Annotated in this window: 103 protein-coding genes, 1 tRNA gene and 2 pseudogenes (2 of these 106 running past the window's edge); 51 read left to right on the plus strand and 55 right to left on the minus strand. The window is 64.0% G+C overall.

The window, feature by feature from the left end; translation table 11 throughout:
* A protein-coding gene (locus IGS74_RS02650) for a tripartite tricarboxylate transporter substrate binding protein (RefSeq protein ID WP_192391308.1) crosses the window boundary here: on the minus strand, positions 1-889 show its 5' portion. It extends 56 nt beyond the left edge of the window; only the first 889 of its 945 coding nucleotides appear in the window; it begins with the start codon at positions 887-889; its stop codon lies beyond the left edge, outside the window.
* A 217-nt stretch (positions 890-1,106) separates the two neighbouring features.
* Between IGS74_RS02650 and IGS74_RS02655 the strand changes: the two genes are divergently transcribed.
* The 5 genes from IGS74_RS02655 (at position 1,107) to IGS74_RS02675 (ending at position 8,435) form a co-directional block, all read left to right on the plus strand.
* Positions 1,107-3,563, plus strand: a complete 2,457-nt coding sequence (locus IGS74_RS02655) for a penicillin-binding protein 1A (RefSeq protein WP_192389144.1) — start codon at positions 1,107-1,109, stop codon at positions 3,561-3,563.
* Between the two features lie 190 nt (positions 3,564-3,753).
* Positions 3,754-5,682: a molecular chaperone DnaK gene (gene dnaK / locus IGS74_RS02660; protein WP_192389153.1), complete on the plus strand. Its 1,929-nt coding sequence runs from the start codon at positions 3,754-3,756 to the stop codon at positions 5,680-5,682.
* A 187-nt stretch (positions 5,683-5,869) separates the two neighbouring features.
* Positions 5,870-7,009 carry a molecular chaperone DnaJ gene (dnaJ, locus tag IGS74_RS02665; RefSeq protein WP_192389156.1) on the plus strand — a complete coding sequence of 380 codons (1,140 nt, stop codon included), beginning with the start codon at positions 5,870-5,872 and terminating at the stop codon, positions 7,007-7,009.
* Positions 7,010-7,124: 115 nt separating this feature from the next.
* A complete protein-coding gene (locus tag IGS74_RS02670; protein ID WP_192389158.1) occupies positions 7,125-7,763 on the plus strand; it encodes a methyltransferase domain-containing protein in 639 nt (212 codons plus the stop codon).
* 42 nt (positions 7,764-7,805) lie between these two features.
* Positions 7,806-8,435: a methyltransferase domain-containing protein gene (locus tag IGS74_RS02675; RefSeq protein ID WP_192389160.1), complete on the plus strand. Its 630-nt coding sequence runs from the start codon at positions 7,806-7,808 to the stop codon at positions 8,433-8,435.
* On the opposite strand, the gene IGS74_RS02680 is transcribed toward IGS74_RS02675, so the two are convergent.
* From IGS74_RS02680 to polA, 11 genes are all read right to left on the minus strand, one after another.
* Positions 8,424-9,758, minus strand: a complete 1,335-nt coding sequence (locus IGS74_RS02680) for a folylpolyglutamate synthase/dihydrofolate synthase family protein (RefSeq protein WP_192389162.1) — start codon at positions 9,756-9,758, stop codon at positions 8,424-8,426. The genes IGS74_RS02675 and IGS74_RS02680 overlap by 12 nt on opposite strands.
* 21 nt (positions 9,759-9,779) lie before the next feature.
* Positions 9,780-10,673: an acetyl-CoA carboxylase, carboxyltransferase subunit beta gene (gene accD / locus IGS74_RS02685; protein WP_192389164.1), complete on the minus strand. Its 894-nt coding sequence runs from the start codon at positions 10,671-10,673 to the stop codon at positions 9,780-9,782.
* Between the two features lie 47 nt (positions 10,674-10,720).
* Positions 10,721-11,554 (minus strand): tryptophan synthase subunit alpha, encoded by an 834-nt coding sequence (trpA, locus tag IGS74_RS02690; protein ID WP_192389166.1) that lies wholly within the window; start codon positions 11,552-11,554, stop codon positions 10,721-10,723.
* A gap of 8 nt (positions 11,555-11,562) precedes the next feature.
* A complete protein-coding gene (gene trpB, locus IGS74_RS02695) occupies positions 11,563-12,783 on the minus strand; it encodes a tryptophan synthase subunit beta (protein WP_192389168.1) in 1,221 nt (406 codons plus the stop codon).
* Positions 12,780-13,499 (minus strand): phosphoribosylanthranilate isomerase, encoded by a 720-nt coding sequence (locus IGS74_RS02700; protein WP_246722847.1) that lies wholly within the window; start codon positions 13,497-13,499, stop codon positions 12,780-12,782. Before IGS74_RS02700 ends, trpB begins: the two co-directional genes overlap by 4 nt.
* 72 nt (positions 13,500-13,571) lie before the next feature.
* Positions 13,572-14,339 carry a SprT family zinc-dependent metalloprotease gene (locus IGS74_RS02705; protein ID WP_246722848.1) on the minus strand — a complete coding sequence of 256 codons (768 nt, stop codon included), beginning with the start codon at positions 14,337-14,339 and terminating at the stop codon, positions 13,572-13,574.
* A gap of 91 nt (positions 14,340-14,430) precedes the next feature.
* Positions 14,431-14,856, minus strand: a complete 426-nt coding sequence (locus IGS74_RS02710) for a DUF2852 domain-containing protein (protein WP_039195306.1) — start codon at positions 14,854-14,856, stop codon at positions 14,431-14,433.
* Between the two features lie 107 nt (positions 14,857-14,963).
* Positions 14,964-16,406 carry a polyhydroxyalkanoate depolymerase gene (gene phaZ / locus IGS74_RS02715; protein WP_281413034.1) on the minus strand — a complete coding sequence of 481 codons (1,443 nt, stop codon included), beginning with the start codon at positions 16,404-16,406 and terminating at the stop codon, positions 14,964-14,966.
* Between the two features lie 85 nt (positions 16,407-16,491).
* Entirely contained in the window at positions 16,492-16,803 is a 312-nt protein-coding gene (locus IGS74_RS02720; protein ID WP_192389172.1) for a DUF1330 domain-containing protein, read from the minus strand.
* Positions 16,800-17,507, minus strand: coding sequence for an orotidine-5'-phosphate decarboxylase (gene pyrF / locus IGS74_RS02725; protein WP_192391311.1), 708 nt, complete (start codon positions 17,505-17,507; stop codon positions 16,800-16,802). The genes IGS74_RS02720 and pyrF overlap by 4 nt, the downstream gene beginning before the upstream one ends.
* Before the next feature lie 8 nt (positions 17,508-17,515).
* Positions 17,516-20,437 carry a DNA polymerase I gene (gene polA / locus IGS74_RS02730; protein WP_192389174.1) on the minus strand — a complete coding sequence of 974 codons (2,922 nt, stop codon included), beginning with the start codon at positions 20,435-20,437 and terminating at the stop codon, positions 17,516-17,518.
* A 676-nt stretch (positions 20,438-21,113) separates the two neighbouring features.
* On the opposite strand from polA, the gene IGS74_RS02735 reads away from it, so the two are divergent.
* From IGS74_RS02735 to ftsH, 9 genes are all read left to right on the plus strand, one after another.
* A tRNA-Arg gene (locus IGS74_RS02735) sits at positions 21,114-21,190 on the plus strand.
* Positions 21,191-21,631: 441 nt separating this feature from the next.
* Entirely contained in the window at positions 21,632-22,657 is a 1,026-nt protein-coding gene (locus IGS74_RS02740) for a CBASS cGAMP-activated phospholipase (RefSeq protein ID WP_246722851.1), read from the plus strand.
* A 256-nt stretch (positions 22,658-22,913) separates the two neighbouring features.
* Positions 22,914-23,390: an Hsp20 family protein gene (locus IGS74_RS02745; RefSeq protein ID WP_192389175.1), complete on the plus strand. Its 477-nt coding sequence runs from the start codon at positions 22,914-22,916 to the stop codon at positions 23,388-23,390.
* A gap of 98 nt (positions 23,391-23,488) precedes the next feature.
* A complete protein-coding gene (locus IGS74_RS02750; RefSeq protein WP_192389176.1) occupies positions 23,489-23,998 on the plus strand; it encodes an Hsp20/alpha crystallin family protein in 510 nt (169 codons plus the stop codon).
* Between the two features lie 76 nt (positions 23,999-24,074).
* A complete protein-coding gene (locus tag IGS74_RS02755) occupies positions 24,075-24,833 on the plus strand; it encodes an ETC complex I subunit (RefSeq protein ID WP_192391313.1) in 759 nt (252 codons plus the stop codon).
* A gap of 61 nt (positions 24,834-24,894) precedes the next feature.
* Positions 24,895-25,158 carry a DNA-directed RNA polymerase subunit omega gene (locus IGS74_RS02760; RefSeq protein ID WP_246722724.1) on the plus strand — a complete coding sequence of 88 codons (264 nt, stop codon included), beginning with the start codon at positions 24,895-24,897 and terminating at the stop codon, positions 25,156-25,158.
* Positions 25,159-25,191: 33 nt separating this feature from the next.
* Complete coding sequence (locus tag IGS74_RS02765; RefSeq protein ID WP_192388286.1) at positions 25,192-25,557, plus strand: SPW repeat protein; 366 nt, start codon at positions 25,192-25,194, stop codon at positions 25,555-25,557.
* A 101-nt stretch (positions 25,558-25,658) separates the two neighbouring features.
* On the plus strand, positions 25,659-27,041 hold the full coding sequence (locus tag IGS74_RS02770; RefSeq protein ID WP_192388288.1) for a DegQ family serine endoprotease: 1,383 nt from the start codon (positions 25,659-25,661) through the stop codon (positions 27,039-27,041).
* A gap of 15 nt (positions 27,042-27,056) precedes the next feature.
* Complete coding sequence (gene ftsH / locus IGS74_RS02775; RefSeq protein ID WP_206688196.1) at positions 27,057-28,913, plus strand: ATP-dependent zinc metalloprotease FtsH; 1,857 nt, start codon at positions 27,057-27,059, stop codon at positions 28,911-28,913.
* A gap of 333 nt (positions 28,914-29,246) precedes the next feature.
* Here ftsH and IGS74_RS02780 read toward each other — a convergent pair whose 3' ends face one another.
* On the minus strand, positions 29,247-30,170 hold the full coding sequence (locus IGS74_RS02780) for a LysR family transcriptional regulator (RefSeq protein WP_192389177.1): 924 nt from the start codon (positions 30,168-30,170) through the stop codon (positions 29,247-29,249).
* Between the two features lie 100 nt (positions 30,171-30,270).
* Here IGS74_RS02780 and wrbA point away from each other — a divergent pair, with 100 nt between their 5' ends.
* The 8 genes from wrbA (at position 30,271) to IGS74_RS02820 (ending at position 36,297) form a co-directional block, all read left to right on the plus strand.
* Complete coding sequence (gene wrbA, locus IGS74_RS02785) at positions 30,271-30,897, plus strand: NAD(P)H:quinone oxidoreductase (RefSeq protein WP_192389178.1); 627 nt, start codon at positions 30,271-30,273, stop codon at positions 30,895-30,897.
* Complete coding sequence (locus IGS74_RS02790) at positions 30,894-32,111, plus strand: MFS transporter (RefSeq protein ID WP_246722852.1); 1,218 nt, start codon at positions 30,894-30,896, stop codon at positions 32,109-32,111. Before wrbA ends, IGS74_RS02790 begins: the two co-directional genes overlap by 4 nt.
* A gap of 6 nt (positions 32,112-32,117) precedes the next feature.
* Positions 32,118-32,282: a hypothetical protein gene (locus IGS74_RS02795; protein WP_192389179.1), complete on the plus strand. Its 165-nt coding sequence runs from the start codon at positions 32,118-32,120 to the stop codon at positions 32,280-32,282.
* Complete coding sequence (locus IGS74_RS02800) at positions 32,279-32,731, plus strand: carboxymuconolactone decarboxylase family protein (protein ID WP_039195102.1); 453 nt, start codon at positions 32,279-32,281, stop codon at positions 32,729-32,731. Before IGS74_RS02795 ends, IGS74_RS02800 begins: the two co-directional genes overlap by 4 nt.
* Before the next feature lie 88 nt (positions 32,732-32,819).
* Entirely contained in the window at positions 32,820-33,449 is a 630-nt protein-coding gene (locus tag IGS74_RS02805; RefSeq protein WP_192391316.1) for a LysE family translocator, read from the plus strand.
* 91 nt (positions 33,450-33,540) lie between these two features.
* On the plus strand, positions 33,541-33,969 hold the full coding sequence (locus IGS74_RS02810; protein ID WP_192389180.1) for a carboxymuconolactone decarboxylase family protein: 429 nt from the start codon (positions 33,541-33,543) through the stop codon (positions 33,967-33,969).
* A gap of 1 nt (position 33,970) precedes the next feature.
* On the plus strand, positions 33,971-34,861 hold the full coding sequence (gene sigJ, locus IGS74_RS02815; RefSeq protein ID WP_192389181.1) for an RNA polymerase sigma factor SigJ: 891 nt from the start codon (positions 33,971-33,973) through the stop codon (positions 34,859-34,861).
* Positions 34,858-36,297, plus strand: coding sequence for an MFS transporter (locus IGS74_RS02820; protein WP_192389182.1), 1,440 nt, complete (start codon positions 34,858-34,860; stop codon positions 36,295-36,297). The genes sigJ and IGS74_RS02820 overlap by 4 nt, the downstream gene beginning before the upstream one ends.
* 147 nt (positions 36,298-36,444) lie before the next feature.
* On the opposite strand, the gene IGS74_RS02825 is transcribed toward IGS74_RS02820, so the two are convergent.
* Positions 36,445-37,107, minus strand: a complete 663-nt coding sequence (locus tag IGS74_RS02825; RefSeq protein WP_192389183.1) for a hydrolase — start codon at positions 37,105-37,107, stop codon at positions 36,445-36,447.
* Positions 37,108-37,268: 161 nt separating this feature from the next.
* Between IGS74_RS02825 and IGS74_RS02830 the strand changes: the two genes are divergently transcribed.
* Entirely contained in the window at positions 37,269-38,156 is an 888-nt protein-coding gene (locus IGS74_RS02830; protein WP_192389184.1) for a LysR family transcriptional regulator, read from the plus strand.
* Here the strand turns inward: IGS74_RS02830 and IGS74_RS02835 are convergent.
* Together IGS74_RS02835 and IGS74_RS02840 are read right to left on the minus strand one after the other, a co-directional pair.
* Positions 38,140-39,096: a zinc-binding alcohol dehydrogenase family protein gene (locus IGS74_RS02835; protein ID WP_192389186.1), complete on the minus strand. Its 957-nt coding sequence runs from the start codon at positions 39,094-39,096 to the stop codon at positions 38,140-38,142. The two genes, IGS74_RS02830 and IGS74_RS02835, sit on opposite strands and share 17 nt — an antisense overlap.
* Positions 39,097-39,289: 193 nt before the next feature.
* A complete protein-coding gene (locus IGS74_RS02840; protein ID WP_192389188.1) occupies positions 39,290-40,900 on the minus strand; it encodes an AarF/UbiB family protein in 1,611 nt (536 codons plus the stop codon).
* Between the two features lie 155 nt (positions 40,901-41,055).
* Here IGS74_RS02840 and IGS74_RS02845 point away from each other — a divergent pair, with 155 nt between their 5' ends.
* The 4 genes from IGS74_RS02845 to IGS74_RS02860 all read left to right on the plus strand — a co-directional run bounded on the left by IGS74_RS02845 (position 41,056) and on the right by IGS74_RS02860 (position 45,956).
* Positions 41,056-41,955, plus strand: coding sequence for a LysR family transcriptional regulator (locus IGS74_RS02845; RefSeq protein ID WP_192389190.1), 900 nt, complete (start codon positions 41,056-41,058; stop codon positions 41,953-41,955).
* A 196-nt stretch (positions 41,956-42,151) separates the two neighbouring features.
* The gene (locus tag IGS74_RS02850) at positions 42,152-43,087 is read left to right on the plus strand and encodes a pirin family protein (RefSeq protein WP_192389192.1); all 936 of its coding nucleotides are present in this window, start codon (positions 42,152-42,154) and stop codon (positions 43,085-43,087) included.
* 120 nt (positions 43,088-43,207) lie between these two features.
* Positions 43,208-44,257 (plus strand): LLM class flavin-dependent oxidoreductase, encoded by a 1,050-nt coding sequence (locus IGS74_RS02855; protein ID WP_039195123.1) that lies wholly within the window; start codon positions 43,208-43,210, stop codon positions 44,255-44,257.
* A 169-nt stretch (positions 44,258-44,426) separates the two neighbouring features.
* Positions 44,427-45,956: an aldehyde dehydrogenase (NADP(+)) gene (locus IGS74_RS02860; protein WP_192389194.1), complete on the plus strand. Its 1,530-nt coding sequence runs from the start codon at positions 44,427-44,429 to the stop codon at positions 45,954-45,956.
* A 162-nt stretch (positions 45,957-46,118) separates the two neighbouring features.
* Here IGS74_RS02860 and IGS74_RS20180 read toward each other — a convergent pair.
* Positions 46,119-46,502 (minus strand): annotated as a pseudogene (locus IGS74_RS20180) (cell wall hydrolase); the annotation flags it as partial.
* A 272-nt stretch (positions 46,503-46,774) separates the two neighbouring features.
* Here IGS74_RS20180 and IGS74_RS02870 point away from each other — a divergent pair.
* Both IGS74_RS02870 and thiD read left to right on the plus strand, forming a co-directional pair.
* Entirely contained in the window at positions 46,775-48,016 is a 1,242-nt protein-coding gene (locus tag IGS74_RS02870) for a serine hydrolase (RefSeq protein WP_192389198.1), read from the plus strand.
* Between the two features lie 52 nt (positions 48,017-48,068).
* Positions 48,069-48,872, plus strand: coding sequence for a bifunctional hydroxymethylpyrimidine kinase/phosphomethylpyrimidine kinase (gene thiD, locus IGS74_RS02875; RefSeq protein ID WP_192389200.1), 804 nt, complete (start codon positions 48,069-48,071; stop codon positions 48,870-48,872).
* 6 nt (positions 48,873-48,878) lie between these two features.
* Here the strand turns inward: thiD and IGS74_RS02880 are convergent, their stop codons facing one another.
* The 13 genes from IGS74_RS02880 to IGS74_RS02940 form a co-directional block, all read right to left on the minus strand.
* A complete protein-coding gene (locus IGS74_RS02880; RefSeq protein ID WP_192389202.1) occupies positions 48,879-50,783 on the minus strand; it encodes a potassium transporter Kup in 1,905 nt (634 codons plus the stop codon).
* A gap of 317 nt (positions 50,784-51,100) precedes the next feature.
* The gene (locus IGS74_RS02885) at positions 51,101-51,682 is read right to left on the minus strand and encodes a TetR/AcrR family transcriptional regulator (protein WP_192389204.1); all 582 of its coding nucleotides are present in this window, start codon (positions 51,680-51,682) and stop codon (positions 51,101-51,103) included.
* Entirely contained in the window at positions 51,679-52,689 is a 1,011-nt protein-coding gene (locus IGS74_RS02890) for an NAD(P)-dependent oxidoreductase (RefSeq protein ID WP_192389206.1), read from the minus strand. The genes IGS74_RS02885 and IGS74_RS02890 overlap by 4 nt, the downstream gene beginning before the upstream one ends.
* 61 nt (positions 52,690-52,750) lie before the next feature.
* The gene (gene argE, locus IGS74_RS02895) at positions 52,751-53,902 is read right to left on the minus strand and encodes an acetylornithine deacetylase (RefSeq protein ID WP_192389208.1); all 1,152 of its coding nucleotides are present in this window, start codon (positions 53,900-53,902) and stop codon (positions 52,751-52,753) included.
* Between the two features lie 13 nt (positions 53,903-53,915).
* Complete coding sequence (locus IGS74_RS02900) at positions 53,916-54,842, minus strand: LysR family transcriptional regulator (RefSeq protein ID WP_039195138.1); 927 nt, start codon at positions 54,840-54,842, stop codon at positions 53,916-53,918.
* A 54-nt stretch (positions 54,843-54,896) separates the two neighbouring features.
* Positions 54,897-55,571 carry a DUF1028 domain-containing protein gene (locus tag IGS74_RS02905; RefSeq protein WP_039195139.1) on the minus strand — a complete coding sequence of 225 codons (675 nt, stop codon included), beginning with the start codon at positions 55,569-55,571 and terminating at the stop codon, positions 54,897-54,899.
* Positions 55,572-55,615: 44 nt separating this feature from the next.
* The gene (locus tag IGS74_RS02910) at positions 55,616-56,032 is read right to left on the minus strand and encodes a RidA family protein (protein ID WP_192389210.1); all 417 of its coding nucleotides are present in this window, start codon (positions 56,030-56,032) and stop codon (positions 55,616-55,618) included.
* A gap of 39 nt (positions 56,033-56,071) precedes the next feature.
* Positions 56,072-57,073, minus strand: a complete 1,002-nt coding sequence (locus IGS74_RS02915; RefSeq protein WP_192389212.1) for an NAD(P)H-quinone oxidoreductase — start codon at positions 57,071-57,073, stop codon at positions 56,072-56,074.
* On the minus strand, positions 57,070-58,191 hold the full coding sequence (locus IGS74_RS02920; protein WP_206688206.1) for an ABC transporter ATP-binding protein: 1,122 nt from the start codon (positions 58,189-58,191) through the stop codon (positions 57,070-57,072). The genes IGS74_RS02915 and IGS74_RS02920 overlap by 4 nt, the downstream gene beginning before the upstream one ends.
* Positions 58,192-58,227: 36 nt before the next feature.
* Positions 58,228-58,527, minus strand: a complete 300-nt coding sequence (locus IGS74_RS02925) for a TRAP transporter small permease subunit (protein ID WP_192389214.1) — start codon at positions 58,525-58,527, stop codon at positions 58,228-58,230.
* Complete coding sequence (locus IGS74_RS02930) at positions 58,520-59,296, minus strand: Asp/Glu racemase (RefSeq protein ID WP_192389216.1); 777 nt, start codon at positions 59,294-59,296, stop codon at positions 58,520-58,522. The genes IGS74_RS02925 and IGS74_RS02930 overlap by 8 nt, the downstream gene beginning before the upstream one ends.
* Positions 59,293-60,273 carry a TRAP transporter substrate-binding protein gene (locus tag IGS74_RS02935; protein ID WP_192389217.1) on the minus strand — a complete coding sequence of 327 codons (981 nt, stop codon included), beginning with the start codon at positions 60,271-60,273 and terminating at the stop codon, positions 59,293-59,295. Before IGS74_RS02935 ends, IGS74_RS02930 begins: the two co-directional genes overlap by 4 nt.
* A 216-nt stretch (positions 60,274-60,489) precedes the next feature.
* Positions 60,490-61,407 (minus strand): LysR substrate-binding domain-containing protein, encoded by a 918-nt coding sequence (locus IGS74_RS02940; protein WP_192389218.1) that lies wholly within the window; start codon positions 61,405-61,407, stop codon positions 60,490-60,492.
* A 196-nt stretch (positions 61,408-61,603) separates the two neighbouring features.
* On the opposite strand from IGS74_RS02940, the gene IGS74_RS02945 reads away from it, so the two are divergent.
* The 4 genes from IGS74_RS02945 to IGS74_RS02960 all read left to right on the plus strand — a co-directional run bounded on the left by IGS74_RS02945 (position 61,604) and on the right by IGS74_RS02960 (position 65,271).
* Entirely contained in the window at positions 61,604-62,740 is a 1,137-nt protein-coding gene (locus tag IGS74_RS02945) for an alpha-hydroxy acid oxidase (protein ID WP_246722854.1), read from the plus strand.
* 136 nt (positions 62,741-62,876) lie between these two features.
* Positions 62,877-63,746, plus strand: a complete 870-nt coding sequence (gene hchA, locus IGS74_RS02950; RefSeq protein ID WP_192389219.1) for a glyoxalase III HchA — start codon at positions 62,877-62,879, stop codon at positions 63,744-63,746.
* Positions 63,747-63,748: 2 nt separating this feature from the next.
* Positions 63,749-64,480, plus strand: a complete 732-nt coding sequence (locus tag IGS74_RS02955; protein WP_192389220.1) for a PA1136 family autoinducer-binding transcriptional regulator — start codon at positions 63,749-63,751, stop codon at positions 64,478-64,480.
* 377 nt (positions 64,481-64,857) lie between these two features.
* Positions 64,858-65,271, plus strand: coding sequence for a PaaI family thioesterase (locus tag IGS74_RS02960; RefSeq protein ID WP_192389221.1), 414 nt, complete (start codon positions 64,858-64,860; stop codon positions 65,269-65,271).
* A gap of 4 nt (positions 65,272-65,275) precedes the next feature.
* Here the strand turns inward: IGS74_RS02960 and IGS74_RS02965 are convergent, their stop codons facing one another.
* From IGS74_RS02965 to IGS74_RS02985, 5 genes are all read right to left on the minus strand, one after another.
* A complete protein-coding gene (locus IGS74_RS02965; RefSeq protein WP_192389222.1) occupies positions 65,276-66,772 on the minus strand; it encodes a tripartite tricarboxylate transporter permease in 1,497 nt (498 codons plus the stop codon).
* Between the two features lie 7 nt (positions 66,773-66,779).
* Positions 66,780-67,304 (minus strand): tripartite tricarboxylate transporter TctB family protein, encoded by a 525-nt coding sequence (locus IGS74_RS02970; RefSeq protein WP_192389223.1) that lies wholly within the window; start codon positions 67,302-67,304, stop codon positions 66,780-66,782.
* A complete protein-coding gene (locus IGS74_RS02975) occupies positions 67,301-68,323 on the minus strand; it encodes a tripartite tricarboxylate transporter substrate binding protein (RefSeq protein WP_192389225.1) in 1,023 nt (340 codons plus the stop codon). The genes IGS74_RS02970 and IGS74_RS02975 overlap by 4 nt, the downstream gene beginning before the upstream one ends.
* Before the next feature lie 117 nt (positions 68,324-68,440).
* Positions 68,441-69,190 (minus strand): SDR family oxidoreductase, encoded by a 750-nt coding sequence (locus tag IGS74_RS02980; protein WP_206688207.1) that lies wholly within the window; start codon positions 69,188-69,190, stop codon positions 68,441-68,443.
* The gene (locus IGS74_RS02985; protein WP_192389227.1) at positions 69,187-70,029 is read right to left on the minus strand and encodes a MaoC family dehydratase N-terminal domain-containing protein; all 843 of its coding nucleotides are present in this window, start codon (positions 70,027-70,029) and stop codon (positions 69,187-69,189) included. Before IGS74_RS02985 ends, IGS74_RS02980 begins: the two co-directional genes overlap by 4 nt.
* 139 nt (positions 70,030-70,168) lie before the next feature.
* On the opposite strand from IGS74_RS02985, the gene IGS74_RS02990 reads away from it, so the two are divergent.
* The 3 genes from IGS74_RS02990 (at position 70,169) to IGS74_RS03000 (ending at position 72,788) form a co-directional block, all read left to right on the plus strand.
* Positions 70,169-70,393 (plus strand): biotin/lipoyl-binding carrier protein, encoded by a 225-nt coding sequence (locus IGS74_RS02990; RefSeq protein WP_245283080.1) that lies wholly within the window; start codon positions 70,169-70,171, stop codon positions 70,391-70,393.
* Positions 70,394-70,396: 3 nt separating this feature from the next.
* Positions 70,397-71,767 carry a biotin carboxylase N-terminal domain-containing protein gene (locus IGS74_RS02995; protein ID WP_192389229.1) on the plus strand — a complete coding sequence of 457 codons (1,371 nt, stop codon included), beginning with the start codon at positions 70,397-70,399 and terminating at the stop codon, positions 71,765-71,767.
* 97 nt (positions 71,768-71,864) lie between these two features.
* On the plus strand, positions 71,865-72,788 hold the full coding sequence (locus IGS74_RS03000; protein WP_192389231.1) for a TrmB family transcriptional regulator: 924 nt from the start codon (positions 71,865-71,867) through the stop codon (positions 72,786-72,788).
* On the opposite strand, the gene IGS74_RS03005 is transcribed toward IGS74_RS03000, so the two are convergent.
* From IGS74_RS03005 to IGS74_RS03020, 4 genes are all read right to left on the minus strand, one after another.
* Positions 72,785-74,983: an acetate--CoA ligase family protein gene (locus IGS74_RS03005; protein WP_192389233.1), complete on the minus strand. Its 2,199-nt coding sequence runs from the start codon at positions 74,981-74,983 to the stop codon at positions 72,785-72,787. The two genes, IGS74_RS03000 and IGS74_RS03005, sit on opposite strands and share 4 nt — an antisense overlap.
* A gap of 11 nt (positions 74,984-74,994) precedes the next feature.
* Entirely contained in the window at positions 74,995-76,530 is a 1,536-nt protein-coding gene (locus tag IGS74_RS03010) for a carboxyl transferase domain-containing protein (protein WP_192389235.1), read from the minus strand.
* A gap of 16 nt (positions 76,531-76,546) precedes the next feature.
* Positions 76,547-77,620, minus strand: a complete 1,074-nt coding sequence (locus IGS74_RS03015; protein WP_192389237.1) for an enolase C-terminal domain-like protein — start codon at positions 77,618-77,620, stop codon at positions 76,547-76,549.
* Positions 77,621-77,697: 77 nt separating this feature from the next.
* Positions 77,698-78,528 carry a CoA ester lyase gene (locus IGS74_RS03020; RefSeq protein ID WP_192389239.1) on the minus strand — a complete coding sequence of 277 codons (831 nt, stop codon included), beginning with the start codon at positions 78,526-78,528 and terminating at the stop codon, positions 77,698-77,700.
* 964 nt (positions 78,529-79,492) lie between these two features.
* Here IGS74_RS03020 and IGS74_RS03025 point away from each other — a divergent pair.
* From IGS74_RS03025 to IGS74_RS03060, 8 genes are all read left to right on the plus strand, one after another.
* Positions 79,493-81,019, plus strand: a complete 1,527-nt coding sequence (locus IGS74_RS03025) for a putative N-acetylmannosamine-6-phosphate 2-epimerase (RefSeq protein WP_246722856.1) — start codon at positions 79,493-79,495, stop codon at positions 81,017-81,019.
* A 305-nt stretch (positions 81,020-81,324) separates the two neighbouring features.
* On the plus strand, positions 81,325-82,476 hold the full coding sequence (locus IGS74_RS03030; protein WP_246722859.1) for an alanine racemase: 1,152 nt from the start codon (positions 81,325-81,327) through the stop codon (positions 82,474-82,476).
* 5 nt (positions 82,477-82,481) lie between these two features.
* Complete coding sequence (locus IGS74_RS03035) at positions 82,482-83,150, plus strand: amino acid ABC transporter permease (RefSeq protein WP_192389243.1); 669 nt, start codon at positions 82,482-82,484, stop codon at positions 83,148-83,150.
* A 12-nt stretch (positions 83,151-83,162) separates the two neighbouring features.
* Positions 83,163-83,813 carry an amino acid ABC transporter permease gene (locus tag IGS74_RS03040; RefSeq protein ID WP_192389245.1) on the plus strand — a complete coding sequence of 217 codons (651 nt, stop codon included), beginning with the start codon at positions 83,163-83,165 and terminating at the stop codon, positions 83,811-83,813.
* On the plus strand, positions 83,800-84,531 hold the full coding sequence (locus tag IGS74_RS03045) for an amino acid ABC transporter ATP-binding protein (RefSeq protein WP_192389247.1): 732 nt from the start codon (positions 83,800-83,802) through the stop codon (positions 84,529-84,531). Before IGS74_RS03040 ends, IGS74_RS03045 begins: the two co-directional genes overlap by 14 nt.
* Positions 84,532-84,556: 25 nt before the next feature.
* Complete coding sequence (locus IGS74_RS03050; RefSeq protein ID WP_192389249.1) at positions 84,557-85,348, plus strand: transporter substrate-binding domain-containing protein; 792 nt, start codon at positions 84,557-84,559, stop codon at positions 85,346-85,348.
* Between the two features lie 92 nt (positions 85,349-85,440).
* Entirely contained in the window at positions 85,441-86,478 is a 1,038-nt protein-coding gene (locus IGS74_RS03055) for a succinylglutamate desuccinylase/aspartoacylase family protein (RefSeq protein WP_192389251.1), read from the plus strand.
* Positions 86,450-87,547 (plus strand): LacI family DNA-binding transcriptional regulator, encoded by a 1,098-nt coding sequence (locus IGS74_RS03060; protein ID WP_192389252.1) that lies wholly within the window; start codon positions 86,450-86,452, stop codon positions 87,545-87,547. Before IGS74_RS03055 ends, IGS74_RS03060 begins: the two co-directional genes overlap by 29 nt.
* A 13-nt stretch (positions 87,548-87,560) precedes the next feature.
* On the opposite strand, the gene IGS74_RS03065 is transcribed toward IGS74_RS03060, so the two are convergent.
* The 9 genes from IGS74_RS03065 to IGS74_RS03105 all read right to left on the minus strand — a co-directional run bounded on the left by IGS74_RS03065 (position 87,561) and on the right by IGS74_RS03105 (position 98,905).
* Entirely contained in the window at positions 87,561-89,276 is a 1,716-nt protein-coding gene (locus IGS74_RS03065) for a GMC family oxidoreductase N-terminal domain-containing protein (RefSeq protein WP_192389253.1), read from the minus strand.
* A gap of 83 nt (positions 89,277-89,359) precedes the next feature.
* Positions 89,360-89,746, minus strand: coding sequence for a RidA family protein (locus tag IGS74_RS03070; protein ID WP_192389254.1), 387 nt, complete (start codon positions 89,744-89,746; stop codon positions 89,360-89,362).
* Positions 89,747-89,799: 53 nt separating this feature from the next.
* A complete protein-coding gene (locus IGS74_RS03075) occupies positions 89,800-91,329 on the minus strand; it encodes an aldehyde dehydrogenase family protein (RefSeq protein WP_192389255.1) in 1,530 nt (509 codons plus the stop codon).
* Positions 91,326-92,102, minus strand: a complete 777-nt coding sequence (locus tag IGS74_RS03080; protein WP_192389256.1) for a creatininase family protein — start codon at positions 92,100-92,102, stop codon at positions 91,326-91,328. The genes IGS74_RS03075 and IGS74_RS03080 overlap by 4 nt, the downstream gene beginning before the upstream one ends.
* Positions 92,099-93,073, minus strand: a complete 975-nt coding sequence (locus tag IGS74_RS03085; RefSeq protein WP_192389257.1) for an ABC transporter permease — start codon at positions 93,071-93,073, stop codon at positions 92,099-92,101. Before IGS74_RS03085 ends, IGS74_RS03080 begins: the two co-directional genes overlap by 4 nt.
* A 6-nt stretch (positions 93,074-93,079) precedes the next feature.
* The gene (locus tag IGS74_RS03090) at positions 93,080-95,632 is read right to left on the minus strand and encodes an ATP-binding cassette domain-containing protein (protein WP_192389259.1); all 2,553 of its coding nucleotides are present in this window, start codon (positions 95,630-95,632) and stop codon (positions 93,080-93,082) included.
* A 110-nt stretch (positions 95,633-95,742) separates the two neighbouring features.
* Positions 95,743-96,762: a sugar ABC transporter substrate-binding protein gene (locus IGS74_RS03095; RefSeq protein ID WP_192389261.1), complete on the minus strand. Its 1,020-nt coding sequence runs from the start codon at positions 96,760-96,762 to the stop codon at positions 95,743-95,745.
* A 122-nt stretch (positions 96,763-96,884) separates the two neighbouring features.
* Entirely contained in the window at positions 96,885-97,823 is a 939-nt protein-coding gene (locus tag IGS74_RS03100; protein ID WP_192389263.1) for a threonine/serine dehydratase, read from the minus strand.
* Entirely contained in the window at positions 97,820-98,905 is a 1,086-nt protein-coding gene (locus IGS74_RS03105; RefSeq protein WP_246722862.1) for a succinylglutamate desuccinylase/aspartoacylase family protein, read from the minus strand. The genes IGS74_RS03100 and IGS74_RS03105 overlap by 4 nt, the downstream gene beginning before the upstream one ends.
* A 134-nt stretch (positions 98,906-99,039) precedes the next feature.
* Here IGS74_RS03105 and IGS74_RS03110 point away from each other — a divergent pair, with 134 nt between their 5' ends.
* Positions 99,040-99,825 carry an IclR family transcriptional regulator gene (locus IGS74_RS03110; protein WP_192389264.1) on the plus strand — a complete coding sequence of 262 codons (786 nt, stop codon included), beginning with the start codon at positions 99,040-99,042 and terminating at the stop codon, positions 99,823-99,825.
* 978 nt (positions 99,826-100,803) lie between these two features.
* On the opposite strand, the gene IGS74_RS03115 is transcribed toward IGS74_RS03110, so the two are convergent.
* The 5 genes from IGS74_RS03115 to IGS74_RS03135 form a co-directional block, all read right to left on the minus strand.
* Positions 100,804-101,112 carry a hypothetical protein gene (locus IGS74_RS03115; RefSeq protein ID WP_192389265.1) on the minus strand — a complete coding sequence of 103 codons (309 nt, stop codon included), beginning with the start codon at positions 101,110-101,112 and terminating at the stop codon, positions 100,804-100,806.
* Positions 101,109-103,136, minus strand: coding sequence for an ATP-binding protein (locus IGS74_RS03120; RefSeq protein WP_192389266.1), 2,028 nt, complete (start codon positions 103,134-103,136; stop codon positions 101,109-101,111). The genes IGS74_RS03115 and IGS74_RS03120 overlap by 4 nt, the downstream gene beginning before the upstream one ends.
* Entirely contained in the window at positions 103,133-103,666 is a 534-nt protein-coding gene (locus IGS74_RS03125) for a hypothetical protein (protein WP_192389267.1), read from the minus strand. The genes IGS74_RS03120 and IGS74_RS03125 overlap by 4 nt, the downstream gene beginning before the upstream one ends.
* Positions 103,663-104,988 (minus strand): hypothetical protein, encoded by a 1,326-nt coding sequence (locus IGS74_RS03130; RefSeq protein WP_192389268.1) that lies wholly within the window; start codon positions 104,986-104,988, stop codon positions 103,663-103,665. The genes IGS74_RS03125 and IGS74_RS03130 overlap by 4 nt, the downstream gene beginning before the upstream one ends.
* Before the next feature lie 357 nt (positions 104,989-105,345).
* Positions 105,346-106,254, minus strand: coding sequence for a LysR family transcriptional regulator (locus IGS74_RS03135; RefSeq protein ID WP_192389269.1), 909 nt, complete (start codon positions 106,252-106,254; stop codon positions 105,346-105,348).
* A 94-nt stretch (positions 106,255-106,348) separates the two neighbouring features.
* Between IGS74_RS03135 and IGS74_RS03140 the strand changes: the two genes are divergently transcribed.
* From IGS74_RS03140 to IGS74_RS03165, 6 genes are all read left to right on the plus strand, one after another.
* On the plus strand, positions 106,349-107,524 hold the full coding sequence (locus IGS74_RS03140) for a Xaa-Pro peptidase family protein (protein WP_192389270.1): 1,176 nt from the start codon (positions 106,349-106,351) through the stop codon (positions 107,522-107,524).
* Between the two features lie 23 nt (positions 107,525-107,547).
* Entirely contained in the window at positions 107,548-108,309 is a 762-nt protein-coding gene (locus IGS74_RS03145) for an ABC transporter permease (RefSeq protein ID WP_192389272.1), read from the plus strand.
* Between the two features lie 90 nt (positions 108,310-108,399).
* On the plus strand, positions 108,400-109,395 hold the full coding sequence (locus IGS74_RS03150) for an ABC transporter substrate-binding protein (protein WP_192389273.1): 996 nt from the start codon (positions 108,400-108,402) through the stop codon (positions 109,393-109,395).
* The gene (locus tag IGS74_RS03155; RefSeq protein WP_192389274.1) at positions 109,395-110,153 is read left to right on the plus strand and encodes an ABC transporter ATP-binding protein; all 759 of its coding nucleotides are present in this window, start codon (positions 109,395-109,397) and stop codon (positions 110,151-110,153) included. Before IGS74_RS03150 ends, IGS74_RS03155 begins: the two co-directional genes overlap by 1 nt.
* Positions 110,154-110,173: 20 nt before the next feature.
* A complete protein-coding gene (locus tag IGS74_RS03160) occupies positions 110,174-110,920 on the plus strand; it encodes an aspartate/glutamate racemase family protein (RefSeq protein ID WP_192389275.1) in 747 nt (248 codons plus the stop codon).
* Between the two features lie 12 nt (positions 110,921-110,932).
* Positions 110,933-112,720 carry a gamma-glutamyltransferase family protein gene (locus IGS74_RS03165; RefSeq protein ID WP_192389276.1) on the plus strand — a complete coding sequence of 596 codons (1,788 nt, stop codon included), beginning with the start codon at positions 110,933-110,935 and terminating at the stop codon, positions 112,718-112,720.
* 161 nt (positions 112,721-112,881) lie between these two features.
* Here the strand turns inward: IGS74_RS03165 and IGS74_RS03170 are convergent.
* Positions 112,882-113,329: pseudogene (locus IGS74_RS03170) on the minus strand (IS110 family transposase); the annotation flags it as partial.
* A gap of 720 nt (positions 113,330-114,049) precedes the next feature.
* A protein-coding gene (locus IGS74_RS03175) for a recombinase family protein (protein ID WP_192389277.1) crosses the window boundary here: on the minus strand, positions 114,050-114,053 show its end. Its footprint extends 548 nt past the window's final position; only the last 4 of its 552 coding nucleotides appear in the window; its start codon lies beyond the right edge, outside the window; the stop codon is at positions 114,050-114,052.

Below are 114,053 nucleotides of genomic sequence, written 5' to 3' on the forward strand. Positions count from 1 at the left end.
CCTTTACGTGCTCGCCGAGTTCCTCGGGCGTGGAGCCGACGATCTGCGCACCCACCTCGGCAAGGCGCTTCTGCACCTCCGGATCCTGGATCGCCGTGTTGGCGGCTTCGTTCAGGCGGGCAATCACCTGGGGCGGCGTACCGGCCGGCGCGAAGAGGGCATTCCAGCTATTGGTTTCGTAGCCGGGGACGCCGGCCTCTTCCATCGTCGGAATATCCGGGAAGTTCGGCGCGCGCTCCTTGGTGGTGACTGCCAGCGCGCGAAGCTGGCCGGAGCGGATCGGCTCCGTCGAGGAGGGCAGGTTGTCGAAGGAGATCGGCACCGCGCCGCCGATCACGTCCACCAGCGCAGGCCCGGAGCCCTGATACGGCACGTGGATGATGTCGACGCCCGCCATCGATTTGAAAAGCTCGCCCGACAGGTGCAGCGGCGTGCCGTTGCCCGACGACGCATAGGCATACTCACCCGGCTTTTCCTTGAGAAGCGCGATCAGCTCCTCGACATTCTGGGCGGGAAACTGCGGGTTGACCGTCAGGACGTTCGGCACCGTCACCAGCCATGCCACCGGCGCGAAATCCGCGACCGGGTCGAAGGGCGGGTTGGCGTAGAGCGAGGCGCTGAGCGCATGCGTCGCAATGGTGCCCATCAGGATCGTGTAGCCGTCGGGCTGCGCCTGCGCCACGGCCGTCGCACCCAGCATTCCACCTGCGCCGCCGCGATTGTCCACCAGCACCTGTTGCCCGAGCTCCTGGCTCATGCGCTGTGCGACGATACGGGCGACGAGGTCCGTCGAGCCGCCGGCCGCGAAGGGGACGACCATCGTCACCGGCTGTGTCGGAAACTCCGTTTGCGCTGCCGCAGGCGCCGCTCCGGCGGCAACCAGCGCCATCAGGGCGACGGCGTGGCGGGTAATGGATTTGATAAGCACCAATGCTCCTCCTCGAACACTTCAATGAACTTTCGATTGTGCGTCATGCGTGGCCCGGCGGCAACAGCGCGCCGGATCATTCGATAACGGCCCGTTAAACCGCCATATTTACGCTGCAACGCGAAGGCTGCGCGGGTGCCGGCGCAACCAGTTTTCAATCATGTCCAAGGGGTAGTCGATGGGTCTGGGACGGAAGGAGCCACGGATCGAGCCGACTTTCGGGGATTCCCGGGAGAAGCGCGGGAGCGACGGCTTCCGCGTGTCGGCGGACGACCGTGCCGTCCAGCCCGGGGCCTCGCGCAAGGATCGATCCGAGCGCAAGGCCCCCCGCAAGCCCGCGCGCGGCGGCGGGGGCGGAGGCGGCGGCAACGGCCGCAGGACCCGTCGCAGGCGTTCGCCGCTGGCACGCCTTGCCAACCTCGTCTTCATGCTCGGTTTCTGGGGCATGATCGCCGCGGCGGGCGTGGTCGGCTACTTCGCCATGACGCTGCCCCAGGAAGCCTGGGTCGTTCCGGACCGTCCACCCAATGTGCGGATCGTGTCCGTATCGGGCGACCTTCTTGCCAATCGCGGCGTTACCGGCGGCGAGGCGCTGGCGCTCGACCAGATGAGCCCGTATCTGCCGAAGGCCGTCATGGCCATCGAGGACAGGCGGTTCTATTCGCATCTCGGTGTCGACCCGGTGGGTATCGTGCGCGCGGCCGTCACCAACTTCACGGCCGGCGGCACCGTGCAGGGCGGCTCCACCCTGACGCAGCAGCTTGCCAAGAACGTCTTCCTGACGCCGGAGCAGACCCTGCGCCGCAAGGTGCAGGAAGCGATCCTGGCGCTGTGGCTGGAACAGCGTTTCTCCAAGGACCAGATCCTCGAAATGTACCTGAACCGGGTCTTCTTCGGCTCGGGCGCAACGGGTGCGCAGGCGGCGGCGCGGCGCTATTTCGACAAGAACGCCGGCGACCTGACCCTCAGCGAGTCCGCCATGCTGGCCGGACTTCTCAAGGCGCCCTCGACGCTGAACCCGGTGCGCAACCCCGAGGCCGCCAAGGCGCGGGCCGACGTTGTGCTGAACGCCATGCTGGATGCCGGCTACATCTCCGAGGCGGAGTACAAGGCCGCGCTGTCCGAGGAGCCGACCAAGCCCAAGAGCTTCTGGACCGGGGCCGAGCACTACGCCGCCGACATGGTCATGCGGGATATCAAGGGTCTCGTCGGCGAAGAGATCAAGGATGACGTCATCGTCGAGACGACGATCGACCTGACGCTCGAGAAAGCCGCCGAGGAGGCCATCCGGCACACGGTGGACACCGCGACCCAGAACGTCACGCAAGGGGCGCTCGTGTCCATCGACGGCACCGGGGCCATCCGCGCCATCGTCGGCGGGCGCGATTACGCCGAAAGCCAGTTCAACCGCGCGGTGGACGCGCGCCGCCAGCCCGGCTCCGCGTTCAAGCCCTTCGTCTACGAGACGGCGCTGGAATTCGGCTGGCGCCCGGAAAGCATGATGATCGACCAGCCGGTCCATATCGGCAACTGGTCGCCTTCCAATTACGACAACAAGTTCCGGGGGCCGGTTACGATGGCGCAGGCCGTCGCCCAATCCCTCAACACGACGGCGGCGGCGCTGACGGCGGAACTCGGCCCCAAGACGGTGATCGAGACGGCCACCTCCATGGGCATCACCTCTCCCATGGCCGAGAACGCGTCCATTGCGCTCGGAACGGCGGAGGTGTCGCTGGTGGAGCTGACGGGGGCCTTCGCTCCCTTCGCCAATGGCGGCTACCGCGCCACGCCGCATCTGGTGAACCGCGTGACCACGGTGGACGGGGAGGTGCTGTACGAGCGCCCGTCCGAGGTTCCGCCGGTCATCGTCACCGCCGATATCGCGGGCATGATGAATGCCATGCTGACCCGGGTGGTGACGTCCGGTACGGGGCGCCGCGCCGCGCTGGACGGCTGGCAGGTGGCCGGCAAGACGGGCACGACGCAGGACTTCAAGGATGCCTGGTTCATCGGGTACACCGCCAACCTCACCACCGGCGTCTGGCTCGGCAACGACAATGGCAAGCCGATGCGCAAGGTCACGGGCGGCTCGCTCCCCGCCGATGCCTGGAAGGCCTACATGAAGGTCGCCCATGAGGGGCTGCCGCCGACGCCGCTTCCGGGCAATTACGTGATCGGCGGCGACCATGGCGAAGTGCCGATGGCCGCGAATCAGCCCGCTCCGGGCGGCATGCCCGGCGGGCAGCCGGTGCAGGGTGGCGGCGAGGCGCCGCGCGCCACCTATGTCGACGAATATGGAAACCTTCTCGACCAGTACGGCAACATGATGCCGAACCAGCCGCCGTCCGAGGCCGAGTTGCAGGCGCGCGGCGGCTACGAGCAGCCCGCACCCGGCTCCGCGGCCTCGGTTGCGCCGCCGCCCGGCGCGCCCATGCCGCAGCAGCAGGATCCGTATGGCGACGGCTATTACGGCGGACCGCCGGCGGTCTACGGGGAGGGGTCGGGCGACGTCCTCGAAGGCCCGGCGCGTGTCGTCCGGCAGGATCAGCTTCCGCCCGACGCGGTGCTCGAAGGTCCCGCGCAAGGGGGCCGCGCTTCCGACCGCTCCCTGTTCCGGGGTCTGTTCGGCGGCTGACCGCCAGCGGGTAAACAGGATGTGATCCAGCGCCTTGCGCCCGCAAAGGCACGTTCATATATAGCCCTCAGCCAATGCGACCTCCGCTTGCGGACCGGGCGCACGGCACTCGTATGGATAACTCACCAGGAACCGCCGCGCGGAACGCCTCAACGAGGGTCCGGACGGTTCGCTCAAGAAGGAGACACCCATGGCCAAGGTGATCGGCATCGATCTCGGCACCACCAATTCCTGCGTTGCCGTCATGGACGGCAAGAACGCAAAAGTCATCGAGAACGCCGAGGGTGCGCGCACGACGCCATCCATCGTGGCCTTCCTCGACGACAATGAGCGGCTGGTCGGCCAGCCCGCCAAGCGGCAGGCCGTCACGAACCCGGAAAACACGCTCTTCGCCATCAAGCGCCTGATCGGCCGCACCTACGACGATCCATTGACGCAGAAGGACAAGAACCTCGTTCCGTACAAGATCGTCCGGTCCGACAATGGCGATGCGTGGGTCGAGGCCCTCGGCCAGAAATACTCCCCTTCGCAGGTATCGGCCATGATCCTTCAGAAAATGAAGGAGACGGCCGAGGCTTATCTGGGCGAGAAGGTCGAGAAGGCGGTCATCACCGTCCCGGCCTATTTCAACGACGCCCAGCGCCAGGCCACCAAGGACGCCGGCCGGATCGCCGGTCTGGATGTCCTGCGCATCATCAACGAGCCGACGGCAGCCGCGCTGGCCTACGGCCTGGAGAAGAACGACGGCAAGACCATCGCGGTCTACGATCTGGGCGGCGGCACGTTCGACGTGTCCATCCTCGAGATCGGCGATGGCGTCTTCGAAGTGAAGTCGACCAATGGCGATACCTTCCTGGGCGGTGAGGATTTCGACCTTCGCCTCGTCGATTACCTGGCGACCGAGTTCAAGAAGGATCAGGGCATCGACCTGAAGAACGACAAGCTTGCCCTGCAGCGCCTCAAGGAAGCTGCGGAGAAGGCCAAGATCGAGTTGTCTTCGGCGGCCCAGACCGAAATCAACCTGCCCTTCATCACCGCCGACGCCTCCGGCCCCAAGCACCTGACGCTGAAGCTGACCCGCTCCAAGTTCGAGAGCCTCGTCGAGGATCTCGTCCAGCGCACGGTCGACCCGTGTAAGTCGGCGCTCAAGGATGCCGGCCTGACCGCGGCGGATATCGACGAGGTGGTCCTCGTCGGCGGCATGACGCGCATGCCGAAGATCCAGGAAGTCGTGAAGAACTTTTTCGGCAAGGAGCCGCACAAGGGCGTCAACCCGGATGAGGTCGTGGCCATGGGCGCGGCCATCCAGGCCGGCGTGCTGCAGGGCGACGTCAAGGACGTCCTGTTGCTCGACGTGACGCCGCTGTCGCTGGGCATTGAGACGCTGGGTGGCGTGTTCACCCGCCTGATCGACCGCAACACCACCATCCCGACCAAGAAGAGCCAGGTCTTCTCCACGGCTGAGGATAACCAGAACGCCGTGACCATCCAGGTCTTCCAGGGCGAGCGCGAGATGGCTGCCGACAACAAGATGCTCGGCCGCTTCAACCTCGAAGGCATCCCGCCCGCACCGCGTGGCGTGCCGCAGATCGAGGTGACATTCGATATCGATGCCAACGGCATCGTCAACGTATCGGCCAAGGACAAGGGCACCAACAAGGAGCAGCGGATCACGATCCAGGCTTCCGGCGGTCTTTCCGATGCCGATATCGAGAAGATGGTGAAGGATGCCGAGGCCAACGCCGAGGCCGACAAGAAGCGTCGTGCCGGCGTGGAAGCCCGTAACCAGGGTGAAAGCCTCGTCCATTCCGCCGAGAAGTCGCTGAAGGATTACGGCGACAAGGTCGGCGCCGACGATCGCAAGTCCATCGAGGACGCCATCGCGGATCTCAAGGCCGAACTCGAGAAGGACGAGGCCGACGCCGAAGCCATCAAGACCAAGAGCGAGCGTCTTGCCGAAGTCTCGATGAAGCTCGGGCAGGCCATGTACGAGGCGTCCCAGGCCGAGGCCGCCGCTGGCGGCGACGAGGCGCCGGCCGGTTCCTCCGAGGGCCGCGACGATGTCGTCGACGCCGACTTCGAAGAGGTCAAAGACGACGGTCGCAAGAAGTCCGCCTGAGCGGACCCCGCGACGGTCTGAAATCGGGGCCCCGGTCGCAAGATCGGGGCCCTTTTCTTGAAAGAAGTTGCCGATTGGCTGCACCGCGCCTGTAGCAAGCGACGCCGCCAGTGCTTAAATCAAGACAAGGCCGGACAAGCGGCTTTCGTCCTGTTTCGACAACTTAAAATCGTGGGTTGGTGCTCAAGTGTCCGTAAAGGTCGATTACTACGAAATGCTCGGTGTCGAGAGGACATGCGACGAAAAGGTTCTCAAGTCGGCATTTCGCAAGCTCGCCATGCAGTATCATCCGGACAAGAATCCGGGCGATACGACAGCGGAAAAGAAGTTCAAGGAGATCGGCGAGGCCTACGAGATCCTGAAGGATCCGCAGAAGCGCGCGGCCTACGATCGCTTCGGCCATTCCGCCTTCCAGAACGGCGGCGGCGGCGGTGGCTTCCGGTCCGATTTCTCCTCGTCCATGGCGGACATCTTCGACGATATCTTCGGTCAGATGCACGGGCAGCGGCGCGGGCGCGGCAACAGCACGGGGCGCGAGCGCGGCTCGGACCTGCGCTACAACATGGAAATCTCGCTGGAGGAAGCCTTCGCCGGCAAGACGGCAGAGATCCGCGTACCCACCACCATCCAGTGCGATGTCTGCAACGGCACCGGCGCCAAGCCCGGAACATCGCCGCGCGCCTGCCCGACCTGCGGCGGTGCGGGACGCATCCGGGCCTCGCAGGGGTTCTTCTCGGTGGAGCGCACCTGCCCTACATGCCATGGCAACGGCCAGATCATCAGCGATCCATGCTCCAAATGCGGTGGCGCCGGCCGCCTTCCCGAAGAGCGGAACCTGTCGGTCAATATTCCCGCAGGGATCGAGGATGGAACCCGCATCCGCCTGGCGGGCGAGGGAGAGGCCGGCCTGCGCGGCGGTCCATCGGGTGACCTCTATATCTTCCTGTCCGTCCGCAGCCACGAGATTTTCCAGCGCGACGGCGCCGACCTCTATTGCAAGGTGCCGATCTCCATGGTGTCCGCGGCGCTCGGCGGCTCCTTCGAGGTGACGACGCTCGACGGCAGCAACAACCGCGTCAAGGTGCCCGAGGGAACCCAGGCTGGCACGCAGTTCCGCGTGCGGGGCAAAGGGATGCCCGTTCTTCGATCGTCCCAGGTGGGCGACCTGTTCATCCAGGTGACGATTGAGACGCCGCAGAACCTGTCGCGCCGCCAGAGGGAGTTGCTGGAGGAGTTTCAGGACATCTCATCAACCGAGAACTCGCCCCAGTCCACCGGCTTCTTCTCCCGCATGAAGGAATTCCTGGGCGGCCTCGGCGACAGTTGAACAGTCGATCAGGGCCTCTTGCAAAAAATTCACTTTCGCAAGGGTTCCGAATGGCTACTCTCCCGCACCAGAAAGCCGGGCGGACGCCCGGTCGGAACGGGCGGAACCAGCATTGATGCAATCCAAACACGGGATTTCTCCCTCCGTGCGCCGACGCGGCGTCGACGAGGCAAAATTCCTGGCGGGGTGGTTCCGCAAGCCGCTGGTTACCGGGTCCATTTTCCCGTCGTCGCGGGCCTTATGCGCCGCAATGGCCCGCCCGGTGCCGGCCTGTGCGCTGGAGCCGGGACAGGTCGTGCTTGAACTGGGGCCGGGAACCGGCGTCGTCACGCGGGCCCTCCTGGAGCGCGGCGTGCCCGAAGCCAACCTTGTGCTTGTCGAATATTCCCGTGATTTCTGCACGCTCCTGCGCGCCCGCCATGGCGCCGCCGCGGTGGTGGAGGGCGACGCATACCGCCCCGGCGCCGCGCTGGAGCACGCCCTTGCCGGGCGCAGCGTGGCGGCCATCGTATCCAGTCTTCCGCTGATGGCCCGTCCCGAAGACGAGCGCGAACAGGCACTGCATGGACACCTTGAGCTGATGGCGCCCGGCGCTCCCTTTATCCAGTTCACCTATGCCCTCGTGCCGCCCGTACGCCCCGCGCGAATCGATGCCACGGCCGAATGCGCCGCATTCGTGAAGCGAAACCTGCCGCCGGCCCGCGTCTTCGTCTATCGCCGCGAGATTGCCCCCGACAGCAGGACCCCGGCCTGAACAGCCGTTCAAAACCTTGTTGAAACAGGAGTCGCTTGCCGGATGAGCGAACACGACAACAACCGGGCCCATGGGGCCGAGCGGATGGCAGAGGACAGGGGCGACTGGGCCCGCTTCCTCGGCACATGGCTGAAGCATCCCTTGAAGATGGGGGCCGTGGCAGCGTCGTCGACGGCCTATTGCGACGAGATGGTGGCCCGGTCCAGGATCGGGAATACCGGCCGCATCCTCGAACTCGGACCCGGCCTCGGTGCCGTCACGCGCGCCCTGCTGCGTGCCGGCGTGGAACCGGAGCGCATCGTCTCCATCGAATATGACAGCCAGTTCGCCGCCGCGCTGAAGGCACGGTTTCCGCGCAGCGAGATCATCGAGGGCGATGGCTTCGATCTCGACAAGACGCTCGGCGACGGCGGTGCCGAGACATTCGCCACGATCCTGCTGGCGATACCCATCGTCAATCTGCGCCAGGGCGAACGGCAGGCGCTCCTGCAGCGCTATCTCCGGCGGCTGGCCCCCGGCGGCAACGTGACCCAGCTATCCTATCTGTGGAAGCCGCCCATCGAGCCGATTGCCGGGCGCTTCACGGTGTCGTCCTCCGACATCGTCTGGAGGAACATCCCGCCGGCGCGGGTGTGGGTCTATACGCCCGTCGAGGGCGGTTCAGCGCGGTGAAAGCCCGCTTGCCTTCAGCACTTCGCCGGCAAGATAGAGAGAACCGCAGATGACGATGCGGGGCGCGGGCCGGCTGCTCCACCCCGTGGAGATCAGGCGGATGGCCTGCTCCACGCTGTCGCACGGCTCGGCATCGAGACCTGCGTCATAGGCCGCGTCGGCCAGCTCGTCGGGCGACAGTCCGGCGTCGGAGGTGCGCAGGGGCACGGTGAAGACGTGGCGCGCCATACCGGCGAAGGCCTCGAAGAAGCCGACCGGGTCCTTCGTCGACAGCATGCCGGCGATCAGAAACAGCGGTCTCGGGCTCTTGTCCTCCATCTCGGCGATGGCCTCGGCGACCACCGTGCCGGCGCCCGGATTATGCCCGCCATCCAGCCATAATTCCCCACCGGGCACGGCCAGTTCGAACAGGGGCCCGCTGGTTATGCGCTGCAGGCGGCCCGGCCATTCCGCCGCGGTCACGCCGGCTTCCAGCGCCGGATCGGACAGGGTCACGCCGGCTGCGCGCACGCCGGCGACGGCCAGGGCCGCATTGGCCAGCTGGTGCCGGCCGGGCAGGCGCGGCAGGGGCAGGTCCACCAGTCCGCCGCCGTCCTGGAAAACCAGTCTGCCATGCTCCTCATAGGCGAGGAAATCCTCGCCGTAGATGGTGGCCGGCGCGCCGATGCCTGCCGCGCGTGTGCGCAGCGTATCCAGAGCGCCATCGTCGCCCTGCTGGCCGATGACGGCTGGAGACCCCTTCTTGAAGATACCGGCCTTTTCCGCCGCGATCAGCTCCACGCGATCGCCGAGATAGGACTGGTGATCAAGGGAGACGGTCGAAACCAGTGTAGCTGCCGGCTGGCGGATGACGTTGGTGGCGTCGAAGCGCCCACCCAGCCCGACTTCCACCAGCGCCATGTCGGCCGGGTGCTCCGAAAAGAGCAGGAAGGTCACGGCCGTCAGGATTTCGAAGACGGTGATCGGGGCGCCGTCATTGGCAATCGCGGCGCGGTGGATGGCGTCGGCAAGGGTCGCGTCCTCCACGAAGCGGCCGGGTGCGCCGCGTCGCCCGAGCCTGTAGCGTTCGTGCCAGGAGACCAGGTGCGGAGAGGTATGGACATGCACCGCCAGCCCCTCGGCTTCCAGCATGGCGCGGGCAAATGCGATGGTGGAGCCCTTGCCGTTGGTGCCGGCGACGTGAATGACCGGCGGCAGCCTGTCCTGCGGATTGCCGAGCGCGTCCAGCAACCGTTCTATGCGGTCGAGCGACAGGTCGAAACCCTTGGGATGCCGCAGCATCAGCGCAGCGATTTCGGCATCCGCCAGGGTATCGTCCGTCATGTCGGCTACTTCGTAGAGCGTTCAGGCCGCTTCCGGCGCAGGCAAGGCGGCTTGCGCCGGCGCGACGGGCACATGCATCAGGATCTTGAGCAGCCGGGCAATGGTCGGCTTCAGGTCATGACGATGGACAACCATGTCGACCATGCCGTGCTCCATGAGATACTCCGAACGCTGGAATCCTTCCGGCAGCTTTTCGCGGATCGTCTGCTCGATCACACGGGCGCCGGCAAACCCGATGAGGGCGCCCGGTTCTGCGATATGGACGTCGCCCAGCATGGCATAGGATGCGGTGACCCCGCCCGTGGTCGGGTTGGTCAGGACGACGATGTAGGGGAGCCCCGCATCCTTGACCATGTCCACCGCAACGGTGGTGCGCGGCAACTGCATCAGGGACAAGATCCCCTCCTGCATGCGCGCACCGCCGGAGCCGGCAAACAGCACCAGCGGCCTGTGCAGATCTACCGCCTTCTGCGCCGCCGTCACGATGGCCTCTCCCGCCGCCATGCCGAGCGAGCCGCCCATGAAGGCGAAATCCTGCACGGCCGCCACGATCGGCTGGCTCTCGATGGTGCCGGTGGCCACGAGGACGCTGTCCTCCAGCCCTGTCTTGGACCGATACTCCTTGAGCCGGTCGGTATAGCGCTTGGAGTCGCGGAACTTCAGCGGGTCCACCGGCACTTTCGGCAACTCGACCGTGTCGAAGGCGGCATCGTCGAAAAAGGCCTGCAACCGTTCGCGGGCGCTGATCTTCATGTGGACGCCGGACGAAGGCACGACCCACTGGTTGGCTTCCAGATCCTTGCGGAAGACCATCTCGCCCGTCTCCGGGCATTTGATCCACAGGTTCTCGGGCACCTCGCGCGGGCCGAGCAGGCTGGTCAGCTTGGGGCGGACGTAATTGGTGATCCAGTTCACACGAAGGTTCCTTCGTTCAATCTCTGTCGCTTCATATCGCCGTCAATTCAGGCGAAGGCAAGCCGGGCCCGCCGGACGCCGGCGGACAGGTCGCGCACGACGTCCAGGACGGCGTCCGCCGCCGCGTCGCGATCCTTGCCCTGCGCCTGCGCCGTCTCGATCGCGGCCACCAGCGCCGAGCCCACCACAACGGCATCGGCCACGCGGCCAAGCGCCTCGGCCTGCGCGCCGGTGCGCACGCCGAAGCCCACGGCCACGGGAAGATCGGTCTGCCCCTTGATGCGCGCGATGGACCGGGCGACCGCTTCCGTATCGGGCGCGGCCGAGCCGGTGATGCCGTTTATCGATACGTAGTAGACGAAGCCCGAAGTGTTCCGAAGGACGGTCGGAAGGCGCTTCTCGTCCGTCGTCGGGGTTGCCAGCCGGATGAAGTTCAGGCCGGCCTCGACGGCGGGCAGGCACAATTCCGCGTCCATTTCGGGCGGCAGGTCCACGACGATCAGCCCGTCGACGCCCGCCGCGCGCGCGTCGGCCACGAAGCCGTCGACGCCATAGATGTAGATGGGGTTGAAGTATCCCATCAGGATCACCGGCGTTTCGCTATCGCCCTCGCGGAACCGGCGCACCGTATCCAGCGTGCGGTGCAGGGTCTCGCCGCCCTTGAGCGCGCGCAGGCCTGCCTTCTGGATGGCGGGCCCGTCGGCCATCGGGTCCGAGAACGGCATGCCGAGCTCGATCAGGTCGGCGCCGGCCTCAGGCAGGCGTCGCATCACCGACAGGGTGGTGTCGCCATCCGGGTCGCCCGCCATGATGAAGGTGACAAGGCCGGGGCGGCCTTCGTCGCGCAGCTTCCGGAACCGGGCTTCGATACGCGTCGTCATGGGATTCCTCAAAGCTCTACGCCCAACATCGTGCCGACGGTATGGACATCCTTGTCGCCGCGGCCCGAAAGATTGACGATGATCGTCTTGTCCGAGCCCATGGCAGGCGCCAGCTTCATCGCATGGGCGATCGCATGGGCCGATTCCAGCGCCGGGATAATGCCTTCCACCCGCGTCAAAAGCTGGAAGGCCTCGAGCGCCTCGTCGTCGAGGATAGGCACGTAGGAGACCCGGCCCGTGTCCTTCAGCCACGAATGCTCCGGACCGACGCCGGGATAGTCGAGGCCGGCGGACACGGAATGCCCTTCCATGATCTGCCCGTCACCGTCCTGCAGAAGATAGGTCCGGTTGCCGTGCAACACGCCGGGGCTGCCTGCCGTCATCGAGGCGCAATGCTCCTGCCCGTCCAGGCCGCGCCCACCGGCTTCCACGCCGTAGATCGCCACTTCCGGATCGTCCAGGAAGGGGTGGAACAGGCCGATGGCGTTGCTGCCGCCGCCCACCGCGGCGATGATGGCATCGGGCAGCCGGCCTTCCTGCTCCAGCATCTGGGCGCGCGCCTCCTGGCCGATCACGGCCTGGAAATCGCGCACCATCTCCGGATAGGGGTGCGGGCCGGCAGCGGTGCCGATCAGGTAGTAGGTGTCCTGCACATTGGTCACCCAGTCGCGCAGCGCCTCGTTCATGGCGTCCTTGAGCGTGCCGTGGCCGGCCGACACGGGCTTGACCTCGGCACCCAGCAGCTTCATGCGGAAGACGTTCGGAGCCTGCCGGGCAACGTCCGTCGCGCCCATGTAGACGACACAGGGAAGGTTGAAGCGCGCCGCAACCGTTGCCGAGGCAACGCCGTGCTGGCCGGCCCCCGTTTCGGCGATGATGCGCGTCTTGCCCATCCGCCTGGCCAAAAGGATCTGGCCGAGGCAGTTGTTGATCTTGTGACTGCCCGTGTGGTTCAGGTCTTCCCGCTTCAGGAAGATGCGCGCGCCACCCAGGTGACGCGTCAGCCCCTCTGCGAAATAGAGTTTCGACGGGCGCCCGGCATAATGGGTGGACAGGTTCTTCAGTTCCGCCTGGAATGCGGGGTCGTTGCGCGCGTCGTCGTAAGCCTGCTGCAGTTCCAGAATCAGCGGCATCAGCGTTTCGGCCACGAAGCGGCCGCCATAGATGCCGAACAGGCCTTCGGCATCCGGCCCGCCGCGCAGGGTGTTGCGCTTGAGCTGTTCGTTCATGACGCCCGCCTTCCTTCAAGGGGTTGCGACGCGGCCAGGACCGCGTCGAAAAATTGGTTGATACGGTCGATATCCTTGACGCCGGGGGCGCTTTCCACACCGGACGAGACATCCAGCCCGGGAGGTACGGCCTGCCGGATGGCCGCGCCGACATTATCGGGCGTCAGGCCGCCGGAGAGCATGTAATCGAGGCCCGGGGGCAACCCGGCCAAAAGCCGCCAGTCGAAGGCGACGCCGTTGCCACCCGGCAAGGCGGCGCCCTTCGGCGCCTTGGCATCCAGCAGCAGGCGGTCCGCGATGCCGCGATAGGCTGCAACGGCCGCGATGTCACGAGCATCGTGCACGGACAGCGCCTTCATGGTGGCAAGCCCCGTGCGCCGGCCGATCTCGGCCACCCGCCCGGCCGTCTCGGACCCGTGGAGCTGGATCGCGTCGGGCCGAACGTCCCGGCGGATCGCCTCGAGCAGCGCGTCATCCGGATCCACGGTCACGACGGTCACCGCCGCCCTGTCGCCCACATAGGCCCGCAACGCCACCATGTCCGGCAGCGAGAGGTGGCGCGGGCTCCGCGCAAAATGAACGAAGCCGACCTCCGGTCCGCCACGCCGCAGGACAGCGTCCACCGCTTCCGGCGTTCGGAGGCCACAGATCTTGATGCGCGGATGGCGCACGGTCGCTTCGTCCTTCCAGGCAGATGATGGTTCGCCCATCGTCATGGGCACGCGACCCGCTTATCGCGCTGAAATGGCTGAAGGTAAACCCTGTTTCGCGTCAGCGCCGCGCCTTGTTCAGCCCCCCGCGGACAGGAACTCGATGGCCTGCAGGTTCGCTCCCTCGGACTTCAGCCAGCGGCGGCTTTCCTCGGTATGGGGGCAAAGGGTGCGACACAGCGCCCAGAACTCCGCGCTGTGGTTCATGTGCACGAAGTGCGCGACCTCATGGGCGGCCAGATAATCCAGTACCGAAGGCGGCGCCATGACGATGCGGAACGAGAAGGACAGCCGGCGATCCGCCGTGCAGGACCCCCATCGGCTGACGGTATCCTTGATGGCGATGGCACGCGGCTGCCTGCCAACCGTCTGCGCGTGTCGCGCCACCGCCTCCAGAAGGTCGGCCCGTGCCTGCCGGGCCAGGAAGTCGCGGACACGCCGGCCCATGAAAGCTACTTCCCCGCCAACCTCCAGCACCGGGTCTGAGTTCGCCTCCTGGCGCAATCGTGTCGTGCGGACGGCCGGTCTGTGAGCCAGCCGCAAAGTACCGCCTCGAAAGGGGAGGCTGCCCCCATCGGCGATGCGAACGGGCGTCTGCCGCTCTGTCAGGCGGCTGGCGGCCCAGCTTTTGTGCCGCTCCACGAACTCCAGTACCGTGCGGCGCGCCGTGCGCCTGGGCATGGTTACGACGACGCCGCCCGCCGGCGTCACGCGCATGATGAGCCGCTTGGCGGTCGGATGCTCGCGGAAGGAAAGCGGTACCGAGCGCGTATCGAGGTCCAGCCGCTCCGGCCACGGGGCTTCGCGCGCCTGGCGCTTCAGGAAAGCCGGCAGGAAAACGCCCATGGTCGTGTCGACACCAATCCGAATCGCAAAAACAAGGCCGCGGCGATGGTCGCCGCGGCCAGACTGTAATGCAACAGCGGGGACGCTCGCGTCAGCTTGCGTCCACAACCGGGCCGGTCGACCCGTTCCCGCGGCGGTCGCGCATGAACCGGTCGAACTCTTCCTGGTCCTTGGCGCGGCGCAGTTCCCGTGCGTAGGTCTCGAACTCGGCGCGGGCCTCGTCCAGCCTGCGGCGCTCCTGGTCGAGACGCGACAGCTCGGCCTCGCGCCAGTCGTCGAAGGCGACGTTGCCGGTGCGTCCCTCAGCGAAGGGACGGCTCGCGCCCGAGCGACGGAAGCTGCTCATGAAACGGTCCGTAGAGCGGTTCACGTCATTACGGAAACCCTCCAGCCTGTCACCCCAGAGGATGTAGGCCAGGGCGGCGAGGCCGAGAGGCCAGTAGACGATGAAACCCAAAACCATCAGTGCGATGGTCGCCGGGGTCCACGCCGGGCGGATCAATGCTTGTGACGTCATGGGCTGCTCCATTCAAAGGCTGAAAACCGGTAAGCGCCTTGTGCCGCTACCGATTTTCACATGGGGACCCAATTATGGCCATTCAATCTCGCGGGGGTGGAAAATGTTCAGTCGGTGGAACGACTTGAAGGCACCGCAGCCTTCTTCGCCGCTCTCCTGGGCACGGGCCTTGCCGCCGCTTTGGCCCTGGCGGGCGCCGCCTTTGCCTTGGCAGGCGCCGCCTTTGCCTTGGCAGGCGCCGCCTTGGGCTTGGCGGATGCCGCCTCCGCCCTGGCAGGCGCCGCCGCCTGGCGCTCGGCCTGCCGCTGCCGCGCCGCCTTCCCGGCCTGGCCATGTGTCAACGCGAAATCGATGATGCGGGGGCAAATCTCGGCGCGGAACCGCGATCCGTTGAAGACGCCGTAGTGGCCCACCTTGGGTTGCAGCCAATGGACGCGCATGTCGTCCGGAATGTTGGCGCACAGCGTGTGCGCCGCCTGCGTCTGGCCGACGCCGGAAATGTCGTCGTTCTCGCCTTCGACGGTCATCAGCGCCGTCTTGCGGATGGCCTTCAGGTCGACCGGTTCGCCGCGATGCAGGATTTCGCCTTTCGGCAGCGAATGGCGGATGAATACCTCCTCCACCGTCTGGAGGTAGAATTCCGCCGTAAGGTCCATCACCGCCAGATACTCGTCGTAGAAGGCGCGGTGCTTGTCGGCGCCGTCGCCATCGTCCTTGACCAGGTGCCAGAAGAAATCCTTGTGGGCGATCAGATGCCGGTTGAGGTTCATCGACATGAATCCCGACAATTGCAGGAAACCCGGATAGACGTCGCGCATGAAGCCCGGCTGCGGAAACGGCACCTTCATGATGACGTTGTCGCGGAACCAGTCGATGCCCTTCTCCTGCGCCAGACGATTGACGGCCGTGGGGTTGACCCGGGTGTCGATCGGCCCCCCCATCAGCGTCATCGAGGCCGGGGTTGCGGGGTCGTCCCATTCGGACATGCGGGCAACGGCCATCAGCACCGGCACTGCGGGCTGGCACACGGCTACGACGTGGGTATCGGGGCCGAGGAAGCGCAGCATCTCGACGACGTAGTCGACATAATCGTCCAGGCTGAACGCGCCGGCCGAAACGGGCACCTTGCGGGCGTCCTCCCAATCCGTGATGTAGACATCGGCATAGGGAAGCATCGCCTCCACCGTGCCGCGCAGCAGCGTCGCGTAATGGCCGGACATCGGTGCAACGACCAGAATGCGCGGATCGGCCCTGCGGGCGCGCGGCAGGTCACGCTCGAAATGCAGCAGCCGGGCAAAGGGCCGCTGCCATACGGGCTTGTCCGCCACCGGGACGCGTCGTCCATCGACGAATGTTTCGTCGAGGCCGAACTCGGGCTTTGCGTAGATGCGCGTGGAGCGCTCGAACAGTTCCGCCATGGCGGCGGCTGTCCGCCCCACACTGGTGCGGGACACCGGGTTGAGCGGGTTTTCGTAGAAGGCTTTGGTCGCGTCCGCCACCGCCCGGAAGGGCGCCAGCATCGCATGATTCCACTCGTAAAGCTGGTACAAGGCTATTACCCCGCCGTGATCTCGCAGCTGCAAAATGAGCCGCAAGAGGCCGCGCGTCAACGCCCCGTGATGGTGCAGGCCCGTTCTATCCCTTTGAGGGGGCAGGAATTTCATATCCCTCGACGATCAGGAGCTCGGCATCCGAGACTTCCTGTCGGATCGCCTTGGCCTCCTGGTACTCGGCGCTGTTGTAGCAGGCGAGCGCGTCTTCCATGCTGGCAAACTCGATCACCACGTTTCGCGCACGGGCCTTGCCTTCCAGTTCATGGAAGGGTCCGCCCCGTGCCAGGAAGCGCGCGCCATGCTTCTGCATGGCGGGGGCCGCGGTGGTGACGTAGTCCTGGTAGCGTTCCGGGTCCGTCACGTCCACGCGGGCGATCCAGTAGGCCTTGGTCATGCGTCTTGCTCCCTGAAGGCGGCGGCCATTTCGGCCTTGATGGTCTCTGCGGCTCGTGCCGGGTCTGCCGCCCGGATCACCGGACGGGCAACCACCAGATGCGAGGCGCCCGCCTTCAACGCGTCGGCCGGCGTGACGATCCGCTTCTGGTCGTCGGCATCGGCGAAGGACGGACGGATGCCGGGCGTTACGATGGCCATGCCCGGGCCGACGATGGCACGGATGGCGGCGGCCTCCGCCGCCGAGGCGACGATGCCGCCGATGCCGGCCTCACCCGCCTGGGCGGCACGGCGCGCCACCAGATCGGGCAGGGGGGTGGCGTATCCCGCCTCGTCGAGGTCGGACTGGTTCATGGAGGTCAGCACCGTGACGCCCAGAACAGTCAGGCCGGACCCTTGCGCGGCGCGGGCGGCGGCGCGCATCACCTGCGGATAGGCGTGCACCGTCAGCATGGCAACGCCCAGCCCGATGGCGCTTTCGACGCCCTTCTCCACCGTGTTCTCGATGTCGAGGAGCTTCATGTCCAGGAAGACCTTCTTGCCGGCACGCGACAGGTGCCGCGCCAGCGGCAGGCCTCCGGCCAGCGCCAGCTGGAAGCCGATCTTGTAGAAGGAAACCGTATCGCCCAGCCGCTCCACCATGGCCTCGGCGGCGGCGCGGTCGGGCAGGTCCAGGCCGACGATCAGCCGGTCGTCTGCGGGCAGGATGGCGGTCAATGGGCTTCTTCCCAGTTGGCGGCGGCCCTCGCGTCCACGACAAGGGGCACCGATAGTGTCACGACAGGGTCGGCGGCGTTCTCCATGACGCGGCGAACCAGCGGGATCGTCGCTTCAACCTCGTCTTCCGGAACCTCGAAGACGAGTTCGTCATGAACCTGCAGCAGCATGCGCGCCGACAGCCCCGCGGCGGCGAGTTCGCCTTCCATGCGGATCATGGCGCGGCGGATGATGTCGGCCGCCGTGCCCTGGATCGGGGCATTGATGGCCGCGCGCTCGTTGAAGGCGCGGACGGATGGGTTGGAATGGCGGATATCCGGATAGTGCGCGCGGCGGCCGAACAGGGTTTCCACGTAGCCGTCGGCCTTCGCCCGGGCCTTGGTCGCGTCCATATAGTCCCGGATACCGGGAAAACGCTCGAAGTAGCGGCGGATGTACAGCCCGGCCTCTTCGCGCGGGATGGACAGCTGCGCTGCAAGGCCGAAGGCAGAGATGCCATAGATGATGCCGAAGTTGATGGCCTTGGCACGGCGGCGCACCGAGGGCTCCATGCCCTCGACCGGCACTCCGAACATCTCCGACGCCGTCATGGCATGGATGTCGATGCCGTCGCGGAAAGCCTGCGCGAGCTGCGGGATATCGGCCATGTGCGCCAGGATGCGCAGCTCGATCTGGCTGTAGTCGGCCGAGACGAGGCGCGTGCCGCCATCTGCCACGAAGGCGGTGCGGATCGCGCGTCCTTCTTCGGTACGTACCGGGATGTTCTGCAGGTTCGGCTCGGACGACGAAAGCCGCCCGGTTGTCGTGGACGCCATGGAATAGGACGTGTGGATGCGCCCCGCCGCATCCATGTGCAGCGGCAGGGCGTCGGTATAGGTGCCCTTCAGCTTGGTGATCTGCCGCCAGTCCACGATGTGGCGGGGCAGGTCGTGGCCTTCCGCGGCGAGGTCTTCCAGGGTGCGGGCATCGGTTGACCACTGGCCCGTACGCGTCTTCTTGCCGCCGGGCAGGCCAAGCTTGCCGAACAGGATTTCGCCGAGTTGCTTGGGCGATCCGGGGTTGAAGCTTTCGCCGGCCAAAGCGTGGATGTCCGCCTCCAGCGCCGCGGCCTTCTGCGCGAACCGGCCCGACAGGCGCGACAGGATCTGCCGGTCCACCTTGATGCCGCGCTGCTCCATCCGCGCCAGGACGGGCACCAGGGGCCGCTCGAGCCGCTCATAGACATGCACCAGCCCGTCGGCGACAAGGCGCGGCTTCAACACCTCCCACAGGCGCAGCGTCACGTCCGCATCTTCGCCGGCATATTCGGTGACCTTTTCCACCGTGCAGGCGGCGATGGCCTTGGCCCCCTTGCCGCTGCCGCACAGCTCCTTGTAGCTGACCGGCTTGTGGCCGAGGAAGCGCTCGGACAGTTCGTCCATGCCGTGCCCGTCCAGCGAGGACGAGGCGTCCAGCGCATAGGAGATCAGCATCGTATCGTCGAAAGGCTGGATGGCGATGCCGCGCTGGAGCATCACGAGGTAGTCGAACTTGAAGTTCTGCCCGATCTTCAGGATCGCGGGGTCGGTCAACGCCGGCGCCAGGCGGGCGAGGGCTTCTGCCTCGGGTATCTGGATGCCGGGGCCGGAAGCGGCATCGCCGCCGCCCAGGAGGTCGCCTTCACCCTCCGCCACATGAGCCAGCGGTATATAGGCCGCCTCGCCGGGGGCAACGGCGATGGCCAGGCCCACGATATCGGCATTCATGGCGTCGAGCGCCGTCGTCTCGACGTCGAAGGCCATTAGGCCGGTCTCGCGCGCACGCTCGATCCAGCGGTCGAGTGTTTCGAGGTCGCGGATCGTGGCATAGGCGCTGCGGTCGAAGCGCGTATCGGCCATCTCCGCCATGCGGCCGGCGGCGAACGCGGCGGGGGTCAGGGGCAAATGGGCGTCGCTCTTGTCGCCGCCCGGTATGCCGCCCGGGTCGAGATCGGGTCCGCGTGCCGGGGCCGTCACATCCACCTCGGCAGCCGGCACGGACGCCGCCTCGGTTCCCAGCTTGGCGGACACGCGCCGCGTCAGCGTGGTGAACTCCATCGCCTTCAGGTAGCCGATCAGCTTTTCGCCGTCCGGCTCGCGGATGGACAACTCCTCAAGCGGCACGTCGAGCGGTGTGTTGTCATCCAGCGTCACCAGGCGCTGCGACAGCCGCGCCTGGTGGGCGAACTGGGTCAGGTTTTCCCGGCGCTTGGCCTGCTTGATCTCCCCGGCCCGGGACAACAGCGTTTCCAGGTCGCCGAATTCCTCCAGCAACTGCGCCGCGGTCTTTGGTCCGATGCCCGGCACGCCGGGGACGTTGTCGGAGGCATCGCCCACCAGCGCCTGAAGGTCGATCATCTTCTCGGGATAGACGCCGAACTTCTCGAATACCTCGGCGGGGCCAAGGCGCTTGTCCTTCATCTGATCGTACAGGGTGACGCAGGGCCCGACGAGTTGCATCAGATCCTTGTCGGACGAGACGATGGTCACGTCGCCGCCTGCTTCCAGTGCCTTCTTCGTATATGTGGCGATCAGGTCGTCCGCCTCGAAACCCTGCTTCTCGATGCAAGGCAGGTCGAAGGCGCGCACCGCCTCGCGGATCAGGGCGAACTGCGGTACGAGATCTTCCGGCGGGGCGGGGCGGTTGGCCTTGTAGCCGTCGTAGAGCGCATTGCGGAATGTCGTGGAGGAGTGGTCGAAGATCACCGCGAAGTGCGACGGCACGACACCGACCGAGGTGTCCTTGGTTTCCTCCACCAGCTTCCAGAGCATGTTGCAGAAGCCGGAAACGGCGCCGACGGGCATTCCGTCGGATTTGCGCGTCAGCGGCGGAAGCGCGTGATAAGCCCGGAAAATATAGGCCGAGCCGTCGACGAGGAAGAGGTGATCGCCCTTTTTCATGCCCTGCTCGTACCCCGCACCACGGCTCCGTGTCCATGCACGGCACCGGCTTTAACCTATCGGGCGGGTTTGGCAAATGCTCGCAAGCCGGAGCCGAAGTTGCTTTGCGTAAACGAATGCGCCTCTGAGGCGTACCGTATGGGAAACGACTTCTTAACCGTCAAAGAAGATCGGGGATTGACGGAGCGAAAACCCCTATAACTCAAGGTTTTAACGGGTATTTTCGAGACTTGGCGTAACGTATTACGAAAACGTAATACGGATTATCACGCAACTGTGATCGGTCGGTCTTGAACCGTCCGGCGGGAAGGCGCATTTTATCCCCAACGACGCGATGTTCACAGGCGTCGTGGTTCGGCCTCAAGCTCGTCCCCCGCTTAGAGCCGAATTCGTGGAGCGGATGATCCCAATCCCCCTCTCGGGATATCCGCTTATAAAGAGAGAGCCGTCGCGACAATCCCCCTCCAGTCCGCGACGGCTCTTTTTTATGTCTTCTCACAAGAAATCACCACATTTCACGTCGCGGTGTTGCCTCCGTGCAATAGCGCCTACCCCTTTCGCGCTAGGGCCTGGCTGGGATGCTGGCTGGAAATTTCCGTTCCTGTCTTCTTGTGGTGGCGGAAGGGATGGGTTAGGAGTGCGGCTGGCTGGCAGGGCTTATCTCTGCCGGCCCTACGCACCCGTAGCTCAGCTGGATAGAGCGCTGCCCTCCGAAGGCAGAGGTCACAGGTTCGAATCCTGTCGGGTGCGCCAAATACCGCCGATTGCCCTCTATTGCCGCCGATAACCGCCCAAACTACGCCTCCTAAACAGCGGCGAATAACCGACGGGCGAAAAATCGTGCAAACGGCGAGGTTTGGCGGCGAGAAAGTTCGAATCGCTTCCGGTCGGTCGGTCGATTTTTTTACCCATCACAGGCATCGCGTATGCGCTTTGAGTGGCCGCTGTGCGCCTTCAAGTCGGATACCGAATGGCAGCACCACGGCGCCCCAGAAAGCAGACGTGCACACGCACCGCGAAACTGCCCCTGCGCCAATGGAGGTTGTTTCAGGACCGCTCCACGGAAGCGTCAAGAGTGGCTACATGATCTTGCGGTTAAGCCGCAAGAGGGTTGGTCGCTAACGACGAACACTTGAATCTATTGTGCAGATGGCGCCGAAATTGCCATTGTGCCGAATCAGTTGGGCGCCACGCATGGTCTTTCGGGCCAATCTGTTTACTGACCGCCGCGAAAACAGCCGGGGAATGCGCCGGCGCAAGCAGCCCTGGCCCGCGGACCGGCCGTTCAGAATCCTGGCGCTCGACGGCGGCGGTATCAAGGGCGTCTACACCGCCGAACTGATGCGGCTGTGCGAAGAGCATTTCGAGAAGCCGGTGGCGTCGGTGTTCGACATGATCGCCGGCACCTCGACCGGCGGCATCATCGCTCTCGGCCTTGGCCTCGGCAAATCCGCCGCCGAAATCGCCGCCTTCTACCGCGACGACGGGCGGCATATCTTTCCGCCTCTGCCGCGGCGCAGGCTGATGCGGTGGTGGAAGCTTTGGTGCGCCCTGCACGGCCCCAAGCTGAACCACGAGGAGTTGGAGCGCGCCCTGAAGCGGCGGTTCGAGGATCATCTTCTCGGCGAGTCGACATGCCGCCTCGTGATCCCCGCCTTCATGATGCCGAAGACCGAAATCGCGGTCTTCAAGACTGACCATCACGAGGATTTCCGCAACGACCACAAGACGCCGATGTGGAAGGTGGCCCGGGCGACATCGGCGGCCCCGACCTATCTCAAGGGGCTGGAGCACGAGGAAAGCGGCCGCATCTTCATCGATGGCGGCGTGTGGGCGAACAACCCAGCCATGGTCGCGCTGGTGGATGCGCTGACCGCCTACGACATCACGCCCGACCAAGTGCAAATGCTGAGCATCGGCACCGGCAACGCGCCGTTCTCCCTCAGCAGGGACAAGGTCTGGCGCGAAGCCATCAAGGCCGCGATGTTCTTGACCACTGCGCAGGTTAAACTCCTACTCGGTCCCGAACACTGCCTACGGATCGAACCGGCGGGTGATGACGCCGCCGTTGAGATGGACGACTACGACGCCGCCTTTGCCCGCCTTCCGGCACTGGCGGCAGCGGATTTTTCTATCCACGAGGCGGCTATCGCGCCGTTCTTTGCCCAGGCGGCCCCACCGCGCGAACGACACCACACCAACCTGTCGCGCGGGCATTGAAGGGGCCCTGCAGCCGCATACCGCTGCCTCTTCATTGGTTCATCGCTACCGGTTCGCTCCTCGCATTTGGGATAGGAGCCTAGTGTTCAGATCAAAGGTCGCATCGGCAAGACAATTGCCTCTTGAACCGCAAATCGGCTTAACTAAATCGTAATGCGCCGAACGCCCGCTCGGGGTCGGCATGTCGAGCGGATGCAACAGCACCCGGCGGCATCAGAAGAACTTGTACCCATGTTGCTCAATGGAGGATGTGGCTATGAGAACCACTTTCGACTTTTCTCCCCTGTTCCGGTCGAGCATCGGCTTCGACCGAATGCTCAGCGCGCTCGAAGCTGCGCGCCGCGTCGAGAGCATCGACAACTGGCCTCCCTATGACATCGCCAAGCTTGGCGAGGACGACTACCGCATCACCATGGCGGTGGCCGGCTTCGGCGAGAGCGATCTGACTATCACCCAGGAGCAGAACATGCTGTTGGTGTCCGGTCAGAAAGCTGGCGAGGACGCGGGCGAGTACCTGCATCGCGGCATCGCCGGCCGCGCCTTCCAGCGCCGCTTCGAGTTGGCCGACCACGTCAAAGTCGGGGGCGCCAGCCTCACCAACGGTCTGCTGACCATCGATCTCAAGCGCGAGATTCCCGAAGAGATGAAGCCGCGCCGGATTGAGATCGCGGCCGGTGAGGCGCTGCCCAAGGTCACGACCAGGCAGATCGAGGCCGAGAAGCAGGCCGCCTGAGGCCGTTTCCCTGAGCACAATTCGCGCACGGCGTCGGGCACTGACCGGCGCCGGCGGGAAAGGTTTGTCAATCGCATGAACGGAAAGGAGGAAAACAAATGAGTATTCGTGATCTGATCCCATGGGGCCAAAACAACGGAAACCAGGCTCCCAGTGTTTTCCGCGATGGTGAGCGTGACCCGTTCCTGTCGCTGCATCGAGAGGTGAACCGCCTGTTCGACGATGCCTTCCGCAGCTTTGGCTCCAGCCTGCCGTCCTTGAGCGGCTTCGCCTCTTTTGGCGGAGGCTGGCCGAGCGTCGAGATTTCCGACGGCGAGAAGGAGATCAAAGTGACGGCCGAGGTGCCCGGCCTTGAGGAAAAGGACATCGAGGTCCTGCTCAACGACGGTGTTCTGAGCCTGAAGGGCGAGAAGCGTTCCGAAACGGAGGACAAGGACAAGCAGTTCTCCGAGCGCTATTACGGCCGCTTCGAGCGCCGCATCCCCGTCGGATACGAAGTCAAGGAAGACGAGATCGAGGCCCGCTTCAAGAACGGCGTGCTGACCGTGACCTTGCCGAAGACGGAGAAGGCGCAGTCGCAGGTCAAGCGCATCGCAATCAAGAGCTGACGCATGGCAGGCGCCGGCGGCGGGCCGTTGAGCCGCCGCCGGCGGCATCCTTCGCCACACAGGGAGGGATGGAATGATGGAGATATTCACACACGTACACGAAACGACAAAACCCCATTTCCCACAGGCTTCGCCTTCGAACGACAACCGGCGTACGCCTCTTTCGACCGGAGGCTTGGTCTTCCCGGACGATCCGGTCGCGCGCATTTATAAGCCGTCGCGTGCGGTGATGACCTCGGGAAAGGCGCGCACCAAGGGCTGGCGCCTTGTCTTCGAGCGGCGCACCGCGCCTGTCATCGAGCCGCTGATGGGCTACACGGGCGGCGATGATACGCTGACCCAGGTCGAGCTCAGTTTCCCGACACTGGATTCGGCCATCCGCTACGCCGAGCGGCAGGGTCTGACCTATGTCGTCCAGCGGCCGAGCAGGCATAGCAGAAGCAGCCGCAGCAGGCGCGCCAGCGGAACGTCTGCGCGGAGGGGCAGCTCGACGCATGCCTTTTCCGACGCAACGCTCGACCGGCTCGGGCTTTCAGACCTTCAGGACAGCTACGGGCACGCCCTCGATGGCGCGGCGAATCGCAACGACCCGTCCGGTCCGGAAAGCTGGACGTCGCCCATGGGCGTGGTCCGCGATCCGGCGCTGACGCTGGACGCTAAGCGCTCGATCCTGATGAACTGGGCCTGGACGGAGTACCTGATCGACCAGGCGACCAACGAAGGCATGCCTGAAAACAGCCGGCCATCGCGCCTCGACGAGGTCGAGCAGGCGCTGCTCGCGCTCGAAAGCATGGCTGCCGACCGGGATGATTCAGGCGCACGCAAGGCGGCGTGAGGTGCAGCGATGGACCCGCATGTCGTCTTCGATTGCCAGAAGGTTCTACCGAACCGGTTCGTTGACGCTTGCTGCTGCCGCCCGAAGCCGGGCGCTCGGCCGGGGTGCCGAGCCGCGGCTCGATCCGAACCATGCCAGCGTGAGCGACCTCGCGCTGCATGAGATCGCAGCGGGCATGTTCACGCGAACCGAGCTTGCACCGTTCCTGCCCGGAGAGGGCGGAAGGCCGTCTCTTCCGCCACCCGATCCGGATTCCAGGCTTCGCGACGGCGGTTGCGAAATCGCCGTCGCACCCGCCTCCCGCTCCCGGAAGACGGTTCATTGATGACGCAACCCAACTGACAAGGAGAAATGAACGATGCTGAAATCTCTGTCTTCCAATAACCGGACAGCGTTCGATTTCGTCAATATCGTCGCCGGTCTCGGTCTGCTGCTGTCGCCCTGGTATCTCGGCTACGCGACTGAAGCCTATGCTGCATGGAATGCCTGGATCGTCGGCGCTGCCGTGGCGCTGATTGCGGTTGCCGCGCTCTCGGCGTTCCATCAGGTCGAGGAATGGGCCAACGCCGCGCTCGGCCTCTGGGCCGTGATCGCTCCGTGGGTCCTCGGCTTTTCTGCCGTCACGTTCGCGACGTGGGCGCATGTGATCGCCGGTCTTGTCGTCGCCGTCCTCGCGGCGGTTAGCCTCTGGTTCACGACAAACCGTCCTCTCTCGACAGCGTAACGTCGTATCTGGCCCGGCCTCCGGCAGGGCCAGATTTACACCCTCCGTCTGACCTCAGGCGGAAAGGAGGAAATAACGTCTGGTCAAAACGGAGATCGCTTATGTTCAGGAACATTACAGCCCTGCGTCCAGCCATAATCACGTTCTGCGTAACCCTTGCCTTCGCGGGAGGATTGCCGCCCGTCGCAATCGGACAGACCGCTCCGGGCATTGCAGGAGAGCTTCCCACCCTTGCCCCTGTGCTTGAACGGGTGACGCCGGCCGTCGTCAACATCTCCGTCGTCTCGGAAACGCCCGCGACGTCCAATCCACTCTACAATGATCCGTACTTCCGGCGGTTCTTCGATCTTCCAGAAGCGCCGCCAGCGCGGCAGCGCATGAGCGCCGGTTCAGGCGTGATCGTCGACGCGGCCAAAGGCCATGTGCTCACCAACCATCACGTGGTTGCCAATGCCCGCGAAATCACCGTCACGCTGAAGGATGGGCGCCATATGCGCGCCGAGCTTGTCGGCTCGGACCAGGCAACGGACATCGCCCTTCTTAAAATCGAAGGCAGCAATCTCGTCGCGCTGGAGATCGGCGATTCGAACCGACTCAAGGTCGGCGACTATGTGGTCGCCATCGGCAATCCCTTCGGCCTCGGGCAGACGGTGACCTCCGGCATCGTCAGCGCGCTCGGCCGCAGCGGCATCAGCAATGACGGCTATGAGGATTTCATCCAGACGGACGCTTCCATTAACCCCGGAAACTCCGGCGGCGCCCTGGTGACGCTGGACGGCAGGCTCATCGGCATCAATACGGCGATCCTCACCCCCGCAGGCGGCAACATTGGCATCGGCTTCGCAGTGCCCAGCAACATGGCGGTTTCCGTCATGAACCAGTTGATCGAGCACGGTGAGGTCCGGCGCGGTAGGCTGGGTGTCGGTATCCAGGACCTCACGCCCGACCTCGCGGAGGCGCTCCAGCTCGGGGAACTTCGCGGAGCGGTAATAGCCAATATCGAACCCGGCTCGCCGGCCGAACGAGCCGGACTGCAAGTCGGCGATGTGATCACCGCCGTCGACGGGCACCCCGTTCAGGGCGCGACCGACCTCAGAAACCGCATCGGCCTCACCCCTGCCGGCAGCGCAATCAGCCTGACGCTCAAACGTGGTGATACCGAGCAGACCATTAGCGTTACGATCGCTGCGGAGACTGGCGCATCTGCTGACTTATCCGGAACGCCGTTCGATGGCGCCCGGATGCGGGATGCTTCCCGGTCCGAGGCACATCAAGCCGGAGCCGATGGCATCGTGATCGAGAGCATCCTTCCCGGCAGTCCGGCAGCACGGGCCGGCCTTCGAGCGGGCGACATGATCGTGGCGGTCAACCGATCGCCGGTTTCGTCCGTGGCGGATTTGCGCAGCGCGATCGCAGGCCAGCGCACGATACTGGCGCTGGAGATGATCCGCGACGGCGGCAGACTTCTTCTGGTCGTGAGATAACCGGGAGCGGCCACGATGGAAATGAACAAGAAAACGCAGTTCAACATCTGGTACTGGATCGCCGCCTTCTTCATCATGTTGGCCTTCCAGTACCTGTTCACGACCGCCACGCAGGTGGCGCAGATTCCCTACAGCCAGTTCGAGACTTATCTCGACCAGAACCGGATCGCGGAAGTGGCCGTATCGGACCGCTTCATCCAGGGCCGCTTCACGGAGCCGGTGGATGGCCGTCCGATGTTCGTCACCACCCGCGTCGAGCCCGACCTCGCGCGGCGGCTCCAGGAGCACGGCGTCGTCGTCACCGGGCAGATCGAGAGCACCTTCCTGCGTGACTTGCTCTCTTGGGTGCTGCCGGTGGCGCTCTTCGTCGGCATCTGGATGTTCATGCTCAGGCGCATGGGTGGCGGCCTCGGCGGCGGACTGATGCAGATCGGCAAGTCCAAGGCCAAGGTTTACGTCCAGTCCGACACCGGCGTGACCTTCGCGGATGTGGCGGGCGTCGACGAAGCCAAGGACGAACTCAAGGAGATCGTCGACTTCCTGAAGGACCCGCAGGGCTACGGCCGCTTGGGCGGGCGCATGCCGAAAGGCATCCTGCTCGTCGGCCCGCCCGGCACGGGCAAGACCCTGCTCGCGAGGGCCGTGGCGGGCGAGGCGGGCGTACCATTCTTTTCGATCTCCGGTTCCGAGTTCGTGGAGATGTTCGTCGGTGTCGGCGCCGCGCGCGTGCGCGACCTCTTCGAGCAGGCCCGCGCCAAGGCCCCGGCCATCATCTTCATCGACGAACTCGACGCGCTTGGCCGCGCCCGCGGCATCGGCCCGATGGCTGGCGGCCACGACGAGAAGGAGCAGACGCTCAACCAACTCCTCGTCGAGCTGGACGGGTTCGATTCCTCGACCGGTCTCGTGCTGCTTGCCGCCACCAACCGCCCGGAAATCCTCGACCCGGCGCTGCTGCGCGCCGGCCGCTTCGACCGGCAGGTGCTGGTCGACCGGCCTGACAAGGCTGGCCGCGTGCAGATCCTGAACGTGCATCTCAAGAAGGCCAGGCTCGCCCCGGATGTCGAGCCGGAGAAGATCGCGGCGCTCACCCCCGGCTTCACCGGCGCCGACCTCGCCAATCTGGTCAACGAGGCGACGCTGCTTGCGACCCGCCGCAAGGCCGACGCCGTGACGATGGACGACTTCAACAATGCGGTGGAGCGCATCGTCGCCGGCCTTGAAAAGCGCAACCGGCTGCTCAATCCGAAGGAGCGCGAGATCGTCGCCTATCACGAGATGGGGCATGCCCTGGTGGCGATGGCGCTGCCGGGCGTCGATCCGGTCCACAAGGTCTCGATCATCCCGCGCGGCATCGGCGCGCTGGGCTACACCATCCAGCGGCCGACCGAGGACCGCTTCCTGATGACGCTCGAAGAATTGCAGGACAAGATGGCGGTGCTGCTCGGCGGCCGGGCAGCGGAGAAGATCGTGTTCGGCCATCTCTCGACCGGCGCGGCGGATGACCTCGCAAAGGTCACCGACATCGCCCGCGCCATCGTCACCCGCTACGGCATGTCGGAAAAACTCGGCCATGTCGCGCTTGAGAAGGACCGGCGATCCTTCCTTGCCACCGACCAGCCCTATTACGGGCCGCAGGAGCGCAGCTATTCCGACAAGACGGCTGCGGCCGTAGACGAGGAGGTACGCCGGGTGGTCGACGAGACGTTCGACCGGACCGTCGACCTGTTGACGCAACGCCGGGACCTGCTTGAACGAACCGCCCGCCGGCTGCTGGAAAAGGAAACGCTCGACGAGCGGGAGATACGGGAGCTTGTCGGCGAGGCGGACGACCCCGCCCCGTTGGATGAAAATGAGCAGGTTACAGTCTAGTCCTGTATGCCCCGTGTCGTTGCCAGCGGCTGCGTAAGGAACCGCACTCGACTGAGCACCGTGATTTGGTCGGGAATTCCACTGTCATTTCAGTGAGTTCCGGACGATTTTCCGGCGCCATTTAGAGGGCTATAGCGTAAACGTAGTTATTATCTGCGCCCGGTGCGGTGCGCCATTTCATTGCAGAACTCTGAACGCGGAGCGCCGCCGTCTTTACGCTGAAAGCGGCGACCAGCGTTCGCAGCAGTTCCGACTTTGATCCCGTAATGCGAACCTCGCGCCGGCGACCCTCGACGCGTTGGGCAAGGCACACGGGTGGCGGCGACGGTATCGTTATGACTGGAAAGAGTGATCCCTTTCGTGTCCGATCAGAAGGTCGGACAATGTCTGCGCAGCCGGCCCCAGGGCCTCGTCCCGGCGGTGAGCAAGATAGGCGCTGGACGTAGCCTCGCCTTCGCGGCCCAGGGCGCTGACATTGAGGTGTACGAGCGTACCCTGTTCCAGATCCCGCCTGACGAGCCAGTACGGCAGGCGCCCCCACCCAGCGCCGCCCAGGATGAGATTGTGCTTGGTATCCTGCGTGTTGACGCGGCATGTCTTTGGCGAAACCACCCCGAAATCCTGCCCCGCCGAAAGATCGGACGGGTCGGAAAGAACAATCTGGAGATGATCGGCGACATCCATCAGTTCCATGGGCTGGCCCGCCTTGGACAGGGCCAGCGGATGAGTCGAGGCGACAACCGCCACCTGTCTGATCGATAACAGCGGCTCGAACTTGATGCGCGGGTCACGGAAATCCTCCCCCACCATGACGGCAAGTGCGCAGCGGCGCTTTCGCAGCGCATCGAGCGGCCCGCCCAGGGGCTCTGCCCAGACCCGCATGGCAACGGCCGGGAAATCGTCTCGCATCCGTGAAATCGCGCGGGCAACCTCCCGCATGGGGTAGAGCGTGTCGACGGAAATGGCGAGTTCCGTTTCCACCCCATGGGCGAAACCACGAGCCTGCGCGCGTAAGACGTCCACGCGCAGAATGATGTCGCGGGCGTTGCCCAGCAGTACCCGCCCTTGTGCGGTCAACACCGGCCTGTGCCCGGAACGGTCGAATAATTCCAGGCCGAGTGTCGTCTCGAGATTGGCGATGGCAACGCTGACGCCCGATTGGACACGTGACAGTGTCCGCGCCGCGGACCGAAAGCTGCCGCTGTCGGCGATCGTCACGAAGGTTCGGAGCTGATCGAGGGTCAGCGCATCCAGCATGATCGTTTTTACTGATCGACATTATGCATATTAAATCACTTAAACCGGTCACCGATCTCGTGCAACCACATCAGAAGTGACGAGCGAGACGAGGTCGACGATGACGAAGGTTCTGGTGCTTTACTATTCCTCTTACGGGCACATCGAGACGATGGCGCTGGCCGTTGCGGAGGGCGCGCGTGAGGCGGGTGCGGATGTCACGATCAGGCGCGTGCCCGAGCTCGTGCCCGAAGCCGTCGCGAAAAGGTCGGGATACAAGATGGACCAATCGGCGTCCGTGGCGACCGTGGCCGAACTGGCCGAGTACGATGCGATCATCATCGGCACGCCCACCCGCTTCGGCAACATGGCGTCCCAGATGAAGAACTTTCTGGACCAGACCGGCGGGCTCTGGTTCGAAGACCAGTTGGTGGGCAAGGTGGGCAGCGTCTTTGCTTCCACCGGAAGCCAGCATGGCGGACAGGAAACGACGATCCAGTCCACCCAGACCGTCCTGTTCCATCTCGGCATGATCATCGTCGGCCTGCCTTACACCTTCAAGGGCCAGATGCGGATGGACGAGATTACCGGCTGCTCGCCCTATGGTGCGTCGACCCTGGCCGACGATGGTCATGGAGGGCATCGCGCGGTCAGTGAAAACGAGCTGGACGGCGCGCGATTTCAGGGTCGCCATGTCGCCGAAATCACGGCTGCTCTCGCGGCCGGACGCACCGCAAGAGCGGCATGATGAAAGCCGCACTGCATTCCATGGCCGCTCCCACCAACTGGACGGCCATATCCGTGATTGTCGGCAGCGGGATCGCCGCCGCGCTGCAAGTCGGAAAAGGTGCGATCGCGGCGCCCATGCTGCAGGACGACCTTGGAATCGACCTGACGGCGATCGGATGGTTTGCCGGCATATTTGCCCTTATCGGGCTTTTCGGCGGCATTCCTGCCGGTGCCTTTGCGGCGCGTTTCGGTGCGCGTCGCATCCTCATGGTCGGGCTTCTGGTCACGGCCCTGGGCGGGGCGCTTGGTGCGGCATTACCGGGACTGCCCAGCCTGTTCATCGGCCGCGTCATCGAAGGGGCCGGTTTCCTGCTGGTGACGGTTGCAGCGCCATCATTGATCGGGGAGGTGGCGCGGCCTGCGGACCGTGATCTGGCTTTCGCGCTGTGGAGTTGTTTCATGCCGGTGGGTATGGCGTCGGCAATGCTGGCGGGCCCTCTGTTCGGAGACTGGCGGGCAATGTGGTGGGCGAGTTGCGCGCTGGCGCTGGCGATCTGCGCAACCGTGCCGCTCGTCATACCGGCCAGCGAGCAGAGCCGGTCCATGTCATTCCAAAGCCTGCGCCACGACACGTTGATCGTCTTGAGCGACCGGCGCGTCGTCGGATTGTCGCTCACCTTTGCGCTTTTCGCCCTGATGTTCTTCGCCGTGTTCAGTTTTCTGCCGGTTCTGCTAATGGAGCGGCTGAGGGTAACGCACCAGACGGCCGGATTGCTGAGCGCACTGGTGCTGGTCGTGAACGTCATCGGCAATCTCGCGACCGGCATGCTCCTGTCCAGGGGCCTTGGCCGCACGGCACTGCTGACTGCTGCCTGCCTTGTCATGGGACTGGCCGGTTCAGGCATCTTCCTGCCCGTGCTGCCAGACACAGCCGCGTTTGCCCTGTGTCTGCTGTTTTCCGCCTTCGGCGGCGTCATTCCGACCATCCTGTTATCCTCTGCGCCAGTGGTGGCGCCGGCGGCAGGGTTGGTGCCGGTCGTTCTGGGCCTGATCCTTCAGGGCAACAATCTCGGTCAGATCCTCGGTCCGACGGCTATCGGAGCAGCGCAGGATCGCCTCGGCTGGGAACCCGCGGCATACATCGTGGCCGCGGCCGCAATAACCGCAGTGATCCTGGTGCGCTCGACGCTGACGCGGATTGGACCGGAGTCGTTCAACAAGGGAGGCGGTTGAGCGTTGATGAGCATCGATTCCAGCCACACGGGCCCGGCGGGCCGAGACGCCGCCCGCGCGTCGGCCCTGTTCTTCGCCGCCCTTCCTGGATTGAAGCAACCTGTCAGACGGGGACCCTTCTGGATGGAGATCACCGACGATGGCGCCAACAACGAAAGGACCGTGCCGTGACAGCACGCTGCGACTTCCCCTCGGTTGCGCCCGATGCCTATGAAGCCGTCGCCGCTCTCGACACCTATGTGCGCCGAGACTCCGGAGTGGAGCCTCGCTTGCTGCATCTCCTCAAACTGCGAGCGTCGCAGATCAATGGCTGCGCCTACTGCCTCGATATGCACGTCAGGGAGGCGCGTCGCGACGGGCTGAGCGAGCAGTGGATCAACCTCATCTGCGTCTGGCGGGATTCACCCGTCTTCGGGGCGCGCGAACGTGCGGTGCTGGGCTGGACCGAGGCGCTGACAAACATCGCTCAATCCCATGCGCCCGACGCGGATTTCCAGCCGCTCCAGGACTTTTTCACCGAGGCGGAAATCACCCGAATCAGTGTCGCCATCGGGACGATCAATATATGGAATCGGCTCTGCGTCGGTTTCCGGTCGCAGCACCCCGTCGATGCCGGTTGATACCCCGCCCGCCAGGTTCCGCTCGTAGCAAGGTTTTTCATTGTCGGCTGCCGATGGTCCAGCTGAATGTGTCGTGGGAGGGCGGGTCATCGTGACGGCAGCAAATCTCGGCGCCTTCGCTCTTGTATCGCTTGGCATGGTGCTGACGCCGGGCCCCAACATGATCTACCTAATCAGTCGCTCGATCCTGCAGGGTCGCATGGCGGGATTTATCTCGTTGTCCGGCGTCCTGGCAGGTTTTGTCTTCTACATGCTCTGCGCAGCGTTCGGTTTGACCGCCATAATATTTGCCGTACCGTTTGCCTATCGGACCATCCAACTCGCTGGCGCGGCCTACCTGCTGTATCTGGCATGGCAGTCGATCCGGCCAAACTCGGGTTCGGTGTTTCGGCCCCGTCACGATCTCCCGATCGACCCGCCCGGGCGCCTCTTTGCCATGGGCTTTCTAACCAATCTCCTGAATCCCAAGATCGCTCTTCTTTACCTGTCGCTTCTGCCACAATTCCTCGACGTGACCGCAGGACATATGCTGGGTCAGAGCCTCTTGCTGGGCAGTACCCAGATTGCGGTGAGCTTTGCGGTGAACAGCGTCATCATCCTGGCCGCCGCACGGATATCGGACTGGTTCGCTACCCGACCGGGCTGGGTAAGGGCGCAGCGCTGGATCATGGCATCGATCCTGACATTGCTGGCGCTGAACGTTGCTTTCGGCGACTAGCGCCAGTCGTAACGCAGAATTTTTCACACCGACGTCACAAAAGACCGAGCTGAGGCGTCATCGGGGCAGACCACCGAGAATGGAGCCTGTCATGTCCACCTCCCCCGTAAACCATTATAAGAATGTCCCTGAAATCTTCGCAACGCTGCAGACAGTGCATGGCGCCATCGATGAGCACGGCCTCGATCGGATGCTCCACCATCTGGTGCAGTTGCGTGCCTCCCAACTGAATGCCTGCGCCTATTGCGTGAAGATGCACACCAGGGAGGCCCGTGACGACGGCGAGACCAATGAACGGCTGGATCGGCTCGCGGTTTGGGATCATGTCAGCGACTTCTCTCCCAAGGAGAAGGCGGCGCTGGCCTGGACCGAGGCGCTGACCCAGCTCGACCGGCGGACCGATTATGGCAGCCTGCGCGCTGACCTGCGTGCGCATTTCAGCGACACCGAGATCAGCGCCCTGACAGCCACGGTCGCGATGATCAACCTCTGGAACCGCATCCAGGTCTCGACGCACTGACATGGTTGAGAACCCGACAGTCGTGTTCGAAGAGCGCAGGCCATTTCTGACGGGTCTTGCCTATCGCATCCTCGGTTCGCTGGCCGAGGCCGAGGATGCGGTTCAGGACACCTATCTCAAGTGGCAGGGTCTCGATCACGATACGATCGCCAATGCCGCCGCCTGGCTGACGACGGCGTGCACGCGCCGCTGCATCGACATACTCAGGTCGGCGCACAGGGCGCGCACCGAGTATGTCGGAGCCTGGCTTCCGGAGCCGATACAGACGATGACCGACGAAAGCCCGGAGGATGCGGCACATCTGTCATCATCGCTTTCCCTCGCCTTCATGCTGGTCCTGGAGCGGCTCGCGCCGAAGGAGCGCGCTGCGTTTCTTCTGCATGAGGTCTTCGATCAGTCTTACCTGGACGTGGCGAACACCCTCGGCGTGACTGAAACGGCGTGCCGCAAACTGGTGTCACGCGCACGCAACCGTATCGGCCGTGACGAAGCGGGAAGCACCGTCTCGAAGGTGCGCCAGGACGAGCTGCTTTCAGCCTTCCAGACGGCCATCGAGACGGGAAACACATCCCGTCTCGCTACCCTGATGCGCGCGGACATAGCGCTCAAGGCCGATGGCGGGGGCAAGGCGCTCGCCCTTCTACAGCCGCTCTCGGGAAAGGACGACGTGCTTGCCTTTCTGGGTGGCACGCTCACGCGATTCTGGACCGGTTTCCGATGGCAGCATGTCGATATCAACGGCACGCGGGGCGCGCTTGTTTTCGATGGCGTATCGATCGTCGCCTCCGTGAGCTTCTCGGCCGATGCAACGGGAAATCTCTCCGGCATCTTCATCATGCGCAATCCCGACAAGCTGGCCCGCCTCGGCGCAGGCATGAGGACCATCCAATGACATTGTCCGCGAATGCACCCATCGCGGGTTGGGCCGACCTTCTATCCGGCGGTAACCTCGTTCGCTCGCTTGCGTTGAGTGGCGGCGTGGCGCTTCATGCGATCAATCTCTACATCTCGACGACCATCCTGCCCTCGGTCATCCAGGAAATCGGCGGGAGGGAATACTATGCGTGGAACACCACGCTGTTCGTCGTCGCTTCCATTCTGGGAGCCGCCCTGACGACTCCACTGCTGGCGAGCGCAGGGCCACGCCCGAGCTACGGGCTGGCCACGCTGGTTTTCGTTGTCGGTACGCTCGTTTGCGGTACATCGAGCACTATGGCGGCCATGCTGACAGGCCGGGTTGTCCAGGGCTTTGGCGGCGGCGCACTCCTGGCGTTGGCCTACGCGATGGTCAGCCGGGTCTATCCTGAAAGACTGTGGTCCCGCGCGTTGGCGCTGTTGTCCAGCATGTGGGGTATTGCCACTTTGCTGGGCCCTGCCATCGGCGGCGTCTTCGCCCAGTTCGATCTCTGGCGCGGGGCGTTTCTGGTGCTGGTGCCCTTTGCCGGCCTCAATGTCCTGGCGGCGCTGGTCGTCCTGCCCCAAGGCAGACGCGAGGGGTCATCTGCCTCGCCGCTCCCGGTCGTTCAACTCGCGCTGCTGACGGTCGCCGTCGTTGCCGCCTCGTGGGGCGGTATCGGGCGTAGCGCCGCAGCCACGACCATCGCCATGCTGGTCGCCACTGCGCTTGTCGCCGGCTTAATCATGGTGGAGCGCCGTTCCGTCATCAGGCTGTTCCCGGCCAGTACGTTCCGCTATCCGGCGACGCTGGGCAGCCTGTATGCGAGCTCGGCGCTCCTGGCAGTCACGGTGACCTGCACAGAGATTTTTCTGCCGCTTTTCCTACAGGAGTTGCATGGCAGGTCACCGCTCGAAGCCGGCTATATCGCCGCCGTCATGTCGGCCGGCTGGACAGCCGCCGCCATTGTCGCTTCCGGGCTGGGATCCAGGCGGCAAGACCGCGCCATGCGTGCAGGACCGCTGCTTTCGCTTTGCGCCATGCTGACCCTCGCCGGCATTCTTCCATGGGCGGGCGGGCCGACGGCCTGGCTACCGCTTGCCTCGATCTGCGGCGCGCTGGTTGCCGGTGGCGTCGGCGTGGGTCTCGCCTATCCCGCTCTTGCGGCAAGGGTGCTGCATGCAGCGCCGCCCGAGGAAGCGGACAGTGCGGCGTCTTCGATCATGACTGTCCAGCTTTGCGCGACCGCATTCGGATCCGCCCTGGCAGGGCTGGTCGTTAACCTCGCTGGCGGTTCCGCTGCATCGGACACCATGGATCTGGCGAATGCGGCACGTTGGCTGTTCGTCACTGTCGCGATGGCACCGGCGATCTGCCTCGTTGTCATGGGGAGCCGGTCGTTCAGGCTGGCGGCGGAACGAGGGGCGGACTGATTTGTATCTTGCGCAGGCGCAGGCGCAGGCGCCGCGTGTCGTTCGTGTCGGCAATGTCCGCTAATATCTGCAGATGGTGATGACGAGGCTCGACCGGGCGCCGTTTCCGTGGCGTCCGGCCAGGCGCTCGCCATCCAGGGTCAATTGTTACAGGCCGGCCTTGCTGGCCGCCTGCACGGGCGTGTTCAGAAGCTGCTGTTCCCACAGATAGGCGATGCCACTGCCGCCGGCATGGTCGATTATGACGTCGGTCAGTGCGCCCGCCGTCTCCTCGCGCGCCCAATCGCGCTGCCATTCGGCAGCCAGCGCAAGCCAGGTCATCAAGTTGACGCCGGCCCCGATCATCCTCTGGATGGCGATCTCATGGGCTTCGACGGACGTCCCGCCCGATGCGTCGGTGATCACGGTGACGTCCCAGCCTTCGCCCGCGGCCTGGATTGCCGGCATCGCGACGCAGACTTCGGTCCACAGGCCGGCGATGACCAACTGCTTGCGGCCGGTCGCCTTGACCACGTCCACCACCTTCGGATCCTGCCAGGTGTTGATGAAGGTGCGGTCGATCACCTCCTGCCCCGGGAACACATCGGTGAGATGCTTGAAGAGCAGCCCGCCACGCCCGGCAATCACGCTGGTCAGGATCGTGGGGACGTCGAAGACCTTTGCAGCCTTCGCAAGCGCCGTCGTGTTGTTCACCACGGCTTGCGGATCATGGCTGTTCACGTTCGCCAGTTGATAGGGCTGGTGGTCGATCATGACGAGGACCGAATCTTCGGGACGAAGGAGTGAGTCTAGGCCGTTGCGAAAGGTCATGGATGAAAGTTCCTGGGTTCGGGGGGTAATCGAGACACACGCTGCTGCGGGCCGGAAGCGCCCTTCTCGACGCGGTGTCTGCCCGAGAACCCTGTCATTCGGGGGGTCGATACGGTAGTCAGCGTTTGCGCGGAACACTGTATCGGAACCGGGAACGCAGTATGGACATCGAGGATCTGCGGACGTTCGTGGAGGTCGCCGATGCGGGCGGCATCACGTCTGCGGCCGTCAGGCTCGGTGTTTCCAAATCGATGGTGAGCCGGCGGCTTGCGCGGCTCGAGGCCGAGCTTGGCGTGCAACTGCTGGCTCGGTCCACGCGCGGCGCGTCCTTGACGGAAGCCGGCGCCACGTTTCGGGATCATGCGGCCAGGGCCAGCGCAGAGATCGAAACCGCACGCGATACCATCCTGCCGGCCGGCGCGCTGAGCGGGCGTCTCAGGGTCGCCGCTCCCCTGACATTCGGTCCCACGCATTTTGCCGCTGTCCTCGCGGACATGGCATTGCGCCATCCGCAACTGCAGATCCAGACGAGCTACAGCGACCGCTTCGTGGATCTGATCGCAGAAGGGTTCGATTGCGCCATCCGGGTCGGCACGCTCCGCGATTCGAACCTGGTGTCGAAACGCGTCGGCCCCCTGTACGGCAAGTTCGTTGCCAGTCCCGCCTATGTGGAAGCCCACGGCTCGCCGGAAACGCCGGAGGAACTCATCACGCACCAGGCGCTGATGCAGGGCATGGAAACCTGGCAGGTGACGGACGGTGACAGGATCCTGACCATTCGCCCACAGGGCCGTTTCAAAGCCGATAACGGGGCAGCCCTCGTCGTCGCCGCCGTGGCCGGATTGGGTATCGCGGCGCTCCCCGACGATCTGATCGACGATCATCTGCAATCCGGCGCGCTGATGACCGTCATGGCACATCATCCGCCGCCGCCGGCCGGTATCTATGTCGTTCGCCCGCCCGGACGGCATCCTGCAAGGAAGGTGCGCGTCCTCACCGACATGTTGATCGCGTGTTTCGACCGCGACGGTGTCAGGGGGTCATCATGACCCGGCCCAGAGGCCTTGCCGTCTCTGCATGATCATGGGCCTTCGACGCCTCCCGCAGGGGGAAAACCCGATCGATCACCACTTCGATGCGCCCTTGCGCTGCGGCCTCCAGCAGGTCGTCGACCGTCCGGTGCACCATCGGTCGTTCGAACAGGGACCCCATGAAAACGCCGTGCAGCGTCTGGTTGTTCTGCATGGGCGACCAGAGATCCACATCAAGGCCGCCGCCGCCGGCATTTCCAACGAAGACGAGCCGTCCTTCGGTGGCGAGCGCGGACAGAGACGTCTGCAGTGTCGACCCAACGGGGTCGATCACGAGATCGGCGCCCTTGCCATCGGTCAGCCGAAGGACATGGTCGACGACATCGTGGCGAAGCCGGTCGATGACATGGGCTGCGCCAAGGGCGGTCAGGCGCGCCTGTCGCTCGTGGCCACTGGCAACCGCGATGACCGTCGCCCCAACCTGCCGCGCGATCTGGACAGCCGCCAGACCGACACCGCCGGCGGCGCCCTGGATCAGGACCGTCTCGCCGCTGGCGAGCCCGCCCCGGGTGGTGATGCAGTGCCGGGCCGTGCCGAAGCCGATCGGCGTTGCTGCGGCACGCATCATGTCCAGGCCCTGCGGGATCGGCCAGGTTCGTGAGGCAGGCACGGCCCACAGCTCGGCATGCGATCCGTCCATGTTGAAAGCCGTTACCCGCTGGCCGACCGCCCGGTCTCTCACATTCTCGCCGATTGCGGCGACGGTGCCGGCTGCGGCGTAACCGACAATCCAGGAGGATCGCTGGGGGACGGAACGCCGGTTGATCAGGTCGCCGCCCTCGATCGAAATCGCCGCGACGGCGATCAGCACATCCTCCGGCCCACAGACGGGATCCGGAACATCGGCATATCTCAGGACGCTCGGAGGCCCGGGTTTGTCGTAGACCGCAGCCTTCATCTTGCCATTCTCCTTCCCAAGGCATCGGACCCTGGCCGGGCGCGTTGCTCCGGGTGAGGTACCGTCGGGCGAGCGTGGCGAACAGGCATGCCATCGGTAGAACTCTGTCGCAGAAAGAGGAACGCGCAACCTGGCCGCTGCCGCGGTCCCATGTCGGCCTCGGACCTGCCGCTACGAAGCGGGCTCGGCCGCGTCAGCCGCGTTTGAAGACGATCCATAAGCATGCCGCCACAACGGCCAGGACGCCCAGCCCCAGAAAAGCAGGAACGCCCCAGATACTGGGCCCGATCTCGAACAGCTTCGGTGCCAGGCCCAGCGCGAACGCCCCTGCCACGATCGCGACAGCCAGTTTGGTCGCAGCCCTTTCGACATGGACGCCGAGCTCGTCCATCTGCGGCGCCTGGACATGCATCTTCAGGCGGCCTTCCGCCAGGCTGGAAAACAGGCTGCGCAGGGCGTGCGGCGCCTCCTTCGAAACGTCCCGCAACTCCAGCAGAAGGCCAAGCCCCTCGCGCGCAAGCGTTGCGGGATTGTTCGCCGCCAGGGTGGAACGACGGACGATCGGGCCGGCAAGGGCGATGACGTCAAGGCCGGGATCGAGGCGACGCAAGCTGCCCTCGGCGGTCAGCAACGCCTTGATGAAAAGAGCCAGGTCTGGCGGCAGGGGCAAATGGTGGCGACGTCCAAGCTCTGTAAAGTCGCGCATCGCATTGGCGAAATTGAACGGGTGGGTGCTGTTTCGCATCGCAAACGCATCGGCATCCGCCGTCAGCGCATCCTGTCCGCCCTCAGGCGCTCCGCCCCATTTGATCATGACGTTCCGCACACCCCGGCCGTCGCCGGCGATGACGGCGCCGATAAACTGGACGACTTCGGATCGGCGGGTCGACGACAGGCGCCCGATCATTCCGAAATCGATGAAGCCGACACGGTTTCCAGCGAGGCAGAAGAGGTTGCCGGGATGAGGGTCCGCATGGAACAGACCCTCCTCGAATGCGGCCTTCAGGAAGGCCTCGGCGCCCCGTCGCGCCAGGAGAGCACGATCGAGACCGGATGCGGACAGCGCCTTCGCATCCGAAACCGCGACACCCGACAGGCGATCCTGAACCAGAAGTCTTTCGCTCGTGAAGGGCCAATGGATCGCCGGGACGACGATGTTCCGGTCCTGTGCGAATGCATCGGCAAGCGTTTCGGTGTTGCGTGCCTCGGCGGTGAAATCGAGCTCTTCGAGCAACGCATTGGAGAGCAGGCGAACGATCTCGCCAGGGCGATAGCGGCGAACGTCGGGCAGGTTCTGTTCCGCCAGCTCGGCAATATGCAGGAGTATGCGCAGGTCCGCTTCCATCTGCCTGCGGATGCCTGGCCGGCGCAGTTTCAGGACAACCTTCCGGCCATCGTGCAGCCGGGCCGCGTACACCTGTCCGATCGAAGCTGCCGCAATCGGCTTTTCGTCGAACGCTTCGAAGACCTCGCTGGCTGGCTGGCCCAACGCCTCGTTCAGGCGGGGGATCATGATCCCGGCGTCGACCACCGCTGCGTCATCCTGCAGCTTCTCGAATTCGGCAACCCATTCGGGAGGGAAAAGGTCGCCTCGCGTGGCGAGGATCTGACCGAGTTTGACGAAGGTCGGACCAAGCTCCTGCAAAGCGGCGCGCGCGCGCTCCGGGGTCGGCTGCTTCGGTACGACGTCCGAGGGCATGGGTATGCCGGCGAGAAGATGGCCGAACCCGAACCGTGTAACGATCGTGGCGATCTCGACCACTCTCTGCCGGTCTCGCGTCAACACATATGCCGTCTTGATCAAGCATGCCTCTTTCGAAAACCCGGGCGGTGGACCATCCTCATGTAGGGAGTTTCCCGGACAAGGCCCTGGGGAGGCCGGTATAATTTGCCATGCCCCGGAGCAACGCGGTAGTGCGATGGTCAACCAGGCCGTGTCGCAGGATCAGGGACGCCGAAATGGACATCGAGCATCTGCGAACATTCGTCGCCGTGGCCGATGCAGGGGGCGTGTCGGCCGCCGCACGCCGCCTCGGCGTCTCCAAGTCGATCGTCAGCCGGCGGCTTCTTCGGATCGAAGCGGAGCTCGGCGTCCAGCTCCTTGCGCGAACCACCCGCGGCGCCGCGCTGACCGAGGCGGGCATAACCTTCAGGCGCCATGCGGCTCGCGCCTGCGCCGAGATCGATACGGCCAGGGAAACGATCACCCCTACCGGCGAACTGCGCGGCGTTCTCAGGGTTGCGATGCCGCTGACGTTCGGCCCGACGCATTTTGCCTCCGTCGTCGCGGACATGGCGCGCCAGCATCCGCAACTCCACGTCCACACCTCCTACAGCGACCGCTTCGTCGATCTCATCGCGGAGGGTTTCGATTGCGCCATCCGGGGCGCCTACCTTCCGGATTCCAACCTGATCGCAAGGCGCGTCGGGCCGATCCACGGCAAGCTCGTCGCAAGCCCGGCCTATGTCGACGCGTACGGGGCACCGCAAACCCCGGCCGAACTCGCCAGCCATCAGGCTCTCATGCAGGGAACGGAAACCTGGCAGTTCAGGGATGGCGACAGGATCGTCACCGTCCAGCCGCAGGGCAGGTTCAAGGCCGATAGCGCCACGGCCCTTGCTGCCGCCGCGGCGGCGGGCCTCGGCGTCGCCTGGCTGCCCGATTGCATCACCTATGACTATCTGGCGTCCGGCGCGTTGGTCCCGATCATGATGCGCTATCCCGTCCCGCCGGGGGCCGTCTTCGTCGTCCGCCCGCCAAGTCAGCATCCGACGCGGAAGGTGGGGGTGCTGACCGAGATGATGATCGAATACTTCGCACGAAATCCGGAGATCTGGGGGCTCGACCCTCAGGCATGAATTGGGGGCCTGGCCGTGTATCGCGACCGGCCGGTGGCGGCGCCACCGTGCGCGAGGGCAACGCCCGTACGTTCCACTTTCCGTAACACAGCATGACGCGGCCCGGGGCTAGTGCGGCGGGCGGCAATGCGCCAGCCTGGGGGCAAGTGCATCTGCGGGGTTGGAGCCACCCGGAAGCCCATAAAGGAGACGAAGCATGAGTTGGAATCCGGCAATCGATCCCGGCTGCCCCGATGAGGTCGGCTTCGACGCGATCGAAACACTCATCGTTCCACGCTCCCGCGATCTTGGCGGGTTCCAGGTTCGGCGCGCCTTGCCGGCGCCGAAGCGGCAGATGGTCGGACCGTTCATCTTCTTCGACCAGGCCGGGCCGGCCGAGTTCCTGACCGGCCAGGGGGTCGACGTTCGGCCGCACCCGCACATCGGTCTTGGCACGGTCACCTACCTTTATCGCGGCGACTTTCATCACCGGGACAGCACCGGGGCCGACCAGACGATCCGTCCGGGCGAGTTGAACTGGATGGTCGCCGGGCGTGGCGTGACCCATTCCGAGCGCACCTCCGCAGCGGCCCGAAGCGGTCCGAGCAGCCTGCTCGGCATCCAGACGTGGCTGGCGCTGCCCGAATCCCACGAGGACATGGTGCCGACGTTCGAGCATCATGGAAGGGAAGCCTTGCCGGTGATCGAGGATCGCGGCGCGCAGGTCCGTCTTATCCTCGGCAGCGCCTATGGCGAGACCGCCCCCGCCACCATGTACTCGCAGACCTTCTACGCCGACGTGAAGCTGGCCGCGGGCGGCCTGTTGCCGATGCCGGACGATCACGAGGACCGTGGCATCTACATCGTCGAAGGCTCGATCTCGGTCGCCGGCCAGGATTTCGAGGCCGGCCGGATGATGGTCTTCCGCCCCGGCGACAGGATCACGGTCGCCGCCGGCGACAGGGGTGCGCGCCTGATGATCCTGGGCGGCGCGACGCTTCCCGGTCCCCGTTACATCTGGTGGAATTTCGTTGCATCCTCGCAGGAGCGCATCGAAGAGGCGAAAGCCGAATGGCGGGCGCAGAACTGGGGCAAGGGGCGCTTCGATCTTCCGGTCGATGACCGGGATGAGCACATTCCGCTTCCGGATTGAGCGGTTGGCGCGTTTTTCGTGGCGCGTCGCCCCGGCGGACCATCGGTGCCGACCATCCGTCCCTCGCCGCTCTCCCAACCATGCCCCACACCTGGCCGCCACGAACTGAAGGAACCATGCATGGAAATCGGTATCGACAGCTTTGCCGCCATTCTGCCGGATCCGGCGACGGGCAAGCCGCCGTCGGCAACCGACCGCATGGCCGATCTGCTCGATGAGGTCGAGGTTGCCGACCGGGCCGGGCTCGATGTCTTCGGCATTGGCGAGCACCATCGTGCCGAGTTTCTGGATTCGGCACCGCCCATCATACTGGCCGCCGCCGCGGCACGCACCAGCCGGATCAGGCTGACGAGCGCCGTGACGGTGCTGAGCGCCGCCGACCCGGTCCGTGTCTTCCAGGAGTTCGCGACGCTGGACCTGATCGCCAGGGGCCGCGCCGAAATCGTCGTCGGGCGGGGCTCGTTCGGCGAAGCCTATCCGCTCTTCGGTGCCGACCCACGAGACTACGACGAGCTCTTCGCCGAAAAGCTCGATCTTCTCCTGAAGCTGAACGGGACGACCTATCCGATCTGGAAGGGCCGCTTCCGCGCACCCCTTGAGGGCCAGGGCATCTATCCGCGCCCCCATCAGCCGCGCCTGCCGCTGTGGATCGGCGTCGGCGGCACGCCGCGCTCGTTTGCGCGCGCGGGCACGCTCGGCCTGCCGCTGATGGTGGCGATCATAGGCGGAACCTTCGAGCGGTTCCGCCCGCTCGTCGACCTTTATCGCGAGGCCGGCAAAAGCGCCGGGCATAGCCCCGACACCCTCAAGGTAGGCATCCATGCGATGGGCTTCGTCGGCGAAACCGACGCGGCGGCCCGGGATGCGTTCTTCCCCGGCTGGGCGCACCTGACCGGCAGGATCGGCCGCGAGCGCGGCTGGCCGCCGCCGTCACGGGAGCAGTTCGACGCCATGGCGAGCCCGGAAGGGGCGTTCCTGATCGGCGATCCGGCAACGGTCGCAGCCAAGATGCTGCACGCAAGCGAGACGCTCGGCGGCCTCTCGCGCATCACCTTCCAGATGAGTACCGCCTCTTTGGAAACGGCCGCGATGAAGCGTTCGATCGAGCTTCTGGGCACCGAAGTCGCCCCCATCGTCCGCGCGGCCGCGCACGAGGGTCAACCATCCTGAACTGTCCCGTCGTCTGCAAACGGCATCACCGGCAGCCGCGCTCCGCGTCCATGCCTTGACGTTGGGCCTCCCTTGCGAAAGGTATGCGCCTTGGATTTGCACATTGTCTGCAAAATCCATTGTTTCGCCGGTTCCCCGGCGAAAAGGATCGATACAAGGGAGAGCCCATATGCCGATCACCGGCGAGAACCTCATAGGCGGTAAGGCCGTACGTGGCACAAATGGCGAAGCCCGTGCCTTCGACCCTGCCACCGGTACGACGCTTGAACCCACTTTCGGCGGCGCCACCGAGGCCGACCTCGAAGAGGCCTGTGCGCTGGCCGAGGCTGCCTTCGACGATTATCGCAATCGTCCGCTGGAAGAGCGCGCGGCCTTCCTGGAAGCCATCGCCGACAACATCATGGCCCTCGGCGACGAACTGATCGAACGCTGCGTGGCCGAAAGCGGCCTGCCGCGCGGTCGTATCGAGGGCGAGCGCGGGCGCACCGTCGGCCAGTTGCGTTTCTTTGCCGATATCGTCCGCAAGAAGACCTTCCTGCGGACGGTGAAGGATGCGGCGGACGAGACGCGCAAGCCGGCCCGCAAGCCCGAACTGCGCGCACACATGATCGGGCTCGGCCCCGTTGCCGTCTTCTCGGCCTCCAACTTCCCCCTGGCCTTCTCGATTGCGGGCGGCGACACCGCTTCGGCTCTGGCGGCGGGCTGTCCGGTCGTCACCAAGGCGCATTCCGCCCATCTCGGCACCTCCGAACTGGTGGGACGCGCCGTGCAGAAGGCCGTGGCCGACAAGGGCATGCCGGTGGGAACCTTCGCGCTCCTGTTCGATACCGGCCGCAAGATCGGCCAGGGCCTGGTGGCCGATGCCCGCATCAAGGCGGTCGGCTTCACCGGGTCGCGCGGGGGCGGCACGGCCCTCATGAAGATCGCGCAGGACAGGCCGGTGCCGATCCCCGTCTATGCGGAGATGAGCTCGATCAACCCCGTGCTCCTGATGCCGGGCGCGCTGGCGGAGCGGGGCGAGGCCATCGCCACCGCCTTCGCCCAGTCGGTCACGCTCGGCTCCGGCCAGTTCTGCACCAACCCCGGCCTCATCCTGGCAGTCGAAGGCCCGGAGGTAACGGCGTTCGAGAAGGCCGCAGCCGCCGCGCTCGGAGGCATCGCAGCGCAGACGATGCTGACGCCCGGCATTCACAAGGCGTTCGCCGACGGCGTTTCCAACCTTGCCGGCAACCCGGCCGTTAGTGAACTCGGCCGTGGCCAGCCGGGGCAGGGATGCCAGGGGCAGCCGGCGCTGTTTGCCGTTTCAGGTGCGGACTTCACGGCCGATCCGTCGTTGCACGATGAGGTGTTCGGCGCCGCATCGCTTGTGGTCCGCTGCAAGGACGAAACCGAACTGCGCGAGATCCTGGAGGGGATCGAGGGCCAGTTGACCATCGCGCTGCATATCGCGCCGTCCGATGGAGAGCGGGTCAAGGCGCTGCTGCCGCTGCTGGAGCGCAAGGCCGGCCGCCTGCTCGTCAACGGCTTCGGAACGGGTGTCGAGGTCTCTGCCGCCATGGTGCATGGCGGGCCGTACCCGTCCACGTCGGACGGGCGTTCCACCTCGGTCGGGGCCATGGCCATCGACCGCTTCCTGCGGCCGGTGTCCTACCAGGACTTCCCGGAAGAGCTACTTCCGGTCGACCTGCGCGGCCTTTAGAGCCTGGAGAATGCCGGAGCCGGCGCCATTGCGGTTGGCCGGCTCCGCTTCGGGCGCGATCGACATCACGATGGGATTGCCGGCGGCCATGTGCGCCGCCTGCGCACTGCGTGCCTCGCTCTGCGATGTCATCCGCCGCCCCTCGCGCAACTGGCGCGACAGCCTCTGGTAGAAGGCGTTTCCGCCAGCCACCGCAACGTAGTTCATGTTCGGATAGCCGAAGCTGAGGCCCGCCGTGTGGAAATACATGGCGTTGCCGACAAGCGCATGGCGCTCGCCCTGCAGAACCGCTTCGGCCACGCGCTCTGCACGCTCCTTGCCTGCCTTCATGGGGCGCGTCATCACGCCGCTCGCAAACTGGTTCTTCTGCCCGACGACGCCGCAGACGGATTCCGGGTAGCTCTCGGACCCGACCCGGTTCATCACAACCGTTCCGACTGCCAGCATGCCCTCGTCACTGGATCGGTTGGATTCGAAATACATGGCGCGCGCCAAGCATTCCTTGTCCTTTGGATCGACTTGTTTCCTGGGCGCAAGCTCAGCCATATCCGTAGACTGGCAGGCGGCGAGTGCGCATAGAGCAAGCATCGACAGGGCCCTGACGGCCTTGTTGGCAGCGACGTCCGATATGTTCATCTTATCCGTGAATGCAATTGTCCCCAGGTAGATCGCTATTGGCGGGATGCGGCGAGAACTGGGCAGGGAAACCCCAATTCTATTTTGTGCGACAATGGATCGCACGCGCGATGCCTCTTGCATTGCCATCGGCTTTGGTCTCGAAGGACAACCAGAGATTGAATTTGCAGTGGGTGAAGCCGATGCGCGGACATCGATATGCCATTTACCGGCCGTTGCGGCGGATCGTTATTGCCGTCCTGCTGACATTCGGCTGCCTGGCAGCGCCGGCCCGTTCGCAGGAGCGGGACGCCGCTGTTTCCGATATCGGCACGGTGCAGGAGATGTATGACGGCAAACTGCTGCCGGACCGGCAGGTGCGTACCTTCCGCAACATAGACCGCCTGTTCCCGACCCGCATCGTCGCCGCCGGCGGCCCGGTGCGCGTGTTCGCGCCCTCGTCGCGCAGCCTCGACGGATTGGTCATCCGGTCCGGTGGCAAGACCTACGATCTCTACGACTACATGTCGATGAACCGCGTTGCCGGGCTGATGGTGCTGAAGAACGGCGAAACCGTCTTCGAGGATTACGAGCTCGGAAACGACGGGGACACGCGCTGGATGTCGATGTCGATCGCCAAGTCGATCACTTCGACCCTTGTGGGAGCCGCCATCCGTGACGGGAAGATCGAGCGGATCGACGATCGCGTGGACACTTACCTGCCGGCGCTCAAGGGCACCGTCTATGACGGGGTGACGATCCGCCAGATCCTGTTGATGTCGTCCGGCGTCAAATGGAACGAGCGCTATACGGACCCGGCGTCCGACCGCCGGCGCATGCTGGACCTGCAGATCGGCCAGGAGCCTCATTCCATCCTGCGGTTCATGGGCTCTCTCGACCGGCTGGGAGAGCCGGGCGCCGTCTGGACCTACTCGACAGGCGAGACGCACATTCTGGGAGAGCTGGTCGCCGCGGCGACGGGCCGGCCGCTGGCCGACTATCTTTCGGAGAAGATCTGGTCGCGCGCCGGCATGGAGCGGGACGCGACATGGTGGCTGGAATCCCCGGACGGGCTGGAGGTCGGCGGAAGCGGCCTGTCGGCGACGCTGCGCGACTATGCCCGCTTCGGGCAGTTCATCCTGGAGGATGGCACCATCGGCGGCGAGCGCATCCTGCCCGAGGGTTGGGTGCGGCAGGCCGGTGCACCGCACGAGATCGGCGGGCGCATGGTGGATTACGGCTACATGTGGTGGCCCGTGTCGCAGAATGACGGGTTCGAGCAGGATGGCGCTTTCGCAGCCATCGGCATCTTTGGCCAGTATATCTACATCAATCCGCGCCGACAGGTGGTGATCGCCATGTGGGGCGCCCAGTCCAAGCCCGAGGGCTCCTGGCCCGTAGACGAGTACGATTTCCTGGAGGCCGTGGCGCGGCATCTGGATTGACAGGCGAGGACAGCCCCGCCATCCACGGCATTTCAGCATCGCAGGGGGCCGTATGACCATTATCGCCATGACCATCGCCGGCTCCGATTCCGGCGGCGGCGCCGGTATCCAGGCCGACCTGAAGACCTTCTCCGCGCTCGGCGTCTTCGGCACGAGCGTCTTGACGGCGGTGACGGCGCAGAACACGCAGGGCGTGACGGCGATCGAGACGCTGTCGCCCGCAATGGTGGCGGCCCAGATCGACGCTGTGCTGACAGACATGGATGTCGGCGCGATCAAGATCGGCATGGTGTCTTCCGCCGCGACGGCGGAGGCCATCGCCGACCGCCTAGCCGCCTACGGGCGACGGGCCGTGCTGGACCCCGTCATGGTCGCGACATCGGGCGACACGCTGCTGGAGCCGGGCGCCGTCGATAATCTGAAGCGCATGCTGCTGCCGCTGGCGGAGATCGTCACGCCCAATCTTCCGGAGGCGGCACTGTTGACTGGCCGCGAGCCGGCGCAGGACGATGAGGAACTGGCGCGCCAGGCGGACAGCATCCTGGCGATGGGCGCCGGTAGCGTGCTGATCAAGGGTGGGCACGGCAAGGGCGCCGAGTGCCGCGACATGCTCTTCCGCCCGGGTAGCGAGCCGCTGGCGCTGGTGGCGCCGAGGCTCCGCACCACCAACGATCACGGCACGGGGTGCACCCTGTCGGCGGCGATCGCCGCGGGCCGCGCCAGGGGCGAAAGCCTGGACGAGGCGACGGCCTCGGCAAAAGCCTACCTCCATGCCGCACTGGCCGCCGCCGAAGGGCTCCGCATCGGCAGGGGGCACGGGCCGGTCCATCACTTTCATCGGTGGTGGCCGGCCTGACCGCCGCTACAGCGTCACGTAGGTTCCCAGTTCCACGACGCGGTTGACCGGAATGCGGAAATAGTCGATCGCGTCGTAGGAATAGCGCGACATCTTCTTGAAGAGCTTGCCCTGCCAGCGTGGCATTTCGCTTTGCCGGGCAAGGCGGATCGACCGCCTGCCGACGAAGAAGGTCGTCGACATCACGTCGAACTTCATGCCCATCGTCCGCAGCTGGATCAGGGCCTGGACGAGGTTCGGCTCTTCCAGGAAGCCGTAATTCAGGGTGATCCGCTCGAAGGAGGGTGACAGGCCTTCATAGACGAGCCGGTCGGCCTCGGCGACATAGGGCGAGTTCGCCGTTTTCACCGTCACGATCACATTATGCTCGTGCAGGACGCGGTTGTGCTTGAGGTTGTGCAGAAGTGCGGTGGGCACGATTTCCGGCGTGCCGGTCAGGTACATGGCGGTGCCGGGCACCCGCGTCACCGAAGTGGAGCCGGCCATGCTCTTGATGAAGCTTTGCATCGGCAGGCTGTCGCGCCGGGCCTTTTCCGTCAGAAGGCGGGTGCCCCGCACCCAGGTGGACATCAACAGCACGATGAGCGCCCCGACGACGAGCGGCAGGTAGCCGCCGTCGGCAAGCTTGAGCAGGTTTGCCGCCAGGAAGGCGGTGTCGATGATGAGGAAAGGCACCATCGTCACCACGGCAAGGCCGAGGCCCCATTTCCAGCCATAGGCGAGAACGACGATGGCCAGCAGGCTGGTGACGATCATCGTTCCGGTGACGGCGATGCCGTAGGCCGAGGCCAGCGACGAGGAATCCTGGAAGAAGAGGATCAGCGCGACGACGCCGGCCAGCATCAGCCAGTTGACGGCGGGAACGTAGATCTGCCCATGCTCCGTCTCCGAGGTATGCTCGATCTGCAGGCGCGGGAGCAGGCCAAGCTGGATCGCCTGCTGCGACAGGGAGAAGGCGCCGGTGATGACGGCTTGCCCGGCGATGATGGTTGCAAGGGTCGCCAGCAGCACCAGCGGCAGCCGCGCCCATTCCGGTGCCGACAGGAAGAACAGGTTGGGCAGGGCAGCCGGACTGCTGAGCGCGAAGGCGCCCTGGCCGAGATAGTTGATCAGCAGCGCCGGGCCGACCAGCCACAACCACGCAAGGCGGATCGGCCGCTTGCCGAAATGGCCCATGTCCGCATACAGCGCCTCGGCACCGGTGACCGACAGGAAGACGGAGCCCAGCACGGTAAAGCCGACGATGCCGTGGCTGGTCATGAACCAGAGGGCATGAAGCGGGTTCAGCGCATGCAGGATGATGGGCGCATCGCCGATATGAAACAGGCCGATGGCCGCGAGCGTGACGAACCATAGCGTCATGATGGGCCCGAAAAACACGGCGACGCGGCCTGTGCCGGAACTTTGGACGAAATAGAGCGCGACGATGATGGCGATGGAAATCGGCACGATGAAGGGATCGAGCGACGGCAATGTCACCTTCAGGCCCTCTACCGCCGACAGCACGGACACGGCCGGCGTCAGGATTGCGTCGCCGTAGAAGAGCGCCGCCCCCACCATGCCCAGAACCATGACGACGCGACTGGGGCGTACCAGCGCCTTCTGCGCGAGCGCCATCAAGGATAATGCGCCGCCTTCGCCCTGATTGTCCGCACGCAGGATCAGGACGACGTATTTGACCGTCACCACGAAGATCAGCGACCAGACAAGCAGGGAGACGATGCCCAGGATCTCGGCTTGCGAAGGCGCATGTCCGACATGAAGGAGAGACTCCTTCATCGCGTAGAGGGGGCTTGTGCCGATATCGCCGTAGACGACACCGATGCTACCCAGGGTCGTGGCCATCAGGCTCTTCTTCCGCAGCGCGCGCGGATGCTTGCGCTGCGGTTTCGCGACGGTGGCTTCGCTCATTCGGGGGAATGCGCCTTCTGCACGGTTGCAATGGCGGCCCGGTCGCCTGAACACAGACTGCCGAGGCCATCCGGGGAATGGCCGTCGCTTCCGTCGAACCCGACGGACAAGGCATGCGTCGAAGCGGCTGAAGGGTCTGCCATTGCCGTTCCGTACATCGATGAAACCGCGCCTATCATAACGGCAAGCGGCTTCGCCTCAATGATGTTCCGGTGACGCCCTCGCTGGAACGGCGCGTATACTCCTGTGGCCGAATTAAGAAAAGCACTCCTTTGCGACATGTTGACGCAAATCCCGCCTCGTCGGCGGGCAGGGGATCATTCCATCGCCCCGTCGATCACGGCAGCGAATGTGGAAATGGTCTCCGCCTCGGTGAAGCGCTCCTGGACCATCGCGGCGGCCAGTGCCTCGCCCGCACCGACGAGGGCCGTGCAGCGGCGCTCGATCTCCTCGGTCGGCAATGTCATGTGCGGTGTCAGCACCGCGACGAACATGCGGACGCAATTGCCGAGCAGTTCCTTGAAAACCCGCGCCTTGTCCTCGCTGCCCGCAAGGGCCGCGCCGACTGCATGGAACTCGTCCGTGACGTCGCCGGCGCATAATATGTAGGCGCTGGCGAGGGCGTCCACCGTCTGCCGGCGCGTGCGACCCCCCCCGGCCATCGAGGACTGGAAGGCCGCGACCCGGTCGTGATCGATCATGCGGTAAAGCTCGATCAGCAGGAACGAGCGTGTTGCGAAGTGATCGTAGACGACGGGCTTGGAGACGCCCGCCCGTTCGGCAAGGTAACCGAGGGTCAGCTTGTCGGCTCCCTCGGCGCGGACGATGCCGAGCGCCGCTTCGAGCAGTTGCCGGCGGCGTGCTTCCCTGGGCAGGCGTTTGGCGGTCGCTGCCGTCATGCAAGGGGCTCCAGTTCCAGGATGCGGCCTCCGGCATCTTCGAGCCGCCGCACATATCGCTCGTGATCGAGGATCTGATAGGGGAAATAGAGCCCCGGTGCGGTCGGCGCCATCCCGTCGAGCCCGACCAGCCGTTCCAGGATCATCGACGTGCCGAGGGCCGTCAGCGGTGCCGCGCCGCCGGGATGGAAGCCCGCATGTCGTTTTCGAAGCGGCATGCCCTGCCTATCCTCGCCCTCCAGCTCGATGATGATCTCGGTGGATTTGGCCTCGCCGCGCCTCCGCGAGGAAGTGACCCCCGTCGCAAGGTCGAAACGGACGTTCCTAGCCCCGGTTGCGGCGGCAAGTCCGACGATGTCGATGGACGAGAAACCTTTGGCCTCGACGGGCGTGCCGTCGATCGCATGGAGGCGGGATCTGGCATCGTCGCCGCTCTGCCAGACATAGGCGCCATCGCGGAGGGCAAGCGCGGCGGGCATCATGCGGGAAAGACGCTCGAAATCCTCCGCAACCGCAGGGCCGCCCCCATCGTCCTCGTCGACGAGGGCGCCGATCGATATGCTGTCGAGGCGGGCGAAAGGTTTGGCGGATGTGAGGGTTGCAACGGTGGTCGCCCCGACCAGCCACTCATATCCGAGCACGATCGCGGAAGCCCCGGGATTGTTCATATGGACCGCGACTTCCGGCGCGACCTCGTAGATGCCGGAGGATATGCCGAGATGCGGAAGTCCGCGCGCCTTGGCATAGTTGAGGCCCAGAAGCCGCGCGTCAGAATAGAAGACGGCAACGGCGGACACCCTTCGGTCGCCGAGGCCAAGGTCTTGCGCATGCGCGTCGATCGCCACGCCTTCGGCGTTCCCGAGCCTGTCCGCCGTCGCCTGGGCCTTGGCGCCATCGCGCCCGCCGATCAACAAAGGGACCTCGGGGCGCGCGGCACGCAATGCCTGGGCGGTCAGCAGGCCGATGGCCCCGGACCCGCCCATGAGAAGGATAGCGTCTTGTGTCATCGAATGATCCTCTAACCTACCAATCGTAGCTTACTTAAGCTACGATTGGTAGGTTTCAAGGTCAGGCTTCGGCGATCAGCGCCTGAAGGAACGCTTCGCACCGCGCGAGCTGGTCTTCGCTGACGAATTCGTCCGGCCGGTGGCCCTGCGCCATGTGTCCGGGGCCGCAGATCAAGGTCGGAATACCCAGCGCCTCGTGGAACAGGCCCGCCTCCGTGCCGAAGGCGACCTTGATGGGCGGTGCGTCGTCGCCGAGCATGGATTGCAGCAGCGCGATTTCCGGTATGTCGGCCGGTGTATCCAGCCCCGGATATCCAGACACGTCCTCGACATCGATCCGAGCTTCCGGGAACCGCCCACGATGCTTTGCGGCGATCTCCTCGGCATCGGCAACGATGCCGGCGACGATGGCGTCGGCATCGTCGGCCGCGATGGTGCGCAGTTCGAACTCCAGTTCGCAGCGCCCCGGCACGATGTTCAATGCAGTGCCGCCCCGCATCGTGCCGACATGCAGCGTCGAATAGGGGATGTCATAGGCGTCGTCGCGGGCGCCCGCAGATTCCAGCTCGGCCTGGCGGGCCTGCAGGCGGGTCACGAATTCGGCGCCGAGATGCAGGGCGTTCAGCGCATTCGGTGCAAGGGCCGAATGGCCCTCGCGCCCCATGCAGCAGGCGTGCAGGGCGCGCTTGCCCTTGTGCCCGATGGCGATGCGCATCCCCGTCGGCTCTCCGATCAGGCACAGGGCGGGCCGAGCCGGGTGACTACGCCGCATATCCAGCATGCCGCGCACGCCGAGGCAGCCGATTTCCTCGTCATAGGAAATCGCAAGATGGACGGGCCGCCGGAGCATTCGGCCGGCGGCATGCAGCATCGCCCGGATGGCGACCGCGAGGAAGCCCTTCATGTCGGCGGTGCCGCGCCCGTAGAGACGCCCCGCATCGGCACGCAGCGTAAACGGGTCGCTGGACCATTCCTGCCCCTCGACGGGCACGACGTCGCAGTGCCCGGACAGGACCACGCCACCGGCGATATCCGGCCCGACGCTGGCCCAGAGGTTGGCTCTCGTGCCATCGTCGCTGGCATAGCGCTCGAGACGGATTCCGGCCGGCCGCAAAAGGCTTTCGACATAGTCGAGAAGCGCCAGGTTCGATTGCCGCGAGACGGTCGGGAATGCTACCAGCCGGGCCAGGATGTCGATTGTGTCGGGTATCATGAAGCGATGTCCGTCAGGCCAGCAGCCCGGGCAGGCTGCCCGAATCCGCGGCTTCGTGGCAATGGTCGATGAAGGCCTGGATGGTGCGCGACACATGGGCGGCGCGCGAAATGGCGATCCCCAGTCGCAGCGGCGGCACCGGCGTATGCAGCGGTATGAATTTCAACTGCTTGCCGTCCATCGAGATGTCCGAGACCGTGCGCATGTTCGATATGCCGAAGCCGAACCCGTTGGCCACGAGGCTGCGCTGGATCGAGATTTCCGATGTGCGTTCCGCGATGCGCGGTCGCTGCCCGAGGCCCCTGAACAGCGACAAAAAATAGTCCGAGCTGTGCGGCATATCCAGAAGCACCATGCCATGCCCCAGCAACTCGTCGGCCGTCAGGCTGGCGCGGCCGGCCAGGGGATGATCCACATCCACCATGACGTAAGGGGGCAGGGTGCGCAGCGGCTGGAAGTCGATATCGCTGGGCAGCGCGATATCGTAGGTCAGCGCCACATCGATGCGGGCCGAGCCCAGCGCATCGAAGATCTGTGCCTGATCCAGCTCCACCTGGCTGAACTCTACGCTGGGATAGCGGCTTTCGAAGGTGCGGCGCAATTGCGGAACCATGAGCTGCACGAAGGTGCGCAGGCAGCCGATGCGCAGCGACCCGAGGACGCTTCCGGTATAGATGTTGGCCAGGTCGTTCAGCTTGGCCGCGTCTTCCAGCACCACCCGCGCCTGCTCCATGAAGCGTTCTCCCGTCGGCGTCAGGGCCGAGCCCTGTGCGTGACGCCGCGTGAAGAGCTGGACGCCGAACCCGGCCTCGAGCTGCGCGATGGCCGACGACATGGAGGGGGCGGTCACGTTGACCCTCTCGGCGGCCAAAGCGATACTGCCGGCTTCACCCACGGCAATGAAATATTCCAGTTGTCGCAGGGTGAAGCGAAGCGGCATGGCAAAACCCTCAAGAATCCTGTCCGGGCGCGGCGAAGCGCCCGTCCAGGTTAGTTACTCGTCTCCCGGAACGCCATAAGACGGAGCCTGGCGCGGGTCCAGCGCGCGGGTGACATAGGCGGCCATTTGCGGCTGATAGACCGCCCAGGCTTTTTCGAGCGCCGCGATCGGACACTCTTCGCTCCAGTCGATCCGGAGCTCGGCCAACGGCCAGCTTTGTGCATCGACAAGCAGCAGCCCGGCCGAATGAACGGGCCCGGCCTCGCCCCCGGCATCGAGGCCTGCGCGCAGCGCGCCCACCAGGCGCTCCCCGAGATGGCCCTCGGTGTTGCTGAAATGCTGGACCATCACTTCGGGCACGCCGGCATCGGCCAGGAGATTGCCGGCGGCGGCCGTATCTCGGCCCTGGGCCTCGGACCACATGCCGAGCACCTCGGTGCCGGAATAGATGGCACTCTCGCCGGAGCGCCCGACCGCCAGAACCTGCCGGAACGCCATGTGCGAGCCGCTCCGCTCCAGGATTGCCAGGGCCTCGCGCGGGCTGGCGCCGCGCGCCATGAGGTCCAGCGCATGCGGTCCGAGCCGAGGGTCGGTCACGTTCTGCGTGGCGACGGCGCCGACGCCGGCCCGCGCGAAGGAGCAGCGCGCGGCAACGGCCGGCGACGACGAGGATATTGCAACGCCGAACATCCCGGTGTCCGGACAGTGGCCAACGATCGAAAATGTCATGGAGAACTCCCTGGGCCTGCGCCCTTCCGTCGTGTCGGGGCGGCTCAGTCGGGGATGACGGCGGTCGCGTCGATCTCGACCAGCCATTCGGGACGGGCCAGGGCCACGACGGTCAGGCCCGTGCATACGGGGAAGACGCCCTTGATGTACTCGCCCATGGTCCGGTAGACCGGCTCGCGATGGCGCACATCGGTCAGATAGACGACCAGCTTGGTTACATGCTCCATCTCGCCGCCGCATTCCTGGACGAGCTGGCGAATGTTCTGCATCACCTTGTGCGTCTGCTCGACAGGATCGCTGCTTGCGATGTTTTCGGCCGTGTCCAGATCCTGCGGGCACTGGCCGCGCAGGAAGATGGTCGTACCGCCCTTGGCGACGACCGCCTGCGACAGGTCGTTGTCTAGCTTCTGTTCGGGATAGGTGTCCCGCGTGTTGAATTTCCGGTGTCGCAGGTGAGCCATGGCAGGTCTTCCTTTATGGGTGGCAGGGGTCGGGAACGGTCAGGCGGCCGCCGGCTGCATGGTCAGCACGATCTTTCCGATATTGTCGCCGCTCTCCAGCATGGCATGGGCCTTTGGCGCCGCAGCCAGCGGGAAGGCGCAGGACAGGACGGGGCGTACCTTACCCGGCCCGATGAGCGGCAGAAGCGTTCGGCGCACATCGTCTGCAATCGAGGCTTTTTCCTCGTCGCTCTTGGGCCGGAGTGTCGACGAGGTGAGCCAGAGCCCCTTGCGCATCAGCAAACCGAGGTCGACGGGCGCGATCATGCCCGTCATGAAGGACAGGCCGACATGGCGTCCGCCGGGCGCCATGCAGGCGAGATGCCTGTTGACGGCGTCTCCGCCGAGGATGTCCAGGACAACGTCCGCGCCATGCCCGCCGGTCAGGCGCAGCACCTCCGCGGCCAGATCCGCCGCGCGGTAGTCGATCGCCTCCGCCCCCATGGCGGCGAGCCGTTCGCACTTCTCCGCTCCGCCGGCGGTCACGATGACCGTCGCACCCATCGCCTGTGCCAGTTGCAGGGCAAGGGTGCCGATGCCGCTGGCGCCGCCCTCGATCAGCACCGTCTGGCCGGGGCGCAGCGCACCACGCTCGAACAGATTGTGCCGGATGGTGAAGAGCCCTTCGGGCAGGGCGGCAGCTTCCTCGAGGCTGAGGCCGTCCGGGACGGGAAGGCACTGGGACGCCCGGGCCACGGCAAACTCGGCGTAACCGCCGGCCTTCAGCAGTGCCATGACCGTCGTGCCGAGGATAGCGGGATCGACATTCGCCCCGATGGCGACGATCTCGCCCGCGGCCTCCAGCCCCAGCACGTCGGAAACGCCGGCCGGCGCGGGCAGCGCGCCCGAACGCTGCATGATGTCCGGGCGGTTGATCCCCGCGGCAGCGATCCGGACCAGCACCTCGCCATCGCCGGGCGACGGGACGGGGCGGTCCACCAGCGTCAGCACGTCCGGTCCGCCGGGCTGCGCGGCGATGACGGCTTTCATCGTACCGGTCATGCTGCCTCCTCTGCGGCGTATATGGCGGCGCCGCGCTCCGGCAGGGCGATGCCGACAGCGACGCCGGGTGCGAAGGCTTCGGCGGCCGGAACGCGCAGCATCACGCGTCCGGACGTCGCGGCCGCACAGTCGAGATAGAGTTCGGCATAGCTGCCCTGGTAGACGGACAGGGCCACGCGCGCCGGGATGGACAATGGGTCGCCCGGCTCGGTCAGGCGGCATTGCTCGGGCCGGACGAATACCGTCACCGGCCCCACGGCAGGCACTTCGTCCTGGTAGAGCGACAGCTTGAGAGGCGTATCGCCGATGTCGACCTCGGCGGTGGAATCGAACCTCCGGCGCAATGTCGCCGAGAACAGGTTGGCATCGCCGACGAAGGTGGAGACGAATAGGCTCTGCGGCCGGTCGTAGATGTCGGCCGGGCTGCCGATCTGGCGGATGTGGCCGCGCGACATGACGGCGATGCGGTCCGACATGCTGAGCGCCTCGTTCTGGTCGTGGGTCACGAAAACCGTCGTCAGTCCCAGGCGGGTCTGGATTTCGCGCAATTCCACCTGCATCGCGCCCCGAAGGTTGCGGTCGAGGGCGGAGAACGGCTCGTCCAGAAGCAGCACGCGCGGCCGGATCACCAGCGCCCGCGCAAGCGCGACGCGCTGCTGCTGGCCGCCGGACAATTGCTTCGGGCGCTTGTCGGCGAAATCCTGCAGCTTCACCAGCGCCAGCGCTTCACGGACGCGCTCGGCGATCTCCGCCTTCGCGATGCGCCGCGTCCGCAGGCCATAGGCGACGTTCTGCGCCACGGACATATGGGGGAACAGCGCGTAGTTCTGGAAGACGATGCCGATTTCACGCTTGTGCGGAGGAACCTGGGTGACGAGCTCGCCCTCGATGAAGAGTTCGCCCGCGTCGGCTTCGAGGAAGCCGGCGATCAGGTTCAGAAGCGTGGTCTTTCCGCAGCCGGATGGCCCCAGAAGGGTCATGAACTCGCCACGGCGGATCTTCAGCCAGATCGGGTCGAGTGCCGTCATGCCGGAGAAGGACTTGGACACGCCATCCAGTTGGACGGCGGCCTCCGGCACGTCCGACGATGGCGCGGGAATGGGCATCTCACTCGACATTGAGAACCTTTTCGAGGCGGAAGAGCTTGTGGACGATCAGGAGGATGGCTGCGACGACGGCCACGTAGACCACGGACAGCGCCGCCAGCGTGGGGTCCGCATATCGTTGCGCAGAGCCGCCACCGTGATGCCGAGGCCGCCGAGCCACATCAGCAGGGACCGGACGATCTCCTCGCTCCACGGCAACGGGCGCGCGAACAGATAGCGTCCGAGGGAGTTGGCGAGCACCAGGACGACGAGCGCAACCAGGAGGGCGATCGCCGCGATCTCCACCACCATCAGGGCGTTGCGGCGCAAGGCCCCGCGCGGAGCCGCCAGGGCGACACTGTCAGACATCGGCTTCGAGCCCCGCGAACAGTTGGCCGTAGCCGGGCCTTGCGCCCTTGACGCCGACAAGATGCAGGCAATGCCAGAACGAGGCCTGAATGGCGGAGATGACAGGCTTTCCGAGGCGCTCTTCCAGTGCGGCGATGGCGCCGACGGTGCGGAAGTTGGTGCAGGACACGAAGATGGCGGTCGCTTCCGGATGGTCCACCGACAGGACGTGGTCGTAGACGCGTTCCAATGGGACTTCGGCCAGCGCGTGGTCTTCGGTGATGTCGAGATGCGCGCCCCTGACGACCTCGTGTCCGTTTTCGGACAGGAAGCGTATGGCGCGATCGTGGATCGCACCGACATAAGGCGTCGCCAGCGCCACCTTGCCGGCCTTCACGTGCCGCAGGGCCGCCAGCGTCGCCGTGGAGGCGGTTGTAACGATCGGCCCGGGCGTCCATGCCTCGATCTTGCGGATCAGCGCCTTGTCGTATGCCGTTCCATGCAGGAACGAGGCGCTCGTGCCGCCGAAGCAAAGGACGTCGATGGGCGGCGCGGCTGCATGGCGGGCTGCCGTCTCGAGTTCCGGCGCGTTCATCATCTCCTCTATCCCCTCGACGGTCACCTTCGGCAGGCGAATGCGCGCGGTATGGGTGGAGACGCCGGGAGCGGACATGGCCGACATCTCTTCCTCCATCACCACGGAGGACGCGATGTAGATGAGGCCGATGCGCGCGAGGGTCCCGGACCCGTCGGGCATGAAGCGGGGGTAGCGGGTCACGACACTGCTCATGGAAGCAGACCCTTCACGCTGTCCATGAACTCCGGCGAGACGATCTCGGCGATCTGTGCGCGGACAGGCTCGGCCGCCGCCTGGAAGGCGGCGATGTCAGGCTCGGTCACGGTGACGCCGGCCTCCCGGAACTCATCCACCAGCTTGGCGTCGCTTTCGTCGGACAGGGTCCGGGTGGCCTCGACGCCGGCTTCGGCTGCAGCCTTCACCTGGACCTTCAACTCGTCGCTGAGGGCGTCGTAGGCCGTGCCGTTCATGACCAGCGTGATCGGGGTGTAGATGTGATTGGTGAGCGAGATGTAGGGTTGCGCCTCGTGCAGGGAGAATTCCTTGATGACGGACAAGGGATTCTCCTGCCCGTCGATCACGCCCTGCCGCAGGCCCATGTAGACTTCGCCAAGCGGCAGGTTGGTCGGCACGGCGCCCAATGTCTGGAACGCCATCATCCGCGTCGGGCTGCTGGGCGTGCGCAGCTTCAGGCCCGACAGGTCCGCCGGGGTCCTGACCTCGCGCTTCGAGTTGCTGATGACGCGAACGCCGAGTTCGCCGAAAGCCAGGACCTCAAGATTAGCCTTTTCCCGAAGCGATGCGGCCATCACGTCGCCGAACTCGCCGTCCAGCGCCTTCCTGGCATCGTCCTTGCTAGCAAACAGGAACGGCGTATCGAAGATGGAGAAGTGGGTGTCCAGCGATGCGACGCCATCCGAACCCATCGGGATCACCTCCACCGCACCGGCACGGATCAACTCGGCCAGCGCGGTTTCATCGCCCAGCGAACCGCCATCGTTGAAGGTGAACGTGACCGCGTCCCCGGCGCTCTTGCTCAATGCGTCGCGAAAGGTGGACAACATCACATGTGTCGGATCACCGCTCGTCGTTTCGACGGCAAGGCGCATCTGGGTCTGTGCCGACGCGGTAAAACTCATCATGAGTCCGGCCGCGCAGGAAGCCAGTATCGTCGCGATTCGTATTTTCATGTCGATCCCCTGGAAGTTTCCAGTCAAGGATCGGTTGCTGCGACCTTCACCCGCAACGGCAGAGCAGTGCAATAATTAAGCATTCATCGATGAATGAGCATCCATAATTTAGGCATTAAACCAAAACAGATGCGTTAAAACCTGTAACTATGCTGCGTATAGAGAGACGCTATCCTGATATAGCCATGCGAAAACTAATCCTTGGATAGGCGCGCTCTAACCAGAGGCGGCGCCCCCGGCGAACTGGGCGCGCAGGTGGCTGGCAAATGCCGCAACGGCCGGGCGCATGCCCGATTCTAACAAATGGAGAAGCATGATGCGCACGGGGGGCAGGTCGTCACGCAACGGTATCGTCGCGATGGGGGTGCCATCATAGGCGATCGGCACGGCAGGCAGGACATTGCTGAGGGAAAAGCCGCGGCCGTTGCCGACGAGGCCCCTGACCAGTTCGGGAGAGCGGCTGCGAAAGGCGATGTTCGGCTCGACGCCGCAGGCGGCGAAGAGGCCTGCGAAATAGTCGCGCGAGTGTGGAAGATCGAGAAGGATGAAAGGATCTTCGGCAAGGTCCGCCAGCCAGACCGCCTTTTCGCCGGCAAGGGGGTGGTCGGGCGTCAGCAGCGCATGGGGTGGCAATGCAGCCAGTTGATGGGCGTGAAGCTCCGGCGGCAATGCGTAGTCGTAGCCCAGGGCAATTTCCATCCTGCCGTCCTGGAGCGCGGATAGAATTTCGTGGTGGTCGCCCTCGATCAGGTTGATCCCGATCTTGGGGAAGGCGCGCGCGAAGCCGTCGATGATGCGCGGCATGTACCGCATGGCGAGGGTTGGAAAGCTGCCGACCACGATCCGGCCGCTGAGCGGGTCCCCCAGGGAGCGCGCGGTTTTCGAGAAGGCCGCTGCATGGACCAGAAGCGGTCTGGCTTCGTCCACCAGCCTGCGGCCTGGCACCGAAAGGGTCATTCCCCGTGCGTGGTGCCGCACGAATATCTGGACGCCGAGATCGCGTTCGGCCTGAGCCAGCGCCGACGAGACGGACGGTTGGGAAACCTGCAGGCGGCGCGCCGCCTCGGTGACGCTGCCGCAATCCGCGGTCTCCACGATGTAGCGGAGCGTTTTCAATGAGAGCTGTAGGTCCATCGCCGAACTCTGGAAGGTGCCGGGATTGCGCGCAAGAGGCTCAAAAGGTGAGATGCCGCCGGCTGTGCGGCGGCTGCGTCGAGCGCCACTTCGCCATTCGAAGATAATTCCGAATTTCCATGCCGGGGTCGGGCAGGCAGGTTCCGCATCCGCCGACCTTTCCCTGCCAGTCCGGACCGTTGCAGTGAGCCTGAGGATGACCGACCGTCGCAAGATGATCTCGCCGATCTCGTCGCATGACATGCGCGAGCGCGCCCGCTCGCGTATTCCGCGATTCGCGTTCGATTATGTCGATGGCGCAGCCGGCGAGGAAAGCGCGGCGCGGCGCAGCCGCGAAGCATTCGCCCGGACGTGCCTGAGGCCGCGCATCCTCGTCAATTCGGAAAGCCCGGCCGACCTGTCGTGCCGGTTTCTCGGCCGGACCTGGTCGGCGCCGTTCGGCATCGCGCCGCTCGGGCTGCCGGGATTGGCATGGCCCGGTGCCGATCTTGCGTTCGCGCGGGCGGCCGAAGCCTTCGGCGCGCCCTATGTCTGCCCGACCCCGGCGACGCAGCCACTGGAAGCCCTGCGCCCGGCGGCACCCACACGCTCGATGTTCCAGCTTTATGTCGGGGCGTCGATCGACATCACCCAAGACCTGATCGCGCGGGTCGAGCAGGTCGGCTTCGATACGCTGGTGGTCACAGCCGATGTGCCGCGCCCGGGAAAGCGCCTGCGCGATCTGCGCAACGGCTTCGGCCTGCCGCTGAGGTTCAGCGCAAGCATGCTGCTCGATCTTGCGCGACATCCCGCCTGGGCCATCGCGACCCTGCGCCATGGTGCGCCCCGCCTTGCCAATCTGGCCCCCTATGCCCGGCCCGGCGCCGGCGCGCGCACCTTGGCGCAGGTCATGGCAGCGCAAAGCTCCGGCCGCCTCGATTGGGATGTGTTCGCGCAGATCCGTCGCCGATGGAAAGGCAAGCTCGTTCTGAAGGGCGTTCTCGACGCTGAGGATGCGGTGCTGGCCGCCGATGCCGGCGCCGACGCGATCCAGGTTTCCAGCCATGGCGGCCGACAGCTCGATGGGGCACCGGCGCCGCTCGACGTGCTGCCCTCGATCCGCGCCGCGGTGCCGGCGGGGTTTCCGATCGCCCTCGATGGCGGTGTCCGCTCTGGCGAGGACATCCTCAAGGCGCTCGATGCCGGCGCGGACTTCGTCTTCGTGGGGCGGCCGTTCCTGTATGCCGTTGCCGCGTATGGGCCGGAAGGGCCACTGGCGCTCTTCCAGATGCTGGCAGGCGAGCTCGAGGCCGCCATGGCGATGACGGGCCGGAGGGGCCTGTCGCGCACCTGACCGATGTGAGCTTTGGGGTCGATGCCGGAGACCGGCAGTCGGCGTCCCGCAGCACAGCCTCATACGTTGGGGGATTTCCCTTATTTCCCGTGCGGAGGCGGCGACGTACCTTTCGATGGATCAACGGAGATCCGTCATGCACATCCTACCCCTGAGCAAGGACCCGCAGCCCGACGAGGCGGAGTTCAACGCCTTCTTCCCCTCCAAGTTCTCGCTGAAGGAGTTCACCAGCCCGAAGAGCGACCTCGAGGGCGCGGACTATGCGTCCCCCTACAAAGGCAACCGCCGTATCCTCGTGATCGGCACCGACGAGCGTTACCTGCGGATGGAGAATGACACCCTGTTCTCGACCGGCAACCATCCGGTCGAGACGCTCGTGCCGATGTATCATCTGCACAAGGCCGGGTTCGAGTTCGATATTGCAACCGTCTCGGGAAATCCCGTCAAGTTCGAGTTCTGGGCCATGCCCGACGAGGACGAGGCCATCACCGGGCTTCACAAAGCTTATCTTGACCAATTCCTCAGCCCGTTGAAGCTGTCGGACGTCGTCAGGAAGCTGGGCCCGGACACCGGCTACGCGGCGGTCTTCATTCCGGGTGGGCACGGTCCACTGGCCGGCCTTCCCTTCAGCGACGACGTGGCATCGGTGATCCGCTGGGCGTTCGACAACGACCGCCATCTGATCTCCATCTGCCATGGCCCCGCTGCGTTCCTGGCCTGTGCGCAGGACGGCGCGGCCGGGGGATTTCCCTTCGCCGGTTACACGATCACCGCCTTCCCCGATGCGACGGACAGCGTGACGCCCGACATCGGCTACATGCCTGGGCATCTGACCTGGAAGTTCGGGGAAAAGCTGAAGGCCCTTGGCGTGACCATCGCCAACTCCGAACCCGACAAATCGGTGCATAAGGACCGGAAGCTCCTGACCGGCGCCAGCCCCTTCGCGGCGAATGAGCTGGGCAAGCTTGCCGCCGCCACGCTGCTCGCCGAAGTCGGACAAGGCTGACCATGGGCGGTTCGGCGCTGGAGACGACGCCTGGCACGATCCGTGGGATCGAACGAAGCGCCCATGTGGACGACATCCGTCGGGCCGTGCGCGATTTCGCGTCGCCGTTCGGATACGACCGCTTCGTTCTCTACGCCGCGCCGCCCTCCGGACCCGGCCTTATCGAGCGATTGCTCTGGATCGAGGGCAACTGGTTCGATGCGGGCGAGCGGCAAATCGACGCCGAAACCTACCTTGCCCACTGCCCGGTGAACCGTCACGTTCTGGAAACGGATACGGCATTCTTCTGGACCAAGCTGCGGCGGAACGGCCTTGAAACCTATCGCATCGTTCGCCACCCCCACGGCTCCGGCGTGCACGGCATACAGGTGCCCGTGTTCGGCCATGTCGGCCTGATGGGCTCTTTCAGCGCCGGCGGCATACGGATCGCGAGTTCTACGGACGTTCAGCTTGCGATGGGCGCAATCGCGCCGGCTGCCTTCAGGACCATCGCGCTTCTGCTGTCGGCTGCGACCGACAAACCCGCTTCGAGCCTCTCGCGGCGTGAGCAGGAGATTCTCCGCTGGGTCGCCTCCGGACGGCGTCAGGCCGACATCGCGCTGCAACTCGGGCTGTCCGAGCGCACGATCGAGAACCATCTGCGCCGGATTCGCAAGCGCCTGGGAGTGTCGAGCACTTCTCAGGCGGTGCATGTCGCGGTCAGAGTGGGTTTTCTCGATGACCCGGCGGCATAGTCGGTGGCCAAGGCAGCCGGTCAATGGGTCGCTCGAGGTCCTGGCTCATCGGGGTATACGCTGACGCGCATATCTTACTGTCTAACGACATAGGCGAGAGAAATTGAGCCCGATTGTCCGTGTGTCGCTGGCGGTTGGAGCGCGGCGTCTATCCAAGGCTCCCGCCACTCTGATCAAAGCGAGCATGTATAATACGCCTTGAACGGGTGCCATGCGTGCGCCCGTCGGCTGAAACTTTGCTATCGTCCTCGACATCGCTGTCCTCGCCTCGCTCTCGATTTCCTTCCTCAGTGTCTTAGAGATAAAGTAGTCGCGATAGCAGCTACGAATCGACAGAGCTGTTATGCGTCGGACGCAAGGCACGGTGGGAGGTGACGATGTTTGCTGACGAGGAGGGTTGGCACCCGATGCCGGATGATGGTTTCATCGGCCATGTCGGGCCCATCTTCGTCAAACGTGAGGGGGCGGTGCCGCTTTATGGGTTTTTGACCGAGGGCAAACATCGCAACACACGTGGCGCGGTGCAGGGCGGTATGCTTATGACCTTCGCCGATCGCGCAATGGGCCAATCCATCAGGGATACATTCGGTCCGCAACCGATCGCGACGATACAGTTCGACATGCATTTCGTGTCTCGTTGCGGCATCGACGAGGTCGTCACCACCCGGCCGCAGATCGTCAGATCGACGGCTTCCATCGTGTTCATGGAATGCGAATTGATGGCGGGCAATCGAACGATTGCGACCGCAAAGGGGATATGGAAGAGGCTGGGTTCAAACCCAGCCTCTTGATCCTTCAGTCTCCAGCCTGTGACGTGGCGGGCTGCCTGGATATCAGGCTTCCGATTAACGGAAGAAAGAACACGATGACAGCCAGGATCAGGCAGACGAGCGAGATGGGGCTTGCTGCGAAAACGGCATAGTCGTCGCCTGAGCCGACGAGGGCGCGTCTGAAGTTGGACTCCATCATGTATCCGAGCACCAGGGCAAGGACGATCGGCGCCGGCTCGATCTCGACCTTCTGCAGGATATAGCCGATGATACCGAAGGCGACGGCGACCCATATGCTGAAGATGTCGTTCGACTCGGCATAGGTTCCGAGAAGGCATGTGGCACACACCATCGCAGCGACGACGCCTCGTGGTATCAGGGTGAGCTTGACCCAGAGGCGCGACCCGAAAAGGCCAAGCGCAACCATGAACGGCATGCCGAGCAGCAGCGCGACGTAAATTGAATACGGCACCTCGGGATGCTGGCTGAAGATCAACGGGCCTGGTTGCACGCCATGGATCGCCAGAGCGCCGACGAGCACTGCAGTCGACGCCTTACCGGGAATACCAAGGGCCAGCATCGGTGCAAGTGCGCCGGGCATGCATGCGTTGTTGGCTGTTTCTGCGGCGACGAGCCCTTCCGGGTTTCCCTTGCCGAACGTTTCCGGCGACTTGGAAATGCGACGCTGCACGGAATAGGCGGTCAGGGAAGCGATGGTTGCGCCAGCGCCGGGAATGACCCCGAGGATGTACCCGATAAGGGTTGATCGTACCATGTTGCCGGCATGCGGTCGCATGAGGCTGAACTGGCCGAGAACGCCGGTCATCGCCTTCAGTGGCGCCGGCTTCTCGTCCGTGGTTTCCAGCATTACCAGGACTTCCGAGAGGGCGAACAGGCCGATAAGGGCTGCAATGAAAGGAATGCCGCCAAGGAGCCCATTGTTGAAGGCGAACCTCGGTATGCCATCGACCGGGTCGGTCCCGATTGTCGTCAGCAGGAGCCCGAACAGGAGGGCGACGAAGCCGCGTATCACCGAGTGGCCGGAAAGTGTCGAGACGAGGCTGAGGCCGAGAACCGCGAGCGCAAAATACTCTGCCGGCCCAAAAGCCAGCGCCACTTTTGTCATCCAGCTGACAGTCAGGACAAGAAGGATGGTGGAGAGGACGGAGCCCACGGCCGAGCCGAGAATGGACAGGGTCAGCGCCTGTCCGGCTTCCCCACGCAGGCGCATCGGATATCCGTCGAGCGCGGTCACCGCAGACGAGGGTTCGCCGGGCGTGTTCACGAGGATGGCCGGAATGGCGCCGGAATACTCGGAAGCCATGTAAAGCGTCACCAGCATGACCACCGAAACGACCGGGTCCAGGCCGAACGTGAATGGAATAAGCAACGCCATTCCGACCCCGGCTGACAGGCCCGGCAGTGCGCCAACCAGATAGCCGACGAGAATGCCGCCAAGCAGCCCCGCCACCACGGCCAGGGAGGTGAATGAGTGCAGGCCTAGAAGGAAACCGTCGAGCATGGTGACCTCACGACAAAGGCGTTCCGAGCAGGATCTCGAAGACGAGCTTGGTGAAGAGAAGGAAGCCCCCGACATACAGTATGATGGGAATGGGGCGGCGGACGTTGCACAGGACAAGAAATGCCGCGAGCCAGACGCCCATTGCGGCGTAGTAGCCGAAATGATCCATCAGGTAGGGAAACGCGACCAGCAGCAGCATGCCGAGGGCGACATGGACATAGCGACGGACCGTGATGACACCGCGCGTGCTGCCGCCGGTTAGGCGGCGAAGCGCGCCCGAAAGGATGATCAACGTTCCGATGCCCAGCAAGGCGGCGATGCCGGTCGGAAAATCCGCCGCGCCGATGCCTTCTCCGGAATAATCCTCAAGCGTTCCGGCCGTCACGAAAAACCAGGCAGCCATGCATAATATGGCCACGGCGACGACGATATCGCCCCATTCCGCACGAACCGATACGGTCGGCGCCGGTGGAAGCTCTCCACCGGCATCGGCACCGTCGTAAGCTGGAAGGCTCGCCGAAGAGGCCTTCATTGCGTCAGTCCCAGCTGCTGCATCAGGTCTCGCGTCGTCTTATCCTCCTGCGCGGCGTAGGCAGTGAAATCCTGCGGTCCAAGAAAGGCCGGAAGCAGCGACGATTCCTCGAAATACTTGGTCATTTCCGGGGCTTTCAGCGCGGCGCTCACTGCGTCGGCAAGTGTTTGCTTGACGTCGTCCGGTATCCCCTTCGGGCCGATGATACCTCGCATCTGCTGCCAGCTCGTATCGGCGTCGAAACTCTGTTCGGCGAGGGTCGGAACATCGGGAAGCTGCGGAACGCGCTCTTTTGCCATGATGCCGATAACGCGCAACGCCCCGGACTGGACATGGCTCTTTACCAGGTCGACATAGGCAATCGTCGCATCTGCATGGTGTCCGAGCGTCGCCGTGACCGCGTCGCCGACACTGTCATAGGGAACCCAGCGCACCGACTTGGAGTCGAGTCCGGCTGATTTGGCTATCAGTTCCCAGGCGAAGTGTCCGCCGGAACCGCGCACGAACCCGGCCATCACAAGGGTGCCGGGCGCTTCCTTTGCCTTTGCGACCAGGTCCTGCATCGTCTGGATGTCGCTGTCTGCCGGCACTGCGACCAGGTATGGCTCTGTTGCGAGCCGCGCCACCCAGTCAAAGCTGTCGACGTTGTACTGCTTTAACGTCTGGTTCATCGCGCCGATATGCGTCGAGGTGACCGACGCGATCGTGTATCCATCCGGTTTGCTTTTTGCGACGTCGGCGAGCTGCGTTGCCCCTCGGCCGCCAGCCTTGTTCTCCACGACGAACGGCTGACCGAGTTCCTTTTCCAGCTCGATCGACAAACGGCGGGCCATGACATCCGTCGCGCCGCCGGGCGTGACATGAAGGACATAACGCACCGGCCGGTCAGGATAGTCCTGAGCGAGCGCGCCACACGGTACTGCAAGCAGCAAGCCGGAGAGTATCACCCGGTTCATGATGTGAGTTATCATTGCTTCCTCCCAGGGAGACGGCGCCTTGCCGGCGCTCATATCGTTCATTGCAATGGAATTTCGCTGAAGCCGGCCTGCGATCCGCCGGGGTTCCGGCGGTCTGCGATATCAGGATGATGAACCGTAGTTGCATTTGATGCAACTAAGATTTGCCGATCTTCGTCATTACCCTCCCATGTGCCATCCGCCGGTCAGGTGCAGGGTCTGTCCCGTCAGATATCGCGCATCCGGGCCGACCAGGAATGCAACCAGCGCCGCTACCTCCTCCGGTGTTCCACCACGTGCCAACGGCGTATCGCGTTCCAGAAAATGCGGGGGCAGGGGTCCGTCGCGTACGGTCTCGATGCGGCCGGGGGAAATGCAGTTGGCCGTAACGCCGCTCGACGCAAGTTCCGCAGCCACTGCACGGGTCAGTCCGGCGATTGCCGCCTTAGCTGCAGAGACATGGATACGCCCGCCGATACCCGCATGTCCGGCGACGCCTCCGATATTGACGATACTGCCTGCCGGGCTTTGACGCAGTAGAGGTGCGGCACTGCGAATCGTGTAGAAGCTCGCGTCGAGAATGCTCGATCGAACGCGACACCATGTCTCGTCGTCGATCTGCTCCAACGGCACGTTGGAGCGAAGCGCGGCGTTGTTGACCAGAATGTCGAGCCGGGCATATTCACCGGCGATCGCTGCAACGGCATCTTCGCATGCGGAAGACGTCGCAAGGTCGGCTGTGACGGCAAGGCAGCGAACACCTTCAGCTTCGACAAGCCGCACCGTCTCCCGAAGATCGTGGTTGTCGGTCCTTGCGCCAACGGCCACGGCAATGCCTGCATTGGCAAGGGCAACGGCGATCGCCCTGCCGATATTGCGTGAAGCCCCGGTAACGAAGGCGACCCTGCCTTGCATCGGTGCCGCGCTCATGCTTCGAACCCCGCAGTCGCGCTCATGGTCAGCTCACCATCGCGCGTCCGCGACCATAATTCTATGGTGCCGTCCTCCCGTGGTCGGGCACCCTCTACCGCAAACGCCGTGTCGCATAGAAGCGGACGCTGGGCGCGAAAGGTGAAGCGTTGCAGGCGCTTGTCTTGCCGGCGTGAACCAAGGCCGTCCAGCATCAGCGTGGCGATGAGTTGCCCGTGCACAACCGGTCGCGGATAGTGTTCGACATCGTTCGCGTAAGGCGCGTCGTAGTGAATGCGGTGGGCGTTGAACGTCACCGCCGAGTATCGGAACAAAAGAACCGGATCCGGTTCGATGTCGACGCTCCACTCGGCCTCGGCCGGCGCTGGCCGTGCGGGCGGCGGCAATTCGCCGGGTGGGGGGTCCTCGCGATAGACCAGCGTCTGTTCCTCGCTCAGCGCTGGTCCATCGTCGGTCTCGTACCTGTTCTCGACAACCACGAAGATGAGGCTTCCGGTTCGACCGACCTTTTCTTCGATGCTGGCAATGCGGGAGGTCTTGACGACATGGTCGCCGATCCGGATCGGCGCCATGAACCGGATATCGCTTCCCGCCCACATCCGGCGAGGCTGCGTGATCGGCGGCAGGAAGCCGCCGCGCCGCGGATGACCGTCGCTTCCGATCTGCGATTGGGGGACGCTCGGAGCGAACATCAGCCAATGAGCCAATGGCGCAATTTCATCGCCCGGCCCCGGGATGGTTTCCTTGTCGAGGAGAGCGGCAAGCCCACGCATCGGCCATGCGTCGCACCGCTCTTCCTGGACCTGTTCTCGCCCAATCCAGTCGTGGAACCCATCCATGCTGCACCTCCCCGATCGACCGCCGCCAAACCCGAACGCGCCATCGGCCAGTAGTTGTTGCTATTGCAGCTACTATCAGTTCTAATGATCCTTCAGTCAAGCCGGCTTGTCCGGTGCCGTTGCCGATCAGGGAGGAAAGATGATGGCGATCGTTGAGGTAAAGACCGAGATCACGGGCAATGTCTGGAAGGTTCTCGTCGCCGTGGGCGCGACGGTCGAGGAGGACGAGCCGATCCTTATTCTGGAGTCGATGAAGATGGAGATTCCCGTCGCGGCATCGGAGGGCGGCACTGTCCGCGATATCCTCGTCGCCGAAGGTGACACGGTGACAGAGGGCACTGTGGTCGCAAGGATCGAGGCGTGAACGATGAAGACGATCAAGAAACTTCTCGTCGCCAATCGCGGTGAGATCGCCTTGCGCGTGTTTCGCACCTGCCGGCGTTTGGGAATTGCCAGCGTTGCGGTCTTTTCTGAAGCGGACGATGCTGCAGCCCACGTGTTGGGCGCGGACGAGGCCGTTCCCGTCGGTCCGCCATCCGCGCGCGACAGTTACCTGCGGTGCGATAAGATCATCGACGCTGCCCTCGAACGGGGGGCGGACGCGATCCACCCTGGTTATGGCTTCCTTTCCGAGAATGCCGATTTTGCAGATGCAGTCGCCGCGGCGGGCCTTGTTTGGGTCGGACCAGACCCTGACACCATCCGCGCCATGGGCGACAAGCAGCGCGCCAGGGACATCGCCGTTCGTGCTGCGGTCCCTGTCGTGCCAGGGTCGCGGCGGTTCGATCCCGGCGACAGTTCCGGCCTCGAAGAGGCGGCGGCGGCTGTCGGATTTCCGCTGCTGGTCAAAGCAGCGGGGGGCGGTGGCGGCATCGGGATGAAGCGTCTGGAAACGCCTGACGGGCTGGCGAAGGTCGTGGCGGCAACCCAGTCGATGGCGGCAAAGAGTTTCGGCAATGGGGCGGTGTTCCTGGAGCGTTTCGTGCCGAAGGCGCGGCATATCGAAATCCAGGTCTTCGGCTTCGGCAACGGAGAGGCGGTCCATCTGTTCGAACGCGACTGCTCTTTGCAGCGGCGCTTCCAGAAGGTGATCGAGGAAAGCCCAGCCCCGGGCCTGCCCGAAACGGTGCGCCGGCAGATGGCGCAGGCCGCGGTGGATCTGTGCAGGGCAACGCGATACCGGGGCGCGGGCACGGTTGAGTTCATCGTGGATTCGGCGACGTTCGAATTCTTTTTTCTGGAGATGAACACCCGAATTCAGGTCGAGCATCCAGTCACCGAGATGGTCACCGGGGTCGACCTGGTCGCATGGCAGATCGAACTGGCGCAAGGAACCCTCGCGCCCATGCAGCAAAGCGCCATCCAGGTCCGGGGGCATGCGATCGAATGCCGCCTCTATGCCGAAAACCCGGAGCGTATGTTCATGCCGTCTCCGGGCCCCCTGACGCTGTTTCGGCTGCCGCAGGAAGGCACGTTCCTGCGCGTCGATACCGGCTATCGCGAGGGCGACACGGTCACGCCCTTCTACGACCCGATGATCGCGAAGATCATCGTATGGGGCGAGACACGGGAATCCGCGCGCAATGCAGCCGTGGCCGCAATGCGATCGACGGAAGTCCAGGGCATTCGAACGAACAGGGATTTCCTGATCGCCTGCCTGTCCGACCAGGATTTTTCCGCGGGCGACGTCCATACAGGCTTCATCGAGAGTGCGAAGGATCGTCTGCTGGCGGCCTGATCGACGAGGTCTTATATCAAGCTCCCGGGAGCCGCTTGCCGTATTTGGAGCGGCTGCCCCGACCTGTTAGACTGTCGGGGAGATTAGGAGACCAGAATTGGCCGGCAAACTTGCAGTAACACAGGGTCCGGGAAGCGAACTGGTGGCGGATCTAAAGCGGCTTGGGTTCACGGAATACGAGGCCCGCGTCTACGTACAACTTCTGCGACAAAACCCTGCCACCGCCTACGAAGTATCGAAGAACTCGAACGTTCCGCGTCCGAACACTTATCATGCGCTGGATGCGCTGACGCAGCGCGGCGCCGTGTTGCCGATAAGTGAGAGCCCGGTTCGCTACGCTCCCGCCGATCCACAGGAACTGTTCGAGACCATCTCGCGTCAGACACGTTCTCTTTGCTCAACCATCGCCGACCGTCTGGCCGCCCTGACACCGGCAAGAAACGACCAGCATGTCTGGACCCTGCAGGGAGACGAGGCCGTTCACGACCGGATCGAGGCGTTGATTGCCGACGCGCGTAAGACTTTGTGGATCAAGGCGGCCGACGACGTCTTGCGTCGCCATACCAATGCCCTTCGCATGGCGGCCGAGCGCGGTGTCGAAACGCTGATCGTGCTGTTCGGATCCGATCCTGAAGAATTCCGCTTTACCGAGAATTGCCGGGTATACATCCACGAAAGCAACGGCGTGCGCATGGGCACGGCCGACAATCTGTTTACACTCGCTGTCGACCAGGAAGAGATGTTGACGGCAACGATGGACGGCGATGTCGTGGCGGCCACCACGCGAAATCGGCCGGTGGTCACCATGGCGGGCTCCCTGATCCGCCACGATTACTACATGGCGGAGATATTCTCCGCCCTTGGGCCGCAGATAGACGAGACCTTCGGACCGTATCTGCGTGACCTGCGCCTCGCTTACTTTTCCGATGAGCAGAAAGCGTCCTTCCTGCGGCGTACGGGCCTCGATGGATCGCCGCCGGCCCCGGCGAAGCGACCCAATCTTGTGGGAGGGCTCTCTTAGGCCAATCGACGGGCGGCCATCCGCCGCTCCAGATGGCGAATTCCGGCCAGCGCCTGCGCCATCGCCGGTATCTCGTCGAAAACCGGGACATTCACTTTGTAGGCCTTTTCGCGGTAGTGCCGTCGCCGCTCGTCCAGCTCGGCTGATCCATCGGTGCGCAGGGCCAGGGCGAAGTGCGCCTGGTTCTGCCATTTGCGCTGGGTCTGCTCGATCACCGTGAAGAGATTGTCTATCGGATCCACGCTGCCACGGCCGACAAATGCAGCCAGGTTCAGATGCATGGCCACCGCGTCCGGCTTTGCGTGGGCATAGACGAGGTCCAGGATTTCGCCGGCAATCCAACCGTCCTTTTCCTGCAGGGTCCGCACGGGTGTGTCGATTGGATTGGCCACGCTCGACCCAGGCGGAAGCGCCAGGGCGTCCAGAGGAGCGCGTGCGGCCGGACCGAACGGAGAGACGTCCAGGCCGACGGCGGCGAATGCGTCCGTGCCGAGGACGCTGGAGCCACCGCCATTGCCGAACAGTGTGACGCTTTTCGTCGGGTGATCCGCATGGAGCTCACAGTGCTGCAGCATGAGCAGCGTATCGATAAAGGCGTCCACGGTGGAAACCAGCAATATGGGCGCCTGGTTTTGCAACGCCTCGAAGGCCGTGTCGTTGCCTGCGAGCGCACCGGTATGGGAGGCGGCGGCGAGCCGACCCTGGGCGGACCGACCGCCCTTGAGGATAACGACCGGTTTGGTCGCCTTTGCCGAGCGCATCAACTCGAAGAAGGATCGCCCTTCCTTGATGTCTTCCAGATAGAGCCCGATGGCCCTGGTTTTGGGATCGTCGAGATAATATTCGACCAGTTCGTGCGGCTTGACATCGACACTGTTTCCGATGGTGACGAGGCCGCTGAAACGCAGGCCACGCCACTGGCCTCTCTTGATAATATCGGTCGACAGTCCGCCCGATTGGGATACGACGCCGATGCAACCCGTATCGCGCGTTGCATCGGACGGAAATGTCAGGCCTCCGCGCGGCGAGTATGTACCAAGGCAATTGGGACCCAGCACCCGGACGCCGCCTTGCCGCGCCTTGACGAGAAGTTCGTTTTCCAGTTCCCGGCCTTCGTCGATCTCACCGAAGCCGGACGAAATGACCTGGGCGATCCTGCAGTTTCCTTCGGCCGCCAGCAACGCGTCGGGAATACGCCCCGCTCCGATCGCGACATAGGCATAGTCGACGGGACGCGGGGTTTGTCCAAGGGAAGGATAGGCCGCCAAGCCCTCGATCTGCTCGGCGTGCGGGTGGATCGGATAAATCTCGCCGCTGAAGCCGAACGCCTTCATGCGCCGTATGAATGTGTTGGCTATGGCGACATCCTTGGTGGACGCGCCAAGGACAGCCACTGTCGCCGGTTCGAAGAGAGGCCGAAACTCCTCGCTCGGCGTTCCCCTGAGAGACGTGCCGGTCCTTGGCGGTTCCGCCTTGGATGGATCGGTCAGGATGACGCGGGCATCGACCGCTACCGCGTCGGATGGCGATGCGATCAGCGGGTTTATATCCAGTTCCAGTATGTCGTCCCGCTGCGTCAGCAGTCCGTCCTCGCCGCCGATACGCAGCATGGCCGCGACGATCGCGTCGATATCCACGGCCTGACGTCCGCGAGCGCCGGTCAGAAGAGCGGCACCCTTGAGGCTGGCGAGCATGTCCAACGCCTCGGTTCTGGTGATGGGGCAAAGGCGAAAGACCGCGTCCTGAATGATTTCCACGAAGATGCCGCCGATGCCCACCATGACCATCGGTCCGAATTGAGCATCCCGTAGTCCGCCGACGACCAGCTCCAACCCCGGCTGGACCATCTCCTCGATCAGCCAGCCTTCTACGCGCGCGGCAGCGATGGCTTCCTTGCGCGACATATCGGCGATTGCGGCAGCGACCGCGTCCGCATCCCGAAGGTCGAGTGCTACGCCGCCCGCATCGGATTTATGCAGGATATCCGGTGAGACGACCTTGACGACGAAGGGCCCGGATTTTCCGGCCAATGCTTCCTTCGCTTTCGCCGCATCGTCCACGACCAGCGACAGGGGTGTTCGTACACCGTAGTCGTTAAGCAGGGATTTGCCGTCCGCTTCACTCAGGAAGTTGCGGTTCTGCGCCCGTGCCATCGAGATGAGATAATCGGCGCCGCGCCGTTCGTGCGTGTTCATCCGAATACCTCTCAGTAGCTCGTGGGCCAGGTGCGCATCAGGTGTTGTCCGATGCCGTTCGAGCGCCTGCGGCGCTGGATATCCAGCATGCGGACGAGATAGGATCGCGTCTCCTGCGGTTTGATAACGTCATGGGCAGAGAAGATCCGCGCCATGTCCCAGATCTCCAGGTTCTTCTGGATATGGGCGAGTGCTTCCTCGAAGCCCTCATCATCCTTGGTCTTGTTATGGACGATGGACGTCGCGAAGACCGGATCCATGAAGGAAACCTCGGCCATCGGCCAGGCGATCATCGCGTCATTATGGGCGCCGCCTCCCATAGCGACATAGGCGCGGCCATAAGCCTTCCGGCAGATAACGGTGACCTGCGGTACCGTCGTCATGCAGGTCGCATTCATGAAATTCATGATGTGGCCGGGCGCTCCGCGGCGCTCCGCATCGGTGCCGACGACGAAGCCTGGCGTATCCATAAGGCGGATAATCGGGATGTTGAAACTGTCGCACAGCACCGTAAATTCGATGATCTTCCGGCAGGCTTCAGCTGAAAGAGCACCGCCGCCGACCTGGGGATTGTTCGCGATGATCCCCACGACCTTGCCGTCGAGACGGGCAAGCCCAACCGTTGCCGACTTTCCGAAACGCGGCTTCATCTCGAAGTAGCTTCCGCGGTCGAAGATCACCCGGATGATCTTCTTCATATCGTAGACCTGTGTCCGCTTTTCCGGAATGAGATCCAGAATGCTGTCCTGGTCCTCGCCGGAGCCTTCCGCAACGGCGCTGTCCGGCGGTAGTTCGCCATTGTGCGACGGCATGTACGATAGAAAGCTTCGAATGGCCGCCATGGCCTCTTCGTCCGTGTCGACGAACTGGTCGATGAGGCCCGTCTGTTCCGCGTGGAGGCGCCAGCCGCCAAGTTCCTCAAGGTCGACCTTTTCGCCGATGGCCATCGATACCAGACGCGGGCTGGAAACCGACATGATCGACCCCTTGCGCATGACGGTGAAGTCGGAGCAACAGCACATCCATGCAGAAGAGCCGAACGACGTGTCGAGCGCGGCCGCAGCCCAAGGCGTTTCCCGCATGCGCTTGAACTGCGTCGTATCGTTGCCGAGCAACTGGCCCATGCCCTTGGAGCCCATGGCATCGGGCAGGCGCGCACCGGTCGATTCCCCGATATGCACGAAGGGCATGCCGCGTTCGACACATGTCTTGCGGATATATCCCATCTTCTTGGAATTGGTCGTGCTGGTCGAAGCGCCCTTGGTGGTGAAATCGTTCACCACCACCCCGACATCGCGACCGTTTATCCTGGCAAATCCCGTCAGCTTGCCGTCGCGCGGGGTGCTTGCGATATCTGTCTCGTAGACGGCCGACGCACCAAGCAAACCCATTTCGAAGAACGTGTTCTCATCGACAAGCGCGTCGAGGCGTTCCATCGCATTGAGTTGTCCGCGCTCCCGCCGTTTGGCAAGCTTGGCCTCGCCACCCATCGCTTGCGCCTTGTCGCGTCTTTGATCGAGTTCTGCCATCAAGGCTTCATGGGCCATTGCGTTTCCTCCAGTATCAGGCTTGAAAAACGGCTTTCTCGAGCGTTGCCTGCTCGATCTTTTGTTCGTCGAGTTCGGGCCGGTATCCCGGTGGCAAGCGAATTTCGCCGGCTTCGAATGGCATCGGATTTCGGAGAAGGCGTTCCTTCGGTTTCAGGAAACCGTTGAACTCGCCGGCATTGGTGATCTCGCCGCGAGCCGCGCAGGCTTCCAGCCAGTTGTGCAACTCGCTGCCGAGGCCATCGCCCAGGACCGGTTCCATGCCGTTCTCCCGCACCGCCCGCAGTCCGGCAATCAAACGGTCGACCCCGCCAAAGCGTTTGAGCTTGAGCTTGCAGAAGCCAACGTTCCGGATGTCGCCGGCACGTCGGATGTCGGCGAGCGTACAGATCGGCTCATCCAGCATAAGAGGAACCGGAGATGCCTCGGCAACCGCCGTGTTGGCCTCCCAGTCATCGGCATCGCAGGGTTGCTCGAAGAGTTCGATGCCTTCCGGATCCAGTCCCGAGGCGAAGGCCACCGCATCCTCCCGGTTATAGGCACGGTTGGCATCCAAGCGCAGCGTTGCACGCCCGGCGACGGCCTTGCGGATCATCTCGACACGAAGCAGATCGGCGGCGACATCCTTGCCGACCTTGACCTTGAAGGTGGCGAAGCCGCGGGCGATCCCGCTCTCCATCTCCTGCTCGATACCAGCGGCATCCAACGCGTTGACGGGTGCAAGGAGAGGAAGCGCCACGTCGTCGTCGATTTGGAGATGAGGGTTGTCTTCCAGAATCTCGATGGCCGTGACCAAAGCGGTGGTTGCCACCTTGCTTGTCTCGAAACGGTCGAGGATCTCGGCTTTCGCTTCCTGGGCAGGCCGGCCGATCGCCGCTTTCGCCCGGTCCTGCAAAAAGCGCCAGGCGCCGTCGCGGCTTTCAGCGCTGGAGCCCGGCGACACATGAGCGTCGGAGACCGAACGGCGGCCGTCTTTATCCTCGATCTCCACCATGAATGGCTCGAAGGTCTCGAATGTTCGGTAGGCCAGCCGGTATGGCCGCGTCAGGGGAAGGTCCAGCCGCCTCAGGACCATTCGGCGAATAATCATATCTACCTCCCGCTGATCAGTTGTTGCTATTGCTACTACTAATGAGACAGGTGAACAAGGCGTATTCCGGTTTCCCGTTATCGGCGGGAAAGGATCCGCGTGGCCGCGGCGAGATGGAGCCTTTCGACCATCCGTCCGTCGATGTTCAATGCGTTGACCGAGGCATTCTCGGGACTGGAAAATGCAGACACCACCCGCTCGGCCCAGGCGATATCGTCGGCATCGGGAGAGAAGATGCGGTTGCAGGGTTCAATCTGCGTGGGGTGGATCAACGTCTTGCCGTCGAAGCCGAATTCGACGCCTTCTGCGCATTCCGCCTCGAAGCCTTCCCGATCATCGATGCGGTTGAAGACGGCATCGAGGATATTCAGGCCGTTGGCTCGGGCTGCTATGACGGCCATGCTGAGGGCGGACCAGATCGGGCGTCGTGAACGATCGAGCCGGCAACACATTTCCTTTGCGAGGTCGTTGGCCCCGATAATGAGGCCTGCGAGAGGCAGGTTTCTGGATTCGCCGGCAATATTGCCGATGTTCTGCACGCCGAAGCATGTCTCGATCATTGCCCAGATCGGACGATCAGGCAGGTGTCGGGCGACAGTACGAAGGTCGTCAGCGCCGTTAACCTTCGGTACGACCACCGGTGCGGTCGTCTGACGAAGGGCCAGCACGTCCTGTTCGAACTCCGCGCTGTCTATGGCGTTAATCCGAATGTGCGCTTCGCCGCCCCTTTCCGAAATCGACCTGTATGCGGCGACAGCGTTTGTCCGGGCAAACGACTTACGATCGGGCGCTACAGCATCCTCAAGGTCCAGAATGACGATGTCGCATGCCAGAGATCCGATTTTAGTTATCGCGCGTTCGTTAGAAGCGGGAACATACAGAGCGCTGCGTCTTGCCTTGCCGGTCATTCTGTCCTCCAAATCGCTCCGACTATCGTAAAGAGTTGTTGCCAATGCAACTCCTATGATTGGTCGGATATTAATTTGCGTCCGAAGGCCGACATTCGCTCTAATCGGATTGCGCCAACCGCTCCAGGCCGCCGGCGAGGGCCTCGATGGTGATGCCGCTCGCGGCATCTGCGGCTCTGCCGGTCAAGTCGCCTGTTGCCAACCTGAGGCGGGGCATGATCGGCAAACAGGTTGAGGCAGGACCCCCCGCCATTGACGACGGGTCCACGGCTGCGGTGGATGGCGTTCATCGACCAGATCAAGGCGATGAGCCATTCAACAAAGGTAGCGCCTTGCGGGCCCGGCCGGTGACTGCGATCAACTGACATGGCTGGCCATGGCGCAGACAAGGTGGTTGTCGACCGATAAGGTTCCCGTCAGGCTGCTCGCGGTCTGGCCGTGATTGACGCCAGAGATAGCGATGCTGTCGGGGCGTCCATGCGAATTGCTCACTGGGCTCTTCCAGAGGCCGCGCGAGCCATCTGTCGTACGCGGTTCGTGCTATAGCCTACGCTTCACGTTCTGTGAGAGATCGTCGACCATCTTGCAGGTTCGCCCATCGCGCTTCGACCTCGGCGGATAATGCATCAATTAGGGATCGTAACTGGCCTATGCTCTCGTGCCGTCGATATAGCACTTATAACAGCTCGTGCCGTCGAGCCGACCTCGGCGAACATATCAAACTGACCTCTGGAAGGGCTTCATGCCTTGGCGGGGTCATCAGTGTTGTTTAGCCGGGGTCAAGAGCTGAGTAGCGGTTACATAAAGTTCGGATGTATTCTACATAAAGACATACGTTTTGTTTTGGAGTCGCCCGCTCGGTCGCACCGCCCGGTAAGCCACTAAGCTCAACATCGAGTTTGCGATAGCTCGCGATGTTGTCCAAGCTCGGCTCCGATTGGCGCTTCATGAAGGAACGTAAAAATTGAAGGTTCTGGAATCGATCCAAGGGGGGCTGATCGTTTCATGCCAGCCAGTACCCGGCAGCCCCTTGGACGACACGAGGTCCATTGTTGCGATGGCGCAGGCGGCGCAGGCCGGTGGCGCCCGTGCCCTGCGCATCGAAGGTACTGCCAATGTGGCCGCCGTCGTGGCGGCGTGCGGGCTTCCGGTCGTTGGAATCGTCAAGCGTGATCTCGACGAATTTCCGATCCGTATCACGCCTTTTGCAGAAGACGTGCATCATCTCGCCGAGGCCGGCGCGCACATCATCGCCGTCGATGCGACCGCTCGTCGACGCCCGGTTCCAATTGCGGAGCTTCTTTCGGAAATTCGGCGCGCAGGGCGTTTCGCGATGGCCGACCTGTCATGTGTGGCCGAGGCCGAAAACGCGCGGGCGCTGGGCTTCGACATCATCGGCACGACCTTGTCCGGCTATACGAGCGGGCCTATCCCCGAAGGCCCGGACTTGGGTCTGGTAGCCGATTGTCGGCGTCTTGGAGGGTTGGTGGTCGCGGAGGGGCGCTATAACGACACACATGCTGCGGCACGGGCGATCCAGGCCGGCGCGAGCGCGGTCTGCGTCGGTTCGGCCCTGACGCGCCTCGAACATGCGACAAACTGGTTCGCATCGGCGATCGCCGACGCTGGATCGCAAGAATCCGTCGGGCTCGCCTTCGATATCGGTGGTACGAAAACGGCGGCGGCGCTGGTGCGTGGCGGCGACCTGCTGGACCGCGTGGAGGTGCGGACCCCACCGAATGTGGGCACCGCGGAGTGGTTCGATGGCGTCGCAGGCCTCGCTGACGCCTGGCGTGGCCGCTACGATCATGCCGGCTGCGCCGTCACGGGGATTGTCGAAAACGGCTTATGGTCGGCACTGAATCCAGAGACCCTCGACATACCACGGCAAACGCCATTGCGCGCAGAACTGGAAAGTCGTCTTGGCTTGCCCGTTGCCACGTTGAACGATGCCCAGGCGTCGGCGTGGGGCGAATATGCCTGGGGCGCCGGACGCGGTCGGGACATGGCGTTCGTCACGGCTTCTTCGGGTGTCGGCGGAGGCGTCGTTCTGGATGGTCGCTTGCGGCATGGTGCAGGGGGATTTGCTGGTAGCCTGGGTCAATGGCGGGGCGTGCCGGCCGGTTCACGCCTCGAAGATCGTGCCTCCGGGTTTGCAGTCGCATCGGCAGCCTTTGCTTCAGGCAGAGAGGCTGACAGCCGGCTCGTGTTCGCCGCCGCCGATGTCGGTGATGAATGGGCGCTTAGAATCATCGACGATGCCACGCGGGCAATGGCCACGGCGCTCGTCGATCTGCAACTTCTGCTCGATCCCGAAACGGTGGTTCTCGGGGGCGGCATCGGCCTGCTGCCAAGGTTTCGCGCAAGTCTGGAAACCTTTCTCGAGGATGCGCCGGCGCGTCTTCGCCCCGACCTGCGCGCAGCGGAACTCGGCGCTGACGGTGGACTGGTTGGCGCGGCGGACTATGGGCGGCGAAAAAGCCGCCGGTAAGGGACGCAAGTCCCTCTCGACCTCGCAAATACATCTTTGAACAAACAGGGCATTGCGAGTCGTCACAAAAATGATAACGTTGTCAAAATCCAACGTCGTCGTTTGGGCGCGGGGATGGAACGGCGTCTCCAGGCTTGTTCCGCCTGCTCTCCAGCCATGCCTTTGTCCGAGATGCCGCAATGTCGAAGAGCCATTCTCCAACCCGACTTGATCCGCAGACCCGAGGCGTTCCGCTGGACCTGCCGGACATTTCTGTCGACGGCTTTTGCGCGTTGGGGCTGAGACCCGCCCATGGCGAGACGGGATTGCCGATCCTGACACTTGATGCCGGCGCCTTCGATGCCAACACCACCGCGATGATGAACTATGTGCGTGGGGTAGGCGCGAGGATCGCGCCACATGCCAAGACGCCGATGAGCCCCGCACTTGCCGCCAAGCTGGTCGCGGCCGGTGCGGATGGCTTGACGGTGGCGGATGGACGTCAGGCCGCCGTCATGCTGGCGGCGGGCTTTCGGAAGCTACTTCTGGCCAATGAGATTGGAGGGGAAGCGGCCGGCCGGCGGCTCGGAGAGCTTCTTCGGCGCTATCCAGATTGCGAAATCTCGGTCTTTGTCGACAGCCCGGCGGCCGTCTGCGCTGCAGCTGCGGCCGCGCTCGCAGCGGAGCGAACACTTGCGTGTCTTATCGAGGTCGGAACCGGCCGCGCCGGCGCGCGCAGTCGCGATGCCGCTCGCACCGTCATCGACGCGGTGGCCGACTCCAAAGGGCTCGCGCTCGGTGGCGTCGCCACCTATGAAGGTGCTGCCGTCACGGCCGACGCGGCGGAAACGCTTCTGCGGGTCGACGATCTTTGTCGTCTGGCCGGGGAGGTCCTCGGCGACGTCCGCGCTCGTAATCCGGGACAGCAGTTGGTGCTGAGCGCCGGGGGGTCCGCGTTCTTCGACCGTGTTATCGCCGTTCTCGGCCCGGTCTGCGCAGCCGATGGTGCTTGCACGCTGCTGCTGCGTAGCGGCGCTATCTTCTTCCATGATCATGGAATTTACGCGCGCGCTTTGGCGGCAATGGACGAGAGAGGCGGATTCAGCCCAGGGGCATCGGCTTCAGCCTCTTTCACGCCGTCGTTGCGCGTCTTCGCCGAAGTTCTGTCAAGGCCGGAGGCGGACCTGGCGATCTGCGGACTGGGAATGCGCGATATCTCGTTCGACCAAGGTTTGCCGCTTCCCGTCGGCCTCTATCGCGGTGGCCGATCCCTGTCGCTGCCACAGAACTCGCGGCTCGTACGCCTTAACGACCAGCATGCTTTCGTGGCGCTATCCCCCGGCAGTGATGTCGCGGTGGGAGACATCCTTGCCTTCGGACTGTCGCATCCCTGCACCGCTCTCGATCGCTGGTCTCACATCTTCGTGCTGGACGATGCCGGGGCGGTTCGCCGGGTCCTGCCAACCTTCTTCGGATGATCGCAATGGGAAACCTCAATTTCCGCCCGCTCTGGCGCTATGAGGATGCGCTGCTGGAAGGGTTGATCACGACCTTGCAATTGACCGTGATCGCCGCGGTCTTCGGCCTGTTGCTCGGCCTTGCCTGCGCTCTGGCACTGAGGCGTGCGCCAGCGCCGCTTTGTTTCCTGATCCGCGGCTATATCGAGATCATTCGGAACACGCCGCCGATCATTCAGATCTTCATCGTCTTCTTCGTTTTTCCGGGCATGGGCGTCCGGCTGCCGCCGTTCGAGGCGGCGTCGATCGCCCTTAGCCTCTATTTCGGGGCCTATGCGGCCGAGATCATCCGATCCGGTCTCGATTCGGTCCCGAAGGCACAGGTAGAGGCCGGCCACTGCCTCGGCCTCAGTGCGCCGCAGGTGTTTCTGCATGTGGTCGCCGCCCCGGCGTTGCGCAACATCTACCCCTCTCTCACGAGCCAATTCGTGCTGCTGCTGCTCGGAACATCCATCGCATCGCAGATATCGACCGAGGAATTGTTCCACACGGCGGGCGTGATCGACAGCCGAACATTCCGCAGCTTCGAGGTCTACGCCGTGGTCGCGGCAATCTACATCGTCACGGTGTCGGTGTTCCGCGTCTTTTTTGCCGCATTGGGAAGGCTCGCCTTCCGCTGGCCCACGCGCCGCTGACGGAGTCTCACCATGCGCAGCTTCTCCACGATCGATGTGATCGCCCTAACGACCGCGCTTCAGTACACTGTGCTGCTGGTGCTCCTGGCACTGGCCTTCGGCAGCCCGCTCGCCCTTCTGTTCGCGCTCCTACGCACCGCGCGGGCCGCCGTACCCCGCTGGCTGACGGCCCTGTTCCTGCAGGTGGTGCAGGGCGTGCCGCTGCTCGCGCTGCTGATGTTCTTCTATTTCGGACTGCCCGTCTTTCTCGGCGTCCAGATACCGGCGCTCGCGGCAGTCACCATTGCCTTCACCATCTATACCGCCGTCTTCCTCGGAGAGATCTGGCGCGGCGGTATCGAGGCGGTCAAGCAGACCCAATGGGAGGCTGCCGCCTCGCTGGGCATCAGCCGCTGGCAGCAATTTCGCCATGTCATCGCGCCCCAGGCGATGAAGGTGGCCCTTCCGGCCACGGTGGGATTTCTCGTGCAGCTCATCAAGGGAACTTCGCTGGCGGCAGTGGTCGGCTTCATCGAACTGACCAGGGCGGGCCAGCTGGCAAGCGCAGCCACCTTCCAGCCTTTGCTCGTCTATTCCGTCGTCGCGGCGATCTACTTCGCCATCTGCTTCCCCCTGACGCTGCTGTCACGCAACCTGGAGGCCCGCCTCAATGGCGCTCGTTGAAATCCGCAATGTCCGAAAGTCCTTCGGCAAGCTCGAAGTACTGAAGAACATCAACCTGACCGTACAAGAAGGTGAGATCGTTACGCTGATCGGTCGCTCCGGGTCGGGCAAATCGACGCTTCTGCGCTGCATAAACGCCCTCGAGGATGTCGACGGTGGAGATATCACAGTCGAGGGCCAGGCCGTTTCGGCCGGCATGAAGGGCCTCAAGGAAATGCGCCAGCGCGTCGGCATCGTTTTCCAGGCATTCAACCTGTTTCCGCATCTCAAGGTCGAGCGCAACGTCACGCTGGCGCCCACGCTGACGGGGCGCGTCAGTCGAAGGTCGGCTCGCGACCTAGCGCTCGAGTGCCTTCGCAAGGTCGGCCTGGAAGACAAGATCGACTCATATCCCGAGCAGTTGTCGGGCGGCCAGCAGCAGCGTGTCGCCATCGCGCGGTGTCTGGCGATGGCCCCGCACCTGATGCTTTTCGACGAAGTGACGTCGGCCCTCGACCCGGAACTGGTCGGCGAGGTGCTGAAGGTCATGGAGGACATGGCCCGACAGGGAATGACCATGATCCTCGTGACGCATGAAATGGGGTTTGCCCGCAATGTCGCGAGCAAGATCGTCTTCATGCACCAGGGCGAAATCTGGGAAGAGGGTCCGCCCGAACAGATTTTCGCCAACCCTCGCACAGCCGAGCTCAAGGCCTTTATCGGCTCGACCCGGCATTGATGTAACCCTACCGAAAGGTATGACAATGCGTGTCATCACTGCATTCCTGGCCGCTGCGGCCAGTTTCGCCATCCTGTCGTCGCCCGTGGACGCACGGGCCGACAAGCTGCAGGATATCCTGAATGCCGGAACGGTACGGGTCGGTGTCCTGCTGGACGTTCCACCTTGGGGCTTCAACGATGCGCCGGGCACGCCGACGGGACTGGATGTCGAGGTGGCCGGGCTTCTGGCCGAAGAACTCGGCGTCGATCTCGAACTCGTGCAGTTGACGGGAACGAACCGCATTCCAAGCCTCTTGGCGGGTCAGGTGGATCTTCTCATCTCGGCGATCGGTGCCACGTCCGAGCGCGCCCAGCAGGTGATGTTCTCGCAGCCCTACGCCGCCGTTCAACTAGGCGTCTACGGCCCGGCCAGCATCGAGCCGATGGACGATGTCTCGGGTCTCGACGGCCGCCAGATCGCGGTTGCGCGCGGAACGACCCTGGACCTGTGGCTGACCGACAACGCACAGGGCGCCAGCCTTGCGCGGTTCGAGGACGTACCGTCCACGATCGCGGCCTATCTGGCTGGCCAGGCCCAAATGTTTGCGGAGAACAGCGCGATCGTCGTCAATGCCCAGAACGACCATCCGGATGCCGACATCGGCCTCAAGTTCACCATCCGCCAGTCGCCCGCCCATGTCGGCGTGCCGATGGGCGAGCACAATCTGTTGCAATGGGTGAACACCTTCGTCTTCGCCAACAAGCTCAACGGGCGCCTGCCGGCCTTGCAGGAAAAGTGGTTCAAGGAACCGCAGGAGTCGCTTCCCGCCCTCTAGGGGCGTGCGCCGGGGCCGGGCCCCGGCGCTTCGCCGCCATCAGGGGGACAACCGATCGCCGGCGTCCCGCCCGGCCCACGAGGACCAATCCGTTGCATACCGGCATCTTCAGTGACGTCGATCTTCTCGCCGAAGGTCGCCATCAATCTTGGCTCAGCATTCCGTGGTCGGTAGACCGCTCGCCCTACTATCAGATCAAGATACCCATCATTCGGCTGCGGCGGGGCAGTGGTCCGCGCCTTCTGCTGATGGCAGGCAATCATGGCGACGAATACGAAGGCAACATCGCCCTGTTCCAGCTTGCGCGCCAACTGGATACGGCGTCGATTCAAGGGGAGATCACCATCCTGCCGATGCTGAATGCACCGGCTGTTCTTGCCGGACGCCGCCGCTCGCCGCTCGACGACGGCAATCTCAACCGGGCCTTTCCGGGGGACCCCGCAGGTACGCCGACCGGGCGGCTGGCGCATTTTCTGGAGCATGTGCTGATGCCGGCCCATGATGTCGTGCTGGATCTGCATTCGGGCGGTACCAGCATGGCACACCTGCCGACATCGCTGATCGAGCGACAGGGAGACGAGGCCCATTACCGCCGCATGCTGCAACTGATGCTGTCGCTCGGAATGCCTTATGGCTTCATCGCCGAGAACGGCGCGGATGCGCCGACCTCCATGGCGGCGGCGGCGCGGGCAGGCGCCATCGGCCTCAGCGGTGAATTCGGCGGCGGCGGCACCGTGACGCCGGAAACGATGGCTGCTACCCGTTCGGCAATCGACAACCTGCTTCTAGCGACGGGCGTGGTCGCGGAGCCGGTCCTGTCAAAGACGGTCCTGCGCGCTAAGACCCGACTTTTACGGTTGACCAGCCATGCGCAGGCCATCTATGCCACGCGCCCCGGCTGGTTCGAGCCGGCGCAACTTCCCGGCGATACGGTCGAAAGGGGCCAAGTAGCCGGATACTACCATGATTTCAACAGGCCCGAGGAGGCCGAACAGGTGTTGACCTTCGGCGTTGCCGGAGTCGTCCTGTCGCAGCGTCTCCATGCGATGTCGCAATCGGGGGATTGCCTGGTTCAGGTGGCGGTGCCGTATGATACAGAGCATGACGAACGGAACGTCGGAATGGCCTGAGGGCGTGGTCAATGCCACGCAGGACCCTGTCGAACGCGTCGTCGGCACGGCGGATGCCGACGCTGGGGGAGGGACACCGGGGCCAAAAGTCCGGATCGAGGAAGTCGCGCGGCTTGCCGGCGTGTCCCCCATCACCGTTTCCCGCGCGCTCCGCAGCCCCGAGATGGTGTCCAAGCCACGCCGCGAACGGATCCTCGATGCGGTGGCGCGGACAGGATACGCCTCAAACCCGCACGCGCGTGCCCTGAAGAGCGGCCGATCCAATCTCGTGGCGCTATTCCTGTCCAGCATCGCCAGCCAGCAATACACCATGGCGGCGGAAGCCTGCACCAAGGTGCTTGAGGCGGCCGGCTACCAGGTCGTCATGGGACGGACATCCTACTCTTATGCGCGTGAAAGCTCGCTCATACCTGCCGTCATGGACATGCGACCCGCAGCCGCCTTCATAACAGGCGTCATGGAACTGGAGGCGAACCGCAGTTTCTTGCGACAGCTGGATATCCCAATCGTCGAAAGCTGGGCCTATGCCGCCGATCCCATCGACATGCTGGTCGGCTTCTCGAATACCGACGGCGTCGCCCTGGCGGTACGGCACATGGCAGGACAGGGCTACGGCGATGTTGGCTTCATCGGCCGCAACAGCGGTCGCGGCACGATCCGCCGGAACGCATTCGAAAGCTTCTGCGCGGCCTCCGGACTTAGGATGCATGGGGCGGTCACGGTTGCCAACGTTCATTCCATCGCCGACGGGCGCGCGGCGCTCAACGAGATCGTGGATCGGCATCCGGCCATCCGCGCCCTGTTTTGCGCCAACGACCTGATTGCCTTTGGCGCGATGCTGGCGGCGCGGGAGCGGGGCCTGCGCGTGCCGGAGGATCTCGCCATCGTCGGATTTGGCGACAGCGACGTCCTGGCCGAGGTTCCACCGGGTATTACGACGGTTTCGGTCGATGCGGCGGGCATCGGACGCGTGGCGGGCGAGGCGTTGGTGACGCGGCTGGCCGGTAACGAGCCACTGCAACGCACCGTGCTTTTCCCCGTCACTTTGATGGAGCGCGGCTCGGGTTGACCCCCGGTGCCGCTCAAGCCCGCCGAAGCCCGTCGGCGATCTTCTCGGCGATCATGATCGTCGGCAGGTTGGTATTGGCGCAGGGAATGGTGGGCATCAGAGATGCGTCGCAAATGTACAGCCCGGTGAGTCCGCGGACCTCTCCGCCAGGATCGGTGACGGCCAAACGGTCTCCGGTACCTCCCATACGGCATGTGCCGGAAGGATGCCAGACACCGCCGACCGTCTCGGCGATGTAATTCTCCAGGGCTTCACGGTCGCCGGCGAGGCGCCGTGGATCATCGAAGTTCGAGAGCATCAGCGGAAACGCCTTGTCGCGCAGCCTGCTGCCTATGCCATCCAGCCCTATGGCAGCCGCACCCGTGATCAGCGCACCGAAGCGGGTGCGCCGGGAAAAGCGCTTGCCCATTTCCGACATGCCGCCCGCGTGGATACTATCCACGACCGCAGCGAGGCCCGGGTCGGTCGCCAGTCCCACGGCCCTCTCGAATGCGTCGGCGAGACGCACGAGATCGCGCCGATCCGACAGCATCCGAAAATCTATCCTTGGCGGGCCGTCCGGCGCGGCCGGATCGAGAAGCAGTTGCCCGCGCGAATAGGACTTGTTCACCCAGAAGAACAGCGATCCGAGCTGCCCGCCGATCGGATGCCAGGCCGCGCGGGTTACGAAATTCATGTGCATGTCGCCCGCGGGGCATCCCTCGACGCCGGACGAGAACCGGTAGCCGATCGGGATGTGATAATCGAGCGGCCCGCGCTGCCGGGCCGCCGGCTTCAGCCACGGCACCAGTCCCGACGACGGGTGCTCCATCAGATTCTGCCCCACTCCCGGCAGATCTTTCTGCACCGTGATGCCGCAATCCGCCAGATGGCTGGCGGGGCCGACGCCGGAGCGCATCAGAAGGGCCGGCGTCGCCAATGCGCCGGCAGACAGGACGATATTGGCCGCCTCCAGCCTCTCCCATCCGTCCTGCCGCCGTATTTCGACGCCGGTGGCACGGCCATCGGCGATCAGGACACGTGACACGGTCGTGTCGGTCCGGATTTCCAGGTTGCGTCGCCGTCGAACCTCCGGGGTCAGATAGGCCCAGGCCGTACTGACGCGGCGCGCCTTCTCGTCCATGTTGACCGCCATCTCGAAGATGCCGTCTTCCCAGTCGCCGTTCTGGTCCGGCAGAAAGGGGATGCCCCGTTGCGCGCAGATGGCCAGCATGGCGCGCGTGAATGGCGTCCACAGCACGTCCCCCCGTCGGCGGATGGGGAATGGGCCGTCCCGACCGTGTAAGGCGCCATCGAAATCGAGATCGCGTTCCAGCTTACGGAAATATGGCAGGCAGCTGTCCCACGACCATCCGGTCACGCCCATCCGCTCCCACTCGTCGTAATCGTCGGGCGAGCCGCGATTGGCTCCGATGCCGTTGATGGCCGAGCCGCCGCCGAGAAGGCGGGCCTGTTCGTAGCGTGTCGCCTTGCCGTCAGGCCGGTTGGACCCCGAATAGGGCAGCCGGGCGCTCAGCCCCGGCCAGGTATAGCGCGGGTTGGAGTAGGCAATGCCTGGATAGGGGCTGGCAAGCTCGGGATAGTCTTCCGGGCGCGCGGCATCGAAACCCGCTTCCAGAAGCAAGACCCGCAAGGCAGGGTCTTCGGATAGACGCGCGGCCAGGACACAGCCGGCCGAACCGCCGCCGACGATGAGGTAATCCACATTGGGGGAGCTGGAAGCGCTCATGGCACGCACCTGAAGGACATGGAGGGAGACGCGGGGCAGGAACCCCGGCCGCCCGGCCGGGGCCATTCGACGTCAAGCGTCGGTCAGGGGGCCTTGTAGGCGATGCAGTCGACCTCGACCTTGCAGTCCACCACCATGCGCGATTCCACGCAGCAACGGGCCGGCGGATTGTCGGCGAAGTAACCTTCGAACACCCGGTTGAAGCTCCAGAAATCGCGAGGATCGTCGAGCCATACGCCGACGCGGACGACATCGGAAACGTCGTAGCCGGCGTCGCGGACGATGGCGAGCATGTTGTCGATCGCGATCCTGGCCTGCTCGACGATGCCGTTACCGACGATTTCTCCATCACGCATCGGCGTCTGACCCGAAACATGCAACCAGCCGCCGGCCTCGACCGCTTTCGCGAAGGGCAGGGTACGCCCGCCCGATCCGCGACCTTCGCCGATACCGTGCCTGATGATGGTCATGTCGTATTTCCTTTCATGGTGGCAGCGTGAGATGCGGCCAGAGATCCGGCTGCTCAGCGAGCAGCTAGGGTGATGGTCATTGTCTTGAGGTCGCACATCTCCATCAGCGTATGGCGACCACCGGTTCGGCCAAGCCCGCTATTGGTGCCGGCGGCGCCGCCTGCCGGAATGTGCGGCTCCCAGTAGCAGCTCTTTTCATTGACGTTCACGATTCCGACGCGCAGCCGTTCGGTGTAGAAGAAAGCGTTGTCGATCGATTGGGTGAATACGGCCGCGCTGAGGCCGTAGGGGCTCGATGCGGCGAGGTCCAGCGCTTCGGCGTCCGTGTCGAAAGACAAGACGGGCGCAACCGGTCCGAACGTTTCTTCCCGATTGAGAAGGCTGTCGCGGGTAAGGCCAGTGACGATTGTCGGCTCTATGTAGAGGTTCGTCGCCATACCGGGTGCGATACCACCACCCCGGACGATCCGCGCCTCGCGGGCAATGGCGTCTTCCATGTGCTCCATCATCTTGTCGAGCGCCATGGCATTGTTGACCGGGCCCATCGTGGTCGCGGGGTCGAATGGGTCACCCATGCGGACCGTCTCGGCGACGCGGAGGAGTCCCTCGACGAAGCGGTCATGGACCGAGCTATGCACCAGGATGCGCTCCGTTGCGGTGCAGATCTGGCCGGCATTGGCAAAGCAGCCGGCCCCTACCAGCGCTGCGGCCCGGTCCACGTCGGCATCGGCGAGGACGATCGTGGGACCGTTGCCGCCCATCTCGAGCAGCAGGGGCTTTCCTGCGCCACGTCGGGCAATGATCGCTCCCGTTGCGGAACTGCCCGTAAAGCCGATGGCGTGGGTGCCGGGGTGGACCACCGCCTCGTCGCCCACCTCGGCGCCATCGCCGAGTACAAGGTTGATGACGCCGTCTGGCAAGCCGGCCTCGATAAGGCACTCCATGAGGGCCACGGCAATCAGGGATGTCGTCGGCGCAGGAACCCAGACCACGGCGTTGCCTGTGGCGACGGCGGGGCCGAGATAATAGAGGCAAGGCAGCGCCAGCGGGAAATTCCACGGCGTGATGATTGCAAGCACGCCCTTGGGTTGCAGAAAGCTGAAGGCGCGTTTGCCGGCATCTGCAACCGGAAATACCGCCGTTTCCAGCCATTTCATCTGCTCGGCTGCATTGCGGAAACCGAGGGCCGCCCCGGCGACTTCCGCCTTGGCCTCGCTATGGAAGGGCTTGCCCTGCTCCAGGCATACAAGACGGGCGAGATCGTCGCACCGCGCCTCGATAGCATCGGCAATACGCATGCACAGTTCTGCCCGCTGGAACACACCCATGCCGGCAATGGTGTCCCGCGCTGCATGCGCGGCCGAGACGGCGTCCGCGACATCCGCGCGCGTCGACAAGGCGAGGTAGCCGAGTTCCTCGCCGGTCGATGGGCTGTCGATCCGCAGGAAGCGCCCGGACGAGCCGGGTCGCCATTCGGCGCCGATGCGGTTGACCCCGAGGCGCAGCCCCTCGGACGGTTGATCGACGATCGGCATGCCGCGCAAATGCGGCCCGTCACGAAAGGATTGGAAGTGAACCGTCATGGCTGGCTCCTCTGGCCGTAATGCGACTGGATTTTCAACAATGTGTCCCGGCTCCGCGTAACTGCTGCCTGGAACAGCTCCGCGCCCGCTGCGGGCGTAGCGTCCGACGGCGTACCAATGACGCCGTTCGACCGGATCGTCTCGAAGGGCCGCCAAACGGAGACAGCCGCTCCGGAAAACAAGTGCGGATCGGGCCAGGCCGGCGGCGTGCTTCCCGCCGGAATCCGGTCTGCACGCACCGCATCCGGCATCACATGCATCATCAGGGCCGTCTCGAGTGCGCAAGCATGACCGGTGCCGCCCGCATGATCTGGCAGCACACGCGCGGCGACATCGACGATGAGGTCGAAATAGGAAAAGCCCGCAGAGACGACGCCCGAAGCGCCGAGTGTCGTGATGGCGACCTGGATGGCCGCCCGGTTTCCGCCATGGCCGTTGAGGATGACGGGCAGGTACCCGTCCTGCCATAGTCCAGAGCATAGCTCGGCCAGTACGGCGATGAACGTCGCCGGGCTCAGGCTCATCGTTCCGGGAAATGCCCGATGATGCTGCGACGAACCATAGGGAAGGGATTCGCAGACGCGGATGCCGGCCTGTCCCTCGGCCGCACTGCGGGCGACCGCGCAGGCAAGCCAGATGTCCAGGCCCAGTGGCAGATGCGGCCCATGCTGCTCGACCGCGCCGGTGGGCAGAACGGCGATCGGCCGCTGGACGCCTGCGGTGGCTAGGATGCCGGCTTCCGGGGATGTCATGGCGGCGAAGAGGTTCTTCATCGGCTTGCCTCCATCAGACGCGCTTTGGCGTAGGTCATGCCCGTATCGGCAAGAAGGGCGGCTATGATGATGGCTCCTTTGTAGAGTTCGATGCTGGAAGGATCCGTCCCGAAGACCCGCAACGCCGTGGTAAGCAGGCTGACGATCAGCGCTCCGACGACGGTTCCCCATACCGTTCCCCTGCCGCCGAAAACGCTTGTGCCGCCAAGAACCGTGGCGGCGATGGCGTCGAGCAACAGCGAGGTGCCGCCGATATTGGGGGTCACGACCGGTACGCGCGCGATCATCACGACGGCGGCCAGAAAGACGAAAAACCCGGACGCTACATAGACGAGGACGGTGTGGCGCAGGATCGGAACGCCCGCCAGGCCCGCCGCCGCGGGGTCGGAGCCGAGCGCGTAGGTGCGCAGGCCGAACCGTGTAAAACGCATCAGGATCGCCGCTCCGGTAACGATCGCGGCAGTCAGGAAGATGATATTCGGGATGCCGAACGTGCGTTCGATTCCGATGAGGCGCAAGGTCGGGTCGCTCAGCATCAGGACCCCCTTGGATGCGACTGCCAGAGTTGCTCCCTGCAGGATCACCATCGCGGCAAGTGTCGTGACAAAGGGTGGAATATGGAAGACGGAGATCAGGATGCCGTTGGCTAGGCCTACGGCCAGCATGGCCGTCGCACCAGCGAGCATGGCCAGCGGCAGCCCCGCGCCGCCATCCACGAGGCTGGCGATCAGCACTGCACAGAAAGCGACGCCGACACCGGCTGCAAGGTCGATGCCTCCCGTCAAAAGTACGATGAGTGCCCCGAGCGCCAGAACCGCGATTGGCGTCGCCTGTGCCACGATGTTGATGAGGCTGGGTCCGGAGACGACGCGCGGGTCCACCACCGCAAAGATGGCGGTAAGCGCAACGAGCAGGATGAGGGGCGAAAAATCGAGAATCCGTCGTCGGCGGAGATTGCGTGTCGAGACCATGTCAGATCAGCCTTCTGCCGTGCGCAAATCGAAAATTGCCGGTCGGTCGGGCGTGGCGACGCCCTGCCGACGGTCGCCGAAGGCGAGGGTCATGACGTCTTCTTCGGTGGCGCCACGTGCAAGTTCTCCAACCGAGCGTCCCTCGCACATGACTACGATGCGGTCGGCGACCCCAAGCACCTCGGGCAACTCGGAGGACACCATGAGGATAGCCGCACCTTGCTGCTTCAGGCCGGCGATAAGGCGGTGCAGGTCCGACTTGGCGCCGACGTCGACGCCGCGCGTCGGCTCGTCGAGAAGAATGACGCGAGGCCGGGTGGCGAGCCATTTGCCGATCACCACTTTCTGCTGATTGCCGCCCGACAGTTCGACGGTGGGCTTGTCCGGCTGGGCGGGTCGAACGCCCAGCGAGGCCACCAGATCGTGCGTCAGTGCAGCGATGCGTCGTCCGGACAGGATGCCGAATCGGCTATTGACCCGTATCCACGCCAGCGAAAGATTATCGCGAACGGACATGGTTCCGACGAAGCCCTCGAGGTGCCGGTCTTCCGGGACATAGACGATGCCTGCCCCGTTGGCCGCCTTGAGGCTGCCGCCGGTTTGGCGCTTCCCGAAGATGTCGAGCGTGCCGCCTTTCGGCACGCCGAGCCCTGCGATAAGGCGCAAGACTTCTGAGCGCCCGCTACCCATCAGCCCGGCAAGGGCGACGATCTCGCCGCACCGTACGCTTAGCGAGGCGGACTTCAGCAGCCTGCCATCGGACAGTTCCGCGATTTCGATCGCCGTTTCGCCCAATGGCGCATCGAGATAGGGAAATATGTCCCCGACCTCCCGCCCGACCATCATGGCGACGATCTCCGCCTCGGAGGTCTCGGCAATCCGGCGCTCCCCGATGAACCGGCCGTCGCGCAGGACGACGACCCGGTCGCACTGGGTGAATATTTCTTCCATCTTGTGAGAGATGTAGAGAATACCGGTTCCGCGGGCGCGCAGCTTGGCTATGAGGGCATAGAGCTGGTCGCGTTCGCGGTTGGACAGGGCGCTTGTCGGCTCGTCCATCACCATGAACCAGGCGTCCGAAAGAACCGCGCGGGCGATTTCCACCATCTGCTGGCGGCCGATTGTCAGGCTGCGTACTTCCGCGTCGACATCGATGTCGAGGTCCAGCATGTCCATGGTCGCGCGCGCCTGCTGTTGCATGGTCCGCCGCGACAGAAAGCCGAGCGCGTTGCGGGGTTCGCGCCCGATGAACATGTTCTCGGCCACCGTCAGGTCCGGCGCGAGACTGAAATGCTGGTGGATGACGCTGATGCCTTTGGCGTCGTCCGGAGAGTCGAAATGGACTGGCTTTCCGTCCAACAGCAAGCACCCTTCATCCGGCTTGTGGAACCCGGCGATGCATTTGACGAGTGTGGACTTTCCGGCTCCGTTTTCGCCCGCCAGGGCGACCACTTCCCCGGCTGTGACAGTGAAGGAGACGCCGTCGAGAGCTCGAACGCCGGGAAAGGACTTGCCGAGTCCATCCAGGGCAATCGACCGTGAGGCCGCCTCGATGGCTGGCGCCGCCGTCCGTCTGGCAGCCTTGCGGCGCCTGCCTCCGGCGCCTCGCAGCAGCCGCGACAGGCTGTCCATCCGACTCGCCAGAACGGCGATTATGATGAGCGCGCCCGTCACGTAATAGATGATGATCTGCGGCACCTGGAGGAAGGACAGGCCGGTGTTGATGACTCCGAGCAGCAGGGCGCCGACGGCGGTGCCCCAGACCGAACCTTTACCACCCGAAAGCTTGGTGCCGCCTATGATGGCGGCGGTGATGGCTGTGAACTCCAGACCCGTGCCGGCCAGCGGCTGGGCCGAGCCAAGCCGACCGATGGTCAGAATGGCGCCAAGGCCGGCCGTCGCGCCGGCGACAAGGTAGACGGAGATGCGGACGCGCTCGACCGGCACAAGCGAGGCGCGGGCCGCCTCCATATTGCCGCCGACCGCGTAGATCCAGCGGCCGTAGACGGTCCGCTTCAGCACGAACCACCATGCGACAAGGAGCGTCGCCGCGATGAGCACGGAAACGGGAAGCGGCCCAAGCATGGCGCGGCCCGCATACAGGACCGCCGGGTCGTCGATGGGAACGCTCGATGCGCCGGAAAGGCTGAGTGACAGTCCACGGGCGAAGGCCATGGTTGCCAGCGTCGCGATGAAGGGCGAGATACCCGCAGCGCCGATGAGCATGCCGTTGAGAAGGCCTATCGCGGCGCCGGCTGCGATCGCTGCGATCATGGTAAGTGCGGCCGAGCCCGTCGCGGTATGGACGAGCCCTGCGGCGACGCCGGCGAAAGCCAGAGTGCTTCCAACCGAAATGTCGATGCCGCGTGAAATGATGACGGCCGTCATGGCATAGGCGACGATGGCGATAACGGCGCTCTGCTGCAGAATACTGATGAAATTGCCGGTCGACAGGAAGCGTGGGTCGATCCAGCCGAACACTGCTATAGCTAAGCCGAGCACGACCAGAAGTACCGGTTCGTTGTGCCCGAGCAGAGATTTGATCCGGTCTTGGAGCATGCGGCATCCTCCATCGAACGCATGGACTTGCCCCTGCCGGGGCACGTGCAGCGGCTTCATTCGAAATCGCAGGGGCCGGCGCCGTGCATGGGCGCCGGCCCTTGTGTCGGCTACTGCGACACTGTCATGGCCGAAGCGGGCAGCGTCGGTCCGAGCTGCTCCGTATAGTTCTGCGCTTCGGCTGCCTGACGCTCGGTATCGATGTAGTCGAACTCCATGCCCGCCGCCTTCAGCTTCTCCGCCGTCTCGTCCGACGTGACGAAATAGGTCGGCATGTAGAGGTCTTTCGGCAGGTCCTGATCGTCGGCTAGGCGCGCGGCGACGGCGATATTCCAATAGCCGACGCGATAGGCGCCGGTCAGAACGTCCATCACCATCTTGCCGCTGTCGATCAGTTCCTTCATCTCGGCATCGCCATCATACCCGCCGTAGATCAGCTCGGAGCCGAGCGCGTTGGCGACCGAGTCCGCCGCGAGGCAGAGGCTGTCTGAAATGCAGGCGATTGCGCTCAACTCCGGATAGGTGGTCAGCCAGGTTTGCGCCGCATTGGTCGCCTTCGCCGCATCCCAGTCGGTCGGCAGGATTCCGACGACCTCGATGTCGGGGAATTCTTTCTCCATCGTATCGACGAAGCCCTTCTCCCGGGTGTCGGAAACGAAGTTTCCACGCGATCCGACCAGCAGGGCGACCTGTCCCTGTCCACCCAGGCTCGTGCCGATGGCCCGGGCCACCATACCCATGTTCTCGTAATCGGGATAAAGCGTGGAATGGTTGTCGCCGGCCTCGACTTTGTTTCCCATCGTGATGACCGGGATGCCGGCGGCGGTGGCTTTCTGGATTACCGGGACGACGGCATTCTTGTCGAGCGGATCAATGAGGATGGCGCTGACGCCCTGATTGATGAAGTTCTCGATGATGGCGACCTGTTTTTCCAGGCTGCCTTCTGCACTCTGCCAGGTGGATCGCACGCCGTAGTCTGCGGCGGCAACGTCGCCGGCCTCCTTCATCCTGACGAAAAAGGAGTTTTGCAGGTCGATGGCTGCGAGGCCGAGGACCTTTTCCTGGGCGCTGGCGGGCATGGCCATCGTCAGGGCGGCGAAAAGAACGGATGTCTCGATTATTCTGCGCATGCGTAACCTCTTCTATCGTTCTTCGGTTCATCGAATGCGGGGTAGTCCGTGCGTTTTCCGCCTCTTTTTTCCTTTGATCCTCTGGTTCCGGGTCGGCGCCAGTGCCCGGCCGGTCGCGTCCTTCAGGCGGTGAGGCCGTCGATACCCGCGCCACAAACGAGGCCGGCAACGCTGGCGGAGGGCTCCGGCCGCACGGCGCCCGACATCAGCGCAGCCAGCGAGGCGGCGCCGCTGAGGTCGGCGGCGATGCCAAAATCCAGCCACAGAAGCTCTGCAGCGCGTTGCATGTCGTCATCCTCGATCAGGACGATTTCATCGACATGGCGACGGGCTGTCTCGTAGATGCTCTCCGAGGTGCAGCCGCAAGCCATGGTGGCGACGCGCGTCGTTACCCGAGGCAGGCGAACGACATGGCCGGCCGCGAAGGACGCATGGAGCGTGGGGGAGCCCACCGGCTCGACACCGACGATCCGCGCCTGCGGGCGGGCGGCACGAATAACCTGCGACATGCCGGTTATGAGGCCTCCACCTCCGATGGCCACGATATAGAGATCGGCATCCGGAACCTGTTCGAGCATCTCGACCGCGACAGTGCCCTGGCCGGCGACGATCGCATCGTCGGCGAACGGGTGCATGTAGTAGGCGCCCGCATCAAGTGCGAAGGCCGTGGCGGCTTCGTGCGCCTCGTCCCAGACCGCGCCGGCATGGCGTACGTCTGCCCCGAGTTTGCGAAGTTTCTGCGCCTTGATCGGACTGGCGTTCTCCGGCAGAAAGATGGTCGCCGGGATGCCTCGCGACGCGGCCATGTAGGCCGTGGCCATGCCGTGGTTTCCGCCCGAAGCCGCCACCAGCCCGGCGGCCATCCTTTCCGGATCGAGTGTCGCAACCCTGTTTGCGGCGCCACGGATCTTGAACGACCCGCTGACCTGCAGGCATTCGAGCTTCAGGTGAACCGGATTCGACAGGCCTGCGCGCGGGCAATGGTCGACGGGAATGACAGGTGTCCGCCGGACGAATGGGCGGATGCGCTCGGCTGCGGCAGCGATGTCTTCATTTCTCATTCTCCCGTCTCCAGCGCCGATGCCAGAGCTTCGGGATACTCGGTCGCCAGGACGAAGCAGCAGTTTCCCGGTCGAACGCGGCCCGGCTGCCGCTTGGCGAAGACGATGCCGTCGATGGGATGGGTCAGGATGACGGGTTCCCTTTGCGGGGTGCGCAGAAAATGGATACGGCCGGCAATTTCGCCCTTGCGTGCGGCCGACCCGAGCATGCTTATCGGCTCGAATACGCCGTCGTCTTCTGCCAAGATGTAGCCTTCGCTGCCCGGAACCTTGAGTACCCTGCGGTTGGCATTCGCCGGCACATCCAGCGGGCCGCTCAGGATGCCGGCATGTTTGAGGACGTTGCGAATACCGCGGCGACACACGTCCAGCGCCTCCGGCCCGACCAGGCCACCGCCGCCCATCTCGCTGCCGATCACAATCAGGCCTTGTAGGTTGGCAGCCGCGGTGGATGTGCGGGTTTCCCCCAAATTGTCGACCATCACGACCGTCGGCGCACCGAAGGCGAGCGTTGCGGCAATGTTGCGCTTGTGGCCTTGCGGCGTCGGGGAGGGTTCAATGATCGCGCTCGGCAAGATCATTAGCGACGATCCACCAGAGTGCAGGTCCAAGAAGTAGTCAGAGATTGGGAAGAGGCAGTCATGCACGTAGGCGGCGATCTGGCTGGTCAGTGTGCCGTTGAAATCTCCCGGAAAGCTACGGTTGAAATTGAGGCCGTCGACCGGCGAAGTTCGTGTCCCCGCTTCGACGGCACGCACGTTGATGGCCGGGATCGCGATGATCCGACCATTGATGGTCGCGGGGTCGATCTCGCGCAGAAGTTCCCCCAACGCGATCGGCCCCTCATATTCGTCGCCGTGGTTTCCCGCCTCGATCAGGATGGTCGGTCCTTCACCGTTACGTACCACCGCCAAGGGCACCTGGACTGTCCCCCAGGCGTCGTCGTGCGGCGACTGAGGCACGTGGAAGAAGCCAATCTGCTTGCCGTCCCGTGTGAGGTCGACGGTCGAGAAGACGCTATTGCGGCGCGGCTGGACAGGGCTGCGCTCGGAACGCACGCGCTTCACAAGTGCCATGTTCATTCGGATCACCCACTCGTCATCAAACCGACATGAAGGCACTCTCGCAGTTTCATATTTAATGTCAAGTTCTCATATGAAACCAATGGTACGGATATCCGAGTGCCGCTATTGTCTGCCCGAACGAGGGATTCTGCATGAGCGAAATGGCATCTGCGGCGGCGCGTCCATCCTATTCCGCCCCGGCATTGACGAAAGGGCTCGAGGTTCTCGAGCTGTTGGCCACGGCGGTCGGCGCTCTGACGATGAAGGAGATCGCCGACGGCCTCGGGCGGTCGAAGGGGGAAATTTTCCGGATGCTGGTCGCATTGCAGGAGCGCGGCTACATCGAGCGTGATCCGACGAGCGACGCCTACTCCTTAAGTGACAAGCTGTTTAGGCTGGGCCTGCATACCCCGGTAACGCACGACCTGATGAGCGCAGCGATGCCTGAGCTGGCCGCTGTAGCTTTGGAAACCCGCCAGTCGCCTCACCTGGTCGTGGTCCATCATGGACGGACGGTCGTCACCGCCGCGGTGCCTGGCGGGGAGGACATGTCCTTCACCCTCAATCTCGGCTACGGCCGGTTGGCGACCGACTCCACGTCGGGCCAGGTAATGCTGGCCTTTTCGCCGCCGACGCAATCGGAGAAGATCATCCGGGAGTGCGAGACCCAGTCGCGCGAACCGATCGAGCGGGATGCTCTAGAGCGGCAACTCGAGACGATCCGTAGCCGGGGCTACGAGTTGCGCGAAAGCCGGGATTTTGTCGGCATTACCGACATTTGCTGCCCCATAATCGGTCCAAACCATGCCGCGATTGCCGCGGTCATCATCTCATATGTCAATCGGCACAATCGCGAGAGCCGCCATGCCTTTACGGTTGAGGCTCTGACTCAGTCGTGCATGCGAATTTCCAGCAGACTCGGACTCCTAACAAAGTAAGTTGATACATTGGGCTCAGGCCAGTACGACGCCTCGTCGTATGCGGGAGAAGGGTTTGCATTGACACTTCGTAGACAAATACGATGGTGTGATACGATCACGATAGGGTATACCCCGAAGTTAGCTGGTAAACGACACACCGCCGCCGTCACATCTGGTTCGCATTCGTCAAATGTGACACGAGCAGCCACCCATCTAAAGGCTGAGGTTACAAAGAGTGCCGGTGCTGACTTGGGTCGGCCGCTATGACTGCTATGCGCCCTCATCTCCGACATTCAATCCCCACGCCAATTCACCTCAAAGCCGCCGTTTAGTCACCGGCGCATTTGTCAAGCGAGCGGCTGCATTGAAACGTTCCTGCGGTCGACGTCGCGACTGGTAACGTCTGATTGCACCGGCACCGGCCATTAGTGAAACCGCATAAGCCCTGCTTCCCAGGCTTGTGGTCATTTGCGCGACCCGGATCCGTCCGACGATGCCATGCAGCAGCCTTTGGTCCAGCAATCCGATGGTCCGGTGGGTCCGCCGATGGGGACGGTCCGGACTTGGGCCACGAACAGGCGAAGCAGACTTTACCACCGAGTGGGTTGAGCTGCTCTTCCTGAACGCTGTGAAGAGATCGCCCTCCGCGGCGGGATCGTACTCCTAAATCTGCACCAACAATCCCATCACGAAGTTCAAAAGTTCAAAAGTTCAAAAGTTCAAAAGTTCAAAAGTTCAAAAGTTCAAAAGTTCAGAAGTTCAGCTATTCTGTTCGCGAAACCTCACCATGTATATATACATCGACGAGCAGCGATCGCCGCCGTTAATCGATCTCGACAAAGTAGCTGAGGCGATAGTTCCCGACATGCGCCGGATCCACCTGTCCGTCGGCCGATCACACGCCCTCGTAAGGCTCGCGTGTCAAGGCTATCAGCCTCACCCGATCATTGTGCTTCTCGGCCGCTGGATGCGAGCGTCGTTTTATCTCGATGGCTATTAGGTTGTTAGGATCGGCAACCCTGCCGCGACTGTGAAGTATGAGGTCGCAGGTGATTGTAACCGTCTCGAAGTTTCCCCGGCGATCGTCTTCAAGCGACCGTCATTGGCGCGGTTGTAATCCACGTCCGCCCGGTATTGCTGGAAACCGGCGTCATGAGCCAGCCTTTCCATCGGCATCGACAACCGGTGGCATAGCCTGCGCTCGGACACGCCGTTGAGAATATTCTCCAGGTCATCCTCGCGAAATACCCTCAGCGAGCGATCGAATAGGCGACGCAGGCGCGGTAACATCTCAACGTTGGTCATGCGCTCAGTGGTTCGTCCGGTAGAACCAGTGAGCGCCGGCTCAACGTGGCGATTGTCTGTTCATGCACCACGGAAAGCGCACCTGATGCATCGGTTCCGAGACTGATCCGCTTCCCTGGAGATGCCACCGATGACGGCAGCCGTCGGCACATGAGATCCGCAAGGGCACGATCCTCGACCGCGCAGACGATCTGTCGCCCGGAACTGCAAAGCTGCGCGAGTACCTCCGCCAGATGGACCGTTCTGAAATCGTCAACGTGCTGGACCGGGTCGTCGAGCAGGATACTCTTCCACCGGCTCCAAGCGATCGATAAATTGACCGAGAGGAGGAAAGCGAGGCCGGTTGCACGGCGCTGGCCGCTCGAAAACACGAATTGCGGATTGACGTCTCCATCGACCTTGAGCGTCAGAAACCGGTTCACGTCGCCGCGCACTCGGTACTCGATGTCGCCCCAATGCGGATGCGGCCTCAACCGCCGGTAAAGTTCGGACATCAGCGGGATCACGCGGTCCAGCCGCTGCTGAAGTGTCTCGGCCGACGCTCGCCGCGCGGCATCGTAGAGCGCTTTAGCACGTGTCTCCCCGAGACGCGCACGCCCGAGGCGGAGCTCCGTCTGTCGTACCCGTTCGGCTGCTGTAGCCTGGTCGGATGTGGCGCGCGAGATGACTCGGTCGAACGAAAGTGTGTCGAGCATCCGCATGTCGGCGGCGATGGCCCGCTGATCGCGTTCCAAACCGTGAAGGCGCAACTCTATGTCGATCCGGCTTGCGCCAGCAAGGTGGCTTTCGGCCAGCAGTCGCTCGAAACCGCTAACAATGCCGGTGAGCCGCTCGCTTTCCGCATTGGCGGCTAGAGCCTCGCGTTCAGCAATCTGTAGCGCTATCAGCGCGGTGTCGCGCTCGCGCTCCTTGCGCGCCTGCTCGACCGCCTGCGCGTCCAAAGTCTTGGCGATCGAGATCGCCTGGTCAAGACCGCGATGGAAGGCCTCATGGCTGACGTCGCTTGCACAGAGCGGACAATGTCCATCACGCAGCCCCAACGTCCTACCGATCTCGACGAGGTTTTCAAGCTGCCGCGCCTGCGCCGAGAGCGCGGTCGCGACGGTTGCAGCGCCGAGCGCCGCGACGCTCTCCTCAAAACTGATCTGCGCAAGTGCCTCGCTGACGGAAGCATCGGACGCCCGTTCTTGGCTTGGTGGCAACGCCGTGCGCGCGGTCTCGTAACCGGCAAAGCCATCTATCAACGGGTGGAGCTTTTCGATCGACGATCCAATTTTGGCGAGGCGATGTCGCGCGAGCTCGGAAAGCGCCGCACCGATTGCCGTCGTATCGAGGGCACGCCGGAGCCGGTCGCTTGCCTGCCCTACTAGATCCGCCGCCGGCAGAGATGCTTGTGCCTCGTCAAACTGCCTGACTGCAGCCGCCTGTGCGCTTGTCGCAGCCTCGGCGTCGGCCTGAGCGGTTTTGAGTTTGGCGGCGGCCGCGGAGTGGATCGCCTGCGCGCGCTTGATCCAGTCGTCGGCATCGACTGCGCCGATGGCATCGCGCAACAGCCTGAAGCGCTCGCCTTCCTTCAGATCGAGGCTGAGACGGGCGATATGCTCGTCGCGGATGATCGTGGAATTGCAAAGCTGGGCGATGGCTTCGCGTGGCGCCACGTTAGGCAGATACAGCTTTTCGGCGCGCGAGCGTACATCGAAGTTCGTCGGATCGAGTGGTGTTCGCCGGATTTCGAACGATGCCGATTCTTCAGCGAACCCTACTTCGACGAAATGATCGGAAAGGTCGTCTTCCGGCCCATCGGGGCCGGTCCACCAGATATAGTCGGTGACGGACTCACCGTCCGCCTTGGCATCGAGATATTTGCTGATCGTGCCGGTCAGCGCGAACTCGACGGCGTCGAAGATCGTGGATTTGCCAACGCCGTTGCGCCCATCGATGATTGTGAAGCTCTCGGCAAAATCGATCCGGACCGGCTTCCGATACCCGCGAAAGCCATGCAGATAAACGTATCTCAGCCTCATTGGCTAGCCTCGAGCAGCTGCAGGATGGTCGCGTCGGGCGCCCCGCCCACGAAAGCGTCGATAAGTTCAGACGGGAGTTCCGAAGTCCTCAGGCGGATCTCGCCCGACATGTCGACCGCATCCAGTCTCGGCGCGTGCTGCATGTTGAGAAGCGGTAACAACGCAGCGCGCATATCGTCCTCCGACGAGACGCCGGCCCGCGCAATCTTGCGGGTGCCCATCAGATCTTCTTCGATGGCCCCAAGACTTATCGTCGAGGCGTAGTTCGATATGCCGTCGGTCAGCAGAATTACATAAGCGTTCCAAGCCTTCGTCTCAGCGCGGCGAAGCCCGAACTGGGAAGCTTTCAAAACGCGCTTACTGTCCTGATGCCAGCGCTCGATCAGGGCGCCAGCGTCATCGAAAGCCAGCACGAAGCCCAGGATGGTGTCGCCTTCGAACGCGAGATACTGGATATCGTCATCGGTCAGCACAGCGACCGAATAACCCGCATCGTCGAGTTGCCTGGCGGCGAGGTGCAATATGCTCATAACCCCAATTCCCCGACGGCATCGGCGCGTGAGCGCCACTTGGTGGAGGATCCCCGCACGATCGAGCCAGTAGCCACGCCTCTTGCGATGCTTGGAGGTAAAGGTAGCGCCTCGGCTCCGACGGCGATCACATATTCGGGAGCAAGCACAGGCGCGGTCTCGCGGGAATATTCGGCTTCTACCTCGTGCAGCGGGCGGTTGATCGTACGCAGGACCCGAACGCGCGCGCCACCTAGGTTCCAGCAGATGTCCTCAGAAGTCGCGCCCTTCGCCTGCAGCTGGAGAAGTGTCATGCCGAGTAGCGGTTCGCTTGCCGGCTGATGGCTTTTCGCCGGCTCATTGGGACCGGCGCCTTCGAGATCGCGCCGTATATGCCACAGCGTCTTCGCATCGACGCTCGGCGGCTCAAGCCAAGCTGGGTCTGGCGCCAGACCCGTCTGACGTTGGTAGGATGCCGAGCCGGAGTGGAGGATCGCGCGGAGCATTGCGCGCGAGAAGTCAACCCGCAGCTTGTCGAGGAAGTCAGAGCCCGATACCGGGACGTGGAAGAAGCCGGACGTTGCCCGGGACCCAAGGGCGTACAGCGCCTTGGCCTTCACCGGAAAAGTAGCGGTGTCACAGGGGTCGACGACGATAATGCGGCTAGGACTGACCGCGGCCAAAGCTTCTTCAAGCACGGCATTAAGATAATCCCAATCGGTCCAGTAGCCGACGATTACTAGATCGCGGTTCAGCAATCGTTGAGTCAGCCAGATTGCGCCTTCAGCCAAGCGCGTCTTGATTGGTTCGGCGGCCACCTGACCCGCGGCCCAGACCGTTCCCGACGGATCACTCCAGCAACCGTGGATCTTGAGCAGTGGTGATTTGGTGGCAGGCAACGCGGCGACCCTGTTGCGATCGACACCCGCTCCGACATGCCCGAACAGCAGGTTTCCCGCAGATTCGATGAGCATGTCGACGTTCGTCGATACTGCAGTACCGATCGCGCCGGTCAGCAGGAGGTCTGCTATGGCAAAATGCCCGCCGTTGGGTTCGACAGCGAATGCATCATGATCGATGTAGGTACGCAAATACACGTCGGCTAGCTCGCCGTTCTGGAAGAACAGCTCCGCCTGATCATCGATCTTATCCGGCAACGGTGGACGGGACGTGCCGAACTTCGCCGCCCATGATCGCTGAGCCTTCAGAGCCAGCGCCGCGGCGCTGGGTACCTGGCTGGGTTTGGCCATTGACAGACCGGCGCCGCACAACAATGCCAACCGATCAGCAAACAGGGCATCAATAGCCTTGTCGACGCCAGTCCGAAGATCAATCACATCCATGGCGTTATACGGTGCTCTCCCGGTTCGATGTAAAGACAAGCACGATGCCGTCAAACGGCGGCTATGTCCACGGCATCTCGCCGTACGGCCTGGCGTGGCCGGCCTCGACTCATCTTCTCTAATTGCGACACTCATGCGGCCAGAAGCAAATGTCGTAACTGGTTCGTTTGCGTATCGGCGGCTCTCTCGACCGATGTTCCGAAAAGCGGATAGTCCGCTTCTGGCCCAACACGAACGAAGATCCTACTCCCTTCATTTCGGAACAGCACCCTTTCCGCCCAATGCTTCATGCCAGCAGCCGCGAGAAGCGCCACGGTGAAATAAGATTACTGCGTCGATTCACTGCCGAGGTATATTTCACTGTCGAGACCCATATTTCTTGAGAGAGCGGAAGATGCTGTGGCGAGCCGTGTCGCATAGCGCGAGCATCGGCAGTGACAGCGTCTTGTTGCGGTGCGTGAGGATGAAGATCGGGAGCGGAATTCGCGGCTCGAACTGTTTCAAGACCAAGTTCGGCGATCTCGGGACTGAAAGAGGATCCACGAAGGCGACCGTCCCGTCGCGCACGGCATGCGGCGCCAGGAGCGAGGCATTGATCTCGGCGCGCACGTTCGGCTGAAGCCCGGCACGGGCGAAAACTTCCCGAATTTGAACGCTCGGCGGGGATTCGACGTCGAAGCCGATGAGCGGGAAGCCCATCAGGTCCTCGGCCCTGATCTTCGGCAGTCCGCACAGAGGATGACCGTCGGTCATAAGGCACCAGACCTCGCTCTCTGCGACGAACGTCTCGGTCACCTCCGGCAGGCCGCTGGTGCCGTGGATGAAGCCGACGTCGATTCTGTTCTGCGCCACCATGGTGCTGATCTGCCTCGACATCCCGATGCCGAAGCGGATGTTGATCTCCGGGTAGCTCACCGAAAAATCGCCAATAGCCCCCGCGATGGCGCCCGCCGCCAACGAGGGGATCGACAGGATGTTAATCTCGCCTCGGCGGGACTTCTGAAGGGCCTCCACCTCGGCGCTGAAGAACCGCACCTGGTTCATCAGGCGCTCGGCCTCGTCACGGATGCGGATCCCGTCTGCCGTAAGATGAAGGCGGTTGCGCCGCCGTTCGAACAGTCGAAGCTGGACGACGTCCTCCAAAGCCGAAACAGCCTTGCTGACGGCAGGCTGGGTCAGGTTCAGCGTACGGGCGGTGGTGGTGACGCTGCCGCTCGCGCAGAGGCTGAGGAAAATATCGAGATGGCGAAGGTTCGGACGGATCATTCCGTCAGGTTATGGAGACAAGGAATATATTTCAATCGACTGCATAGTGCTCCAGGTGCCAACATTTTGGACATGATCGAAATGAGGGCAGGAAATGGAACTGATCTTTTCGCATGAGGAATACGGTCAGCGTGTAAGCCGTGTGAAGCAGGCCATGCGTGAGGCCGGTTTCGATGTCCTTTTGATCTCCAACCCCGCCAACCAGTTCTGGCTTACCGGCTATGACGGATGGTCCTTCTACACCCCGCAGATGGTGGTGATTTCGGTTCAGGAGGACGAGCCCTTCTGGTTCGGGCGCAAGATGGACGCGGTTGGCGCAAAGTTCACCGCGTTCCTCTCCGAGGAGAATGTCGTCGCCTATCCCGACAAGTATGTCGGGTCGAGCGACCTGCACCCGATGCAGTACCTGGTGGAGATCATCAAGGAGCGGGGCCTGCAGAGCGGGCGCATCGCTGCCGAGCAGGACGACTACTATTACACCGCCAAGTGGAACCGGATCCTGACCGAGGGTCTCGGCCAGCAGCATTTTGCGGACGGTTTCCTTCTGGTGAACCGCTGCCGCATGGTGAAGTCGGCCCGGGAAATCGAGTACATGTCGCAGGCCGGCCAGATCGCGACCGCCGCGATGGATGCCGGCCGCCGGCTGGTGCGGGAGGGCGTGCGCCAGTGCGAGGTGATGGCCGAAATCTATAGGGTGACGACCGCCGGCACGAAGGAGTTCGGCGGGACCTTCCCGTGCAAGCCGCCCAACGCGATGGTCGGCGAACTGGCCTCAGCGCCGCATCTGAGCTGGACGGATGCGCCGCTTATACGCGGCGAGGTCTTCTATATCGAGATGGGTGGCATCCGCCATCGCTACCATTCGCCGCTGTCGCGTTGCGTCATGGTCGGCAAGCCGCGGCCCAAGTTGGTGGAGACGACCAAAATCATTCGGGAGGGCCTGGAGGCAGCTCTCGACGTGGTGCGTCCCGGCGTCGAGCTGCAGGAGATGCACGCCGCATGGGATCGCGTGATCCGCCGGCACGGGGTCGAGAAGGACAGCCGTATCGGTTATCCCGTCGGTATCGGCTTTCCGCCCACCTGGGGCGAACTGACCTGTTCGATCCGCGCCGGCGATCGCACCGTCATGGAAGAGAACATGACCTTCCACTGCATTCCCGCTCTCTGGCAGGAAAAATACGGCCTCGTCGTATCGGAAACCTTTGCCGTCACGGCCGGGGGCGCCCGCACCTTCGCGAGTTGCCCGCGGGAACTTCTGACCGCCGACTGATCCGAGCCCGCGAGGAACCCCCCATGAAGGATCTGATGTATCCGATCAGTACGCTGGTACTGGTTCTGCTTGCCTGGCTGGGCGCTGTCTACGTGCTGGGCGTGCCCGCCTACCTCCTGCCGCCGCCCCAAGACGTGGTTGAGCGCCTGATCACCGATTTCGCGTTCCTCATGCGGCACAGCGCCGTGACGACCTTCGTCACGCTCTTGGGCTTCCTCCTTTCCATTGTGATCGGCATTCCGCTCGCGGTATCGATCGTGTCGTCTAGGATCGTTGACAAGGCCATCATGCCTTGGCTGGTCTTGTCGCAGACCTTCCCGAAGGTGGCCCTCGCACCGCTGATCACGGTTTGGTTCGGCCTCGGGATGGCGCCTAAGGTCATGGTCACCTTCCTCGTCGCCTTCTTCCCGGTGGTCGTGTCGAGCGTTGTGGGCCTGCGCTCCATCGAGAACGAGATGATCGAGCTTGCCGACAGCATGAAGGCGAGCCGGTTTCAGAAGTTCTGGAAGTTCCGCATGCCGCTGGCACTCCCCTCGATGTTCTCCGGGATCAAGGTCGCGGTCGCCTTCTCGGTCGTGGGGGCGGTCATCGCCGAATGGGTCGGAGCGACGCAGGGCCTCGGCTATCTGCTTCTTTCGGCCAACTCGCGGCTCGACACATCGCTTCTCTTCGCCGTCCTCGTTTGCCTGACGGTGATCGGCGTCGTCCTCTACTACGCGGTCGAATGGATTGAGCGCGTCACGATCCCCTGGCACGTCACCGTCCGCCTGAAGGATCGCATCTAAGGAGGAGCGACGGCTCCTCCGCGGCCCTTCTGCAGCTCACATCATCCCAAGCCGAAACACCAATCAGATTGTTCCAGAAGGAGAAGCATCATGTCTGTCACACGTCGCGCATTCTTTGCCTCCACGGTCGCCATGGCTCTCTTGTCCGCGATGGGCGCCGCCTCGTCGCAGGAGCTGACCCCCATCAGCTTCCGCCTCGACTGGTCGATCTACGGGACGCATGCGCCGTTCTATCTTGCCCTTAAGGAGGGCCTCTACGAAGAGGCGGAGCTCGACGTTACGATAGGTGAGGGCCAGGGGTCGGCAACGGTGCTGCAACTCGTGGCGCAGGGCAACGACCCCATCGGCTTCATCGATTTCGGCACGGCCGCCCGCGGCATCGAGCAAGGAATGCCCGTGAAGGCCGTGGCGCGCGTCGTGTCCAACGTCATGTGCGTGATCTCGCACGCCGAGAGCCCGATCAAGTCGCCTGCCGATCTCGCGGGCAAGATCGTCGCCTACGGCGCGGCGGAGAGCACGGGCCTCGTATTCCCGGCGCTCCTAGCGTCTCAGGACGTCGATCCGACGAGCGTCTCCGTCATCAACCCGGCGACGGGCGCGAAGAACGCGCTGTTCCTGCAGGGCCGCGCCGACGCGATCCCCGCCAACGTCAACGTCCAGATCGCCCAGCTGGAGGCGGCCGGCGCAGAGATCGATTACTTCATGATGTCCGACTACGGCATCGAGCAGATGAACAACGGCCTTGTTGCCAACGAGAGCTTCCTTGCCGAGCACCCCGATGCGATGAGTGCGTTCATCGCCGTGACGGGCGAAGCTTTTAAGCGGGCCGAGGCCGACCCGGAGGCGGCGGTCGACGCGTTGATCGAAGCCCTGCCCGAGCAGGCCCGCAATCGCAACGAGCTTCTGCGCCAGCTCGAACTGACCCTGCCGCAGCTGACTACGGAAGCGACGCAGGACAAACCTTTCGGCTGGATGGAGGCCGCGGATTGGGACAATACGCAGAGCGTCCTGGTCGATTATCTCGGCATGCCCAACGCGATCCCGGTCGAAGAGTTCTACACCAACGAATTCATCGGTGGGCAGTAATGAGCCAGTCCATCGTCCTGCGGAACGTTTCGAAGTCGTTCGACAAGTTCCAGGCCCTGCGGGATATCAACCTTCACATTGAGGAAGGGGAGTTCGTCGCTCTCGTGGGCAAGTCCGGTTGCGGCAAGAGCACGCTGCTGCGGATCATCGCTGGACTGATGGAGCCTACGGAAGGTGAGGTGCAGGTCGCGGGGAAACTCGTGACCGGCCCATCCGACGGGATCGGCATGGCGTTCCAGACGCCGGTCCTTCTGCCATGGCGGACGGTGGAGGAAAACATCCGCCTGCAGCTCGAAGTCCGCAGGATCGACCGCCCGGACCTCGATCGGGAACTCGCGCGGCTGCTTGATCTGACGGGTTTGAAGGGCTTCGAGAAGCACCGCCCATACGAGCTGTCCGGCGGAATGCAGCAGCGCGTCGCGCTCTGCCGTGCGCTGATCCACGATCCTTCGCTGCTCCTCCTCGACGAGCCCTTCGGCGCGCTGGACGCCATGACGCGAGAACAGCTGAACGCGGAAATCCAGCGCGTCTGGATGGAGACCGGCAAGACGATCGTACTCGTGACCCATTCCATCATCGAGGCGGTGTACCTCGCCGACAGGGTGGTGGTAATGGATTCGCGTCCCGGCCGCGTCACCGAGATCGTCGAGGTGAAAGTGGCGCGCCCACGCTCCTTCTCCCGCCTGAATGATCCCGCCTTCCAGGAGGCGTCCGATCGCATCCGCCGGCTCATGGATGCCGAGGGCATGACAGCATGACCGCGGCGGGGAGGAGAGTGATGAAGGGCGGTCCAAACATCTACGGGCACAGGATCGGCATCCTGATGATCCACGGGCGCTTTCCGCGTCCGCCCGGCGCGATCGGCAATGCCGAAAGCTTCCAATTTCCGGTCCTATACCATGTGGTTCCGGGCGGAACGGGGGAAGTCGTCGTGCGCCAGGCCTCCAGGCTTTCGCCCAACAGCCGCCAGTTGCGGGAGATCGCTGCACCTTGGATCGAGGGCGCGCGCCTGCTGGAGCAGCAGGGCTGCCGCGCGATTACAACCTCCTGCGGCTTCGCGATCCTGTTCCAGGACATGCTGGCCGCCGCCGTATCGGTGCCGGTCTGGTCCTCCTCGCTGCTTCTGGGGAGCTTCGTCCAGCGCGGACTGGCACCAGGCCGCAAGCTCGGCATCGTCACCGCCGAGGCGGCTGCGGTGACGCCGTCGCATTTCACGGCGGCCGGGATCGACCCGGCACGCTGCGCCATGATTGGCATGGAGGGGTGCCGCGAGTTTGCGGCCACTACGTGGAACGATCAGCAATCGCTCGACATCGACCTTGCAGAAGAGGAAGCGGTTTCGGTCGCGCAGCGGCTGGCGAGCGAGAACCCGGAGCTCGGGGCCGTTCTTCTCGAATGCTCCCTGCTGCCGCCGTATGCGGCGGCGATCCAGAAGGCCGTTAACGTCCCGGTCTTCGACTTCACGCATCTCGTCAGGATGGCCCACGACGCGGCCGGACGCCGGCCCTTTCCTGACGTTTCTTAAGGAGACACCGCCTTGGCAGCCTTCACGACTCGTCCCGAGATCAGCGGGACGTTCGGCGTCGTCACGTCAACCCACTGGATCGCTTCGGCGGTCGGCATGGCCATCCTCGAACGCGGCGGCAACGCCTTCGACGCCGCCGTCGCGACCGGCTTCGTGCTACAGGTCGTCGAGCCGCATCTGAACGGCCCGGCAGGGGACCTGCCGGTGATCTACTGCGAGGCCGGCGAACGACCGGAAGTGCTTTGCGCGCAAGGCCCGGCTCCTGCCGCGGCGAGCGTCGAGGCGATGCGCGCGCTGGGTCTCGACATGATCCCCGGCTCCGGCCTCTTGGCAACGGTCGTTCCCGGCGCATTCGATGGTTGGCTCCGTCTCCTGCGCGACCATGGCACGATGGAGCTCGGCGACGTCATTGCGCCAGCCATCGAGTATCTGGAGAACGGCCATCCCGTCCTCTCGGCCGTCTGCGCCGCAATCGCGGAACTCAAGCCATTCTTCGACGCGCATTGGCCGTCCTCGTCGGCCGTATGGGCACCGGGCGGGGCGGTTCCCGAGCCCGGTTACCTTCTGCGTAATCCGGATTTGGCGGCCACGTGGCGCCGGATTTGCGATCTTGCCGTCGGCGAGACAAGGCAGGATCGGATCGACGCGGCAAGGCACGCGTGGAGCGACGGTTTCGTTGCTGCGACGATCACGGATTGGCTGCGAGACGCACGTGTAATGGACGTGACCGGACGCCGCCACCGGGCCTTCCTATCCGAAGGCGACCTGTCGCAGTGGCGCGCGCATGTCGAGCCGACGACGAGCGTCAGCTATCATGGCTGGGAGGTCCACAAGACCGGTCCTTGGGGGCAGGGGCCCGTCCTGCTTCAAGCCCTACAGATCCTCAAGAACTTCGACCTCACCGCGCTGGATCCGATGGGAGCGGAGTTCGTCCATCTCGTGGTGGAGGCGATCAAGCTCGCCTTCGCCGATCGCGAGGCCTATTACGGCGATCCGAACCTCTTCGACATTCCCCTTCGCCACCTCCTTTCGGAGGAGTACGGCCGCGAGCGCGCGCGGGAAATCGGTGCGAGCGCTTCAGTGGAGCAGCGTCCCGGCGAAATTCCAGGCCTCGAGGCCCTTGCGCGGGCGGCGGTCGAGCGTTCGTCCCGACGGCTCGAAATCGACGACAACCCGGCGACGGGCGAACCTACCATGGCCCACTTGACGGACATTAAGGGGGACACGGTTCACCTCGACATCATCGATCGCCACGGCAACCTCGTGTCCGCGACGCCATCCGGCGGCTGGCTGCAATCGAACCCGGTCGTGCCCGGCCTCGGCTTCGCCTTGAACTCGCGGGCGCAGATGTTCTGGCTCGATGACGGGCTCGCCTCGACCTTGCGCCCTAGTGCACGCCCCCGCACGACCCTGACTCCCTCGATCGCCCTTCACGAGGACGGACGCGCGCTGGCCTTCGGCACGCCCGGCGGCGACCAGCAGGACCAGTGGCAGCTCATCTGGTTCCTGCGTTTCGTTCACCACGGAATGAACCTTCAGGCCGGCATCGATGCGCCGCTTTTCCATTCGCAGCATTTCCAGGCGTCGTTCTTCCCGCGCCATGCCAATCCGGGCCGGATGATGATCGAGGCGAGTTTCGGTGAGGACGTGATCAGCGCCCTGCGGGAGAAAGGTCACGAGGTCGTCGTTTCACCTCCTAACACGGTCGGCCGGCTCACCGCGGCGATGCGCCATCCCGACGGCCGGCTGCAGGCGGCGGCGACCCCGCGCCTGATGCAAGCCTATGCGATCGGCAGGTAGATTTCTCAAGAAGGAGGCCAGCGGCTACGAGTCGGCGGTAGTCGACGTCCTTAGTGACAGATCAGTGTTCAGCCGGGATGTACCGTCGCTAAGGGGTTAGATGGCAGCCTTTCCCTGCAGCGGCACAACAGCTGCCCAAGCGCCCGCTCCAGGCCTTCGGGAATGTCGATGCCAAACTCAGCCAGAAAGCCGCGGATCATGTTCACGAGCTGCGTGCGCTGCTTGACCAGAAGGTTGCGCGCTCGGTGCAGCGACAGATCGGCCTGCTGGTCGGCGGACTTCAACGCCACGAAGCGCATGGTGGGACGCGTCACCGCCTCGCAGATCGCCTCGGCGTCCACCGCGTCGTTCTTGCCCCGCTTCACATAGGGCTTTACGTAAGCAGGCGGCATCCGACGAACCTCGTGACCAAGCCGCGTCAGCTCGCGAGCCCAGTGGTGAGAGGTGCCGCAACTTCCATCCCGACGACATAAGGTGGCATCTTGGCGAAGAACGGCAGCACCTGTGCTCGCCGAAGCGCCTTGCGGACAATGACCTGACAGAGGCGTCAATCGCATGAACGTGGAAAACGCGCATGGCCAGATCGAGGCCGATAATGGCGATCTGCATGGCGGATGCCTCCTTGGGCTCGGGTTGCCTGAAGGCAAACCCATCGTAGCACTCAGATGCCGGGAGAGGGAGCCATCCACCTCATCTTCTTCTGGGCGATCTTGGCCGGAAGCGGACAATACATGAGGTGGATGTGAGGTAGCGAAGGACCGATGATCCAAGGGCCATGCTCCGTTCTGGCGACACGGCCTTATTGTTCTGATTGTGACAAGGCTAATGGGAATCCTTCTGGGTGCGCTGGCTCTACCGATGGTCGAAGCGATCGGTACGCTCGTGACCGGTCGGCTTCCGTCTCTCGACAAGTTCGTGGGTGAACTGGGATCAGCGCTTGGCCTCACGTTAATTGTTGGGGTTCCGTTCGCCGTTGCGGTGTGAGCGATCCTGGCGTGGATCGTCTTAACGCGGGGCACGGTGAGCTACAGCACCTGCGCGCTCGTGGCATTGCTGGTGCCCTGCGTTCTTTCGCTTCCGGTTCTGGGCGGCTTGTTTGTCCTAGCCCCGTTCATCGGGCTCGTGGCCGCGTTGATCGCTGTGATCGTGCGGGCGTCGGTGGTTTGGCTCGCGTTGCGCTTGTGCGGGACAGTGGTATGATTCTAAACGTCCGGTCAGAACGCGACGACAAACCCTGCTAAGCGTCCGAGAAGGGTCGCGAGCCGAACGGCAGCTTTCCGCTAATCTTTCGCAGAAGCCGACCGTCACCTTGCTGCCCCTGTGCCGTAGTTAG

The organism is Aureimonas sp. OT7, from assembly GCF_014844055.1.
GTDB lineage: Bacteria > Pseudomonadota > Alphaproteobacteria > Rhizobiales > Rhizobiaceae > Aureimonas > Aureimonas altamirensis_A.

What these genes read in the sequence shown, in the direction of transcription:
- IGS74_RS02655 (WP_192389144.1), top strand. Translation starts at nt 1,107, where the DNA reads ATGGGTCTGGGACGGAAGGAGCCACGGATCGAGCCGACTTTCGGGGAT.
- dnaK (WP_192389153.1), top strand. Translation starts at nt 3,754, where the DNA reads ATGGCCAAGGTGATCGGCATCGATCTCGGCACCACCAATTCCTGCGTT.
- IGS74_RS02670 (WP_192389158.1), top strand. Translation starts at nt 7,125, where the DNA reads ATGCAATCCAAACACGGGATTTCTCCCTCCGTGCGCCGACGCGGCGTC.
- IGS74_RS02675 (WP_192389160.1), top strand. Translation starts at nt 7,806, where the DNA reads ATGAGCGAACACGACAACAACCGGGCCCATGGGGCCGAGCGGATGGCA.
- IGS74_RS02680 (WP_192389162.1), bottom strand. Translation starts at nt 9,758, where the DNA reads ATGACGGACGATACCCTGGCGGATGCCGAAATCGCTGCGCTGATGCTG.
- trpA (WP_192389166.1), bottom strand. Translation starts at nt 11,554, where the DNA reads ATGACGACGCGTATCGAAGCCCGGTTCCGGAAGCTGCGCGACGAAGGC.
- trpB (WP_192389168.1), bottom strand. Translation starts at nt 12,783, where the DNA reads ATGAACGAACAGCTCAAGCGCAACACCCTGCGCGGCGGGCCGGATGCC.
- IGS74_RS02700 (WP_246722847.1), bottom strand. Translation starts at nt 13,499, where the DNA reads ATGACGATGGGCGAACCATCATCTGCCTGGAAGGACGAAGCGACCGTG.
- IGS74_RS02705 (WP_246722848.1), bottom strand. Translation starts at nt 14,339, where the DNA reads ATGGGCGTTTTCCTGCCGGCTTTCCTGAAGCGCCAGGCGCGCGAAGCC.
- IGS74_RS02710 (WP_039195306.1), bottom strand. Translation starts at nt 14,856, where the DNA reads ATGACGTCACAAGCATTGATCCGCCCGGCGTGGACCCCGGCGACCATC.
- IGS74_RS02720 (WP_192389172.1), bottom strand. Translation starts at nt 16,803, where the DNA reads ATGACCAAGGCCTACTGGATCGCCCGCGTGGACGTGACGGACCCGGAA.
- polA (WP_192389174.1), bottom strand. Translation starts at nt 20,437, where the DNA reads ATGAAAAAGGGCGATCACCTCTTCCTCGTCGACGGCTCGGCCTATATT.
- IGS74_RS02740 (WP_246722851.1), top strand. Translation starts at nt 21,632, where the DNA reads ATGGTCTTTCGGGCCAATCTGTTTACTGACCGCCGCGAAAACAGCCGG.
- IGS74_RS02745 (WP_192389175.1), top strand. Translation starts at nt 22,914, where the DNA reads ATGAGAACCACTTTCGACTTTTCTCCCCTGTTCCGGTCGAGCATCGGC.
- IGS74_RS02750 (WP_192389176.1), top strand. Translation starts at nt 23,489, where the DNA reads ATGAGTATTCGTGATCTGATCCCATGGGGCCAAAACAACGGAAACCAG.
- IGS74_RS02755 (WP_192391313.1), top strand. Translation starts at nt 24,075, where the DNA reads ATGGAGATATTCACACACGTACACGAAACGACAAAACCCCATTTCCCA.
- IGS74_RS02765 (WP_192388286.1), top strand. Translation starts at nt 25,192, where the DNA reads ATGCTGAAATCTCTGTCTTCCAATAACCGGACAGCGTTCGATTTCGTC.
- IGS74_RS02770 (WP_192388288.1), top strand. Translation starts at nt 25,659, where the DNA reads ATGTTCAGGAACATTACAGCCCTGCGTCCAGCCATAATCACGTTCTGC.
- ftsH (WP_206688196.1), top strand. Translation starts at nt 27,057, where the DNA reads ATGGAAATGAACAAGAAAACGCAGTTCAACATCTGGTACTGGATCGCC.
- IGS74_RS02780 (WP_192389177.1), bottom strand. Translation starts at nt 30,170, where the DNA reads ATGCTGGATGCGCTGACCCTCGATCAGCTCCGAACCTTCGTGACGATC.
- wrbA (WP_192389178.1), top strand. Translation starts at nt 30,271, where the DNA reads ATGACGAAGGTTCTGGTGCTTTACTATTCCTCTTACGGGCACATCGAG.
- IGS74_RS02790 (WP_246722852.1), top strand. Translation starts at nt 30,894, where the DNA reads ATGATGAAAGCCGCACTGCATTCCATGGCCGCTCCCACCAACTGGACG.
- IGS74_RS02795 (WP_192389179.1), top strand. Translation starts at nt 32,118, where the DNA reads ATGAGCATCGATTCCAGCCACACGGGCCCGGCGGGCCGAGACGCCGCC.
- IGS74_RS02810 (WP_192389180.1), top strand. Translation starts at nt 33,541, where the DNA reads ATGTCCACCTCCCCCGTAAACCATTATAAGAATGTCCCTGAAATCTTC.
- sigJ (WP_192389181.1), top strand. Translation starts at nt 33,971, where the DNA reads ATGGTTGAGAACCCGACAGTCGTGTTCGAAGAGCGCAGGCCATTTCTG.
- IGS74_RS02820 (WP_192389182.1), top strand. Translation starts at nt 34,858, where the DNA reads ATGACATTGTCCGCGAATGCACCCATCGCGGGTTGGGCCGACCTTCTA.
- IGS74_RS02825 (WP_192389183.1), bottom strand. Translation starts at nt 37,107, where the DNA reads ATGACCTTTCGCAACGGCCTAGACTCACTCCTTCGTCCCGAAGATTCG.
- IGS74_RS02830 (WP_192389184.1), top strand. Translation starts at nt 37,269, where the DNA reads ATGGACATCGAGGATCTGCGGACGTTCGTGGAGGTCGCCGATGCGGGC.
- IGS74_RS02835 (WP_192389186.1), bottom strand. Translation starts at nt 39,096, where the DNA reads ATGAAGGCTGCGGTCTACGACAAACCCGGGCCTCCGAGCGTCCTGAGA.
- IGS74_RS02845 (WP_192389190.1), top strand. Translation starts at nt 41,056, where the DNA reads ATGGACATCGAGCATCTGCGAACATTCGTCGCCGTGGCCGATGCAGGG.
- IGS74_RS02850 (WP_192389192.1), top strand. Translation starts at nt 42,152, where the DNA reads ATGAGTTGGAATCCGGCAATCGATCCCGGCTGCCCCGATGAGGTCGGC.
- IGS74_RS02855 (WP_039195123.1), top strand. Translation starts at nt 43,208, where the DNA reads ATGGAAATCGGTATCGACAGCTTTGCCGCCATTCTGCCGGATCCGGCG.
- IGS74_RS02860 (WP_192389194.1), top strand. Translation starts at nt 44,427, where the DNA reads ATGCCGATCACCGGCGAGAACCTCATAGGCGGTAAGGCCGTACGTGGC.
- IGS74_RS02870 (WP_192389198.1), top strand. Translation starts at nt 46,775, where the DNA reads ATGCGCGGACATCGATATGCCATTTACCGGCCGTTGCGGCGGATCGTT.
- thiD (WP_192389200.1), top strand. Translation starts at nt 48,069, where the DNA reads ATGACCATTATCGCCATGACCATCGCCGGCTCCGATTCCGGCGGCGGC.
- IGS74_RS02880 (WP_192389202.1), bottom strand. Translation starts at nt 50,783, where the DNA reads ATGAGCGAAGCCACCGTCGCGAAACCGCAGCGCAAGCATCCGCGCGCG.
- IGS74_RS02885 (WP_192389204.1), bottom strand. Translation starts at nt 51,682, where the DNA reads ATGACGGCAGCGACCGCCAAACGCCTGCCCAGGGAAGCACGCCGCCGG.
- IGS74_RS02890 (WP_192389206.1), bottom strand. Translation starts at nt 52,689, where the DNA reads ATGACACAAGACGCTATCCTTCTCATGGGCGGGTCCGGGGCCATCGGC.
- argE (WP_192389208.1), bottom strand. Translation starts at nt 53,902, where the DNA reads ATGATACCCGACACAATCGACATCCTGGCCCGGCTGGTAGCATTCCCG.
- IGS74_RS02900 (WP_039195138.1), bottom strand. Translation starts at nt 54,842, where the DNA reads ATGCCGCTTCGCTTCACCCTGCGACAACTGGAATATTTCATTGCCGTG.
- IGS74_RS02905 (WP_039195139.1), bottom strand. Translation starts at nt 55,571, where the DNA reads ATGACATTTTCGATCGTTGGCCACTGTCCGGACACCGGGATGTTCGGC.
- IGS74_RS02910 (WP_192389210.1), bottom strand. Translation starts at nt 56,032, where the DNA reads ATGGCTCACCTGCGACACCGGAAATTCAACACGCGGGACACCTATCCC.
- IGS74_RS02915 (WP_192389212.1), bottom strand. Translation starts at nt 57,073, where the DNA reads ATGACCGGTACGATGAAAGCCGTCATCGCCGCGCAGCCCGGCGGACCG.
- IGS74_RS02920 (WP_206688206.1), bottom strand. Translation starts at nt 58,191, where the DNA reads ATGTCGAGTGAGATGCCCATTCCCGCGCCATCGTCGGACGTGCCGGAG.
- IGS74_RS02925 (WP_192389214.1), bottom strand. Translation starts at nt 58,527, where the DNA reads ATGTCTGACAGTGTCGCCCTGGCGGCTCCGCGCGGGGCCTTGCGCCGC.
- IGS74_RS02930 (WP_192389216.1), bottom strand. Translation starts at nt 59,296, where the DNA reads ATGAGCAGTGTCGTGACCCGCTACCCCCGCTTCATGCCCGACGGGTCC.
- IGS74_RS02935 (WP_192389217.1), bottom strand. Translation starts at nt 60,273, where the DNA reads ATGAAAATACGAATCGCGACGATACTGGCTTCCTGCGCGGCCGGACTC.
- IGS74_RS02940 (WP_192389218.1), bottom strand. Translation starts at nt 61,407, where the DNA reads ATGGACCTACAGCTCTCATTGAAAACGCTCCGCTACATCGTGGAGACC.
- IGS74_RS02945 (WP_246722854.1), top strand. Translation starts at nt 61,604, where the DNA reads ATGACCGACCGTCGCAAGATGATCTCGCCGATCTCGTCGCATGACATG.
- hchA (WP_192389219.1), top strand. Translation starts at nt 62,877, where the DNA reads ATGCACATCCTACCCCTGAGCAAGGACCCGCAGCCCGACGAGGCGGAG.
- IGS74_RS02955 (WP_192389220.1), top strand. Translation starts at nt 63,749, where the DNA reads ATGGGCGGTTCGGCGCTGGAGACGACGCCTGGCACGATCCGTGGGATC.
- IGS74_RS02960 (WP_192389221.1), top strand. Translation starts at nt 64,858, where the DNA reads ATGTTTGCTGACGAGGAGGGTTGGCACCCGATGCCGGATGATGGTTTC.
- IGS74_RS02965 (WP_192389222.1), bottom strand. Translation starts at nt 66,772, where the DNA reads ATGCTCGACGGTTTCCTTCTAGGCCTGCACTCATTCACCTCCCTGGCC.
- IGS74_RS02970 (WP_192389223.1), bottom strand. Translation starts at nt 67,304, where the DNA reads ATGAAGGCCTCTTCGGCGAGCCTTCCAGCTTACGACGGTGCCGATGCC.
- IGS74_RS02975 (WP_192389225.1), bottom strand. Translation starts at nt 68,323, where the DNA reads ATGAACGATATGAGCGCCGGCAAGGCGCCGTCTCCCTGGGAGGAAGCA.
- IGS74_RS02980 (WP_206688207.1), bottom strand. Translation starts at nt 69,190, where the DNA reads ATGAGCGCGGCACCGATGCAAGGCAGGGTCGCCTTCGTTACCGGGGCT.
- IGS74_RS02985 (WP_192389227.1), bottom strand. Translation starts at nt 70,029, where the DNA reads ATGGATGGGTTCCACGACTGGATTGGGCGAGAACAGGTCCAGGAAGAG.
- IGS74_RS02990 (WP_245283080.1), top strand. Translation starts at nt 70,169, where the DNA reads ATGATGGCGATCGTTGAGGTAAAGACCGAGATCACGGGCAATGTCTGG.
- IGS74_RS02995 (WP_192389229.1), top strand. Translation starts at nt 70,397, where the DNA reads ATGAAGACGATCAAGAAACTTCTCGTCGCCAATCGCGGTGAGATCGCC.
- IGS74_RS03005 (WP_192389233.1), bottom strand. Translation starts at nt 74,983, where the DNA reads ATGAACACGCACGAACGGCGCGGCGCCGATTATCTCATCTCGATGGCA.
- IGS74_RS03010 (WP_192389235.1), bottom strand. Translation starts at nt 76,530, where the DNA reads ATGGCCCATGAAGCCTTGATGGCAGAACTCGATCAAAGACGCGACAAG.
- IGS74_RS03015 (WP_192389237.1), bottom strand. Translation starts at nt 77,620, where the DNA reads ATGATTATTCGCCGAATGGTCCTGAGGCGGCTGGACCTTCCCCTGACG.
- IGS74_RS03020 (WP_192389239.1), bottom strand. Translation starts at nt 78,528, where the DNA reads ATGACCGGCAAGGCAAGACGCAGCGCTCTGTATGTTCCCGCTTCTAAC.
- IGS74_RS03035 (WP_192389243.1), top strand. Translation starts at nt 82,482, where the DNA reads ATGGGAAACCTCAATTTCCGCCCGCTCTGGCGCTATGAGGATGCGCTG.
- IGS74_RS03040 (WP_192389245.1), top strand. Translation starts at nt 83,163, where the DNA reads ATGCGCAGCTTCTCCACGATCGATGTGATCGCCCTAACGACCGCGCTT.
- IGS74_RS03045 (WP_192389247.1), top strand. Translation starts at nt 83,800, where the DNA reads ATGGCGCTCGTTGAAATCCGCAATGTCCGAAAGTCCTTCGGCAAGCTC.
- IGS74_RS03050 (WP_192389249.1), top strand. Translation starts at nt 84,557, where the DNA reads ATGCGTGTCATCACTGCATTCCTGGCCGCTGCGGCCAGTTTCGCCATC.
- IGS74_RS03060 (WP_192389252.1), top strand. Translation starts at nt 86,450, where the DNA reads ATGACGAACGGAACGTCGGAATGGCCTGAGGGCGTGGTCAATGCCACG.
- IGS74_RS03065 (WP_192389253.1), bottom strand. Translation starts at nt 89,276, where the DNA reads ATGAGCGCTTCCAGCTCCCCCAATGTGGATTACCTCATCGTCGGCGGC.
- IGS74_RS03070 (WP_192389254.1), bottom strand. Translation starts at nt 89,746, where the DNA reads ATGACCATCATCAGGCACGGTATCGGCGAAGGTCGCGGATCGGGCGGG.
- IGS74_RS03075 (WP_192389255.1), bottom strand. Translation starts at nt 91,329, where the DNA reads ATGACGGTTCACTTCCAATCCTTTCGTGACGGGCCGCATTTGCGCGGC.
- IGS74_RS03080 (WP_192389256.1), bottom strand. Translation starts at nt 92,102, where the DNA reads ATGAAGAACCTCTTCGCCGCCATGACATCCCCGGAAGCCGGCATCCTA.
- IGS74_RS03085 (WP_192389257.1), bottom strand. Translation starts at nt 93,073, where the DNA reads ATGGTCTCGACACGCAATCTCCGCCGACGACGGATTCTCGATTTTTCG.
- IGS74_RS03090 (WP_192389259.1), bottom strand. Translation starts at nt 95,632, where the DNA reads ATGCTCCAAGACCGGATCAAATCTCTGCTCGGGCACAACGAACCGGTA.
- IGS74_RS03095 (WP_192389261.1), bottom strand. Translation starts at nt 96,762, where the DNA reads ATGCGCAGAATAATCGAGACATCCGTTCTTTTCGCCGCCCTGACGATG.
- IGS74_RS03100 (WP_192389263.1), bottom strand. Translation starts at nt 97,823, where the DNA reads ATGAGAAATGAAGACATCGCTGCCGCAGCCGAGCGCATCCGCCCATTC.
- IGS74_RS03105 (WP_246722862.1), bottom strand. Translation starts at nt 98,905, where the DNA reads ATGAACATGGCACTTGTGAAGCGCGTGCGTTCCGAGCGCAGCCCTGTC.
- IGS74_RS03110 (WP_192389264.1), top strand. Translation starts at nt 99,040, where the DNA reads ATGAGCGAAATGGCATCTGCGGCGGCGCGTCCATCCTATTCCGCCCCG.
- IGS74_RS03115 (WP_192389265.1), bottom strand. Translation starts at nt 101,112, where the DNA reads ATGACCAACGTTGAGATGTTACCGCGCCTGCGTCGCCTATTCGATCGC.
- IGS74_RS03120 (WP_192389266.1), bottom strand. Translation starts at nt 103,136, where the DNA reads ATGAGGCTGAGATACGTTTATCTGCATGGCTTTCGCGGGTATCGGAAG.
- IGS74_RS03125 (WP_192389267.1), bottom strand. Translation starts at nt 103,666, where the DNA reads ATGAGCATATTGCACCTCGCCGCCAGGCAACTCGACGATGCGGGTTAT.
- IGS74_RS03130 (WP_192389268.1), bottom strand. Translation starts at nt 104,988, where the DNA reads ATGGATGTGATTGATCTTCGGACTGGCGTCGACAAGGCTATTGATGCC.
- IGS74_RS03135 (WP_192389269.1), bottom strand. Translation starts at nt 106,254, where the DNA reads ATGATCCGTCCGAACCTTCGCCATCTCGATATTTTCCTCAGCCTCTGC.
- IGS74_RS03140 (WP_192389270.1), top strand. Translation starts at nt 106,349, where the DNA reads ATGGAACTGATCTTTTCGCATGAGGAATACGGTCAGCGTGTAAGCCGT.
- IGS74_RS03145 (WP_192389272.1), top strand. Translation starts at nt 107,548, where the DNA reads ATGAAGGATCTGATGTATCCGATCAGTACGCTGGTACTGGTTCTGCTT.
- IGS74_RS03150 (WP_192389273.1), top strand. Translation starts at nt 108,400, where the DNA reads ATGTCTGTCACACGTCGCGCATTCTTTGCCTCCACGGTCGCCATGGCT.
- IGS74_RS03155 (WP_192389274.1), top strand. Translation starts at nt 109,395, where the DNA reads ATGAGCCAGTCCATCGTCCTGCGGAACGTTTCGAAGTCGTTCGACAAG.
- IGS74_RS03160 (WP_192389275.1), top strand. Translation starts at nt 110,174, where the DNA reads ATGAAGGGCGGTCCAAACATCTACGGGCACAGGATCGGCATCCTGATG.